The organism is Halioxenophilus sp. WMMB6, assembly GCF_033283405.1.
Taxonomy (GTDB): domain Bacteria; phylum Pseudomonadota; class Gammaproteobacteria; order Pseudomonadales; family Cellvibrionaceae; genus Halioxenophilus.
In genome coordinates, this window is the sequence record NZ_JAWMQR010000004.1 from 115,343 (window position 1) to 230,685 (window position 115,343).

At 56.5% G+C, this 115,343-nt stretch carries 109 protein-coding genes (2 of these 109 running past the window's edge); 53 read left to right on the forward strand and 56 right to left on the reverse strand.

From position 1 onward, the window contains the following. The 5 genes from SBL51_RS12290 to hspQ form a co-directional block, all read left to right on the forward strand. Positions 1-212, forward strand: the end of a protein-coding gene (locus tag SBL51_RS12290) for a peptide ABC transporter substrate-binding protein (protein ID WP_317931259.1). 1,432 nt of this gene lie to the left of the window's left edge; the window shows 212 of its 1,644 coding nt (coding positions 1,433-1,644); its start codon lies off the left edge, out of view; its stop codon occupies positions 210-212. Positions 213-215: 3 nt separating this feature from the next. Next, positions 216-1,151: an ABC transporter permease gene (locus SBL51_RS12295; protein WP_317931260.1), complete on the forward strand. Its 936-nt coding sequence runs from the start codon at positions 216-218 to the stop codon at positions 1,149-1,151. Beyond that, the gene (locus tag SBL51_RS12300) at positions 1,148-2,029 is read left to right on the forward strand and encodes an ABC transporter permease (protein ID WP_317931261.1); all 882 of its coding nucleotides are present in this window, start codon (positions 1,148-1,150) and stop codon (positions 2,027-2,029) included. Before SBL51_RS12295 ends, SBL51_RS12300 begins: the two co-directional genes overlap by 4 nt. Positions 2,030-2,040: 11 nt before the next feature. Beyond that, positions 2,041-3,621: a dipeptide ABC transporter ATP-binding protein gene (locus SBL51_RS12305; RefSeq protein ID WP_317931262.1), complete on the forward strand. Its 1,581-nt coding sequence runs from the start codon at positions 2,041-2,043 to the stop codon at positions 3,619-3,621. A gap of 112 nt (positions 3,622-3,733) precedes the next feature. Beyond that, positions 3,734-4,066 (forward strand): heat shock protein HspQ, encoded by a 333-nt coding sequence (gene hspQ, locus SBL51_RS12310; RefSeq protein WP_317931263.1) that lies wholly within the window; start codon positions 3,734-3,736, stop codon positions 4,064-4,066. 39 nt (positions 4,067-4,105) lie between these two features. On the opposite strand, the gene SBL51_RS12315 is transcribed toward hspQ, so the two are convergent. Next, complete coding sequence (locus tag SBL51_RS12315; protein WP_317931264.1) at positions 4,106-4,465, reverse strand: hypothetical protein; 360 nt, start codon at positions 4,463-4,465, stop codon at positions 4,106-4,108. Between the two features lie 429 nt (positions 4,466-4,894). On the opposite strand from SBL51_RS12315, the gene SBL51_RS12320 reads away from it, so the two are divergent. Together SBL51_RS12320 and rimI are read left to right on the forward strand one after the other, a co-directional pair. Further along, positions 4,895-5,368 carry a hypothetical protein gene (locus SBL51_RS12320; RefSeq protein WP_317931265.1) on the forward strand — a complete coding sequence of 158 codons (474 nt, stop codon included), beginning with the start codon at positions 4,895-4,897 and terminating at the stop codon, positions 5,366-5,368. Further along, the gene (rimI, locus tag SBL51_RS12325; protein WP_317931266.1) at positions 5,361-5,822 is read left to right on the forward strand and encodes a ribosomal protein S18-alanine N-acetyltransferase; all 462 of its coding nucleotides are present in this window, start codon (positions 5,361-5,363) and stop codon (positions 5,820-5,822) included. The genes SBL51_RS12320 and rimI overlap by 8 nt, the downstream gene beginning before the upstream one ends. Before the next feature lie 119 nt (positions 5,823-5,941). Here the strand turns inward: rimI and SBL51_RS12330 are convergent, their stop codons facing one another. Beyond that, positions 5,942-6,361, reverse strand: a complete 420-nt coding sequence (locus tag SBL51_RS12330; RefSeq protein ID WP_317931267.1) for a hypothetical protein — start codon at positions 6,359-6,361, stop codon at positions 5,942-5,944. Between the two features lie 255 nt (positions 6,362-6,616). On the opposite strand from SBL51_RS12330, the gene hpf reads away from it, so the two are divergent. Next, positions 6,617-6,955, forward strand: coding sequence for a ribosome hibernation-promoting factor, HPF/YfiA family (hpf, locus tag SBL51_RS12335; protein WP_317931268.1), 339 nt, complete (start codon positions 6,617-6,619; stop codon positions 6,953-6,955). 125 nt (positions 6,956-7,080) lie between these two features. Here the strand turns inward: hpf and SBL51_RS12340 are convergent, their stop codons facing one another. Then, on the reverse strand, positions 7,081-7,710 hold the full coding sequence (locus SBL51_RS12340; protein WP_317931269.1) for a phosphoadenosine phosphosulfate reductase family protein: 630 nt from the start codon (positions 7,708-7,710) through the stop codon (positions 7,081-7,083). Positions 7,711-7,869: 159 nt separating this feature from the next. Between SBL51_RS12340 and SBL51_RS12345 the strand changes: the two genes are divergently transcribed. Continuing rightward, a complete protein-coding gene (locus SBL51_RS12345; RefSeq protein ID WP_317931270.1) occupies positions 7,870-8,331 on the forward strand; it encodes a flavodoxin family protein in 462 nt (153 codons plus the stop codon). A 59-nt stretch (positions 8,332-8,390) separates the two neighbouring features. Beyond that, complete coding sequence (locus tag SBL51_RS12350) at positions 8,391-9,113, forward strand: glycerophosphodiester phosphodiesterase (RefSeq protein WP_317931271.1); 723 nt, start codon at positions 8,391-8,393, stop codon at positions 9,111-9,113. A gap of 20 nt (positions 9,114-9,133) precedes the next feature. Here SBL51_RS12350 and SBL51_RS12355 read toward each other — a convergent pair whose 3' ends face one another. The 15 genes from SBL51_RS12355 to SBL51_RS12425 form a co-directional block, all read right to left on the reverse strand. Then, positions 9,134-11,206: a thioredoxin domain-containing protein gene (locus tag SBL51_RS12355; RefSeq protein ID WP_317931272.1), complete on the reverse strand. Its 2,073-nt coding sequence runs from the start codon at positions 11,204-11,206 to the stop codon at positions 9,134-9,136. 286 nt (positions 11,207-11,492) lie between these two features. Then, complete coding sequence (locus tag SBL51_RS12360; RefSeq protein ID WP_317931273.1) at positions 11,493-12,563, reverse strand: DUF3080 family protein; 1,071 nt, start codon at positions 12,561-12,563, stop codon at positions 11,493-11,495. Between the two features lie 51 nt (positions 12,564-12,614). After that, positions 12,615-13,595: a lipoyl synthase gene (gene lipA / locus SBL51_RS12365; RefSeq protein WP_317931274.1), complete on the reverse strand. Its 981-nt coding sequence runs from the start codon at positions 13,593-13,595 to the stop codon at positions 12,615-12,617. A gap of 6 nt (positions 13,596-13,601) precedes the next feature. Further along, complete coding sequence (gene lipB, locus SBL51_RS12370) at positions 13,602-14,270, reverse strand: lipoyl(octanoyl) transferase LipB (protein ID WP_317931275.1); 669 nt, start codon at positions 14,268-14,270, stop codon at positions 13,602-13,604. Then, the gene (locus SBL51_RS12375; protein WP_317931276.1) at positions 14,271-14,549 is read right to left on the reverse strand and encodes a DUF493 domain-containing protein; all 279 of its coding nucleotides are present in this window, start codon (positions 14,547-14,549) and stop codon (positions 14,271-14,273) included. A 15-nt stretch (positions 14,550-14,564) separates the two neighbouring features. After that, entirely contained in the window at positions 14,565-15,758 is a 1,194-nt protein-coding gene (locus tag SBL51_RS12380; protein WP_317931277.1) for a D-alanyl-D-alanine carboxypeptidase family protein, read from the reverse strand. 133 nt (positions 15,759-15,891) lie between these two features. Continuing rightward, on the reverse strand, positions 15,892-16,791 hold the full coding sequence (locus tag SBL51_RS12385; RefSeq protein ID WP_317931278.1) for a septal ring lytic transglycosylase RlpA family protein: 900 nt from the start codon (positions 16,789-16,791) through the stop codon (positions 15,892-15,894). Between the two features lie 42 nt (positions 16,792-16,833). Next, entirely contained in the window at positions 16,834-17,835 is a 1,002-nt protein-coding gene (gene mltB / locus SBL51_RS12390; protein ID WP_317931279.1) for a lytic murein transglycosylase B, read from the reverse strand. A 38-nt stretch (positions 17,836-17,873) separates the two neighbouring features. Next, positions 17,874-19,022 (reverse strand): rod shape-determining protein RodA, encoded by a 1,149-nt coding sequence (rodA, locus tag SBL51_RS12395; protein ID WP_317931280.1) that lies wholly within the window; start codon positions 19,020-19,022, stop codon positions 17,874-17,876. Next, positions 19,009-20,895, reverse strand: coding sequence for a penicillin-binding protein 2 (mrdA, locus tag SBL51_RS12400; RefSeq protein WP_317931281.1), 1,887 nt, complete (start codon positions 20,893-20,895; stop codon positions 19,009-19,011). Before mrdA ends, rodA begins: the two co-directional genes overlap by 14 nt. 151 nt (positions 20,896-21,046) lie before the next feature. Beyond that, positions 21,047-21,514, reverse strand: a complete 468-nt coding sequence (rlmH, locus tag SBL51_RS12405) for a 23S rRNA (pseudouridine(1915)-N(3))-methyltransferase RlmH (RefSeq protein WP_317931282.1) — start codon at positions 21,512-21,514, stop codon at positions 21,047-21,049. Between the two features lie 11 nt (positions 21,515-21,525). After that, the gene (rsfS, locus tag SBL51_RS12410) at positions 21,526-21,876 is read right to left on the reverse strand and encodes a ribosome silencing factor (RefSeq protein WP_317931283.1); all 351 of its coding nucleotides are present in this window, start codon (positions 21,874-21,876) and stop codon (positions 21,526-21,528) included. A 64-nt stretch (positions 21,877-21,940) separates the two neighbouring features. Continuing rightward, positions 21,941-22,591, reverse strand: a complete 651-nt coding sequence (gene nadD / locus SBL51_RS12415) for a nicotinate-nucleotide adenylyltransferase (RefSeq protein WP_317931284.1) — start codon at positions 22,589-22,591, stop codon at positions 21,941-21,943. Between the two features lie 27 nt (positions 22,592-22,618). Then, complete coding sequence (locus SBL51_RS12420; protein ID WP_317931285.1) at positions 22,619-23,875, reverse strand: glutamate-5-semialdehyde dehydrogenase; 1,257 nt, start codon at positions 23,873-23,875, stop codon at positions 22,619-22,621. 142 nt (positions 23,876-24,017) lie between these two features. Beyond that, positions 24,018-24,602, reverse strand: a complete 585-nt coding sequence (locus tag SBL51_RS12425; protein WP_317931286.1) for an LON peptidase substrate-binding domain-containing protein — start codon at positions 24,600-24,602, stop codon at positions 24,018-24,020. A 200-nt stretch (positions 24,603-24,802) separates the two neighbouring features. On the opposite strand from SBL51_RS12425, the gene SBL51_RS12430 reads away from it, so the two are divergent. From SBL51_RS12430 to SBL51_RS12440, 3 genes are read left to right on the forward strand one after another with little or no spacing between them, the layout of a single operon-like run. Continuing rightward, positions 24,803-25,198, forward strand: a complete 396-nt coding sequence (locus SBL51_RS12430; RefSeq protein ID WP_317931287.1) for a hypothetical protein — start codon at positions 24,803-24,805, stop codon at positions 25,196-25,198. A gap of 38 nt (positions 25,199-25,236) precedes the next feature. After that, positions 25,237-25,914 carry a response regulator transcription factor gene (locus SBL51_RS12435; RefSeq protein ID WP_317931288.1) on the forward strand — a complete coding sequence of 226 codons (678 nt, stop codon included), beginning with the start codon at positions 25,237-25,239 and terminating at the stop codon, positions 25,912-25,914. Positions 25,915-25,922: 8 nt separating this feature from the next. Next, positions 25,923-27,275: an ATP-binding protein gene (locus SBL51_RS12440; RefSeq protein ID WP_317931289.1), complete on the forward strand. Its 1,353-nt coding sequence runs from the start codon at positions 25,923-25,925 to the stop codon at positions 27,273-27,275. On the opposite strand, the gene SBL51_RS12445 is transcribed toward SBL51_RS12440, so the two are convergent. The 4 genes from SBL51_RS12445 to SBL51_RS12460 form a co-directional block, all read right to left on the reverse strand. Then, complete coding sequence (locus SBL51_RS12445; protein ID WP_317931290.1) at positions 27,244-28,836, reverse strand: cation:proton antiporter family protein; 1,593 nt, start codon at positions 28,834-28,836, stop codon at positions 27,244-27,246. The two genes, SBL51_RS12440 and SBL51_RS12445, sit on opposite strands and share 32 nt — an antisense overlap. Positions 28,837-29,016: 180 nt before the next feature. Beyond that, complete coding sequence (locus SBL51_RS12450) at positions 29,017-31,593, reverse strand: efflux RND transporter permease subunit (RefSeq protein ID WP_317931291.1); 2,577 nt, start codon at positions 31,591-31,593, stop codon at positions 29,017-29,019. A 417-nt stretch (positions 31,594-32,010) separates the two neighbouring features. Further along, entirely contained in the window at positions 32,011-32,292 is a 282-nt protein-coding gene (locus SBL51_RS12455) for a SelT/SelW/SelH family protein (RefSeq protein ID WP_317931292.1), read from the reverse strand. 21 nt (positions 32,293-32,313) lie between these two features. Further along, on the reverse strand, positions 32,314-33,948 hold the full coding sequence (locus SBL51_RS12460) for a hypothetical protein (protein WP_317931293.1): 1,635 nt from the start codon (positions 33,946-33,948) through the stop codon (positions 32,314-32,316). 313 nt (positions 33,949-34,261) lie between these two features. On the opposite strand from SBL51_RS12460, the gene SBL51_RS12465 reads away from it, so the two are divergent. Continuing rightward, positions 34,262-34,774 (forward strand): FHA domain-containing protein, encoded by a 513-nt coding sequence (locus SBL51_RS12465; RefSeq protein ID WP_317931294.1) that lies wholly within the window; start codon positions 34,262-34,264, stop codon positions 34,772-34,774. A 15-nt stretch (positions 34,775-34,789) separates the two neighbouring features. On the opposite strand, the gene SBL51_RS12470 is transcribed toward SBL51_RS12465, so the two are convergent. After that, positions 34,790-35,413, reverse strand: coding sequence for a flavin prenyltransferase UbiX (locus tag SBL51_RS12470; RefSeq protein WP_317931295.1), 624 nt, complete (start codon positions 35,411-35,413; stop codon positions 34,790-34,792). Beyond that, positions 35,410-36,780, reverse strand: a complete 1,371-nt coding sequence (gene mpl, locus SBL51_RS12475) for a UDP-N-acetylmuramate:L-alanyl-gamma-D-glutamyl-meso-diaminopimelate ligase (protein WP_317931296.1) — start codon at positions 36,778-36,780, stop codon at positions 35,410-35,412. The genes SBL51_RS12470 and mpl overlap by 4 nt, the downstream gene beginning before the upstream one ends. Positions 36,781-37,054: 274 nt before the next feature. Between mpl and SBL51_RS12480 the strand changes: the two genes are divergently transcribed. Beyond that, on the forward strand, positions 37,055-38,056 hold the full coding sequence (locus SBL51_RS12480) for a class 1 fructose-bisphosphatase (RefSeq protein ID WP_317931297.1): 1,002 nt from the start codon (positions 37,055-37,057) through the stop codon (positions 38,054-38,056). A gap of 81 nt (positions 38,057-38,137) precedes the next feature. Here SBL51_RS12480 and SBL51_RS12485 read toward each other — a convergent pair whose 3' ends face one another. Continuing rightward, positions 38,138-38,506 (reverse strand): metalloregulator ArsR/SmtB family transcription factor, encoded by a 369-nt coding sequence (locus tag SBL51_RS12485; RefSeq protein WP_317931298.1) that lies wholly within the window; start codon positions 38,504-38,506, stop codon positions 38,138-38,140. A gap of 326 nt (positions 38,507-38,832) precedes the next feature. On the opposite strand from SBL51_RS12485, the gene ppa reads away from it, so the two are divergent. From ppa to SBL51_RS12500, 3 genes are all read left to right on the forward strand, one after another. Then, positions 38,833-39,366, forward strand: a complete 534-nt coding sequence (gene ppa / locus SBL51_RS12490; RefSeq protein ID WP_317931299.1) for an inorganic diphosphatase — start codon at positions 38,833-38,835, stop codon at positions 39,364-39,366. Between the two features lie 437 nt (positions 39,367-39,803). After that, positions 39,804-40,268, forward strand: a complete 465-nt coding sequence (locus tag SBL51_RS12495; RefSeq protein WP_317931300.1) for a hypothetical protein — start codon at positions 39,804-39,806, stop codon at positions 40,266-40,268. Positions 40,269-40,338: 70 nt separating this feature from the next. Next, on the forward strand, positions 40,339-40,800 hold the full coding sequence (locus SBL51_RS12500; protein WP_317931301.1) for an RDD family protein: 462 nt from the start codon (positions 40,339-40,341) through the stop codon (positions 40,798-40,800). Here SBL51_RS12500 and lptG read toward each other — a convergent pair whose 3' ends face one another. Together lptG and lptF are read right to left on the reverse strand one after the other, a co-directional pair. Next, the gene (gene lptG, locus SBL51_RS12505) at positions 40,801-41,862 is read right to left on the reverse strand and encodes an LPS export ABC transporter permease LptG (RefSeq protein ID WP_317931302.1); all 1,062 of its coding nucleotides are present in this window, start codon (positions 41,860-41,862) and stop codon (positions 40,801-40,803) included. Next, complete coding sequence (gene lptF / locus SBL51_RS12510; protein ID WP_317931303.1) at positions 41,855-43,018, reverse strand: LPS export ABC transporter permease LptF; 1,164 nt, start codon at positions 43,016-43,018, stop codon at positions 41,855-41,857. Before lptF ends, lptG begins: the two co-directional genes overlap by 8 nt. 279 nt (positions 43,019-43,297) lie before the next feature. Here lptF and SBL51_RS12515 point away from each other — a divergent pair, with 279 nt between their 5' ends. From SBL51_RS12515 to SBL51_RS12535, 5 genes are all read left to right on the forward strand, one after another. Continuing rightward, complete coding sequence (locus tag SBL51_RS12515) at positions 43,298-44,791, forward strand: leucyl aminopeptidase (RefSeq protein WP_317931304.1); 1,494 nt, start codon at positions 43,298-43,300, stop codon at positions 44,789-44,791. Between the two features lie 8 nt (positions 44,792-44,799). Beyond that, on the forward strand, positions 44,800-45,228 hold the full coding sequence (locus SBL51_RS12520; protein ID WP_317931305.1) for a DNA polymerase III subunit chi: 429 nt from the start codon (positions 44,800-44,802) through the stop codon (positions 45,226-45,228). Positions 45,229-45,347: 119 nt separating this feature from the next. After that, entirely contained in the window at positions 45,348-46,088 is a 741-nt protein-coding gene (locus SBL51_RS12525; protein ID WP_317931306.1) for a hypothetical protein, read from the forward strand. 156 nt (positions 46,089-46,244) lie between these two features. Beyond that, positions 46,245-49,031 carry a valine--tRNA ligase gene (locus SBL51_RS12530; RefSeq protein WP_317931450.1) on the forward strand — a complete coding sequence of 929 codons (2,787 nt, stop codon included), beginning with the start codon at positions 46,245-46,247 and terminating at the stop codon, positions 49,029-49,031. A 158-nt stretch (positions 49,032-49,189) separates the two neighbouring features. Continuing rightward, positions 49,190-49,450: a hypothetical protein gene (locus SBL51_RS12535; protein WP_317931457.1), complete on the forward strand. Its 261-nt coding sequence runs from the start codon at positions 49,190-49,192 to the stop codon at positions 49,448-49,450. A gap of 106 nt (positions 49,451-49,556) precedes the next feature. Here the strand turns inward: SBL51_RS12535 and SBL51_RS12540 are convergent, their stop codons facing one another. After that, positions 49,557-49,961: an energy transducer TonB gene (locus SBL51_RS12540; RefSeq protein WP_317931307.1), complete on the reverse strand. Its 405-nt coding sequence runs from the start codon at positions 49,959-49,961 to the stop codon at positions 49,557-49,559. Between the two features lie 413 nt (positions 49,962-50,374). On the opposite strand from SBL51_RS12540, the gene SBL51_RS12545 reads away from it, so the two are divergent. Beyond that, positions 50,375-51,481: a phosphoribosylaminoimidazolesuccinocarboxamide synthase gene (locus tag SBL51_RS12545; protein ID WP_317931308.1), complete on the forward strand. Its 1,107-nt coding sequence runs from the start codon at positions 50,375-50,377 to the stop codon at positions 51,479-51,481. A 130-nt stretch (positions 51,482-51,611) separates the two neighbouring features. Beyond that, entirely contained in the window at positions 51,612-52,103 is a 492-nt protein-coding gene (locus SBL51_RS12550; RefSeq protein WP_317931309.1) for a hypothetical protein, read from the forward strand. Here SBL51_RS12550 and SBL51_RS12555 read toward each other — a convergent pair. Both SBL51_RS12555 and SBL51_RS12560 read right to left on the reverse strand, forming a co-directional pair. Further along, positions 52,100-52,600 carry a dihydrofolate reductase gene (locus SBL51_RS12555; protein ID WP_317931310.1) on the reverse strand — a complete coding sequence of 167 codons (501 nt, stop codon included), beginning with the start codon at positions 52,598-52,600 and terminating at the stop codon, positions 52,100-52,102. The two genes, SBL51_RS12550 and SBL51_RS12555, sit on opposite strands and share 4 nt — an antisense overlap. Positions 52,601-52,732: 132 nt before the next feature. Then, positions 52,733-53,308: a PhnA domain-containing protein gene (locus SBL51_RS12560; protein WP_317931311.1), complete on the reverse strand. Its 576-nt coding sequence runs from the start codon at positions 53,306-53,308 to the stop codon at positions 52,733-52,735. Positions 53,309-53,484: 176 nt separating this feature from the next. Between SBL51_RS12560 and SBL51_RS12565 the strand changes: the two genes are divergently transcribed. Next, on the forward strand, positions 53,485-53,901 hold the full coding sequence (locus tag SBL51_RS12565; protein ID WP_317931312.1) for a hypothetical protein: 417 nt from the start codon (positions 53,485-53,487) through the stop codon (positions 53,899-53,901). Between the two features lie 22 nt (positions 53,902-53,923). On the opposite strand, the gene SBL51_RS12570 is transcribed toward SBL51_RS12565, so the two are convergent. After that, positions 53,924-54,478 (reverse strand): metal-dependent hydrolase, encoded by a 555-nt coding sequence (locus tag SBL51_RS12570; protein ID WP_317931313.1) that lies wholly within the window; start codon positions 54,476-54,478, stop codon positions 53,924-53,926. A gap of 376 nt (positions 54,479-54,854) precedes the next feature. Here SBL51_RS12570 and SBL51_RS12575 point away from each other — a divergent pair, with 376 nt between their 5' ends. Continuing rightward, positions 54,855-55,289 carry a globin gene (locus SBL51_RS12575; RefSeq protein WP_317931314.1) on the forward strand — a complete coding sequence of 145 codons (435 nt, stop codon included), beginning with the start codon at positions 54,855-54,857 and terminating at the stop codon, positions 55,287-55,289. Between the two features lie 30 nt (positions 55,290-55,319). On the opposite strand, the gene SBL51_RS12580 is transcribed toward SBL51_RS12575, so the two are convergent. The 3 genes from SBL51_RS12580 to SBL51_RS12590 all read right to left on the reverse strand — a co-directional run bounded on the left by SBL51_RS12580 (position 55,320) and on the right by SBL51_RS12590 (position 59,580). Continuing rightward, entirely contained in the window at positions 55,320-57,692 is a 2,373-nt protein-coding gene (locus tag SBL51_RS12580; protein WP_317931315.1) for a DNA polymerase II, read from the reverse strand. Between the two features lie 9 nt (positions 57,693-57,701). Next, a complete protein-coding gene (locus tag SBL51_RS12585; RefSeq protein WP_317931316.1) occupies positions 57,702-58,766 on the reverse strand; it encodes a DUF2333 family protein in 1,065 nt (354 codons plus the stop codon). 91 nt (positions 58,767-58,857) lie between these two features. Continuing rightward, complete coding sequence (locus SBL51_RS12590; RefSeq protein WP_317931317.1) at positions 58,858-59,580, reverse strand: hypothetical protein; 723 nt, start codon at positions 59,578-59,580, stop codon at positions 58,858-58,860. A 238-nt stretch (positions 59,581-59,818) separates the two neighbouring features. On the opposite strand from SBL51_RS12590, the gene SBL51_RS12595 reads away from it, so the two are divergent. The 10 genes from SBL51_RS12595 to purD all read left to right on the forward strand — a co-directional run bounded on the left by SBL51_RS12595 (position 59,819) and on the right by purD (position 71,704). Beyond that, on the forward strand, positions 59,819-61,624 hold the full coding sequence (locus SBL51_RS12595) for a protein-disulfide reductase DsbD (RefSeq protein WP_317931318.1): 1,806 nt from the start codon (positions 59,819-59,821) through the stop codon (positions 61,622-61,624). Between the two features lie 273 nt (positions 61,625-61,897). Beyond that, positions 61,898-62,338: a type II 3-dehydroquinate dehydratase gene (gene aroQ / locus SBL51_RS12600; protein WP_317931319.1), complete on the forward strand. Its 441-nt coding sequence runs from the start codon at positions 61,898-61,900 to the stop codon at positions 62,336-62,338. Positions 62,339-62,389: 51 nt separating this feature from the next. Further along, on the forward strand, positions 62,390-62,854 hold the full coding sequence (accB, locus tag SBL51_RS12605) for an acetyl-CoA carboxylase biotin carboxyl carrier protein (RefSeq protein ID WP_317931320.1): 465 nt from the start codon (positions 62,390-62,392) through the stop codon (positions 62,852-62,854). A gap of 48 nt (positions 62,855-62,902) precedes the next feature. Beyond that, positions 62,903-64,243 carry an acetyl-CoA carboxylase biotin carboxylase subunit gene (accC, locus tag SBL51_RS12610; protein WP_317931321.1) on the forward strand — a complete coding sequence of 447 codons (1,341 nt, stop codon included), beginning with the start codon at positions 62,903-62,905 and terminating at the stop codon, positions 64,241-64,243. Between the two features lie 74 nt (positions 64,244-64,317). After that, complete coding sequence (prmA, locus tag SBL51_RS12615) at positions 64,318-65,196, forward strand: 50S ribosomal protein L11 methyltransferase (protein WP_317931322.1); 879 nt, start codon at positions 64,318-64,320, stop codon at positions 65,194-65,196. A 229-nt stretch (positions 65,197-65,425) separates the two neighbouring features. Further along, entirely contained in the window at positions 65,426-66,937 is a 1,512-nt protein-coding gene (locus SBL51_RS12620) for a DUF3426 domain-containing protein (RefSeq protein WP_317931323.1), read from the forward strand. Positions 66,938-67,214: 277 nt separating this feature from the next. Beyond that, positions 67,215-68,213 (forward strand): tRNA dihydrouridine synthase DusB, encoded by a 999-nt coding sequence (gene dusB, locus SBL51_RS12625; RefSeq protein WP_411860477.1) that lies wholly within the window; start codon positions 67,215-67,217, stop codon positions 68,211-68,213. Next, positions 68,210-68,533, forward strand: a complete 324-nt coding sequence (fis, locus tag SBL51_RS12630; RefSeq protein ID WP_317931326.1) for a DNA-binding transcriptional regulator Fis — start codon at positions 68,210-68,212, stop codon at positions 68,531-68,533. The genes dusB and fis overlap by 4 nt, the downstream gene beginning before the upstream one ends. A gap of 273 nt (positions 68,534-68,806) precedes the next feature. Continuing rightward, a complete protein-coding gene (gene purH / locus SBL51_RS12635; RefSeq protein ID WP_317931327.1) occupies positions 68,807-70,384 on the forward strand; it encodes a bifunctional phosphoribosylaminoimidazolecarboxamide formyltransferase/IMP cyclohydrolase in 1,578 nt (525 codons plus the stop codon). 33 nt (positions 70,385-70,417) lie between these two features. After that, positions 70,418-71,704, forward strand: a complete 1,287-nt coding sequence (gene purD, locus SBL51_RS12640; RefSeq protein WP_317931328.1) for a phosphoribosylamine--glycine ligase — start codon at positions 70,418-70,420, stop codon at positions 71,702-71,704. 281 nt (positions 71,705-71,985) lie between these two features. Here the strand turns inward: purD and SBL51_RS12645 are convergent, their stop codons facing one another. Next, positions 71,986-73,452 carry an AAA family ATPase gene (locus tag SBL51_RS12645; RefSeq protein ID WP_317931329.1) on the reverse strand — a complete coding sequence of 489 codons (1,467 nt, stop codon included), beginning with the start codon at positions 73,450-73,452 and terminating at the stop codon, positions 71,986-71,988. Positions 73,453-73,552: 100 nt separating this feature from the next. Here SBL51_RS12645 and coq7 point away from each other — a divergent pair, with 100 nt between their 5' ends. Further along, complete coding sequence (coq7, locus tag SBL51_RS12650) at positions 73,553-74,197, forward strand: 2-polyprenyl-3-methyl-6-methoxy-1,4-benzoquinone monooxygenase (protein WP_317931330.1); 645 nt, start codon at positions 73,553-73,555, stop codon at positions 74,195-74,197. A 48-nt stretch (positions 74,198-74,245) separates the two neighbouring features. Here coq7 and SBL51_RS12655 read toward each other — a convergent pair whose 3' ends face one another. Beyond that, positions 74,246-74,671 (reverse strand): OsmC family protein, encoded by a 426-nt coding sequence (locus SBL51_RS12655; protein ID WP_317931331.1) that lies wholly within the window; start codon positions 74,669-74,671, stop codon positions 74,246-74,248. 318 nt (positions 74,672-74,989) lie between these two features. On the opposite strand from SBL51_RS12655, the gene crp reads away from it, so the two are divergent. After that, a complete protein-coding gene (gene crp, locus SBL51_RS12660) occupies positions 74,990-75,625 on the forward strand; it encodes a cAMP-activated global transcriptional regulator CRP (protein WP_411860478.1) in 636 nt (211 codons plus the stop codon). 213 nt (positions 75,626-75,838) lie between these two features. Here crp and SBL51_RS12665 read toward each other — a convergent pair whose 3' ends face one another. Beyond that, a complete protein-coding gene (locus SBL51_RS12665; protein WP_317931332.1) occupies positions 75,839-77,836 on the reverse strand; it encodes a beta-propeller domain-containing protein in 1,998 nt (665 codons plus the stop codon). Between the two features lie 248 nt (positions 77,837-78,084). Between SBL51_RS12665 and SBL51_RS12670 the strand changes: the two genes are divergently transcribed. The 4 genes from SBL51_RS12670 (at position 78,085) to SBL51_RS12685 (ending at position 81,428) form a co-directional block, all read left to right on the forward strand. Beyond that, the gene (locus tag SBL51_RS12670; protein ID WP_317931333.1) at positions 78,085-78,969 is read left to right on the forward strand and encodes a MipA/OmpV family protein; all 885 of its coding nucleotides are present in this window, start codon (positions 78,085-78,087) and stop codon (positions 78,967-78,969) included. A 118-nt stretch (positions 78,970-79,087) separates the two neighbouring features. Next, positions 79,088-79,402, forward strand: a complete 315-nt coding sequence (locus SBL51_RS12675) for a DUF3019 domain-containing protein (RefSeq protein WP_317931334.1) — start codon at positions 79,088-79,090, stop codon at positions 79,400-79,402. Further along, a complete protein-coding gene (locus SBL51_RS12680; RefSeq protein WP_317931335.1) occupies positions 79,399-80,112 on the forward strand; it encodes a response regulator in 714 nt (237 codons plus the stop codon). Before SBL51_RS12675 ends, SBL51_RS12680 begins: the two co-directional genes overlap by 4 nt. Continuing rightward, a complete protein-coding gene (locus SBL51_RS12685; RefSeq protein WP_317931336.1) occupies positions 80,106-81,428 on the forward strand; it encodes a sensor histidine kinase in 1,323 nt (440 codons plus the stop codon). Before SBL51_RS12680 ends, SBL51_RS12685 begins: the two co-directional genes overlap by 7 nt. On the opposite strand, the gene SBL51_RS12690 is transcribed toward SBL51_RS12685, so the two are convergent. The 7 genes from SBL51_RS12690 to SBL51_RS12720 form a co-directional block, all read right to left on the reverse strand. Then, positions 81,370-82,581 (reverse strand): methanobactin export MATE transporter MbnM, encoded by a 1,212-nt coding sequence (locus SBL51_RS12690; RefSeq protein WP_317931337.1) that lies wholly within the window; start codon positions 82,579-82,581, stop codon positions 81,370-81,372. The two genes, SBL51_RS12685 and SBL51_RS12690, sit on opposite strands and share 59 nt — an antisense overlap. Further along, positions 82,578-83,333 (reverse strand): MbnP family copper-binding protein, encoded by a 756-nt coding sequence (locus SBL51_RS12695; RefSeq protein ID WP_317931338.1) that lies wholly within the window; start codon positions 83,331-83,333, stop codon positions 82,578-82,580. The genes SBL51_RS12690 and SBL51_RS12695 overlap by 4 nt, the downstream gene beginning before the upstream one ends. A gap of 271 nt (positions 83,334-83,604) precedes the next feature. After that, complete coding sequence (locus SBL51_RS12700) at positions 83,605-85,167, reverse strand: S41 family peptidase (RefSeq protein WP_317931339.1); 1,563 nt, start codon at positions 85,165-85,167, stop codon at positions 83,605-83,607. A 45-nt stretch (positions 85,168-85,212) separates the two neighbouring features. Then, positions 85,213-86,421: an alanine--glyoxylate aminotransferase family protein gene (locus tag SBL51_RS12705; RefSeq protein ID WP_317931340.1), complete on the reverse strand. Its 1,209-nt coding sequence runs from the start codon at positions 86,419-86,421 to the stop codon at positions 85,213-85,215. Between the two features lie 116 nt (positions 86,422-86,537). Beyond that, positions 86,538-87,035, reverse strand: a complete 498-nt coding sequence (locus SBL51_RS12710; RefSeq protein WP_317931341.1) for a DinB family protein — start codon at positions 87,033-87,035, stop codon at positions 86,538-86,540. Beyond that, positions 87,019-88,833, reverse strand: a complete 1,815-nt coding sequence (locus SBL51_RS12715) for a lysophospholipid acyltransferase family protein (protein ID WP_317931342.1) — start codon at positions 88,831-88,833, stop codon at positions 87,019-87,021. The genes SBL51_RS12710 and SBL51_RS12715 overlap by 17 nt, the downstream gene beginning before the upstream one ends. Positions 88,834-88,849: 16 nt before the next feature. Continuing rightward, entirely contained in the window at positions 88,850-90,022 is a 1,173-nt protein-coding gene (locus SBL51_RS12720; protein ID WP_317931343.1) for a D-alanine--D-alanine ligase, read from the reverse strand. 418 nt (positions 90,023-90,440) lie between these two features. On the opposite strand from SBL51_RS12720, the gene SBL51_RS12725 reads away from it, so the two are divergent. Beyond that, positions 90,441-90,731, forward strand: a complete 291-nt coding sequence (locus SBL51_RS12725; RefSeq protein WP_317931344.1) for an antibiotic biosynthesis monooxygenase — start codon at positions 90,441-90,443, stop codon at positions 90,729-90,731. A gap of 57 nt (positions 90,732-90,788) precedes the next feature. Here the strand turns inward: SBL51_RS12725 and SBL51_RS12730 are convergent, their stop codons facing one another. The 10 genes from SBL51_RS12730 to SBL51_RS12775 form a co-directional block, all read right to left on the reverse strand. Beyond that, the gene (locus tag SBL51_RS12730; RefSeq protein WP_317931345.1) at positions 90,789-92,267 is read right to left on the reverse strand and encodes an O-antigen ligase family protein; all 1,479 of its coding nucleotides are present in this window, start codon (positions 92,265-92,267) and stop codon (positions 90,789-90,791) included. 147 nt (positions 92,268-92,414) lie between these two features. After that, positions 92,415-93,878, reverse strand: coding sequence for a GMC family oxidoreductase (locus SBL51_RS12735; RefSeq protein WP_317931346.1), 1,464 nt, complete (start codon positions 93,876-93,878; stop codon positions 92,415-92,417). Then, positions 93,868-94,080 (reverse strand): hypothetical protein, encoded by a 213-nt coding sequence (locus SBL51_RS12740; RefSeq protein ID WP_317931347.1) that lies wholly within the window; start codon positions 94,078-94,080, stop codon positions 93,868-93,870. The genes SBL51_RS12735 and SBL51_RS12740 overlap by 11 nt, the downstream gene beginning before the upstream one ends. A 99-nt stretch (positions 94,081-94,179) precedes the next feature. Further along, complete coding sequence (locus SBL51_RS12745) at positions 94,180-95,511, reverse strand: oligosaccharide flippase family protein (RefSeq protein ID WP_317931348.1); 1,332 nt, start codon at positions 95,509-95,511, stop codon at positions 94,180-94,182. Between the two features lie 22 nt (positions 95,512-95,533). Next, positions 95,534-96,463 carry a sulfotransferase gene (locus tag SBL51_RS12750; RefSeq protein WP_317931349.1) on the reverse strand — a complete coding sequence of 310 codons (930 nt, stop codon included), beginning with the start codon at positions 96,461-96,463 and terminating at the stop codon, positions 95,534-95,536. Further along, positions 96,464-97,255, reverse strand: a complete 792-nt coding sequence (locus SBL51_RS12755; protein WP_317931350.1) for a 2OG-Fe(II) oxygenase — start codon at positions 97,253-97,255, stop codon at positions 96,464-96,466. It abuts the gene before it with no gap. 88 nt (positions 97,256-97,343) lie between these two features. Beyond that, complete coding sequence (locus SBL51_RS12760) at positions 97,344-98,345, reverse strand: glycosyltransferase family 2 protein (RefSeq protein WP_317931351.1); 1,002 nt, start codon at positions 98,343-98,345, stop codon at positions 97,344-97,346. Positions 98,346-98,384: 39 nt separating this feature from the next. Next, positions 98,385-99,164, reverse strand: a complete 780-nt coding sequence (locus tag SBL51_RS12765) for a WecB/TagA/CpsF family glycosyltransferase (protein WP_317931352.1) — start codon at positions 99,162-99,164, stop codon at positions 98,385-98,387. A 163-nt stretch (positions 99,165-99,327) separates the two neighbouring features. Continuing rightward, positions 99,328-100,140 (reverse strand): hypothetical protein, encoded by an 813-nt coding sequence (locus SBL51_RS12770; RefSeq protein ID WP_317931353.1) that lies wholly within the window; start codon positions 100,138-100,140, stop codon positions 99,328-99,330. A 57-nt stretch (positions 100,141-100,197) separates the two neighbouring features. Further along, positions 100,198-101,214: a Gfo/Idh/MocA family oxidoreductase gene (locus SBL51_RS12775; RefSeq protein ID WP_317931354.1), complete on the reverse strand. Its 1,017-nt coding sequence runs from the start codon at positions 101,212-101,214 to the stop codon at positions 100,198-100,200. A gap of 1,104 nt (positions 101,215-102,318) precedes the next feature. Here SBL51_RS12775 and SBL51_RS12780 point away from each other — a divergent pair. The 9 genes from SBL51_RS12780 to SBL51_RS12820 all read left to right on the forward strand — a co-directional run bounded on the left by SBL51_RS12780 (position 102,319) and on the right by SBL51_RS12820 (position 113,820). Further along, on the forward strand, positions 102,319-103,008 hold the full coding sequence (locus tag SBL51_RS12780) for an XrtA/PEP-CTERM system exopolysaccharide export protein (RefSeq protein WP_317931355.1): 690 nt from the start codon (positions 102,319-102,321) through the stop codon (positions 103,006-103,008). A gap of 272 nt (positions 103,009-103,280) precedes the next feature. Continuing rightward, positions 103,281-104,588 carry a hypothetical protein gene (locus SBL51_RS12785; RefSeq protein ID WP_317931356.1) on the forward strand — a complete coding sequence of 436 codons (1,308 nt, stop codon included), beginning with the start codon at positions 103,281-103,283 and terminating at the stop codon, positions 104,586-104,588. A 10-nt stretch (positions 104,589-104,598) separates the two neighbouring features. Next, positions 104,599-105,387, forward strand: a complete 789-nt coding sequence (locus tag SBL51_RS12790; protein ID WP_317931357.1) for a hypothetical protein — start codon at positions 104,599-104,601, stop codon at positions 105,385-105,387. 71 nt (positions 105,388-105,458) lie between these two features. Continuing rightward, on the forward strand, positions 105,459-106,784 hold the full coding sequence (locus tag SBL51_RS12795; RefSeq protein WP_317931358.1) for a hypothetical protein: 1,326 nt from the start codon (positions 105,459-105,461) through the stop codon (positions 106,782-106,784). Between the two features lie 333 nt (positions 106,785-107,117). Then, positions 107,118-109,205, forward strand: a complete 2,088-nt coding sequence (fusA, locus tag SBL51_RS12800; protein ID WP_317931359.1) for an elongation factor G — start codon at positions 107,118-107,120, stop codon at positions 109,203-109,205. Positions 109,206-109,492: 287 nt separating this feature from the next. Beyond that, on the forward strand, positions 109,493-110,242 hold the full coding sequence (locus tag SBL51_RS12805; RefSeq protein ID WP_317931360.1) for a TIGR04219 family outer membrane beta-barrel protein: 750 nt from the start codon (positions 109,493-109,495) through the stop codon (positions 110,240-110,242). Positions 110,243-110,558: 316 nt separating this feature from the next. After that, the gene (gene cfa, locus SBL51_RS12810) at positions 110,559-111,737 is read left to right on the forward strand and encodes a cyclopropane fatty acyl phospholipid synthase (RefSeq protein ID WP_317931361.1); all 1,179 of its coding nucleotides are present in this window, start codon (positions 110,559-110,561) and stop codon (positions 111,735-111,737) included. Between the two features lie 117 nt (positions 111,738-111,854). Then, positions 111,855-112,289, forward strand: a complete 435-nt coding sequence (trxC, locus tag SBL51_RS12815; protein WP_317931362.1) for a thioredoxin TrxC — start codon at positions 111,855-111,857, stop codon at positions 112,287-112,289. A 604-nt stretch (positions 112,290-112,893) separates the two neighbouring features. Then, complete coding sequence (locus SBL51_RS12820) at positions 112,894-113,820, forward strand: porin (RefSeq protein WP_317931363.1); 927 nt, start codon at positions 112,894-112,896, stop codon at positions 113,818-113,820. A 16-nt stretch (positions 113,821-113,836) separates the two neighbouring features. Here the strand turns inward: SBL51_RS12820 and aguB are convergent, their stop codons facing one another. Together aguB and SBL51_RS12830 are read right to left on the reverse strand one after the other, a co-directional pair. Beyond that, on the reverse strand, positions 113,837-114,697 hold the full coding sequence (gene aguB / locus SBL51_RS12825) for an N-carbamoylputrescine amidase (RefSeq protein ID WP_317931452.1): 861 nt from the start codon (positions 114,695-114,697) through the stop codon (positions 113,837-113,839). 63 nt (positions 114,698-114,760) lie between these two features. Beyond that, a protein-coding gene (locus SBL51_RS12830; protein ID WP_317931364.1) for an ABC transporter permease subunit crosses the window boundary here: on the reverse strand, positions 114,761-115,343 show its 3' portion. It continues 251 nt past the right edge of the window; 583 of the gene's 834 nt are visible here — the last part of the coding sequence; its start codon lies beyond the right edge, outside the window; its stop codon occupies positions 114,761-114,763.

Genomic DNA, 115,343 nt, shown 5'->3' on the forward strand with positions numbered 1-115,343 from the left:
ACAAAATGATTCTGGAGACCATTCCGCAGAGCAAAACCTTGGACGAACGCAATCACAACTTTTTTATTGCCGAAACCAAGCTGATGAACGACATGCCGTTCATACCCATCTACACCTACAAAACCAAAAACCTTCAAGACCCGAGCGTAAAGAATCTCTACCCGAACTACCTCAATCTTTACTACTACAAATACGTCAGCCTTGGTGATTAATTCATGGCCCGCTTTTTTTTAATTCGGCTACTGCAAGCCATCCCTGTTCTATTGGTGGTAATTACGGTTACCTTCTTTCTGGTGCGCTTTGCCCCCGGCGGCCCATTCGATGGTGAGAAGCAGGTAGAGCCCTCGGTAAAACGCGCACTGGAAGCTCAATACCGCTTGGACCAACCCCTCGCTAACCAATATTTCGCCTACCTGGGTGATCTCTTTCAGGGCGACCTGGGCCCCTCCTTTAAATACCCCGGCCGCAGCGTTAATGAACTCATCGCCACAGGCTTTCCCGTTACCGCCGAACTTGGCTTCTACGCCATTCTGGTGGCGCTGGCCTTGGGCGGGACTGCCGGAGTAATCGCCGCGTTAAAGCCCAACACGGCCCAGGACTACATTCCCATGTCCACCGCCATGATTGGTATCTGTATGCCGGCCTTTCTGTTGGGGCCGTTGTTGATGCTGATTTTTGGCATCTGGCTGGAGTGGCTGCCGGTCTCCGGCTGGGGCGACCTGCCCGGCGATAAAATTCTGCCCAGCTTTACTCTGGGTGCCGCCTATGCCGCTTACGTGGCCCGCTTAAGCCGCGGCGGCATGTTAGAGGTGTTATCGCAAGACTACATTCGCACCGCCCGCGCCAAAGGCCTGCCGGAATATATCGTGGTATTGAAGCATGGCTTGCGCGGCGGCATGCTGCCAGTGGTGGCTTATCTAGGGCCCGCCTTTGCGGGTATTCTCTCCGGCTCCTTTGTGGTCGAAACCGTTTTTCAAATTCACGGCCTTGGTCGCTTCTATGTGCAGGCAGCTTTCAACCGCGACTACACCTTAATTCTTGGCACCACGGTTTTTCTCGCCGGTTTAATTATTCTGTTTAACCTGTTATCCGATGTGTTGGCCGCTTACCTCAACCCACGCCTGCGCGCTGAAGTACGAGGTAAAGCATGAGCGAAACAACCAATATCAACCAGTTTGAAGCGGGCACCTCGCTCTGGGCCGATGCCTGGGTGCGCCTAAAAAGAAATAAACTGGCCATCACCGGTTTAATTATTTTGCTGATCACCGCGGTGCTCTGCCTACTCACCCCCTGGATTGCCCCCTACGGTTATGAGGAACAAAACCTGGCCCTGGGCGCGGCGCCACCCTCCTGGCAGCATTGGTTGGGCACCGACACCCTGGGCCGCGATATGCTCACCCGCATTCTTTATGGCGGCCGCGTTTCGTTAATGGTCGGTTTAATTGCTACCGGCGTGGCTTTGGTGATTGGCGTTACCTGGGGTGCGATTGCCGGCTATAGCGGCGGGCGTGTGGACACCATCATGATGCGTCTGGTCGACATCATCTACGCCCTCCCCTTTATGATTTTTATTGTGCTGTTGATGGTGGTGTTTGGCCGCTCTCTGTTTTTGTTGTTTTTAGCCATTGGTGCCGTCGAGTGGTTAACCATGGCGCGCATCGTTCGCGGCCAGGTGCAGAATTTAAAACAGTTGGAATTTGTTGAGGCGGCGATCTCCATTGGCTTGTCGAAATGGACCATCATCTGGCGGCATATCATCCCCAACGCGCTTGGCCCAGTGATTGTTTACACCACCCTCACCATTCCCAGCGTGATGCTGCTGGAGGCCTTTTTAAGTTTCCTCGGCCTCGGCATCCAGCCGCCACAGTCGTCCTGGGGGGTGTTGATCTCTTACGGTGTAGAGAGCATGGAGGAGTACCCGTGGCTGCTGATTTTTCCCGGCCTAACGCTCTCTATTGTGCTCTTTTCGTTAAATTTCCTGGGTGATGGCTTACGCGATGCCCTGGACGTTCGCGCCTCCAAGGATTAATCGAGCAGACCATGTCACTTTTAACCGTTAATAATTTATCCATCAGTTTTCACACCCGTAACGGCGTAAGCCAGGCGGTTGATGATGTCAGCTTTTCGGTCGATACCGGTCAAACGCTTGCCATCGTTGGCGAGTCCGGCTCCGGAAAATCGGTGAGCTGCTACTCCATTCTGGGATTAATTCCCTCGCCCCCTGGCAAGATCGATGGCGGCCAAGCGTTGTTTGAGGGCGTCGACCTTCTGCAGTGTAGTGAACAGCAATTGCGGCTGATTCGCGGCAACGATATCGCCATGATCTTCCAAGACCCAATGACCTGCCTCAACCCATTCCTGACTGTGGGCGAGCAACTTATTGAGCCGCTCACCTATCACCACAACCTGTCACGCAAAGAGGCCAAGGCCCGAGCGATTGAACTGTTGCGTGAGGTGGGTATTCGCGAGCCGGAAAAAAGCTACTACGCCTGGCCTCACGAATTTTCCGGCGGCATGCGCCAGCGGGTAATGATTGCCATGGCTTTGATCGCCGAACCTAAATTACTGATCGCCGACGAGCCAACCACCGCGCTCGACGTCACCATTCAAAAGCAGATACTGGAACTGATTAAACAGCTGCAACAGAAGCGCAACATCGGCGTGATTTTTATCAGCCACGATTTAGCCGTGGTGAAAGATCTGGCCGACCAGGTCATTGTTATGCAACAGGGCAAGGTGGTCGAACACGGCGAAACCAAAGCCGTCTTCAACGCCCCACAACACCCCTATACACAAAAACTATTGGCCGCCATTCCGCACGGGGCCAAAGCTGCCGAAAGCCAGGCAGACAACAACACTCCGCTATTAACCGTTGACGGTGTGTCGGTCGATTTTGTCGTGAACGGGCAAAATTTCAGGGCGGTGAACCGGGCCTCGTTTCATCTAAATAAAGGTGAAATTATGGGGTTGGTGGGTGAATCCGGGTCGGGCAAGTCGACGCTCGGCCGTGCAATTATACGCCTGGTCGAGACCAGCGAAGGGACAATCACCTTCGCCGGTAACGATATTCAATCGATGAATGCCAAGCAATTCAAACCCTGGCGACGGCGCATGCAGATGATCTTCCAGGATCCCTACGCCTCGCTCAACCCACGCATGACCATCTACGACACACTGGCAGAGCCAATGAAATTACACGGCATCGCCAAAGGCGCCGCGCTCAGTGAAGCCGTTTTAAAATTGATGGACGATGTCGGCCTGGCCCGCGCCTATGTGCGCAAATATCCCCATGAATTTTCCGGTGGCCAGCGCCAGCGCATCGCCATCGGCCGCGCCATTGCCACCAAGCCCGAGTTTATTGTGGCCGATGAGCCTGTCTCCGCGCTGGATGTGACGATTCAAAAGCAGATTTTGGAGTTGCTGGAGTTTCTGGTCGAGAAACACAATCTGAGCATGCTGTTCATCTCCCACGATTTGAGTGTGGTTCGCAAACTCTGTGACCGGGTTATCGTGCTTAAACACGGCGAGCTGCTTGAGGAGGGGGATGTGGAGACGGTTTGGCATCAACCTCAGGCCCAGTACACAAAATTATTGTTATCTGCCGCACATATCAACGCTTAAAGCACCGAATTTTGTACCATTCCTCGGTAAAAGATAGCGATCACGCCCAGATCGACTAGGTTTTAATGTAAGGGGCTGATGCCTTTCGGCCTTTTACTAAGGAATGGAATATATGGAAATCGACCAAAGTGTGGAGAAGCACTTCGCTGTTGGTGAATTGGTCATGCATCGCTATGAAGGCTACCGGGCCGTGATCTACGATGTGGATCCGGATTTCTGCATGAGCGACAAATGGTACAGCCAACATGCCAACGGCCACCCACCGGCCAAGGAGCAAAGCTGGTATCACGTGCTGGTGCACGGCACTGGCGAAGCGGCTTATGTACCCGAAGAGTTTCTTTGTCGAGACAGCTCAACGGCACCAATTAGCCACCCGCTGGTGGGCCGATATTTTAACGCCTTCGACTGCGGCGTTTACCGCCCATCCCGCCTACCCAGTTACTGACCCAATCAGCAGAAACCGACCACACTGTGCGCCCGGTCATTAATCGCTAATAACGCGGCCGCGATAGATACGCACAGGTTTACGGCCAGCCTCTCCCCCAGCGGGCGCCGCCACTTTGGGCTCCTCATGACTCACCGTGCCTCGGTAGGCACCCACCACCATTCGCTTGGCATCCACACTGGCAGGATCTTCCAGGCGAACCGGCCACTCGCCCCCGGCCAACGCCATCAACTCTTTAATCAGTGCCCGACATACAGCATCGGGTTTATCTTCATGAAAACTTCTAACGAGCATTGACAACAACTCAGGATTCGCCAGCTTTACCTCGGCTTTTAGCTCGGCGCGTATCCGTCGACGAATTTCGTACACCAGATCGATCATTGGTTTGGTAAACTGCATGATTACCCTTTTTTATTAATTGATAGATGAGTCATCGCTGAAACCAGCGGCACCCAAGACTCGGCCAGAAAGGAACTGATTGGAATGCATGAAATAGACCGCTTAGCCTATTTACGCGCTCTAGGCATAGCCAATTACATGCCACGCTGGCAGCTACCGGGGGCACCGGAGCCCTATCTCAATCCCAACCTGGTCAGGCAGGAGGAGGTCAGCCCGGATACACCTCTTTTGGCGCCTATTTCTTCCCCTGAGGGGCTTGAGCCTCCCTCAACACCGCCGCAGGCCCGGCCTCAACCATTGGTTGGGACTGCGCCTCCCGCCCCAATCGCGGAACCACGAGTTGGGCCCGATCTGGTTTCACCAATAGCCAAAGCGAACAGCCCCGTAACCAGGCCCCAAAAGGCAGCTGAACAGCGCTCAAGCGCGGCATTGGAGCGCATAGCAGTACGCTTCTCACTCAGTTTTTGGCGAGTTTCAGAAGAGTTGATGATTGTCGATTCCCGTCACCCTGAACTGGCGTTACCCACCGAAAAGCTCCTGCTCAACATTCTCACAGCCCTCGGCTATCCGCGAGAACTTCCCAGTGCCGAAATTGTGCAGTGGCCAATGATCGATGCCCCCCATCAGGACCAGGGCGACACTGCAGCACGGGAAACTCTGCACGCCTTTCTTGATGCCCAATTTCTGTTGAACCCTGGCCGGCATCTGCTGCTCATGGGCAGCGATGCTGCCCACTACTTACTCAGCGGCGAGCAGCCTTACACCGACCTGCTGGGTTCTGAGCAAAAACTGGAGGAGTTCGACCTGACCGCTCGCATCACACCAAGCCTGACAGAGATGCTGCAAGAGCCAGCCAAGAAAGCCGTCACTTGGCAAGCTATACGAGGCTTGCGCCGTGGATGAAGGAGAACACCTGGCAATCGTGCCAATGACCCCAGACCACCTCGTCGCGGTTTTGAAGATAGAAAAGGCCAACCAGCTGAGCCCGTGGAGCCAACAGGAATTCGAACGCAGCCTGAATAACCCAAAACGCTTAGCTTGGGTGGCCACAAAAGGCGAACAGGTGATTGGCTTTGCCGTTTACGGCTTGGTGGCCAGAGAAGCGGAACTGCTCACCATCAGCATTCTCGCCTCCGAGCAGAGCCGAGGCTACGGTCGCGAGCTTCTGGCGACCACGATGGCAACACTCAACGCCGACGAGCTGTTTTTGGAAGTCAGAGAGAGTAACCAACCAGCACGTGCGCTGTATGAAAGCTTTGGCTTCAATGAGGTCGGACTGAGACCAAACTACTACCCAAGTAATAGCGACCGTGAAGATGCCATTATCTACGCGATCGATTTGGCGCTGCTAGGCTAGAGTGAGTTCGATAGGGTCTTATGTTAAGGATACGGAAGGCCAGAAAAGCAAAAGCCCGTAGGCGTTACACAGTCACCCACGGGCATTAATTAGTTCAATCAACTAATCAAGTCAAAGACTTACAGGCTTGCGCTCTTGTAAGTGGCCAACAGTTGGTTGTACTGGTCGGCAGCAATGTGCATTTCATCAACCAAGCTATTGTAGCTTTTGGTGTTGGTCTGACAGATCAGGCGCTTTTCAGCGTCTTCGATGTAGTTAAGCACGTTTTGACGAACGCTCATCAGCTCATCAGCAGTGTTAACCAATTGGGGAATTTCAGGTGCGTTAACAGGTACTTGGGCACAGAAATCAGTTTCGGCGAAAGCTGGCAAACAAAAGCCTACCAGGGAACAAGCTAAAAGAAGCTTTTTCATAACGGTTTCCTCAAAGTTAGGAATAAAAGCAGGCAATGGGCCTGAGAAAGTAAACGACAAATTAGCAGCGGGGCCACTGGCCTTGGTGATGCAAAACGCGCCAACCCAGCGAAAAGTAAGCTGCATGTTTAATATACAACACCTTTTCATGCTGCGCCACAACATTTTGTAACAAATTGTCAAAATATTTGCGATTGTAGAGATCTCTCTACAAATTCAGCTTCACCATGGTCAGCGAAAATACGCCACTGGCCGCAGGGGTTGGTTGGGACTAGATCAATATCAAGGTGGCCGCTAATTCCGACGATCAACGCTTGCTGCAACCTGCACGACAACATAATTTGAGAGGGCTATAGGAAAAAATAAGAAGAGGAAACTGCCATGCAATTGAATATAGCAGGCCAACATCTGGACATTACCCCGGCCATCGAAGCCGGTGTGACGCAAAAGCTGAACAAATTGGCCAACCACTACCCTGAACTGGAACAGGCTAACGTCTGGTTGAAGGTTGAACCCAAACAACAGATTGTCGACATTGTTACCCACTTCCGGCATTCACAAATTGCCGTCCACGCGGCCGACAAAAACCTGTACGTAGCCATCAAAGACGCCGTCAGGAAACTTGACTCTGCCCTGGGACACCGCGAAGGCACCCAGCAAGCCTACAGTCGAAGCAAACGTCCCGCTTTTGAAGAGAGCTTCACCGCAGCAGAGGAGTAACCCCGTTAACACGAAAAAGCAGGCCTTAGCCTGCTTTTTCGTTTAACCGCTTATCGCAACCCGGTAATACACAGCGGAGTTTCCCGCCTGTACCTGCCAACGGCCGTGCGGGAGCAAACCCCAAATTAGCCTACGTGCAGGCCACACTCCCGGTTCTTGAGTACTTTGGTTGGATCAAAGTAGTCCTCTTCGTTAGGCAGTCCCTTCTCGTAGAGATACTCTTCCATATCCAATTCGGTCCAGTAGAAGACCGGCGCAACCTTGATCACCCCGGTTTTGCCATCGACGGTAACGACATCGAGAGAATCGCGGAAGGCGGTCTGCTCTTTGCGAATGGCGGTTAACCAAACCTGCGGTTGGTGCTCTGCCATCGCCCGGGCAAAGGGCTCCAACTTAACCTCTTTGGTGAACAGGTCGTGCTCATTGGCATCGTCGATATCGGGAATACCACCCATGACGGCTTCGCGGCGCTTCGCGGTTACACGCGGGGTGTAATAATGCATGTTCAAGCCCAAACGCTGGGTTAAGTCGGCCGCGAAACGGTAGGTGGCGGTAGTGTTGTATCCGTGATCGACACAAATAACCGGCATGCCTGGCGCCTGCTCATAAACCATGTTCAGCAGCACCGCTTCGAATGGACCGAAGTTGGTGGTGACGATGGTTTTCTGATCCAGGGAAAGCGCCCAACGCAGAATCTCTTCAGGGCGAGCGTCGCGCAGACTGGCATTCACTTGGTTCAAGTCGATGTCGATCATAAAATAAACCTCCCAATTGGCTCGTTGCATGACGGCCGATGGACTAACTACTGTTAAGGCGGGCCAGTCTAGCATTTCATAAAAAGGCTTTATAGCAACGCCAGCACGGCTAATCGGGCATTTTTAGACTTTTTTTTCTGCATAAGCTCTCAAATGGTTATGAAAAAAATTTTGGTTGTGGCCCATGCGCCATCGCAAAATACCCAGGCAATGGTCGATGCCGTTATTGAGGGTATCTGCCATCCCGAGCTTAGCGGGGTCACCGTCAGCTGGTTGCCACCGCTTCAGGCCCAGAGTCAGCAGGTTATCGAGTGCGATGGCATTATCCTCGGCACTACCGAAAATCTCGGCTATATGTCCGGCGCGTTAAAGGATTTCTTTGATCGTATCTACTACCCGTGCCTGGAACTTTGTCAGGGCAAACCGATGGCAACATTCATTCGTGCCGGCCACGATGGCACTGGAACCAAGCGCGCCATCGACTCGATTTGCACTGGCCTGAAGTGGCGACCAGTGATGGAAACGTTAATTTGCCGGGGGCCTTGGCAGGAGGATTTTCTCCCCGCCTGCCAAGAGTTGGGCACCACCTTTGCAGCTGGCCTTGAAGCCGGTATTTTTTAACAGCTAACTGAACAACAACAGCTTAGCGCTACCACAATCAACGCGAGATCCACTCCACCATGCCAACCACTACAGTGTGTGTCGCCCATCGCGGTGGCCACGCCGGCGATAGCAAACGGGAAAACACGCTGGCCGCCATCAGTGCCAGCCTCAAGCTGGGCGTAACGGCGATCGAGATCGATGTTTGGCTGATTGAAGGTCAACTCATTGTCGCTCACGATCGGCGCCTGGGGCGCATTATTCCGGGCGATGAGCTGCTGAGTGAACTTAACCTATCCGAATTGCAGGCCCGCGCAGCCAGCGCAATTGGGCCACTGCCAACCCTGGTAGAGGTAATCGAACTGATCGCCGGTCGGGCGCGATTGAATATTGAACTGAAAGGTCCCGGCACGGCGCATCCTACCTGCGAGCTGCTGGCAGCCTATTTTGCACAGGGGCAGCTCACCCCTGCGCACTTCCTTTTATCGAGCTTCGATCAACACCAGATTCGGCTCTGCCAGGAACAGCTGCCACAGGTACCCCGCGGGGTATTGATCTGCGGCATCCCCCTGGACTACAGCGCACTCTGCCGGCCACTAGCGGCGACGGTACTGGGAATCAGTCTAGAATTTGTCAGCAAGGCGCTGATCGACGACTGCCATCAACACGGCATAGAGGTATGGGTTTACACAGTGAACCACCCGCAGGATATGCAGGCGTTAATGGAACTTGGCGCCGATGCTCTGTTTACCGATTACCCAGAGCGACTGTTAACTCTGGGCTCAGTGAAGGGCGGCACCTAAGCTTAAAGGCTCCTGCCAGCTTATTGCGCGAGATCACCGGTAGTCACCGGCTGTGCCACCAGCGCCACATCGATGGCTGAGAAGAGCACGCTGATATCGTCGTATTCAGACTGCTCCACGCCCACACACAGCAGAGCTCTCGTCTCGAGGAACTCCTCATCCTGGTCATCTGGTTCATCGAGAACCGCGTAGCAGTGCACCCGATTGACGAACCGATCGACCAATTTGGTACGCCACTGGGCAGCCTCCTGGCCAGTTACCATCACCTGTATCGGGTGGTGCAGCTCCTCAACGGCCTGTAGCAGGCTGTCGTGCAGCTCCGGTTGTGCCTCTACCGATGGCCAGAGCGCCTCCACGATTCGTCGCGCCGCTTGAGTGTATTTCTCCTCCGAGGCCAGGTGGCCAAGACGGGCCAGCGCTTTGGCAGCAACGCCATTACCGGAAGGTGTTACCCGATCATAGAGCGGCTTAGCACGGTGAATCAGCTGTTCGTGCTCACTGCTGGTGAAGAAGAGTCCACCCGCCTCCGGGTCGTCAAACAGTTCCAGTGTGGTGTCGGCAATCTCGACCAACAGTTTGAAATCCTGATCCCGCCACTGGGACTCCAAACACTCTAACAAGGCATCCATCATAAAGGCGTAGTCATCCAGGAAGCCAAGTACCTTCACTTGCCCATCCCGCCAGGTGGCGTAGAGGCGACCCTGGTGCCAGAGGTGGTAGGAGAGGAAGTCGATACAACGCAGCGCTGCGCTCACCATCAACGGGTCTTCCAGAATACGGCCGGCAATCGCCAATCCGCGCACAACCAGGGCATTGCTGGAGCTTAAAATTTTGTCGTCGCGGGCCGGACGCAGACGGTGGCGACGCTGGGTTGTGAGTTTAGCGATACCACTGCGGTAGGCCGCGTTGACCTCCTGGGCACTCAAGCCAAGCTCCTCCACCACATCCGAAACCCGGCCAACCACCTGAATGTGCCATAGCCCATAGAAGTTAGGCATACCCTGCCAGCGGCAGAGAATCGACATCACCTCATACTCGCGCTCGGTCAGCAGCGTGCGCAGCTCTTCTGTCTGCCAACAGTAGTAAGCACCCTCTCCAAAGGCGTTGTCGGAATCCAGCGAGCTGTAAAACGCGCCTTCGCCATTGCTCATCTCCGAGCAGACCCACTGGGCAATACCCCGCGCCGTTTTGGCAAACAGGGATGACTTTATCGCCTTGGAGGCCTCGGCGTAGATGGCGAGCAGACAGGCGTTGTCGTACAGCATCTTTTCGAAATGCGGTATCGACCATTGACTATCGGTGGAGTAGCGGAAAAAGCCGCCACCAACGAGGTCGCGAATGCCGCCACGGGACATCATCATTAAGGTCAGGTGGAGGTGTTGCTTGGCCCGAGTGGCCAACGCGGTGGACTCACGGCTGGCGATCAACAGCCTTTGCAACTGGAAAGGCAATGCAAATTTAGGCGCATGGCCAAAGCCGCCGTATTGACGGTCGGCGGTGTTGAGCAGGTTTTTCACCGACTGCTTCAGTGGCGCCAGATGCAAGGAGCGCATCTCGTCGGCAACGGCGAGTGGCGCATCCAACTGCTGAAAGCCAAGCCGTACCTGCTCAATCATGGTTTCGAATTGGGCGCGGTCTCCATGGTAGAAGTTCAGCACCCGGTCGATCAGATCGATAAAGCCCAACTGCACGCTGTTGGACTCCGGCGGATAGTAAGTGCCCTCCACAAACGGCAGATGGCTGTGCGGGCACAGAAATACCGACAGCGGCCAGGCACCGGCCTGGCCACACAGCAGCTGGTGACCGGTTTGGTAGATGTCGTCAAGATCGGGGCGCTCCTCCCGGTCGACCTTGATACAGACAAAGTGCTCGTTGAGGTCGGCCACCACCTGCGGATGGCAGAAGGTCTCCACGGCCATTACTTTGCACCAGTGGTTGGTGCTGTAGCCAATGGAGAGAAAAATGGGCTTATCAGCAATAGCCGCCGCCTCCAGCACCTGAGGACACCAGGTCTGCCAGTTAACGGGGTTATCTTTGTGCTGAAGCAGGTACGGGCTGGTCTCCTCAGCCAGTACATTAGAAAGGGGGATCATACTTAGCATTCCTGACCATGCGAGCTGGGTAAATTGCCATAATCGCAAGCCATTTACCTGAAATGTGGCCATCTGGCACCGCCACCTGATGATTTATCAAAGAATCAGCGGCATTTCAGCTCGGAATTTCCTTATTTGAGCACTAGGTCATAGTGATTGAAGTGACATTTTTTACAGCAAATTCTGAAAAGTGTCTATGTAATTTGTGGCAGGCGCTGTGAAAGCCAGACCGATCGGTCAGCCTTATTTCTTATTACCAACACCTTGGCCAATTTTCGCGAAAATCCTAGCCACGCGGCATAAGACCACACTGACTCAACTGCTCCTGCCAAAGCCGGGTGTGGCGATCCAGCAACCAGTTGTAGCGACCCCAGAGGCTGGTCTCCACTGAGTTATCCCAGGTAATCAGCCAATAACTGTCAAAGTCCGCCAGTTCGACCTCGGCTGGTGGTTGCACCAAGTCACGCAACTGATTGAGCTGCCGGACAGCAACCTCACCCTGCTGGTACACCCGCGCCAGATAGGGCTGAATAGCGCCAATATAGAAGGTCATGAACACATTCTGCATCGCCTCTGCCTCGCGGTTACTGCGCCCGCCAAAACAGAGCGGCCGGCCCGCGAGCCGCTCAGTCTGAATCGCCACCAGCGCCTCCAGCTCGTTATTCAGCAACACCAACGAGGCCATCAGCTGGCCATACCAGTTGTCGGCACCAATCACCTGATAGAGCTTTTCGATATCGTCACTCGGTGGAACATCCGCCGTCTGCCAGCGCTTAATCTGCCACTGCAACTGTGCCAGCGCCTCGAACAGAGCGCTGGGTGGCGGCTGATCCAGGGCCAGCGGCTGGCCAGAGAGGGAGAACAGCGATTGAAACTCCTGGCTGGCAAAGACCGCATTCCAGGCGACCCGCCCCCGTTCCGCCTGTTTCACCGCCAGCGCCTGCTGCAGAGTGTTCTGCAACTCCACGGCATCCGGGTTGCGCAACAGCTGGGCCAGACAGTGGCGGCCGGCAATGATGAATTTGCTCTCATAGAGCCACTGCTGGGAGGGTGGCATAACATGACCAAGGCTGGCATTGCGCTCACCGATCAGACGCTGCACCTGGCAAGGGCTCAACCGCAGGAACTCGAGCAGGTCGATCTTTATGGGTTGCTGGCTCAGGGTGAGCTCGCGTCGGCTCGGGTAGGCGCTGGCGGCCTCCTGGGCCAGGTCGGGGGTGGCAACATCCAACACGTGCGCCAGGCGCACCCGGTAGTCGCTCACCAGGGCCTGTTCCGGCGCTGGCGCCGGGCAGCCGGCCAGCAAACCGGCGATGGCGGGCAACAACAGGCGTGGCACCGCTGCCCAAAACCTCATGGCCGGGTCACCCTGGGACAGCGGCAGATCACTAACCCTACTCGGTTGGGCTTAGAAGGACTCGCCGTGCGCCTGTTTGTCGGCGTGGTAGGAGGAGCGCACCAACGGCCCACAGGCGGCATGCAAAAAGCCCAGCGCCTTGGCCCTGGCGGTGTACTCATCGAACTCCGCCGGGGTTACGTAGCGGCTCACCGGCAGGTGGTTTTTGGAGGGCTGTAGATACTGGCCAATGGTGATCATATCGATGTCGTGGGCACGCATATCGGCCATCACCTCGAAGATCTCCTCTTTGGTCTCGCCCAACCCCACCATCAAACCCGATTTGGTTTTAACGTCAGGGCGGCGCGCCTTGTACTCTTTCAGCAGCGCCAACGACCACTGATAGTTGGCACCTGGGCGAGCCTGGCGGTACAAACGGGGCACCGTCTCCAGATTGTGGTTGAACACATCCGGTGCCTCGGTGGCGAGGATATCCAGCGCAATCTCTTTGCGACCGCGGAAGTCCGGGGTGAGAATCTCAATCTGCAGGCTCGGCAGCAGGCTGCGCGATTCGCGAATACAGTCGGCAAAGTGGGCAGCTCCACCATCGCGCAGGTCGTCGCGGTCGACCGAGGTGATCACCACATATTTCAGGCGCATCTCGGCGATGGCCTCGGCCAGGTGGCGCGGCTCTTTGGCGTCCAAGGGGTTGGGCTTGCCGTGGCCAACATCGCAGAACGGGCAGCGACGGGTACAGATGTCACCCATGATCATAAAGGTGGCGGTGCCGCCACTGAAGCACTCACCCAGATTTGGACAGGTCGCCTCTTCACAAACACTGGAGAGGCCGTTCTTGCGCAGAATCTTTTTAATACGATCCACTTCCGGCGAGGCCGGCATACGCACCCGGATCCAGTCGGGTTTGCGCTGCAGCTGATCGGATTCGATCACCTTCACGGGAATGCGCTCGACCTTGTCAGCATTGCGCAGCTTCTCCCCCTGACGGTGGCGTTCAGTACGCTTGACGGGTTCGATTTCGGGTTTAGTGGTCATATTGCCTCACAGATGCTGCGTGGAGTCCTGAATAAACGGCGTATTGTACCCCAATTTGCCCAAAAGGCTGCGGCTGAGTTCAGTTTCCACCTCGGCCAGGCCAGGGCAGGCTTCCGGCGCCAGGCAGTCGCGAACCTGGGTTACTGCCAAGCCGGCGTAGCCGCACGGGTTAATCAGGCCAAACGGGGTTAAATCCATGGCCACATTCAAAGCCAGGCCATGGAAACTGCAGCCGCGCCGAACCCTCAGGCCGAGGGAGGCGATCTTGTGCTCCAGCCCCTGGCGCAGCACATAAACACCCGGCGCTTCGCGCTTGGCGTAGGCACTGATGGCCAGTGTCGCCAGGTAGTCGATGATGGCCTGTTCGATGGCCGTGACCAGCTCCCGCACCCCCAGGTGCAGCCGGCGCAGGTCGAGCAGTGGGTAGAGCACCACCTGCCCCGGGCCGTGGTAGGTCACCTGGCCACCGCGGTCAGTTTGAATAACGGGGATAGCACCAGGGTTCAACAGGTGCTCGGGCTTGCCCGCCTGGCCCTGGGTGAATACCGGTGGGTGCTGCACCACCCAGAGTTCGTCTGGTGTTTGGGGAGTCCGCTGATTGGTGAAGGCGGTCATCTCGGTCCAGCACTGCTGGTAATCCACCAGCCCGAGGTGACGGACAACTATCTCGGCCAACTACAGCACCATTTTCACCAGCTTGCTGGCTTTCAGATCGTCGAAGATTGCTTGCAGTTGCTCGACTCCGGTCGCCTCAATGGTGACCGTGAGTGATTGGAAGGTACCCTTGGCGCTGTCGCGGATGGTGATGGCGCTGGCATCAAAACCGGGCGCATGGCGATGGAACACCTCCACCACCAGTGTATGCAGCGAATCCCCAGCATCGCCTAACACCTTGATCGGGTAATTGGGGCAGGGAAATTCAATTTTTGCCGATTTTTCCTGGTCGTCAGCCATGCGTCACCCCTCAAATTAACTGGAGAAGAAGCCAAGGAAGAAGAGTTTGATGGCATCCCACAGACGGGCAAAGAAGCCTGCTTGAGCAACCGGCTCCAAGGCCAGCAACGGTTGTTCCGCCAGGACTTCACCATCCAGGCTGACCACTACCTTACCCAGCGGCTGATACTGCTCAATGGGTGCTTTGATAGTGCCATCCACCAGCGTCTGGATCTGCAACTCTTCAGTACTGCCGCGCGGTACGGTGAGCGCCACATCGCTTTTCACACCCAGGCCAACCTGGTCTTGCTTACCCGACCAAACCCGGGCCGAAACCAACTCGTCGCCGGCCTTAACCGCATTGGCGGTTTCGTAGTAACGAAACCCGTACGACAGCAGCTTTTGTGACTCTTCCGCGCGTGCATCATCTGATTTGGTGCCCATCACCACAGAAATCAAGCGCATGCCATCACGAACGGCCGATGCCACCAGGCAAAAACCAGCGGCTTCGGTGTGACCGGTTTTAATACCGTCGACCGACTTATCACGAAACAGCAGAGCATTGCGGTTTATTTGGGTAATAGGCTTTTCTCCGGGAGCACCGTAGGTGAACTCATGCTCGGAGTAGATGGCATAGTGTGCCGGATGGTCGTTGATCAGTGCCCGTGCCAATAACGACAAATCGTAGGCGGTGGTCTCGTGGCCGGCAGCCGGCCAGCCGGTGGCGTTTTTAAAGTGGGTGCTGTTCATACCCAGTAGCTGCGCCTGTTGGTTCATCACATCGACAAACGCCGACTCGCTACCGGCGACATATTCCGCCAGCGCCACCGAGGCATCGTTACCCGATTGCACAATAACACCGCGCAGCAGCTCCTCCACCGGCACTTCAGTGCCTTCGCGTACAAACATTTTGGAGCCACCCATACGCCAGGCCTTGACGCTGATGGGCACCATGTCGGTGGGCTGAATGTGATCGTTGTAAATCTCATCAGAAACGATGTAGCTGGTCATCATTTTGGTGAGACTGGCCGGTGGCAATTTTTGATGGGAGTTCTGCTCCACCAGAATTTTACCGGTGTTGGCATCTACCAGAATGTAACTTGATGCCGCCAGTTGCGGCGGTGCCGGAATAATTACCGGCGCCGAAAAAACCGACTGGGAGATCAGTAAAACACAAGCCAGGCTAAATAATTTCGAGCAAACGTATTTTGGAGTGTGCAAAAAAACCATAGGAACTTTTTTAGTTGGATGGGTTTAACGGGTGGTTTCCGTTTTGAAGGCAGATCTGTGGGAAAGTTCGGCCAACCGCTGTTGGCGCCGGAGTATAACAGCCGTAGGCCATAAAAATCAGGCCCGGTTGCGCTTATTCGTAAACCAAATGTGGTGCGGAGAAATTTTGTTGAATCAACAGTGCCCGAATACTGCTGGCCTGAAGATTATCGGCAATCGGACCAATGCGCACACGATAGAGGGGAGTTTCGCCACTGGGTGGATTCACCTGCACCGGGAAATTAATTATTTTGGCAATGCGGTTGCGCAGATCCTGAGCCGCTTGCGCCGAGCTGAATGCACCGGCTTGCAGAAACGTGTTGGCCGGCAGCGAGTAACCACCAGAATAGAGCGGTGCCGGTGCCGGCGCTTCACCACTGTTGCTGGGGGCTCGGGTCGTTACCTCCACCGACGCCAGCCGCCCGGCGTGCTCACGCTGCCAGGCCACCGGATCGATGGCGGTCACCTGTACGCGCGCGGTTCCGGTCTGGACGTAACCCAATTTCTTCGCCGCCGCGTAGGTTAAATCGATGAGGCGATCAGAATGGAATGGGCCGCGATCGTTGACCCGCACGATGACCGATTTTTGGTTATCGAGGTTAGTGACGCGAACATAAGAGGGAATGGGCAGGGTTTTATGGGCGGCAGTCATGCCGTACATATCATAAATTTCGCCGTTGGAGGTGGCGTGACCGTGAAATTTTTCACCGTACCAGCTGGCGATGCCGCGTTCGCTATAGCCCACTTCACTGGCGAGCACGCGGTAGGTCTGGCCATTGACATTATAGGGGCTGCGGTTGCCGGCCACGGTGCGCGGTTCGGGGATGGGCACAGCATCGGGGATGTGATCGACCGATTTGGGCTCGCTCGGGTAGCTGTCGTGCTTTTGGCTGTAGCGATCACTAAAATCGCCACTACTGCCGCCACCGACATTGACACAACCCACCAGGGTTACCACCGCCGCCACCAGCCCAATACGTATAGCGATCTGCATAGCCAAATAAGAGAATCCGTTAGGTTCAAGCGCGAAGCGCGTTTATAGAGCTCCCACAGCAGTTTGGTAATCGCGGGCCACGGCCTGCGCCAGTTGAAAAACCGCCAGAGCGTACATCGACGAGCGATTATAACGGGTAATCACATAAAAATTCTGCATGCCCAGCCAGAATTCTGCCCCGTGTTCGCCTTCGAGTTGAAAAACGCGCACCGGGTCGGGGTAGTGGGCATCCTCTAACGGAATAAAACCACCGGCTTTAACATCGCTGAAAGTGCGATCCGGTTCCAACTCGTCGTTTAACAGATTGGCGTTGTAGTTCCCGGCAACACGCACACGGGCCACCACCGGCTGACCGCCCTGCCAACCGTGACGGGTGAAATAGTTGGCCACGGAACCGATAGCATCTTCCGGGTTATCCCAGATATCGGTAAAGCCATTGCCGTCGTAATCGTAGGCGTAAGCGCGGTAACTCGATGGCATAAATTGGCCGTAGCCCATGGCCCCAGCGTAGGAGCCCATCAGGGTTAAGGGCTCCTTTTTCTGTTCCCGTGCCAGCAACAGAAACTCTTTTAACTCTTTGCGAAAAAATGCCGCCCGTGGCGGGTATTCAAATGCCAGTGTCGATAGCGAATCCATCACCCGGTAGCCACCACGATGGGCTCCGTAACGTGTTTCGACACCGAGAATCGCAACGATAATCTCTTTTGGCACACCAAAATCCTGCTCGGCACGGGCCAGCACCTGGGCATTGTTACGCCAAAACTCCACCCCCTGCTTAATGCGGGTCGGTGTAACAAAAATCTGCCGATACTCCTTCCAGGGCTTGACCTTTTCCGCTGGCCGGGCAATGGCATCGAGCACACTCTGCTTGCGCTCAACCTGATCAAACCAAGCCTGCAGTTGCGCCCGATCGAATTGCTGTTCGGCGACCATCTCGCCAATAAATTTTTGGGTTTCCGGATGATTGGAAAAGTCACCCGCCAACCCCAGCCCCGGCAAACCACTGACAACCAGAACAACGCCTAAGCGTACCCTGCTAAACAAACCACTAACCTTGTACAGCACTGTCACTCCCACGCCAATTAATTCAACCCTACCCGTTTGTGCTCGGTGGCTACCGCCATCAACAGACCGCAGCTGATCATTAACGTCAGCAGCGCGGTGCCGCCATGACTGAAAAAGGGTAAGGGCACGCCCACCACCGGCAAGAGTCCCGAGACCATACCGATGTTGACGAAGATATAAACGAACAGCGTAAAGCTGATACTGCCGGCCACCAGCCGGCTGAAGGTTTGCTGCGAAAGCACCGCAATGCTTAAGCCACGAGCCAGAATTAGACTATAGAGCAGCAACAGACAGAGAAAACCGCGCATACCAAACTCTTCCGCCAGCACCGCAATAATAAAGTCAGTGTGGCTTTCCGGCAGAAAATCCAACTGGGACTGGGTGCCGTTCAGCCAACCTTTGCCCAACCAGCCGCCGGAGCCAATAGCGGTTTTTGACTGGATAATATTCCAGCCGGCACCGAGCTTGTCGGCCTCAGGGTTTAGTAGAGTGAGGATGCGCGTGCGCTGATAGTCGTGCAGCACAAAGTGCCAGGCCGGCCAGGCGCTGGCGGCCACCAATATCAACGCCGTAATAATGTAGCGCCAGGGCAGGCCGGCAAAAAAGAGCACCACCAACCCGGACATAGCAATCAGCAAGGCCGTGCCCAAATCGGGCTGTTTCAAAATCAGAAAAGCCGGCGCCAGCGCCAGCAGCAGCGCCACCACAATGTATTTGAATTTGGGTGGCAGCAACCGCTTAGAGAGGTAGGCGGCAATCATCAGCGGCACCGCCAGCTTCATAATTTCCGACGGCTGAAAGCGAAAGCCACCGAGCGACAACCAACGCTGTGCCCCCTTGGCACCCACCCCAACAAACAACACCGCCGCCAACAATCCCAGGCCGACAAAATAGGCCGCCCAGCTCCACCGCTCCAGAAACGGCAGATTGACCTGCGCCACGGCAAACATCAGAGCAAAGCCCAGCAGAAAGAAGATGGTCTGCCGCTTCACATAGTGCCAATCGCCACCACTGGCGCTGTAGAGTACCACCAGACCAAACACCATGCTGACCAACAGCAGTAACAGAAGGGGCAGGTCGATGTGCAGGCGAACCCAGATATTCTGCTGACGGCGTAAATTCCAGCTGCTGGAGGGCATGCGCCGAAGAAAATCACCGCCGGACATCGTCACCTCCACTGCTGGCCACATCGGCGCTGGCCGCAGCCAACAACGACTGCTGGTGCAGGTAGGCCTCAATCACCTTGCGCACCACCGGCGCCCCTTCCGAAGAGCCCCCCTCACCGTTTTCAACAATCACAGCCACGGCAATCTGCGGGTCATCCGCCGGCGCGAAACCGACAAACAGGGCGTGATCCCGGTGCCGCTCGGCGAGCTTGTCGCTATCGTATTTTTCATCCTGCGCGATGCCTACCACCTGCGCCGTACCGGACTTGCCAGCCATGCGAAACTGCAAACCAACACCAGCCCGATGGGCTGTGCCGCGCGGATGGTGAACCACATCCTCCATGGCACCGATGATAAAGTCCCACTGGCCATCGGGTACATCCTGCAACGCTGAGGGCCGCGCTTCGACCGGCTGCTCCTGCACCAGACGGGGCGTGACCCAGCGGCCGCGGTTGGCGATGGTGGCGGTCATTGCCGCCAACTGCAGAGGAGTGGCCAGCACATCACCCTGGCCAATACCCACATTGAGGGTATCCCCTGGGAACCAGGGCAGGCCGCGGGCGCGGCGCTTCCACTCGCGGGAGGGCCAGTTGCCACTGCGCTCGCTGGGAATATCGATGCCGGTCGGCCGGCCTAAACCAAAGAAGCTGCCGAAGGTGTGCAGCCGATCAATACCCATGCGGAAGGCCAGTTCGTAGTAATAGGTATCGCAGGACTCCCGAATGGCAGTGCGCATATTGACCTGCCCATGCCCGCCTCTTTTCCAATCGCGATAGCGACGCTCTTCGCCCTCCAACTGGTAGTAGCCGCGGTCGTACATACTTAGACTGGGGTCGATCACCTGATAGTAGAGGCCACCGAGGGCGATCATCGGTTTGACGGTGGAACCGGGTGGGTACTCGCCCTGAATTGCCCGGTTAAAGAGCGGCAGATCCCGCGACTGGGTAAGCGCGTTGTAGTCGGTATGGCTGATGCCGGTAACAAACAGGTTGGGGTTGTAGCTCGGGGAGCTCACCATCGCCACCACGCCCCCGGTATCCACCTCTATGGCAACAATCGCCCCGCGCCGGCCCTCCATCGCCGCCAACCCCGCCTTTTGCACCTCGCTGTCGAGGTAGAGGTGCAGGTTTTCACCCGGTTTTGGGTCGATCTGATCCACCACCCGCAGCACTCGGCCGCGGGCGTTGGTCTCCACGTTTTGGTAACCCACCTCGCCCAGCAGCTGGGTTTCGTACTGGCGCTCAAGACCGATCTTGCCAATGGTGTAGGTACCCGCGTACTGCTGGTACTCCTCTTCCGTAAAGCTGGTCAGTTCGCGCTCATTGATGCGGCCAACATAACCCACCGAGTGTGAGTAGAGATCGGCCAAGGGGTAGTAGCGCACCAGCTGTGCCTCCACCTCCACCCCAGGCAGGCGATACTCATTGACGGCAATCCGGGCAATCTCCTCTTCGCTCAAGCGATAGCGCAGGGGCACGCTCTCGTAGGGTCGGCGACGCTGGCTCAGGCGGCGGTAAAACTTCTCCCGGTCGAGGTCACTGACCTCAATCAGTTCCGCCACCAGGTCGAGAGACTGCTCCAGGTCATCGACGCTCTCTTTAATGATATTGAGGGTATAACTGGGGCGGTTGTCGGCCAGCAACTGGCCGTTGCGATCGTAGATCAACCCGCGCGTGGGCGGCAGCGGCCGGACATGAATGCGATTGCGTTCCGATTGGGTGACGTAGTTGCTGTGGTGGAGGACTTGCAGATTGTAGAACTGGCCAAACAGTACCAGAAACATAAGCACCATAAATGCGGCGATGAAGAGCACCCGATGACGAAATATTCGCGCCTCGCGGAAGTGGTCTTTGAGTGTCTGGTGCTCGCTCATGATATGGCGCTAGCAGCCCCAACTGCGGCCGCTGTGGTATTCCGAATAAGTTTTGTGTGAAGCATAAGACAAGCACCTGCCAATGCAAGTTTTGATGTCATTATTCGCGCAAGATTCCCGAAAATAACAACAAAAACAGCTGCGATGTCACTCATTTGTGGTAGGGGTGGTTATTCAGGATGCTGACAGCGCGATAGAGTTGTTCAACCAGGACAACACGTACCAGGGGATGCGGCAGTGTCAGCGCCGACAGACTCCACTGCTGGTTGGCCCGCTGCAGGCAGTCGCGCGCCAGGCCATCGGGGCCGCCCACCAGCAGGCTCAGGTTCTTGCCCTGCATCTGCCAATCGGCCAGATTGGCAGCCAGCTTTTCCGTACTCCAGCTCTGGCCACCCACCTCCAAGGCCACCACCCAGTCGCCGTCGGGGATCGCCGCCAGCATGCGCTCGCCTTCGGCCGCCATCGCCTTTTCGACACTGGCGCTCTTGCTACGCTGGCCGAGCGGCAGCTCCACCAATTCCAGTTTGAATTCGCGCGGCAGGCGTTTGTGATACTCCATCCACCCCTGCTCCACCCAAGCGGGCATTTTGGTGCCGACAGCAATTAACTTAACCCGCATACCGCCGACTGCTAAGGCTCGTCGGTTTGATTGAGACGGGTTCTGGGCGCTTCCGACCAGAGTTTTTCCAAGTCGTAAAAGCTGCGCGTAGCCGGCGTCATCACGTGCACGACGATATCACCAAAGTCGACCAGCACCCACTCGCCCTGGGTCTCCCCCTCCATGCCCAACGGCATAAAGCCGGCGGCCTTGGCCTCGCTGGCGACATTCTGGGCAAGAGATTTGACGTGCCGGCTGGAGGTGCCGCTGGCGATCACCAGCTTGTCCATGATCTCGGTGAGATTGGCCACGTCAATTTCGACGATATCTTTGGCCTTTAGGTCTTCCAGTGCATTGATGACGATTTGTTCGAGTTCGGTCATTAATCCTCACAGTGATTGCCAAGCGTTGCTGCTATTTTAATCAGTATAGAAGCCGGCTCCGACCTTATTGGTCGGCACCGGCCTGTTGGTAAAGACGATGTTGCTGAATGTAGTGCCAAACGGGATCGGGCAGCAGAAACTGGGCCGAGTAGCCGCTGGCTATCTGCTCGCGTATCGCCGTGGCGGAGACCGCCAGCTGTGACAGCTCTGCCACCACTACCCCGCCGTGACTGACCTGGTGCAGCTGCCCCACCTCTACCTCGCTGTCAGCCAATAGTTCCGCCACCGGGCCGCTCTGCGGGCGCTGGTAACCCGGGCGCACCGCCACGATCAGGTGCGCGTATTGAAACAACTCCCGCCAGCGGTGCCAGGTGTGCAGATTGGCCAGTGAATCACCGCCCACCGCCAGGCTGATGGAGACCTGCGGCCCCAGCTCGGCACGCAACTGCGCTAGAGTCTCCACACTGTAGGAGGGGCAGTCGCGCAACAGTTCGCGGGTATCGAGGCTCAACTCCGGGCAGTGCTGAATGGCCAGCTGCAACATCGCCAGCCGCTGGCTGGGCGTGGCCGAGGGAACCCCCTTATGGGGTGGGATGTGGGCCGGCAGCAGCCGCATCTCATCCAACTGGCAGTAGGCCTTGAGTTCCAGAGCCAGGCGCAAATGGGCAATGTGGACAGGATCGAAGGTGCCGCCGAAGAAACCCAGGCGCTTCAAGCCGCGCCCCATACCGGCAGGCGGCCGTTAGCGACGGATATGGCCATCGCCAAAGACTATCCATTTTTGCGAGGTTAACCCCTCCAGACCGACCGGGCCTCGGGCGTGAATCTTATCGGTGGAGATACCGATCTCAGCCCCCAGACCATACTCAAATCCATCGGCAAAGCGAGTGGAGGCGTTGATCATCACCGAACTGGAGTCCACCTGGGCCAGGAATTGGCGGGCACGGGTGTAATCCTCGGTGACTATCGCCTCGGTGTGTTTTGAGCTGTAGCGGTCGATGTGGTCCATGGCCGCAGCCATGTCGTCGACGATCTTAATTGACAACACCGGCGCCAGGTATTCGGTCGACCAATCCTCCTCGGTGGCCGGCTGGCAGTCGATCAGGCCGCGCACTCGCTCACAGCCGCGCAGCTCGACCCCGCGCTCTATGTAAGCCTCCGCCAGACGCGGCAATACCGCCGGGGCGATCGCCGCATGCACCAGTAGAGTCTCCATGGCATTGCAGACGCCATAGCGGTGGGTTTTGGCATTGAGTGCGATATTAAAGGCTTTTTCGGTATCGGCCCGGTCATCGATATAAACGTGACAGATACCATCGAGGTGTTTGATCACCGCGACGCGGGCATCCTTGCTGATACGCTCGATCAGGCTTTTGCCGCCGCGCGGAACAATCACATCGACATACTCGGGCATGGTGATCATATGGCCGACAGCGGCGCGGTCGGTGGTGGCCACCACCTGTACCGCCGTGGCCGGCAGGCCCACCCGGTTGAGGCCGGCACTGATGCAGGCAGCAATGGCCTGGTTGGAGTGCAGCGCCTCTTTGCCACCGCGCAACAGGGTGGCATTGCCGGATTTCAGGCAGAGGCTGGCGGCGTCGATGGTCACGTTGGGGCGCGACTCGTAAATAATACCAACCACACCCAAGGGCACGCGCATCTTGCCCACCTGGATGCCACTCGGGCGGTAGCGCATGTCACTGATCTCGCCACAGGGGTCGGGTAGAGCCGCCACCTGCTGCAGTCCTTCGATCATGCTGTCGATACGCGATGGGGTCAGTTCCAGGCGGTCCAGCAGGGCCGCGTCCAGGCCGCTGTCACGACCGGCGGCCAGATCCTGCTCATTGGCGGCCATCAGCGCCGGGCGCTGTTGCTGTAGCTCTGCGGCGATGGCCAGCAACGCATTGTTTTTCTGTTCGGTGGTGGCACACGCCATTACGCGTGCAGCAGCCCGGGCATTCTGCCCCAGGGATATCATGTACTCTTGAATGTTGTTCATGCTGTGCTCACCGTCTACCAACTGCAACAACCCCTGCCCAGGCGGCAGCGGCTAGAAAAGGGCGCGTATTGTAGCGACTTCTTGCTCAATTCCCAACCATTGGCCGCGGACAGAAAAAAGAGGCTCAACCGCAACCGACGGCTTAACCCTCGCGGCTTAAACGGTCGACAAATTCGGCGATCTTCTCCAGCCGCACCAACGGCTCCTGCATCGCCAGCATCTCCACCTGTTCACTGCGACTTAACGGCAGCAACTGTGTCAAAAACCAGCCCAGTTGATTGGCGGTCAACGCGGGCGGCAAGCCCAGTGCCTGCACCTGCGGATGATCACCCAACTCTTTAAAGAGCTCTGCCAAACCACTGAACTCATCGGGAATATCATAGGTGGACTCTTCGGGCAGATACTCCACCTGGGCCTGCATCAACTGATCCTCTTCGACACTGGTTTGCAGCACCCGGAACTTGCGCCCTCCAACCACTTTTATGTGCAGCAGGCCGTTGGCTCCCTGACTCCAGTCACTGATGTGCGCCACCACCCCCACCTGGTAGATCATGGCTGCCACACCGACCTCCCGACCATCGCGAATCGGCACCACGCCAAAGGTGGTTTGATCGCGCAGGCACTGTTTGATCAGGCGCAGATAACGCTGCTCAAAGATCTGTAGTGGCAGAGTGGCCTCTGGTACCAACAGCGTATTCAGGGGAAACAGAGGTAAGGCATCAGACACGAGGGTTTCCAAGTCAGGTTAAAACGCCGATACTTCAGCGCAGGTTCATACAAAGCCGGTGATAATGGCTCAAATCACGAGTTAAACGAGCTTAAACCCTAATCATTATGGATAACAGGGGCAATCGACATCCGCACCGCACATCCAAACGGGTGGCGAGCTCTGGCACCACCCCGCACAAGCAGATTTAATCAGCCAACATGCAAATTTTGAAACACACAGCCAACAAAGTCTCCCTCCGCGCGCGTCTCTGGCTACTACTGGTCGTCGCCGCCCTGTGCAGCCCGCTTTCGGGCTGGGCCCAAGCTGGCGGCCAGGGTAAGCCTGGCGGCCCAGGCAAACCCGGCAGCGCCAATAAAGCCGATGTCGAGCGCAACCGCAGTTCGGACAACAACCAGGAGTTCAACCTGCACCAACGCTCGCCCAGCCGCGGCATCGACTCCAAGCAGGCCGCCGACGTGGCCAAGCGGGCCTCCGGCGGCAAGGTGCTGCGGGTACAACCAACGGCGTCCGGGCACCAAGTGAAGGTGTTACTCCCCTCCGGCAAAGTCACCTATATTTTGGTTGGTCCCAATGGTGAAATCTTGCGTAATTGAGGCGGTCAATAGAAAACCTCCGATAGATAGGAAACAGCGTGCGACTACTCATCATTGAAGACGAACCCGAGCTCAACAAAACCCTGTGCCACTATTTGCACAGTGGCGGTTATGTGGTCGACAGCGCCAGCGATGGCCGCGAAGGGCTCTACCTGGCCAGCGAACACCCCTACGACCTGGCGATTATCGACCTCGGTCTGCCGAAAATGGACGGCATTGAGGTGATTAAGGCGCTGCGTGAAAAGCGCATTGGCTACCCGATTCTGATCCTCACCGCCCGCGACAACTGGCAGGACAAGGTAGTTGGCCTGGAGGCCGGCGCCGACGACTACCTGGTAAAGCCCTTCCACAATGAAGAGCTGCGCGCGCGGGTCAATGCGCTTATCCGCAGAAGCACGGGCCACGCCAGCCCGGTGCTGAATTTCGGCCCGGTCACTCTCGATACCGCCGCCAAGGTGGTGCACGTTGATGGGCAGGCGCTGGAGCTGACCAGCTTCGAGTACAACACCCTGGAGTATCTGGTGCACCACGCCGGTAAGGTGATCTCCAAAACCGAACTGACCGAGCACCTCTACGACCAAGACTTCGACCGCGACAGCAACACCATCGAGGTGTTCATCGGCCGGCTGCGTAAAAAGCTGGATCCGGAAGGCAGCCTGAAGCCCATCACCACCCTGCGCGGCCAGGGCTACCGCTTCAACTTAACCCAGTCCTGAGCGCGCCCATGCAACTGCTGCGCTTCACCGACAGCCTCAGCGGGCGCCTGATTCTCGCCTCCATGCTGCTGCTGCCGGTGTTTGTGCTCTCTGGCGGCGTCGCCCTGGACCGCTCCTTTGCCCAAAGCCAGGCGGTGGCCGAGCAGGAGAGCCTGCGCACCCAGGTCTACCTGCTGTTGGGCGCCGCCGAGATCTTCGATGGCGCCCTCTGGCTGCCTGACGCCCTGCAGGAGCCGCGCTTCAACCAGCCCGATTCCGGCCTCTACGCCCGCATCCTCGACGGCAATCTCACCGTCTGGCAATCCCCTTCGGCCCTGGCCACCACCCTGCCCCCGGCCAATGACCTGCCCCTGGTTACCGGCCAGGAGTACTACGAATCGCTGGCGCTTAATGGCCAGGCGACCAAACTGTTCAGCTTCGATGTCGCCTGGGATACCGCCCAGGGGCGGGAGAAGAATTTCCGCTTTGAGGTGTTTCACGAGCAGACCGCACAGATCGCCGAGCGGCAGAGCTATCGCCGGCAACTCTGGCGCTGGCTGGGCTCGCTGACGCTGTTGTTGATTGTGGTGCAGTACACCATTCAGCGTTGGGGGCTGCGGCCACTGCAGTCGCTGGCCCAGGATCTGCAAAAACTGCACAGCGGCGAAAACCTCACCTTAAGCGAAAACTACCCCGCCGAAATCAAACCGGTGATCTCCAACCTCAACCAGGTGCTGGTCGCCGAACGCGAGCAGCGCGACCGCTATCGCCACACCCTGGCCGATCTGGCGCACAGCCTGAAGACCCCGCTGGCGGTGATCCGCAGCCATCTGGAGAGCGACTCTCTGCCGGTCGAGCTGCTGCACGACCAGGTGGGCCGCATGGATGACATCATCCGCCACCAGCTGCAGCGTTCAGTCAGCCAGACCTCAACCTTCGCCGGCCAGGCGGTGGGGGTGCAGGCCGTGGTCGAGCGTCTGCTCAAGGCATTGCAGAAGGTCTACGCCGACAAACAGATTCAGTTCGACTGCCAGCTACCGGCCGACAGCCGCTTTTGGGGGGACGAGGGAGACCTGATGGAGATACTCGGCAACCTGCTCGACAACGCCTGCAAATACTGCCACCAGCGGGTTGCCGTTAGCGCCGGCAGCGATGAGCTGTTGTGGTTGGAAATTGGTGACGACGGCCCCGGCATTCCGGAACAGCTGCGCCAGGTGGTGCTGACCCGCGGCGCCCGCGCCGACACCGCCCAGGTGGGTCAGGGCATCGGCCTGGCGGTGGTGGTGGATATTCTAAGCAGCTACCGCGGCTCCCTGCAGATCAGCCAATCCGCCTTGGGTGGCGCCCAGGTCAGGATTGAACTGCCACTTCGCCAACCGTAACCGGTGGCACCAGCAGATGGGCGCACTCCTCGGCAAAACCGGCGCCCACCTCGGCGTAGTAGTTGAACACCACGTCCGCCCCCAGGGCGAGCAGCTCTTTGCGCTCATCGTCGTAGCGGGCCACTGTCGCGATACGGCCGTGAAACTCCGTGTGACGCAGCTGTAGAATGATGTTTTTCATCTCCTGAATCGAGGGGATGGCGAGCATAATCAGGCGCACCTTGGAGACATCCAGCTGCTCCCAAAAGTCGATATCGTCGGCATCGCCGAGCACCACGTTATAACCCATCTGTTGTTGCTGAGCGGCTCGGATCTCATCCACCTCCACACACCACACCTTCTCGTGCATACGCTGCTCCAATGCATGGTAGGCACCAATCCCCACCCGGCCCATGCCACAGATCAGTACCTCGGCGCCATAGGGCTGCTGATAGCCGTGCTTGACCTGCGCCATGGGGTGCTCGAAACGACAGAGAATGTGTTTGTACTGGGCGTAGATGGAGTGGGCCCGCTTGTAGAAAAAAGAGCTGACCACAAAGGAGATGGCCACCACCAGGGCGATGATCACCATCTCGCTTTCGGGCAGCCAGCCCTGATCCACGCCCTGATGCGCGACAATCAGGCCGAACTCACTGAAGTTGGCCAGCGCCAAAGCACTCAGAAACGCGGTGCGGGCACGCAACTGGAAGAGCAGGAAGATGGCAAAAAAGAGCAGAAATTTAAGCGGCAACGTGGCCAGTAACAGCACCACCCAGCCGAACATATCCCAGGTGGGCAGCGCGCTGAAACCAATGTTGAGAAAGAAGCCCACCAGGAACAGATCCTTCAGGCTCATCAGTGATTTGTAAAGCTCGGTGGCTTTCGGCAGCCCGGCCACCATCATGCCAACAATGAGTGCCCCCAAGTCCCCCTTGACATCCACCGCGTGAAACAGCTCATAGCCACCCAGGGCAATCATAAAGCCGACCAGCACCAGCAACTCGCCATGGCCACAGCGGCTGAGCAGATGCTTGAGCAGAGGCCGCACAAACCACAACAACGGTAGCGCCAGCGCAAAGACACTTGGGGTTTTGCCGGTGGCCGCTACCAGAAACAGCACGGCGACAATATCCTGAATCACCAATACACCGATGGCCAGATCACCGTGGCGGGTTTTCAGCTCGGAGCTGTCCTCCAGGATTTTCATCACACAGACGGTACTGCTGAAGCTGAGGGCGAAGGCAACCGCGGCCAACTGCTGCCAATGGCCATCGAGACTCGGCATCAGCCAGATAAAGATCAGCCCACCGGCCACCAGCAGTAAGCACCAGACCAAGCCATGCAGGGTAGCGCCACCCCACACTTCCAGTTTGGTCAGTTCGCGTAGATTGAGTTTAAGGCCGATAGTGAAAAGCATCAGCGTGATGCCGAGGTCGGCCAGCTCGCCGATACCATTGAATGGTTGAATACCCGCGCCGTTCAGCCCAAAGCCGGCCAGCAGATAGCCCACCAGCGGCGGCAAACCCAGCTGCCGCGCGACAAAGCCACACGCAAAGGCCACGGCGATCCACAAAAAGTCCATATCCGATCAGCCCTTAACAGAAATTCCAATCCAACCACGGCTTGGCTATTGCGGAAACTGAGTCTGCGCCGGCTTGTCTGCCACCAGTCGAGCCATGACCCTAGGCCCCCGGCTCTACAGGCCCACTACCCAGCCAACATCCACAGGCCAATGGTGGTTGATAGGCGTTTTAGTCTACGGTCAGGCGGAGCGCACAGCAAAAGGTTTTGCCATTAATATCAGCTTCGGCAGCAGGGTTAATGCACCCAAAATAGCCGCCAGCATGGCCAGGCCGGTCAACAAGCCAAAGTAGATGGATGGAATAAACTTCGACAGCGCCAACACCGAGAATCCGACAATGATCGTCACCGAGGTGTAGTACATGGCACTGCCGATGGATCCATGGGAGCGGTGCATGGCGGCAATGTAGTCACCATCGATGCGAATCTCCTCCTGGAAGCGATGGATATAGTGGATGGTGTCATCCACCCCAATACCCACGGTAATGGCAGCGATGGTAATGGTCATCATATCCAGCGAAATCCCGGCCAGCCCCATACCGCCCAGCACCACCATGGCCGCCAGCACATTGGGAATAATGGCAATCAGAGCCACCTTCAATGAGCGGAACAGCACCATAAACATCAACATAATGGCGATAAACACCGCCCCCAGGGTGAGGATTTGTGAGCGGAACAGACTCTCCAGCATATTGTTGTAAAGCACCAGAGCGCCGGTGAAATGGATCTGCTCCGGTTTAAAACCGAGCTCATTTACCAGGTGATCACGAATTTTACCAACCAGCAGCAGGCGCTTGAGCTTGGGATCGGTCTCCTTCACCCGCATGGATACCCGCGCCTGATCGTGTTCGCTGTCGAGGTAGGGGCTAATCAAAATATCTTCGATCTTGAGCGGCAAACTGTTGCGCGCCACCGCCAATTCGAAATCGTTCAAGGTACCGTGATTGATGTCGCGGGCCACCTCGTAAAAGGTCGCCAGGGAGTCCACTCGGCCAATCTCGGTCAGACTGTTGAGGTACGCCTGAATACGCTGCAAGTCGCGCAACCCGGCCACCGTAAACCAGTAAGAGGTGGCGCTTTGGGTATCGCTGCTGTGCTCGGAGAAGGGATCAGCGTCGGCGAAGGGGTCGGCCTCGGTGAGTGGCTCCGGCGCCTCAAATGGGTCGGGCTGGTCGAAGGGGTCGGCTTCGGCGAAGGGGTCATCTTCGTCGGTATAGGTGGCATCCGCGGTCGGATTAGCCAGCTCCGGGTCGACATCAACAATGATATCCAGGCCGATGGTACCGCCCATATTCTGGTCGATCACCTTCATGCCCTGGTAGATTTCTGTGCTCTTGTGGAAGTAGTCGATAAAACGGTTATCCACCTGCAGGCGACTAAAGCCAATGCCACTGATCACCGCCAACAGCAGGCTGACGCCGATCACCCAGTTACCCCGTTTTTCGGTAAAACAGGAGAACTTCAGGGTGAAGGGTTTATCGGTGGTGGTATCGGTCCTGGCGGCACCAGAGGGCAGCAGCATTAAGCCCGCCGGCAGCACCACAAACACCAATACAAAGCTGAGCGTCAGCCCGATGGTCATCATCCAGCCAAAATCGATCACCGGCCGAATACCGCTCACCACCAGCGAGGCAAACGCGACAATGGTGGTCAGCACGGTGTAGAGGCAGGGCTTAAACATGATACGCGCGGTACTGGCAACCAGTTTTTTCTGGCTCCAGTCCGGGTTGTGGGAGTGGTATTCACGGTAGCGCACCACCAGGTGGATGGTGATCGCCAGCGTAACAATTAACAACAGCGCCACAAAGTTGCTGGAGATAACCGTCAGCCGCCAGTCGATCCAACTCAAAAAGCCGAGCATCAACAGAATCGACAGGCTGGAGGTAATTAACGGTAACACCACAAACCGTGGCCGGCGGAAGATAATCGCCAGCAGCAACACCAGAAAGGCAATAATGGCCGAGCCAAACACCACCAGGTCGCTGCGAATAAAGGAGATCATATCGGCGGTAACCATGGTCACCCCGCCGATAAAAATCTGCGCGTTGTCTTTGTACTTATTGGCAATGGCCCGAACTTCGGCCACACGGGCGTGAGATTTCTGCTCGGACAGGGTGCGGTAATCCCGGAAGGTTTTGGCCAGCTCTTCCAGCTGAGCCGCTTCCGCGCTGGTCAGCCCCTCCTGCCTGCGCTTTAAACGCAAAGCATCGCGCGCGCGCACCAGTTCAATGTACTGCTCATCCACCGCTAGCTGCAGGGCAATGGCCGTGGTTTCGCCATCGGGGCCGAGAATTAAATTTTTGTAGACCGGGCTGTTTAGGAACTCCTGCTTGGCATCGGCATAGGCGGCGTCGCTGTTTTCCAGAGTGCGCACACCTTGGCGAATATCGCTCACTGATTGCAGCGGGCTATAGAGCAGCGGCACATCCAGAATACTGAGCGCACCGGAGACACCATCAACCTCGAGCAGCTCATCACGCAGTTTTTGTATCCGCGACAAGGTCTCCGGGGTGAACAGTTCGCCATTGGGATTGTAGGTTACTACCAGCAGGTCACCGGTCTGGTAGCGTTGACTAATCTCCCGGTAAAAATCGAGGTCGCGATCGGCCTCCAGGGTTAGCGCATCAGCCGAGGCGTCCAATTTAAACTTGGGCAAACCCAAAGCCATCAGCAGAGCAACCAGCGCCACAATAACGAGTGTCAGGCGCGGTCGATCAATGACAATGGCTTCGTAAAACTTAAATAACGCGTTGTTCATACTGTTCTCAAAATTCTTGTAGCGCGCAGAACTCTCGGTTCCGCGGCGGGCGCTGCCAGCCCCCTCTCTGCGGGGACCCTGACCAGAGCCCCTGCACCAGCGGCCGAACGCGGTTCACTGGTTTCACATTATGGGCAGTGTGGTGGCCAAGGCGGGGCACATACTAACCGCTCTGCGGGCGTTCCCCAAACTCCCTTTAACCTGATTGGCTGTCAGGCCTCTTGAGTGACTATCAGGGGCCTCCAGTTAGGACCTTCGCCAGCTACGGGCCAACCGCGCGCAGCCACAACCATCCCTGCAAACAGATAATCCCCGCAGCAGCCAGCGTATGGGTTGCGAGTGCGGGTGATTTAACAATTGAAAATCAGAATGGACGTAGATAGCCCGCCGTTAGTTCCTTAATACGTGGTGAGCTTGCTAGGAGTGAGTATCTGAATGCCCCAGATCCCGGGCGGGATCAATAATATCGCGTACTCGTTGTTTGAGCACTTTAATGTCGGGAAAACCACCATCCCGTTTGCGCTCCCAAACGATCATACCATTGACGCTGATTTGAAAAACACCCCCGGTCGCCGGTGCCAGAGTAACACCGGCTAAATCCTGCTCAAAGGTGGTCAGCAGTTCCTGTGCCAACCAGGCTGAACGCAGCAGCCAACGGCACTGGGTGCAATAGGTAATGGTAATCTCGGCCCCCGCCATTGTTCCCCCCTCCGGCTGACCCTATTTAAAAATCACAATAATGCCGGCATTTACCATGGCTTGAAATAACAAAATGAGCAGTAAAAAGAGCAGAACCTTTTTGCGCTCATCGCGTTTGCTCTTGGCTTTACGTTTGCGCAGGAACATGGTTTTGCCTGGCTCTGCGCCGGCATCAAGCGGTGACTGGGCGACCTGCAACCACTGCTGAAGATTGGGCATTTGCCGGGGCTTCAGTTGCAGGCTTTGCTGAATAATGTTTTTCAGTACCGGCGGCAGAGACTTGAAACGGCCGCTGGTTTGCAATTCACCGTTTAGCCAGTAGGGCTTGAAACCGGTGGTGATCAGTACCGCAATTTCGGCCAGACTGCGCAGTAGCGATACCGATTCCGCCCCCCGCTTGGCGGCAACTGCCGGGCCGGCCGTTGGCACCGTCGGGGTAGAGACGGGTAGTTGTACCGGCAGAATTTTTGGCTGCCAATGGGCATCAACCAAAATCTGTTCCGCCTGCAGTTGTTCGAAAACAACCCCCTGGTTAATCAGCTCCTGCAGCAATCGGCAGAGCTCCCCCATAAACTGGCAGGCAGCCGCCAGCGACAGCGGCTCGGCCAGGCGCTCGGTGAGCGGCACCAGCAGCTCACCACACCAGCTGAAATAGGAGCAGCTGCCACCACGACCACCGCTTAAACTGAAATCGGTTAATGCGATCAGCCCAGGATGGGCCTCTGGCAGGGATTGAATGGTGGCCAGCAAGCGGCGGGTGGCATTGACATCCACCGGCATAACCTCCACCTGCTGCCAACTGCGTTGGCCCTCGTCCCACAGCTGGCAGTGCCAGCCATCAATCGCTGGGCAGTCCTGGCAATCGAGCAGGCGCCAGTCGGGCTGCTTCTGCAATTTTTGCTGCAAGCGGGCAAAGGCCGGCTGCCCCGCCACTGTACAGTGGCGCCCCGCCAGCAGTGTTAAAATCCGCCGCTCGGTGGTCTGCCAGAGCTCATCCGAGGGTTCGCCCTCCTGTTCGCTGCACCAGCGCAACAGATTCACCAAACCGGCGCTCATGCCCTTACGGCCAAGCACCTCTGCCACCGCCGGCGACCAACGCACCGGCTTGGCCAGTAGCCAGTAGAGCACCATAGCGGTGACGTCGGGCAGTGCCGTTGACTGCAATTTACCGGGGTTGCGGGAGAAGGCGCGGCCGGCAAATTCACCAAAACCGGTCAGGCGCAATTGTGGCTGGCAATCTTCAAACTCCAGCCCTTTGTCAGTGGTGACATAGATAAAAGCGGGTTTGAGCGAAAAGTGGCGGATACCATTACTCTTTGCCGCCTGCAGAACCCGGCACAGTTGCAACATAACCTGCAGTAACACCGGCTCCGAGGGTGCGCCCAACTTAGCTAGCTCGGCGAGGGTCTGGCCACTGACCTGCTCAACAACGTAAAAAGCCTGTTTCTGCTTATTAAGACCAAACTCTACCAGCGGGATATGGTTGGGGTGGCGAAAGCGGCTGAGCTTTTCCAGCTCGGTGGCATCAATGATGGCAGCGACTGACTGCTCGGTTTGATAAACCCAGCGCGCAGCACCGGAGGCGACATCCACTGCCCGATAGAGCCGAAAGTGGTCCGAGCTGTGGACCACTTTCACCCCTTTAAAATTTCGCATTACGCTCAAGTCGACCATGGAATTTACAAAACAAAGACCTGGTGATATTTTGACGCCGTTTGCGCACGGGTACTCTGCCCACGTGCCAACATTCGGCCATTTCGTTCAAGTTTTTCTAGCATAGCAAGCAGATCAGCTGTTCGACCCCGTTTCAGCCGACCAAACCCTACAAACGTGATCTATCGCTTCTTTTTTTATGCGTTTTCGCCTTAATTAACACCTATAGTTGCGCGAATTTTTCATGGGCCAGCGCCCCAATCCGCGCCTGACTATAGCCATCGACTTACACCACCAAGCTACAGGAGTCCCTGGTTTGCAAAACAGAGAGCAGTCCGTCGGTCCTTGGGAAATAATCGCCGACGGTAGCTGGATGCATGGCAAACGTTATTCCCTGCGGGAAGGATCAACCATCATTGGCCGCAGTACCGAAGCGGACATTACCCTACCCAGCAACCACCTTTCCCGCCAACACGCCGAACTCAAGTGCAAAGGCGGTGTAATGACGGTGACCGACCTCGGTTCCGCCAACGGCACCTTCCTCAATGAACACCGCATTCAAAAATCCGAACTGCAAGCCGGTGACCGCATCCGCTTCGATACTTTTAGCTTTATTGTGCAGGGCCCCACGGCCCGGAAAGGCCTCACCGCGCGCAAAACCACCGTCCACCCCGGCGGCGCCAAGCTGGCGGCCGGACGCAAATCGACCTCACCCGGCAACCGCATAGAGGCGCCGGAAAAACCGAGTGCTATTTGGTTAAAGGGAATCAGTACAGTGATTGTGCTGGTCTGCCTGGGCTACATCGGCTACCTGCTACTGCAGCTATAACCGCGGCCCTGTTGGTTAAGGTGGGCCCTCACCCCAGGGTGGCACCAGCGCCTGCTCTATTTGCAACTGATCCAGAATGCGGGCGACAACGAAGTCGATCAGATCAGCAATGGTTTGCGGCTGTTGATAAAAACCGGGGCTGGCCGGTAACAGCGTCACCCCCATCTGGCTCAGGCTGAGCATATTTTGCAGGTGAATGGTGGAGAGCGGGGTCTCCCGGGTGACCAGAATCAACCGGCGCCGCTCCTTCAACACCACATCCGCCGCCCGTTCAATCAGGTTATTGCTGGCACCACAAGCGATAGCCGAGAGGGTGCCGCCACTGGCCGGGCAGATGATCATATCCCGGGGCGCGCTGGAGCCAGAGGCCACCGGTGCAAACCAGTCATCGCGGCCATAGACCCGCAGCTGTTCGCTGTTAGTGGCAAAGTGGCAGTTGAAAAACTCCTGCTGCAGCTCTGGCCCGTTGTCGCCGGAAGGCAGCGCCAGGCTGGTCTCCTGGCGAATAACCACCTCCGCCGCGCGCGAGATCAGCAGCAGCACCTGGCAGTTGGCCGCCAACAGGCACTCAATTAAACGCAGAGCATAAGGCGCCCCCGAGGCACCGGTAATCGCCAGGGTGACCGATTTGCGCTTCACGCCGGCGCCTCCTGGGCCTGCTGCCGGTTGCCAACCAGGTCGACAATCTTCTGGTGGATGCCACCAAAACCACCGTTACTCATCACTACCACATGCGCCGGCCCGGTCAGCAGCGGCGGCAGAGCCGAGAGGATCGCCTCCGGGCCATCGCACAATTTGGCAGGCGTTGGGCTCTGGTGAATGGCTTCAGCCAGCTCCGGGTTGGCCGCCGCCTGGGACCAGAGCACCAGGTCCGCGTCGCTGGTGGCTTGGCATAGGGCATGATTGTGCACGCCCGCCTTCATGGTGTTGGAACGCAGCTCAATGATGGCGACAATGCGCTCCTCACCTACCTGAGCACGCAGGCCGGCCAGGGTGGTGGCGATTGCGGTGGGGTGGTGGGCAAAATCGTCGTATACGCGAATGCCGTCGATATCGGCCAACAGCTCCATGCGTCGCTTCACCCCCTGGAACCGCGACAGTGCCGCGCAGGCATCCGCCCCGGTCACACCAACACTGTGACAGGCGGCGATAGCGGCCAGGCCGTTGGCGACATTGTGTTGGCCGGTCTGCTCCCAGGCTACCTCGCCCACCAACTCCGAGCCGTGGAATACCCGAAAGCACTCACCACTGGCAGAGACCACCTCCGCTCGCCAATCGATACCCAGCGCCACCCGCTGGCTCCAACAGCCGCGCGCCAAGACCGCTTCCACAGCGGCCTCATCCTGCCAATAAAAGATAGAACCACCGGCCGGCACGGTACGGATCAGATGATGAAATTGGGTTTGGATGGCGGCCAGATCGGGGAAGATATCGGCGTGATCATACTCAAGGTTGTTGATGATCAGCGTGCGTGGGCGGTAGTGCAGGAATTTGGAGCGCTTATCAAAGAAGGCGGTGTCGTACTCATCGGCCTCCACCACAAAAAAGTCGCTCTTGCCCAGGCGGGCCGAGCAGCCAAAATCGCGCGGCACACCGCCAATTAAGAAGCCGGGCTCAAAGCCGGCATACTCTAAAATCCAAGCCAACATACTGGCGGTGGTGGTTTTGCCGTGGGTGCCCGAGGCGGCCAGCACCCACTTGCCGGGCAGCAGCTCCCGGCACAACCACTCCGGGCCGGAGACATAAGGCAGCCCCCGTTCCAACACATACTCCACCGCCGGGTTACCCCGGCTCATGGCATTGCCGATCACCACCAGATCGGGGGCGGTGGCAAATTGCTCCTCGCCAAAGCCCTCATAAATACCGATGCCCGCCGCCTCCAGCTGAGTGCTCATCGGTGGATAGACATTGGCATCGCTGCCGGTCACCGTATGACCCAGGGCCTTGGCCAGCTGTGCCAGGCTACCCATAAACGTGCCGCAAATCCCCAAAATGTGAATGTGCATAGATTGATTGATCCTGTCCTGAATGTCGGGGGTCGCTTTCGGGGCAAGCTTACCACAGGCGCGAAGCAGCGGGAGCCCAGCTCACTGCCACCCCATTTTCGCCCGCTGACCACCCCCACCCTGTACGGGGCCGGCAAAATAATTCAAACTGGCCAGCCTAAGAGTTACCCGGGTACCGGCTCAATGAGTGAACCTGCGCCCACCCTCCAGCTGTTTGATGTTTGCCCACCCGGCCAATACTCAAGGTTGAATTCATTGGAAAGAGGAAGCCAATATGCCGAATGTTACCGACCAACTTAAGCAACAAGCCGTAGACCCCGAGTTGGTGGTTTTGTTAGAAACCATCACCAACTGCTGTCAGGAGATCGCCGGTAAGCTGCGGTTGGGCGCATTAACCGGCATTTTGGGCGTGACCGAAGATACCAATGTTCAGGGTGAAACCCAGAAAGAGCTGGACGTGATCGCCAACGACATGCTGAAAGAGGCACTACTCGGCCTCAGCAGTGTGGCGGGTATCGCCTCCGAGGAAGAGGATCTACCCGTGGCCGGCAACGCCAATGGCCGCTTCCTGGTGCTGTTCGACCCGCTCGACGGCTCCTCCAATATCGATGTTAACGTCAGTGTCGGCACCATCTTCTCGGTACTGCCGCTGCCGGCCGGCAAAAGCGGTGGAGATGAATCAGCCTACCTGCAACCGGGGCGGGCGCAACTGGCTTCCGGCTACGCGCTGTACGGTCCGGCCACCACCCTCAGCATGACCACCGGCCAGGGCGTGCAACAGTTTGTGCTCGACAACAATGGCCAGTTCACCCTCGCCTACGAGCAGATGAGCATTCCCGCCGACACCAAAGAGTTCTCCATCAACATGTCCAACCAGCGCTTCTGGGCACCGGAGATGCAGGAGTACATTGCCGATCTTCTGGCCGGCGATCAGGGCGTGCGCGGTAAGAATTTCAACATGCGCTGGATCGCCTCCATGGTGGCCGATGTGCACCGGGTACTCACCCGCGGCGGCATCTTCACCTACCCCTGGGACGATCGCTCACCGGACAAACCCGGCAAACTGCGCCTGATGTACGAAGGCAACCCCATGAGTCTGCTGGTGGAGCAGGCCGGCGGCCTAGCCACCACCTGTTTTGGCAACATCCTTGACATTCAACCCAGTAAAATCCACCAGCGTGTGGCTGTGGCTCTGGGCTCCAAGCACGAAATCGAAGTGTTGCTGGACGCCCACAAAAGCGCCCTGGATTCACCGGCCGCGCTGCTCAACCGCTAGCGACAGAGCAACCCTAAAAACGAAAAAGGCCGCTTGCGCGGCCTTTTTCTTATTTGCAGCGAGTATGCTGCGCCCTTCAACCTAGGCGGAAAACTTGGTGAGCTCCTGGTTGACAGGCATCTCCGGCAGACGATCCACCGAGGGGTTCATTTCGCTGCCAAAGGTCTGTGTTAAACAGGCCAACACCGTGCGTGTGCGCGGATCAGCCAATCGGTAATAGATACGCTGAGCGTCGCGGCGGGTAGCTACAATCTTCTCTTCACGCAGCTTCGCCAAATGTTGGGACAACGCCGATTGAGAGAGTTTGGCAACTGCTTCCAGGTCGCCCGCCGAGCGTTCGCCTTCCATCAGATTACAGAGCACCATCAAACGCCCGCGATGGGCTAACAACTTCAGCAGCTTTTCAACATGCGTTGCTTTGGAGTCGAAAGTGTCGAGTTCTACCGCCATGACGAGACTTGCCTACCTTGTGAGTTTTAATCGTATAAAACTAAGCTTAGCGAACAAACCAACATCCGCCAGTTAGCCACGTGTAAAATTCACGCAGTGCGACGACTGGCACACTTTCACTGTTTAACGTGCCAATTGCCGCAACCGCGGACAAAGTTGTCGAGCCATCGTAGTGTGTTAGAATCCTGCCCCATTCGGGGCCCCAGGGTGACTATCAAGTTGCAGCCAATGGTCGGCAGCCCGCGTGCCGCTTGAGCCATAGGTCATCCAGGGCAATCGCCCGCGGTCCCAGCCCGTATTCACCTTCACTCACAATGGATCACTTTATGAGCTTTGAAAAAATCCCCGCTGGCAAAAACCTGCCCGACGATATCAATGTGGTTATTGAAATCCCCATGAACGCCGATCCCATCAAGTACGAGATCGACAAAGACGCCGATGCCATTTTTGTGGATCGTGTTTTGGGCACCGCCATGCACTACCCCTGCAACTACGGCTATGTTCCCCACACCCTGTGTGGCGATGGCGACCCCGCCGACGTGCTGGTCATTATGCCGCTGCCAGTATTGACGGGCTCGGTGCTGCGCTCACGCCCAATCGGCGTATTGAAAATGACCGACGAGTCTGGCGAAGACGCCAAAATCCTGGCCGTACCCCACGACAAGATCACCCCTCTATATAAAGACATTAAATCCATCAATGACCTGCCCAAACAGACTCTGGATCAGATCGCCCACTTCTTTGAGCACTACAAAGATCTGGAAGCTGGTAAATGGGTAAAAATCGACGGTTGGGGCGATGTCGACGAAGCCCGTAAAGAGTTGGAAGACGCCGTTGCCCGCTACCAGGCCAACAGCTAAGGCTGGCCAACGCCCCTTCTGAGCGTCTGCTCAATCACCTGCCGCAGCCACCTGCGGCAGGCTGTTATCCTTATTCACTTTCCCCATAATGTGACCCACACCACACTTTATCGGCACCGCACAGATATGGCGCACGGCGCCATGTAAGTACTAACTTACAATCCCCTGCCAGTTATCACTGTAAGGTCCGGCGATACCCCCACTTTTTTTAAGTGTGCACATTTTTTTTCACAAAATTGATAAGAAAACGGTCTAACCTCCAACCTTTAAATACGCGCCAGTTGGAGTAGAGTTATTCCATACTTGTACGTAGGACGATTAGTGTAAGTTGCATGAAAATGTGGTTTGCCCACAACCTAATCCATGTTGGCAGGTGATTTATGCAGTACAGCGGAGTGCTAAACTCGATAGGTCGGAGACCAGGGACGATCACCCTATTGCTCGCGCTCTGTAGCGCCGGCTGGTTCTCGCCCCTGCATGCCGATGAGCCGGCCACGCAATTCTTACCCGACTACATATACCGCAACGCCAACACCAGCGAGAGCGATATTTTGGGTAAAGGACTGGATCGCCACTTCAGCGCCTATGGCCTGGACAACGAAGATCTCGACCAAGCCGCCGCCAACTTTGCCGACAACCGGCTCAACACCACTCAACGGCTACTCAATCACCAGTGGATCTACAACGAATATCACGATGTGGAGCTGGAAAAAGGCAGCCGGATCTTTACCGAAGTACTCAAAGCCGGTGCCCGCGCCTACTGGAGCAGCTACCATAGCAAACGACTGAAAAGCTCCAGTGTGCTGCCCGATGGCAATGGCGTTGGCCAGTTGAATGAGGTGCGCTACAAAATGCGCCTCAAAAGTGACGCGGTAAACGTGGTGATATCCTACGAGTTCTAATCAAGCGGGTAGCAAGCTCGCCCCTCTTGCACTAATCTAGGCGCCGAATTTTAGTTAGCTTGGCGTCCTCATGACCGAACCATCCCCATACCCACACGCACCACTATGGCGTAAGCTCGCCGCCCTCCTCTATGATTCCCTACTGATTGCCGCCGTCAGCATGGCCTATGGCAGCATCGCACTGACACTGAAAATGAAGATTTTGGGTTATCAACTGCAGGCGGGGGAGAGAGCCACGTTGGGGCTGCCGGGGCTGCTCGGCTGGATCACGGTACTGGTGCTCTTTTTTGCCTTCTTCTGGCGGCGGGGCGGACAAACCCTGGGCATGCGCGCCTGGCGACTGCGCCTGGTGAATATGGATAATCAACGGCCCAGCTGGCTGGCTTGTATCGCCCGCGCCCTACTGGCCGGCCTCTCCTTTGCCGCACTGGGGGCTGGCTATTGGTGGCAGTGGCTGGACCGAGACCACCTCACCTTGCACGACCGGCTCAGCCAAACCAAAGTATTGCTGCTGCCCAAAAACCGCAAATAGTTAGCGATAGCGGGTAATCATCCAGAGGCCAGCGCCCAGGCACAACAGTATAGGCGCCAACACCGCAATTAAGGGTGAGAAACCAAACACCAGGCTGGCCGGGCCCAGAATCGCCTGGCTGGTTTTAAAGGCCACCCCCACCATCACACCAACAAACACCCGAAAGCCGGTGGTCACTTGACGCAGCGGCCCAAACACAAACGAGATTGCCACCAACACTAAGCTGATGGTAGCCAGTGGCTGCAGGGTTTTCTGCCAGAAGGCGAGCCACAGCTTATCCTCCTGCAGCCCCTGCTGGTGCCGATAATTGGCGTAGGTGTAGAGATCGCGCACTGCCATGGCATCACTGGACAGCACCAGAACCTTCAGCAGCTGGGGATTGAGATTGGATTGCCAGGGGCGCAGGGTGATCTGCTGGGTTTGCGTATATTCCGGGCGGATAACGGTTTCCACCACATCCTCTTCCAACCAGTGATCCCCTTGGTAGAGAGCCGAGCGGGCAAAGCTGCTGGAGCGCAGCTGGCCGTTGTCATCGTAGCGATAGCGGCTCAGGCCGTAGAGCTTGCCATTGGCCAACACCGCATTGACATGGATGAACTCGTCCCCTTCCCGGGTCCAGAAACCCTGTTCAAAACCCTGCGCGCGATCCCCCCCTTGCGCCAGTGCTCGGCCGCTCAGCGCCATCTGGTCGGAGATTGGCGTCACCACTTCGCCCAGCGCCATCGCCAACACCACAAACCAGAGCACCGGTTTCAGCACCAGCCAGCTGATACGCAAAATGGAGATCCCGGCAGCGCGCATCACCACCAGCTCACTGGTGCCGGCCAGCAGCCCCAATCCGATCAGGCAGCCGACCAGAGCCGCATAGGGCACATAGAGCACAAAGCGGCCGGGCAGGCTGAACAGAACATAGGTGAAGGCGGCGGGCACGTCGTAGTTGTTGCGCAGGTCGGTGAACTCTTCGATCAGGCTGAAGAGCGCGTCCAACCCCACAATGACCAGCAACACCACCAAAATAGTGCTGGTTACTGTGCGCCCGATGTAACTGGAGAGCCTACGCATGGCTGTTCTGCCTCCGGCGGCTGAGCAGCAGGCGGCCCAACAGATCGCTGTTGAAAATAAAGAGCCCCACCACAATGGCACCGGCGTGCACCCACCAGAGCCGATTGGCTGGCAGGTCGCCATCCTCAATGGAGCCACGGGTAGCATTGAGCACCACCAGATAACCCATGTACAAAAGCACCGCTGGAATCATCTTCGTGTAACGGCCACGGCGGGGGTCGGTCTGTGCCAGAGGCACACCCAGCAACACCAGTACCATAACCAATACCGGCATACTAAAGCGCCAATGCAGGGCCGCTTCCGCCTCAGCATCCTGCTCTTTCATTAAAGCCAGGGTGGGCATACGGTCGTGAGCCGACTTGTAGCGGATCTGAGCCTCCTCCAACAGCTGGGCATAGGACTCAAATTCGACAACACGGTAGTTCAGGCTGCCGGGTTCACCCTCAACACGAACACCATCGCTGATGCGCAGATACTTACGCTGATATTGGTCGTCGTAGATCTGCTCGCCGGCGCTGGCTTTCACCAACACCACCGGCCGTTGATTGCCCCCCTCATCGCCGAGATTGAGGTCGGCGGCAAAGACGTTTTGTAAAATCTTGCGATCGGCGCTCATGGCTTCGGTGTAGATCACCGAACCGGTTTCGCTCAACACCTGAAATTGTCCGGGACTCAGGGTTTCAAACTCATGCCGGGCACGCTCGCGCTCCAGGATGGAATTGGATTGATCGAGACTTAAAGGGCTCAACCAGAGGCTCAGCAGCGCCACCAGCGCCGCGATAAAAAAGGCCGAGCCACTGGCATGCCACAGCAGCTTTCGACGGCTGTAACCGCAACTGCTCAGGGCGGTGATCTCGCTGTCGATGTAGAGACGCCCCAGTGCAAACAGCAGCGCGATAAAAAAACTGAGTGGCAGCACCAGTTCTAAAATCACCGGTATGCGCAGGGCGATAACAGAAAAGAGAACGTCGGCGGAGATTCGCCCGGAAACAGCCTCATTGAGAAATCGGCCAAACCGGCTGCTGAGTATGACAAACAACAAGACGATGTTGATTGCAAAGGTGCCAGTCAGAATTTCACGTGTTAAATAACGGAAGATAATCAAAATGCGTCGATCTGCTTGTCTGCGCCCGTTATCGCCGAGCGCGATGGTCAATGTCTTTTCAGTTTGAGGTATTTGCCGCTGGTTTCGTTGCCATTGGACTCTTGTGCCCTAGCCGTTAAGCGGAACCGACACCGGCGAATCTCGATTCGCCCATATTCACGCGGATCGCGTATACTGCTGCTCCATCTGCCGGTGGCGAGAGCCAAGTATCGGCGGAAGCGGTCACTAGGACGAACCAACCCCAAAAAAGTTTAGGCATTATCGGCTAAAGAAGGGTTTTTGTCTCGATCAGCTCCCGAAAACCTCCAGAATAGACAAGCGGAATCTCGAATGAATTTTCAAGCGAAAGATACCTCCATTGAGCAATTGAAAGCGGATTGCCTGGTTGTCGCCGCCAGTGAAGGCGACCAACAAAACGCAGCGTTTACCAGTGTTGATAAACTGCTCAAGGGCCAGCTCAGCGAACTGATCCGCGCCGGCGATATTAAAACCGGCCTGGGTGCCACCACCCTGCTGCCCGGCCTGGCACTGGGCTCCGTTAAACGCCTGCTGGTGGTTGGCCTGGGTAAAACCAGCCCGCTCAGCCGCGATCAATTCCAAAAGGTTGCGCGCAACATTGCCGGCAAGCTGTACAGTAAATCGATTAAAACTGCGGCCATCGCCCTCGACACTATCGCCGTCAAGGGCGCCGACGACAGCTGGCAGGCAAGCCAGGTCGCCCGCGAAATCACCCTCTCCTCGTACCAATACGACACCACCAAATCCGAGAAGCGCAAACCCGTCGCCCTGAAAGCCGTAAACTACGTTGTGGCCGATAAAAAACTGCTGGCCGCCGCCAAAAAAGGGCTGAGCCACGGTGCCGCCGTTGGTGAAGGGATGAACCTCACCCGTGAACTGGGCAACCTGCCCGGCAACTACTGCACGCCCGCCTACCTCGCCAGCCAGGCGCGCAGCCTGGCCCGCAACCAGCCCAAATTGAGCGTAAAAATCTTAAAAGAGAAAGAGATGCGCGAGCTAGGTATGGGTTCGCTGCTGTCGGTAGCGGCCGGTAGCGACCAGGAGGCTCACCTGATTGTGATGGAGTACAAGGGCGCAGCCAAAACCGTGAAACCCCACGCCCTGGTCGGCAAGGGCATCACCTTCGACTCCGGCGGCATCAGCCTGAAGCCCGGCCTCGGCATGGATGAGATGAAATTCGATATGTGCGGTGCGGCCAGCGTTTTCGGTGCAATGAAAACTCTGCTGACCCTGGCACCGGCCATTAATGTAGTGGCTGTGGTCGCCGCCGCGGAAAACATGCCCAATGGCAAAGCCACCAAACCGGGTGATGTGATCACCTCCATGTCGGGCAAAACCATCGAAGTGCTCAACACCGACGCCGAGGGCCGCCTGATTCTGTGTGATGCCCTCACCTACGTCGAACGCTTCAAACCTCAATCCATCATCGACATCGCCACCCTTACCGGTGCCTGCATCGTCGCCCTTGGCAAACATATGTCCGGCCTCTACAGCAACGACGACGCCATGGCCGGGGAGCTGGCACAGTTGAGTCAGGCGGTGTGTGATAAAGCCTGGCACATGCCCATGGGCGATGAGTACCAAAAACAGCTCGACAGTAACTTCGCCGATATCGCCAACATCGGCGGCCCCCACGGCGGCAGCATCACCGCGGCCTGTTTCCTCTCCCGCTTTACGGAGGGCTTCACCTGGGCACACCTGGATATCGCCGGCGTCGCCTGGCACTCCGGCAACCTGAAAGGCGCCACGGGTCGCCCGGTACCGCTGCTGGTGGAATATATGCTCAGCAAAGTCGGCAAAAAATAGGCGCCGCGTTGACGCAGATTGATTTTTATATTCTGCCGCAAGCAGACCCACAGGCGCGTTTGGCTTTTGTCGCGCGCCTGGCGGAGAAGATCCTCGCCTCTCATCATCAACTGGTGATCGCCACGGCCGGCACCGACCAAAGCAACGCACTAAGCGAACAGCTCTGGGCCAGTCGGCCGGTCTCATTTATTGCCCACCAGGTGATCGAGCCCACCACCAAAGCCAACGACCCGGTGCTGATCTGCGCCGCAGAGCCACCCGCTTACTGCCACGATGTCATCATCAACTTAACCGATGGCATTATCGAAAAACATTTCTCGCGCTTTCACCGTTTGTTGGAAGTGGTGATTCAGGAGCCGACCTGCCTGGCGCAGAGTCGCAGCGCTTATCAGTTTTATAAATCCCGCGGCTACCCCATTCGCTCACACAATGTGTAAGCCCCATTGGTCGGGTTGCACAATTTTCTAATGCCCGCGGTTTAACGCTTGAGTGCGTGGGGGGAGTGCCGGCATACTGTAGCCCGTCACCGCGTCTGAATGGGCAGGAATGCACTGATATGTCAGATCCGTCGAAGTCACGCCAGGACTCCACAGAGAAAATAATTTTCTCTGAATTAAAGAGTGTTAGCGATCTGCTCGGCGGTGAACATTCGCAAGCGGCAACAGCCGGCAGCGAGCCGGGTGAACAGAAGCAGCGACAGTTGGAATTTTCTGAGTTCACCCAGCGGGCACTGGCCGAGCTGGAAGCACTGCACCGCTCGCTAGAGAAATCCCAACCTTCGGCACCGCCCTCGCTGTTTGATAAGCCCCAGGCAAAACCGCTGGCCACAGCCAGCCCCGGTAATAATCCACAACCTGCGGCAACGGGAGCACCACCACTTAATAACAAGGCCCAAAATAACCAAGCTCAAAATAGCAACGCCAGAATTAATAACCCAAGCAGTAGCCATCCAGGCAAAAGCCGGCCATTTAACCACCGTCCATTTAAAGAAAGTCCGTTGACCGATAGTTTGTTTAAAGAAAAACCCGTGACTCCAGCCAACCCTTCATCCCAAAAATCGACTGCCGCACGCGGCCAGTCACGTACGGGTAAAAGCGCCTTTCGACGCGGCGCCAAAGAGATTCAAACCTCCCTGTTTGATGAACACCCCAGCAGCAAATCGGGCCAGAGTTCCACCCCACCGCAGCCCTCCACAGAACAGCTCGAGAGCCTGGTCGACTCCCTGGTCGAGCGCTATCTTCCGGAAATTGAACAGCGCCTGCGAATGGAGCTAAAACGCCTGTTAGGCGAGCCCTAGCCAAGGTATAATTGCCGGCTTTTCGCCGCCGATGGCCTATAAACTGTGGCCGAGCGAACAACTAACCCGATTTTGCACACGCCCAATCAGACCACAACCACCAGCACTATCACCTCTATTATGTCCGAATCTCGAGAGCCTGAATCCAACGCGCCCATGGCGAAAACCTATCAGCCGGCAGATATTGAGCAGGCCCGCTACAGCGAGTGGGAGAGCAAAGGCTACTTCGCCCCCCGCGGCGATGGCGACCCTTACTGCATCATGATCCCACCACCCAACGTCACCGGTTATCTACACATGGGGCACGGGTTTCAGGAGTCCATCATGGATGCCCTGATTCGCTACCACCGCATGAAAGGCGATAAAACCCTGTGGCAGGTGGGCACCGACCACGCCGGTATCGCCACCCAGATGGTGGTGGAACGACTGCTGGCCAGCGAGGGCAAAACCCGCCACGATCTCGGCCGGGAGAAGTTCATCGAGCGCGTGTGGCAGTGGAAGGAGCTCTCCGGCGGACAGATCACCCAACAGCTGCGCCGCCTGGGCGCCTCGCCCGACTGGAGCACCGAGCGCTTCACCATGGACGAGGGCTTCTATAAAGCCGTGCAGGAGGTGTTTATCCGCCTGCACGAAGATGGCCTCATCTATCGCGGCAAGCGCCTGGTTAACTGGGACCCGGTATTGAAAACCGCCGTCTCCGACCTGGAGGTAATCAGCGAGGAGGAGAACGGCCACCTGTGGCACTTCCGCTACCCGCTGGCCAATGGTGACGGCGGCCCGGACCGCTACCTGGTGGTGGCCACCACCCGCCCGGAAACCATGCTCGGCGATACCGCCGTCGCCGTTAACCCCAACGACGAGCGCTACCAGGATCTGATCGGCAAACGTATTTTGCTGCCTTTGGTCGGCCGCGAAATTCCCATCATCGCCGACGACTATGTCGACCCGGAGTTCGGCACCGGCTGCGTGAAGATCACCCCAGCCCACGACTTCAACGACTACGAGATGGGCCAGCGCCACTCGCTGCCCATGATCAATATCTTCGACGATACTGCCCACCTCAACGACCAGGTGCCGGAAAAATATCGCGGCCAGGAGCGTTTCGCCGCCCGCAAACAGGTGGTGGCTGACCTCGAAGCTCTGGGTCTCCTGGAGAAGATCGACGACCACAAACTGAAAGTGCCGCGTGGTGACCGCACCGGCGTGGTTATCGAGCCCTACCTCACCGACCAGTGGTATGTGAAGACCGCCCCTCTGGCCGAACAGGCGATCAAAGCGGTTGAATCCGGCGACATTCAATTCGTACCCAAGCAGTACGAAAATATGTACTTCGCCTGGATGCGCGACATCCAGGACTGGTGCATCTCCCGCCAACTCTGGTGGGGCCACCGCATTCCCGCCTGGTACGACGACGCCGGTAATATCTACGTCGGCCGCGATGAAGCCGACGTACGACAGAAACATGGCCTCTCTGCCAAAATCAACCTGCGCCAGGATGAAGACGTGCTCGACACCTGGTTCTCCTCCGGCCTGTGGACCTTTGGCACCCTGGGCTGGCCGGAATCCACCGAGTGGCTGAAAACCTTCCACCCCACCTCGGTGCTGGTAACCGGCTTCGACATCATCTTCTTCTGGGTGGCGCGCATGATCATGATGACGCTGCACTTCCAGAAGCAGGTACCGTTTAAAACTGTTTACGTGCACGGCCTGGTGCGCGACAGCCACGGCCAGAAGATGTCGAAATCGAAAGGCAACGTGCTCGACCCCATCGACCTGATCGACGGCATCGAGCTGGAACCACTGCTGGCCAAACGCACCTCCGGCATGATGCAGCCGCAGTTGAAAGCCAAAATCGAAAAACAGACCCGGGCAGAATTCAAGGACGGCATTGCCGCCTATGGTACCGACGCTCTACGCTTTACCTACTACTCGCTGGCCTCCACCGGTCGCGATATCAATTTCGATGTCGGCCGTATCGAGGGCTTCCGCAACTTCTGTAACAAAATCTGGAACGCCGCCAATTTTGTATTAATGAACTGTGAGGGTCAGCCCTGCGGTGAAAGCGGCGAGAGCGATTACGAACTATCCCTGGTCGACCGCTGGATTATCGCCCGCCTGCAACAGGCGGAAGCAGCCATCATTGAAGGCCTGGAAACCTACCGTTTCGACCTCGCCTCGCAGGCACTGCACAGTTTCGTCTGGTCCGAGTACTGCAGTTGGTACCTGGAGCTCTGTAAACCCGTACTTAACAGCGATGACTACAGCGCCGCGCAAAAAATGGGTACCCGCCGCACCCTGGTACGGGTGTTGGAAACCACACTGCGCCTGGCCCACCCCTTTATGCCATTTATCACCGAAGAGATCTGGCAGAAGGTGAAAGCCCTGGCCGGCGCCAGCGGCGATACCATCATGTACGCAACTTACCCTGTGGCCGACGGTGGCAAAATTGATGAAGAGGCGATCGCCGATATCGAGTGGCTGAAAGAGGTGATCACCACCCTGCGCAATATTCGCAGCGCCATGAATATTCCACCGGCGAAGAAATTCCCGGTATTGGCCCGCAGCGCCGACGCCGGAGATCAGCCACGCCTGGCCACCAACGCAACCTTCCTGATCAGACTGGCCAACCTGGAGAGCATCACCTGGCTGCCAACCGACGCCGAACTGCCGCCCAGCGCCACCGGCCTGGCCGGCCAGATGGAGCTGTTTGTGCCCATGGCTGGGCTGATTGATGTAGAGGCCGAGTTGGCTCGTCTCAGCAAAGAGATTGACCGCCTGACCAAAGAGGCCAGCCGTATTGAGGGCAAACTGGGCAACGAAAAATTTGTCGCCAATGCGCCAGCGGATGTGGTCGAGAAGGAGCGCGCCAAGCTCGCCGACTACCAAACGTCACTGGCCAAACTGCAGGAACAGAAGGTCAAAATCAGTACACTGGACGATTAGACTTTAGTGGATTAACCAGCGACGCAGGCTATTCAAAACTTGCCTTTTTGGGCTGCGTCGCTAAAATCCCCGCGTATATACATTGCCTTTCAGCCACGCATACACGTGTTTTTCGGGCGACTATCCATTCAAACTGGCTGGCATAAAAAGGATCTTAGATGGGAAGTTCAAAGAAAAAGCACAAGGTCAAAAAGAAAGACAGCCAGCTGATTATTCGCATCAACAGTGATGAACGCGAACGCTTTATCAACCTTTGCGAACACCTGGACACCAGTGCTGCCCGGGAAATTCGTCTCTTTATACGGGAATTTATCGAGCAGAACGATCCCGATAGTGGCACTGAATCAGAGGATGACGACGCCGACACCATTGTGGTGGAGAGTTCCGAGGAGGACTCTGAGGCCGCAGCCAAGGACTAATCCTGACTATCCCATCTCTACCGACTACGGCTTAGCGGCAAGCAACAGACAAAAAAAACCCGGTTATTAAAACCGGGTTTTTTATTGGGCGCGTTACCAGCGATGTTTAGCGACGGGCGGTTCTGGCCATGAGCTCTTCCGGGAATTGGAAGTCGTAGCGACGGGCCAGGCCTTTCACAACGTAGGCAGTGCCAGCTTGATCCACTACCTCATAACGCGAGGCTTTGAGCGCGCGAATGGCTGCTTCGGCAAAGACACGACGGGGGTGCTCTTCCACCACTTTGATATCAATCGGCTTGCCGGAAGCGTCCAGGTTATAGGAGAGAATCACGTAACCTTCAACGCCGGTGCGCATTGCCAATTTCGGGTAGGCAGGTTCCACCTCGTGAATTGTGGCAATATCGGCTACATTAAAGAAATCCGCTTTTACGGCTTTGGCTTCATCAGCTTGAACTTGCTGGAGACCCAGGAAAGTGAAGGCCACCAACAGTGTTTGTACAACTTTCTTCATTATTTTAACTCCCGTTGAATGGGCACCATGCAGAGACGTCTGCCGGTCCCGATCACTTAACAAACACTTTGGGGGTAAGTCCTCGTGTTCCATAAAACCGGCCACTTGATCTACCTCAGTAGCCGCGCATAGATTTAGTATATACATTGAATATCCATAGTCAACACCGATGCATTACTTTTTATTGACAACCGGATCACAATACCTACTGAGCGGTGAGCAAATTTAACCGGATAAGCCCAACAGCTCCCTTTGGTGCACGATTAACGTGCCAATCACCGAGGCGCACCACAATTAACCGTTTAATCCACACACCCAGACAGGACTCTCATCGAGAGCCTTGAAACCACATAGCTTGCAGTAAACCGCTTCTGCTAAAATCGCCCCTCCAACCCACAGCCAAAGGAACTCCAATGAGCTCGGCGCAACAAGTGCTGGCAGTCAATGACGATTTGCCGATTCGAACCTCACTTCCCGTACACAGCGGTAAAGTGCGATCTGTCTATTGGCTGACCGAGGCTGACAGTGCCCGAATTATTGCCGAGCGTGGCTACGACCTGCCGGCCAACACGCCGCTGGCGATTATGGTCATTAGCGATCGGCTCTCGGCCTTTGATTGCGTCTGGCAGGCGGAAGGGGGGCTGAACGGAGTACCGGGCAAAGGGGCGGCGCTGAACACCATCGCCAACCACTGGTTTGAGCTGTTTCGCGAGCACAAGCTCGCCGCCAGCCATATTTTGGAAGTCCCCCACCCCCTGGTTTGGGTGGTGCAAAAAGCGCGGCCCGTCAAAATTGAGGCCATTGCCCGGCAGTACATCACCGGCTCCATGTGGCGGGCCTACAGTAAGGGCGAGCGCCGCTTCTGCGGCGAGCGCCTGCCCGAGGGGCTAACTCAGAACCAGCTGCTGCCCAACCTGCTGATCACCCCCTCCACCAAGGGGATTCTGCGCGGCATTCCCGGGGTACCGGAGGCCGACGACGTCAACATCAGCCGGGCTGACCTGGAGGCCAATTTCGCCGCCTTCGGCTTTAACTCCGTGGCCGATATCACCACCTACGAAACCCTGCTAACCCAGGGCTTTGCCGTGATCTCTGAAGCCCTGGCCAAAATCGGCCAGACCTTTGTCGATACCAAATTTGAGTTTGGCTATGTGAAAGACGCCAGCGGCGAAGAGAAGATGATCTACATGGACGAGGTGGGCACCCCGGACTCATCCCGTCTGTGGGATAGCGAGGCGCTGCACGCAGGCAAGATAGTGGAGAACTCCAAAGAGTTTTTCCGCCAGGCGCTGTTGAACACAGTGCCCGACGCCGACGTACTGCTCAACAAGGAGCGTATGCCCGAGCGGGAGGCCTTGGCCGCCAATACCCGCCTGCCGGCCGAGATCTTTGCCCAGGTATCAAAGACCTATACCGACATGGCCAGCGCCATTACCGGCAAACCGCTGCAACTGTCCGATAATCCCCGCCAGGAGATTATCGACATACTCGCCCGCGATTACGATTTGATTGACGACTGAGGTGCACGGGCAGAGCCCGCCCCCCCCGGCTCAAAGAAAAAATAGTCGTCACCGCGATAAATCGGTTTGCTATTTGCATTGCGATGCGTCACTGGAAATAACGAACTATAAAAGGGTGGCGGGTAGCGGCATGTTTGCACCGGTGATTATCGATATAGAAGCCTCCGGCTTCGGCCCGGACAGCTACCCCATTGAGGTGGGCGCCGTGCTGGCCAATGGCCGCCGCTTCTCACGCCTGATCAAACCCTTTCCCGAGTGGCAGTACTGGTCGAATGAAGCCGCCGCCATGCATGGCATCAGCCGCTCACTGCTGGAGCAGCGCGGCCATAACGGCCATGAAGTGGCCCACGAACTCAATCTGTTATTGGCCGGCCAGCAGACCTACTCCGATTGCTGGGTGGTCGATAAACCCTGGCTGGATAAACTCTTCTTTCAGGCCGGCCTGCCGATGCAATTCATCCTGAGTCCCATTGAGGCGCTGCTGCCCGACGAGCAGATTGCCTGCTGGGATCGCGTCAAGCTGGACGTAATCAACCAGCTGAACGTCAAGCGACACCGTGCCAGCACCGACGCCCTGATCATTCAACAGACCTTTATGGCGTCGCGCAAACTGATCGCCTAACCGGCCCGGCGGGTGTGCTCATAGGCAATAAAATGGAGCGCATTGCGTTCGTCAGGCTCGCTATCCAATAACACCTGCGTCTGCCACTGGCTGAAATCGAAAGGGGGTAGATAGGCATCGCCTGCAACCTCGACATCCACCACCGTTTCAAAGACCCGGTCGGCGATGGCATAACCACGGGTGAAGAACTCCACACCACCGATGATAAAAATCTCATCGCTCTCTTTTTTGGCCACCTCAATCGCCTCTTCCAGCGTTGCCACCAAAACAATACCCGGCAAGGCCTGATAGTCCGCCTGGCGGGTGATGACAATATTCAACCGCCCAGGTAACACCGAGTTGTGATCCTCATAGGTTTTGCGCCCCATGATGATTGGGTGGCCCAGGGTCGTGCGTTTGAAATGGGCATACTCTTTGGGCAGGTGCCAGGGCAGCGAGCCCTCTTTACCAATACAGTGATTTTTTGAACGGGCGAAAATGACGTTGATTCGGGCCATAGGTGTGTAATTGATTCAGTGGATTGCTAGGTGATTGCGGGTGGGCTGGAGAGGCGTTGCACATCTACCAGCTTGGAGCGGCAGATGTGCAGAGGAGTTGCTAATTCAAGTCGGGCAAACTGCCGCGCCAGCTTAACTCGATTTTTTAACGAATTTGGTCAGCAGTACAATCCGCTGGCCATTCACGCGCCCTTCGATATGCTCCGGGTTGTCCGACAAGCTGATATTGCGCACGGCGGTGCCGCGCTTGGCCACCATGTTGGCGCCTTTCACATCCAGATCTTTGATAATCGTTACCGTGTCACCGGCGGCCAACGGCGAACCATGGCAGTCGACCGTGGCACCGCCTTCGGCACTACCGGCAGAAGCCTGCCCCTGCTCGGCCCACTGGCGGACATCCTCCTCCATAAACATCGACTCCTGCAGATCCACCGCCCAGGTTTGATCCGCCAAGCGACCCAGGGTGCGGTGAGCCAACACCTGCACCGCCGCGTAGGGGCTCCAGGCACTGGCTTGTAGACAGAGCCAATATTTATCATCCAGTGGCTCGGCGTCGAGCTGCTCCAGACAGGTGGCGCAGAGCGCGACACTGGCCTCCTCGGCTGCAATACCCTCGGAGTTGGGCAGCGGATAATCGGATAATTCGGCCTCCACAGAGCAGAGTTCACAGTGACCATTGGCGCGGGCAAGAGCCGGTGTTTGTGTCATGGGCGTAGCAACCATCTTCAAATTTAAATATTTCCGCCCAGGGCGGCAGCGAGCGGCAAGCATACCAGAAATGAGGGGTTTTGGCCGCCGTGAATTGGCCGCCCAGTCACCACTTTCCCGTCACAGAGATGATGGTAGACTGTGCCACCACCCTCCCCAACCGTGAGGCACCCTCGATGATTTTCAACGCAATCAACGTCAGCCTGCCCTGGCACCCCGCCAACCTCGCCCGTCTCTATTGGGCGCCCTGGCAATGGGCTTGGAAAATGCACTACCAATTGGTCAATGGCGTCACTTTAGGGCTACTGGACGAAATCGCCGAAGAGGTGGAACACGCCCTGGTGGAGGGTAAGGATGTTGCCGCCACACTGATTGAGCGTATTCAGGTGCTGCAGCAGTCACCACTGGACGACAACCAAAAACAACGGATCGCCGAAACCTCCTTCGAGCAGGCGGATCAGGATCTGAAGGCGATCGTCAACGCGCTGCTCACCAATATTCTGCAACTGCCCATCGCCCGCCTCCAGGGCCGGCCGGCGCGCAAGCGCTTCCCGGTGACCCTGGAAGGCGAGGTAATCGAGCGGCAGTGGTAACAGCACCCCCAAAAAGAATCCGCTAACCGCCTTGGCGATAGACCCGGGCGCTGAGTTTCTCAACCAGCACCACCGCCACCACCGAGGCGGCTGGCAGCGCAAAGGCGAGCAGGTCGCCACTGACCACCTGCATATTGTATGGCGCCAGCCAGTTGCCGTGGTAAACGCCATAAAAGAGTGTTACTGGCGCTTGCAGGGCGCCCACCGGCAGCGGCCACCAGGGGTGAATCTCTACCGCTGAATGCCAACCCAGCTCCGCCCCAGTCAATGAGTCAATCAGCACGTGGCTGGCCACCAGGCCAAACACCCACCAACACTTGTCATATGGCAACCAGCTGCGGCACACAAGCGCGGTAACCAGCGCGAAGAGGTAGCTGTGGCTGATGCCAAAGTGCCAGGTGCGAATATCACCAGTGCAGAGCAGAGAGACCAGCAGATCAAAATCGGGCAGGCAGGCCAATAACGCCGCTGCCGCGAGGCTGGCGCCGTACTTGCTCAGGCTGAACTGCCGCTGCCAATAAAAGGGCGTGGAGACAGCTATCATCGCCAATCCGGCGTGTACTATTGGGGTCGCCACCCGACTCCTCCTCTAAATAAATGGCGTCAACATCCTGCCCAGCGGCGCAGCACCCCGCCAACCCGGCAGGGATTCATTGCCAATTACCGCGTGCCTCTTGATATCGATTAACCCGCCACTGCAGCCGGCACTGTAGAGTCGCCTGCGGCCTGGCCAGAGCGCCAGCCTGTCGCGCTGGGATCGAATATCCAGGTAAAGCTTTACGACTTTTTGCTAGTTGTCAGCTCAGGTCAGGTTCGGTAAAACCCCTCAATGCCGGACCACAAGCCGGTTTGCTAAAAACAGCCGCACGACGTCGTCGCACAACCGATGACGCCGCACAACAATAGTCACACTACGCTGACGCTCCGTTCACCCAAAAATAGTGAGAATGCCTATGTCAACGTCCCGCACTGATCTCAACTATGAGCAGCGCTTTAACGACAGCGTAGACAAATTAATGGGCCACGGATGTTACAACGTGGAGTTAATCGAAGATTTTTATCGGATTTTTTTGGCCAAGTCGGATGTGGTCGCCAACCTCTTTGCCCACACCAACATGAGCGCGCAAAAAACCATGCTGCACGACTCACTGGAGACCTTGATCGACTTCTCCCGTACCAAAGAGATCTCGCCGGCGCTGGAAAAACTCGCCCAGGCCCACGGCAAGCGGGGTAAAAATGTGCCGACTTATCTGTTTGATGTCTGGCTCGACAGCCTGATGGAAGCGCTCTACCTGCGCGATAACTCCTTCACCGATAAAGACGAGTTGGCCTGGCGCCTAACCTTGGCGCCCGGCATCACCTACGTGAAATTTATCTGCAAAAAATAGCGGCAGCCCCTTGCCTTCCAACACCCCTCCCTAAAAGAGTTTGAATTGGCGGTTGGTAATGGCCTGAAAACTGGTGCCGAGCGTGGCCAGCAAACCATCCACCACCGGCGCCATCTGTTTTTCCAAATAGTGTTCGTAATCGATCGCCGCCCCTTCGGCCAGGGCAGTGGCTTCGGGGCCGCGGGTAGTCCACACATACTCTATCCAGTCGCCCTTGCGAATTTTATGGCCGGCCGCCGCCAGCTTGCGGGCCGCCTGCACATGGGGCGGGCTGATGGCCTCATAGTCATCCAACGGCCGGCGCAGGCGCTTGCGATAGACCAACAACGCATCGAGCTCGCCAGCCAACAGCTGCTCCACTTCGGCACTGATAAACGCGCGATACTCACGGTTGTGGAAAACCCGCTCAAACAGCGATTGCTGAAAACGCCGCGCCAGCGGTGTCCAGTCGCTACGCACCGCCTCCAGGCCGCGAAACAGCAGCTTGGAACCATTGGCGGTGTGCACCAGGCCGGCGTAGCGTTTTTTGCTGCCGGTCTCCTGGCCGCGAATTTTGGGCATAAAAAAGCGGCTGAAATGACTCTCGAACTGAATCTCAAGATAGGAGCTGAGGCCGTATTCATCCCGCAGGAAGTCGCGCCAGTACTGATTTAACGCGGTCGCCAGGGCTCGACCAACCGGCTCGCCCCCGGCCTCCGGGCTCTCATCCCCCAGCCAGACAAACACCGAATCGGTGTCGCCGTAGATCACCCGATAGCCCTGTTGCTCGAACCAGGCCTGGGTCTGCTGCAGTATCTGGTGGCCACGCAAGGTGATGGAGCTAGCCACACGCGGATCGAAAAAGCGGCACAGGGGCGAGCCCAGCACGCCGTAGTAGGCGTTCATAATAATTTTTATCGCCTGCGAAAGGGGCTGATTGTGGTGCGCCTTGGCCTCATCCCGGCGCTGCCAAAGGTTGGCCACCAGCCCCGGCAGAATCGACTCCTCCCGGGCAAAGCGGGCGTCGTTAAAGCCCGCCACCACCTGCTCGGCCGGCAATTGGTGGTGCTCGGCGTACCAGAAGGCGTAGGGATCGATGTTGAAGCTGCGAATAATGCTGGGGTACAGGCTTTTAAAGTCGAACAGCAACACCTGGCGAAACAGCCCCGGCTGGGAGTCGAGCACATAGCCACCGGGGCTGACCAGGTCGATTTTATTCTCGCCGATATTGGGGGCGACATAACCCTTGCGGTGCAATCTGGGCAGGTAGGAGAACTCAAACGCCGCCGCCGAGCCGCCAATGCGGTCCAGAGGCAGACCCGTCATCTGGCTCTTGGCACGGGCGAACTCCAGCAGTTGGGTGTGGGCAAAGATCTCCCACACCAACTCACAATCCTTCAGGTTGTAGCGCGCCAATTGCGCTTTATGGCTGTGGAACCAATCGGTGATCTGCTCGCCGCGGTCGCCACCGGAGAGCAGTTTATCGGCCCCCAACAGCTGTCTCGCCACCGCCCCCAGGGCGAAGCTCTCAAACTGGTAAAAGGCGGTGCGCAACAGCTCAATGCCATCCAGGGCAATACGCCCGGGAATCGAAATATAGCGTTTCTCCGGGTCGTCCGGGTCGGCCCGCCAACTGGGCTCACGGCCCAGGCGGCCAATGGCGAAGTCCACCCCAAAATGACGGCAGAGGTTGCTCAACACCCACAGGTCAAAGCCGATAAAATTCCAGCCGATTAAGATGTCCGGGTCTGCCCGTTGCAGCCACTCAAAAAAAGCGAGCAGGCACGCCGTCTGGGTCGGGCAAAAGTGCAGCTCAAACGCTTCACCAGACGCCTCCTCACCGGCACCTTCACCCACCATAAACACCCGCCTTTCACTTTCGGTATAAACGGCAATGGAGTAGAGCTCGGCCGCCTGCATATCGGTTTCGATATCCACCGACGCCACCTTAAAAGCGGGCGCCACCGCGGCCGGGCGCCACTGAGGATTGGTGAGCAGAGGAAAACCCTGGTGGCTGGTCGGCTCGCCCAGCAGCGTGACATCCGAGTGGATAAAGCGCTCCATCAAAAAGCGCTCCGGTGGGCGGATATCGGCCTCCCACACCGGTATCTGCCGGCGCAACAGCTGCGCGGCATCGCGGGCACGTTTGTAACTTTTAAAGTAGAGCGCCGCCACCGGCTCGAAGGTGTGGCTAAAGAGGTCGAGATTTTGCACCCGCCAGCCGCGCTGCAGGCCAAGCACCGGCTGCACCTTGGCCAGGTCAGCCTGGCGAATAAAGAAGACCGCCTCCTGTTCGGCGACGGTCACCCGGTGGGGACCCTGGTCGGTGGACAGCCAGAACTCGAGCTCGACGCCCGGCTCCCGGTCGTGCCAGTGGCGGGTGAGGATGAAGCCGCTAATCTCACCCGGCTTGGAAGCGCTCACCGCTGAGGTTTAACCCTGTTCCAACAGGGTGCGCAGGTCGATCAACGCCGCGTTGGCGCGGCTGATGTAGGAGGCCATCACCAGCGAGTGGTTGGCGACAAAGCCAAAGCCATCGCCGTTAAGAATCATGGGGCTGTATATAAAGTCCTGGGTCGCTTCCAGCTCGCGGATAATCTGTTGCAGGCTGACCCGCGCATTTTTCTTGTCGAGCACCGCCCCAAAATCCTGCTCCACCGCGCGCAACAGATGCAGCAGCGCCCAGGCACTGCCGCGGGTTTCAAAGAAGACATCGTCGATTTCAGACCAGGGGGTTTTCACCAGAATCTCTTTCGGCGCCGCGGTTGACTGGGTGGCATCACTTTCACCGGCCAGGTCGGTGTTGATGCGCCGCTGACCGACACTGGCGGTCAACTTCTGGGAGAGGCTGCCCAGGCGGGTTTCCACCGTCGCCAACCAATAACGCAGATTATCGGCCCGGGCATAGAATTGAGCGTTGGTTTGGTCTTCATCCACCAAACGATCGAGGTAGGCCTCCAGAAATTCGATCCCCTCCTGGTACTGCGACTCGGTGGAGGGCAGCATCCAGTTGTTGTTATCGAAGTTAAAACGCGCCTCGGCCTTGGCCAGATCTTCATCTTCGGTGGATTGGGTTTGCGAGCGGCTGAAGGATTCGCGCAGCGCCTTGCTCATATCGCGCACCTGTACCAACACACCGTACTCCCAGTTGGGCTGGTTATCGAGCCAGAGCCCCGGTGGCGTGATGTCGTTGGTGAGGTAGCCGCCGCGCTTATTGAGCAGTGTCTCGACCAGCTGAATGGTGGTGGCGGTGGTGACCGAACCGGTCACCGGCCGGGCATCGCTGCTGGCACCGGTCCGCGCCTGAGTCTGCGCCACCACATCGAACTGATCCGGTGCCACACTCCAGAACATACCGACCACGGCGGACACCAGCAGGTAGATGAGCAGAAACCACAATAGCCACCACCAGAGGCGACTATCCTCACGCTCCTCGCGCCAGCGTCGAAACCAGCCTCGCAATCGGATCCACGGCCGTGTGACGGCGTTTAAAACCATAACCTTCCCCTAAACCGGGCTGACGCCCACCTGCTCTGTAATTCTCTTTAGTATCGGCCATTGGCCGCAAAACACCCACCCATGGCGCAAATTAGAGTGCCTGCAGGACTATTTTCGGCTCCCGCCCCAGTTGAATGTTACCGCGCAGGCGGTAGCCGGGAACGGCCTCTTTCATCTGTTGATAGATCCAGCGCCCCTCGGCATCAGTGCGCGACACAATCAAAACAAACAGATCGCTCTTCTGCACGCGCTGGGCCAATTGCGCCAGGGAGCTGGTTAATGTCTGGTCGCGATTGGCCAGCGCCTTGGTGGGCAGCTTGATCTCCGAGAGCGGCTCGCCTTTGGACTCCAGCGCCACCTCTTCCTCTTCTTCCGGCTGGGTGCGACGCAACTCCACCAGCGCTGCCCGGGTGCTGGCTATACTGTTGCTGTCGGCAACTATACCCTCGGCGGTAGCCAGGAAGCTCGCCGCCTTACCATAATCGCCCAGCTTGCCTACGGCCATGGCCATCTGGCAGTAACGCTGCACCACCTTCTCCAGCCCGGCTTGAGCGCGCGGCTCCTTGGGCGCCACCAACAGCACCGCTCGATAGCGGTCGACGGCGTTGTCGTACTCCGGCGTGGTCAGCTGATCCTGGGAGAGGGCATACTCCGCCTGGGCCAGCAGGCGGGTAACCAAGCGTTCGCGCGGGTCGACCTTGGCCGGCGCCGGTGGTGGCGGTGCCGCAACCACCGCGGGTTCGACCACCGCTGGCGCGTTGGTTTTGGCAGATAGGGAGGCACCACAGCCGGTAAGCAACACCAGCGAGGGCAACAAAATTCCTAGACTTATGAAATTTCTGGTTAGCTTTGACACTCTATTCAACCAATTTGAAAAAAACGTGAATAAACAGCCGCAATAATGCCACTCTTTGTGATCATAATTGCACTCGTTAGTGTCAAAATGTGCGCTGGAAATCATACCGGACAATAGAAACCACCACTACGGCCGGCGTGACCTAAACTTCACAGACAGAACTCACCCTAGCAACCGCGGAAAATTTTACTTGGCCATGAAGCGCAGCAGCCTGATCCACCCTCTTCTAATACTCTGCCTCCCCGCCCTGTTCCTCACCGCCCCCGTGCAGGCGGCAGACACCTTGGGCCTGGGCGGCTCCAGCCAAGCCAACAGCCTCGGGCTCGAGCCACAGGAGGAGAGCTTCCTGCCGGTAGAAGAGGCCTACCGGGTACAGATCACCCGGCCAGAGGCCGGCAAACTGGCACTCGACTGGCAGATTGCCCCCGGTTACTACCTCTACCAGGCCAAGTTTAAATTCAAGATTGATCAGACCAACCTGCCGGCCAGTTTCGAACCCGGCAAGCGCAAGTATGACGACTACTTCCAGGAAGAGGTGGAGATCTTCTACCACCAGACCCAGGTTCTGTTAAGTGACCTGCCCACCCCCCCTTATACCCTGGAGGTCACCTCCCAGGGCTGTGCCGATGCCGGCCTCTGTTATCCGCCCTACAAGCAGTACTTCACCGTCAGTGATGACAGCAGCCCAATCCTGGAGAACGCAGCCGCGGCCCCAGGTGGCGGCAGTGCCGGGCCTGCCGGTGGCAGTGACAACCAAAGCACCGGCACCAGCACCCCCTTTTCAGCCAGCATCTGGTTGACCAGCATGCTGTTTGCCATGCTCGGCGGCATCATTCTCAACCTGATGCCCTGTGTGTTCCCGGTGCTCTCCATTAAAGCACTGAGCCTGGCCAACTCTCACCAGAGCAACCACCGCCTGCATCTGCACGGTTGGGCCTACGCCGCCGGCTGTGTCACCACCTTTGTGGCCATTGCCACCGTTATGTTAATTTTGCGCGCCAGTGGCGAAGCCATCGGCTGGGGCTTTCAGCTGCAGTCCCCGGCGGTGATCACCCTGCTGCTCTACCTCTTCTTCCTGATGGGGCTGAGCTTTTCCGGCGTGCTTAACCTGGGCAACAGCCTGATGGGTATCGGCCAAAATGCCACCCAGGGCAACCAGCTGCACCACTCCTGGATGACCGGTGCCCTGGCCTCGGTGGTGGCCAGCCCCTGTACGGCACCAATGATGGGGGCGGCCCTGGGCTATGCCGTCACTCAGCCGACGGTCATCGCTCTGTCGATCTTCGCCGCCCTGGGTTTTGGCATGGCGCTGCCCTTCCTGCTATTAACTCACCTGCCGCAACTGGCTAAGGTTCTACCCAAACCCGGCCCCTGGATGGAGACCCTGAAACAGGCGCTGGCCTTCCCACTCTACCTCTCCTGCGTTTGGCTTTTGTGGGTGGTGGCAAACCAAACCGACAGCAACCACCTCTTCTGGGTAGCCGCCGGCTTGGTACTCATCGCTTTTGCCGCCTGGCTGCTGCGCCACCTGCCCAACCACGGCAAGGGCCTTTGGCTTGGCCGCGGTGTGGCGGCGGCCTGCCTGATAGTGGTTGGCATCGGCACCTTCAGCTACCACCCCCCCACCACCGACCCACTGTGGCAGAGCTACACACCGGAGAAACTGGCCAGCCTACGCCAGGAGCAGCGGCCGGTGTTTGTTAATCTGACCGCCTCCTGGTGCATAACCTGCCTGGCCAATGAGCGGGTAGCCCTGGGCACCGAGCGGGTGCGCGCTGCCATGCAAGCGCGAGGCATTCAGGGTTTAAAGGGCGACTGGACCAACGCCGACCCGATGATCACCGAACTACTGAAGAAATATGGCCGCTCCGGGGTACCGCTTTACCTCTATTTCCCACCCAGCGCCGATGCCCAGGCGGTGGTTTTGCCACAGCTACTCACACCAGAGATCGTAATCACCACCATAAACTCGAAAGATGGCGTCACATTGGCCGAAAATTAACGAAAATAACAGCACGTTAGTCGACTTTGTAAGATATTGACCCTATCCTCGGCTAACACGCGGACAAATGCGCCTAAATGGCACTAATGCGTTGCGATCAACCAGCTCCAGCAAGCAAATAGCCACAAAAAATTACGCTAACTTTCGCTATCTTGCAGGCATTTGCTGCAAACACCACGTTTTAAATATCCAGGCATAGACACTGCCGGCAGTTTCAGGCACACTCCCGCCATTACAAACAATCCACCCTACTGATCTGTCTAATTTTCACCTATGGCTTCATTCCTGGTACTGCATGGTCCCAATTTGAACCTTCTTGGCACCCGTGAACCCGAGGTTTACGGCAGCACCACCCTGGCCGATATCAATCAGTCCCTGGAACAGCTGGCCAGCAGCCAAGGCCATAGCTTGCAAAACTTCCAAAGCAACTCCGAAGGCGCCCTGGTCGACCGGGTCCATCAGGCCAGAACCGATGGCATCGACTTCATTGTGATCAATCCCGGCGCCTATACCCACACCAGTATCGCCCTGCGGGACGCACTGAGTGGCGTTGCCATACCTTTTATCGAAATACACATCTCCAACGTACACGCACGGGAAGCTTTTCGTCAGCACTCCTATCTGTCGGATATCGCAGTCGGCGTGATTTGTGGGCTAGGCGCCAAGGGCTACGAATTGGCCCTGTTAAGCGCAATCGATAACACAACCAACTAATCACAACGGCGGCATTGTCGCCATGGTCAAGAACAAAGAAAGAGAGCCATCATGGACATTCGTAAAATTAAAAAACTGATTGAAATCCTCGAGGAATCCGATATCGGAGAAATCGAGATCAAGGAAGGCGAAGAGTCCGTCCGCATCAGTCGCGGCAGCAGCTTCGCCACCGCCGCCATGGCCGCCATGCCCATGCCGGTAGCGGCACCCGCACCCGCCGCGGCACCCGCCCCGGCACCAGCACCCGCCGCCGAAGCACCGGCGCCGGCGCCCGCCATTAACGGCCACGTGGTCAAATCACCGATGGTCGGTACCTTCTATGCTGCCCCAAGCCCAGGTTCACCCTCCTTCGTGGCCGTTGGCCAGCACGTCAAAGTGGGCGATACCATCTGTATCGTCGAAGCGATGAAAATGATGAACCAGATCGAAGCCGACAAATCCGGTGTTATCGAAGCCATTTTGGTGGAAGATGGCGAACCGGTAGAGTTCGATCAACCGCTGGTCACTATTGTTTGAGCCAGTCACCTAAGCGACGCATTAAGCAACTTTCGGGAGCTGGCTTAAATGATTAACAAAATTCTTATTGCCAACCGCGGTGAGATTGCGCTGCGGGTGCTGCGTGCCTGCAAGGAGCTGGGCATTCAGACGGTGGCGGTACACTCAACTGTCGACCGGGATCTAAAACACGTGCGCCTGGCGGACGAATCGGTCTGCATCGGCCCCAACCCCTCCAACAAAAGCTATCTGAACATCCCGGCGATCATCTCCGCCATGGAGATCACCGACTCCGCCGGCGTCCACCCCGGCTACGGCTTCCTGGCCGAAAACGCCGACTTTGCCGAACAGGTGCAGAAGAGCGGGTTTGTCTTTATCGGCCCCAGCGCCGACGTCATCCGGCTGATGGGCGATAAGGTCTCAGCCATTAAAGCGATGAAACAGGCGGGCGTACCAACCGTGCCCGGTTCCAACGGACCGCTGCCGGAAGATAAAGAGGCGTGCCTGCGCATCGCCCGGGAGATCGGTTACCCAGTCATTATTAAAGCTGCTGCTGGTGGCGGTGGCCGCGGTATGCGCGTGGTGCACACCGAATCGGCGCTGCTCAACTCGATTCACGTCACCAAAGCCGAAGCCGGCGCCGCCTTTGGCGACGATACCGTCTATATGGAGAAATTCCTGCAGAATCCACGGCACGTGGAGGTTCAGGTGCTCGCCGACGGCCAGGGTAACGCCATCCACCTCTACGACCGCGACTGTTCTCTGCAGCGCCGCCATCAGAAGGTGTTGGAAGAGGCCCCGGCACCGGGCATCCCGGATGAAGTCCGCCAAGAGGTGTATGAATCCTGCACCAAAGCCTGTATTGAGATCGGCTACAAAGGTGCCGGCACCTTCGAGTTCCTCTATGAAGATGGCCGTTTTTACTTTATCGAGATGAACACCCGCATCCAGGTAGAGCACCCGGTCACCGAGATGGTCACCGGCATCGATCTGATCAAAGAGCAGATTCGCGTCTGTACCGGTGAGAAGCTCTCCATCAAGCAGAGTGATGTTAAGCTGCACGGCCACGCTTTTGAGTGCCGGATCAACGCCGAGGACCCGAAAACCTTCATCCCCTGCCCAGGTACCGTGAAAAACTTCCACACCCCAGGCGGGCTGGGCGTGCGTGTCGATTCGCACCTCTACAGCAACTACACCGTGCCCGCCAACTACGACTCGATGATTGCCAAAATCATCACCTACGCCGACAGCCGCATCGAAGCTCTCAACAAGATGCGAGTGGCGCTGGATGAACTGGTGATTGACGGCATTCGCACCAACATCCCCCTGCAACAGGACCTGGTACGCGATTCCGGCTTCCGTGAAGGTGGTGTTAACATCCACTACCTGGAGAAAAAACTGGGCTTATAAGCGCGACCCAGCGATCTCTGCCAGCCCAACTGGGCTGGCTCATCCACCCAACACCGCCCCCGGCGTGTAGATCTATGCCCTGGCTACAACTCAAAATCAACACCGAGCGCCCCCAGGTCGCCACTTGGGAATCCGCCCTGTTAAAAGCGGGTGCGCTCTCGGTCACCCTCATGGACAACGCCGATGAGCCCATTCTGGAACCGGGCCTGGGCGAGACACCGCTCTGGTCCAACACCCAGGTCATCGGTTTGTTCGAGGCCGACATCAACACCCAGGCCATCGATAAACAGCTGCAAGCCCTGCAACAGGCGGGCGAGCATTGGCGCTGGGAGCAGCTCGAAGACAAAGACTGGAGCCGGGCCTGGATGGAGAACTACCACCCCATCCAGTGCGGCGAACGCCTCTGGATTGTCCCCTCCTGGACGGCACCACCCGACCCGTCCGCCGTCAATCTGATGCTCGACCCGGGCCTGGCCTTCGGTACCGGCACCCACCCCACCACCTTCCTCTGTCTGCAGTGGCTCGATCAGCAGGCCTGCACCGGCAAGAGTGTGATCGACTACGGCTGCGGCTCGGGCATTCTCGGCATCGCCGCCCTGCTGCTGGGTGCGGCGTCGGCACAGGGCGTGGATATCGACCCCCAGGCGCTACTGGCAACCCGCGACAACGCCGTGCGCAATGGCCTGGCAGAAGACGCTTTTCCGGTCTATCTGCCTACCAAGGCACAACTGCAAGCCAGCGACCTGGTACTGGCCAATATTCTGGCCGGGCCACTGGTTGAACTGGCCCCCGCCATCGCCGGCCTGGTCAGAGCGGAGGGGCAAATCTGCTTGTCCGGGGTACTCACCAGCCAGGCAGAGACGGTTATGGATGCCTACCGCCCCTGGATCGATTTCGACCCACCCGCCAGTCAGGAGGAGTGGGTTCGCCTAACTGGCCGCAAAAGAATGTGAAAAATGTGGCTTAAGTAGCAGAGACTACCCCCTGGGGAATTGTCCCCGCTGGGTTTAAACACTAGAATCTCTTGTGATAACAAGACTTTGCCACAATTGTTTAAAGCATTTAGCGAAATTATCTACAGCTATTAGCGTAGGAATAGCCGCCAGGACTCGAAACATTCCCTGAGCGACACCCTCAAATCCATTACCCTGAACCCAACGGCTGTCCTGAGAGGCCAGTGCAATGAACCATGCCATTACTCGTTGCCCGAAGTGTCGAACCTCGTTTCGAGTAACGCCAGCGCAACTGGATAGCGCCAAGGGTGTGGTTCGCTGTGGCTCCTGCCTGCATATTTTTGACGCCCGTTCCAACCTCATTCAATCTGCTAAAACCACGTCTCAACCAACCACCGCCAAGCGTACTGCCAGCAAGGCGGCACCGGCTGCCAGCAAGCGTCCCGCCGAGAAGGCAGCCACAACCCAACAGCCCGCCAGCAACGCGGCCACCGCGGCAGCGCCCCAAGCAAAACCAAGCCCGGCACCGGTTAGGCCCGCCCCTGCCGAACGTGTCAGCAGCCCCCTAGCAAAGGCGCCCACCAGCGAGCCGAGTAACAGCAGTCGCTTTCTGTTTGACGAAGAGGCCGAAGAGTCGGCTAATCAACCGCAACCCATGTCGGCCGAGGAAGAGGACTTCCTGATCAGTGACGACATGGACAAGACCAAGTCCACCGCCTTCACGGCCGAGGAGGAGGACAACCCCTTCAGCCTGGATGACCTCTCGCCAGAGTACACTGCCGAGAGCTGGACCGATGACAGCCGCTCCCTGTTTGAGATCAACCGCAAGCAGCCCGAAGAAGAGGATGACGACGAATTCCACCCGCCGATGGATGAGTCCTGGGCCAAGGCGCTGCTCGAAGACGACTATGAAGAGGATCTGATCCCTCCCCCCATGGAGAGCGATGACGAGAAGTTAAGGCAGGAGATCGCCAATCGTTTTGATGGCCGCCAAACCGGCAGTTTTGATGCCCTGCCCGACGACTTTGATACCGATTTCGAGAACTTCGTCAGCGGTAGCGACCGGGTGGAACAACCGACGCCAATCGAGAACAAATTTGCCCTGGACAGCACCAGTGGCGAACCCACCTTTGACCTCGACAACCTCGATGATTCCGAACTCGACGAAACCCTGGTACCCGAGCGCGAGGAGAAGCACTCCCTGCTCGACGCCTTTGAACCGGAGCCCATCGAGCTCACTTTTGAGCAGCGCGACAAAAGGCGTTGGCTGATCCGCACCGGCTGGATTGTCGGCAATGCCCTGTTGGTGTTGCTGCTTATAGCCCAAATCGGCTACCTGAAATTTGACACCTGGAGCCGGGCACAACCCTACCGCCAGTGGTACGCCATCGCCTGCCCAGTGTTGGGCTGCACGCTACCCACCCTGCACGATACCAGCAAAATACGCATATCACTGGTGGTGCGTGGCCAACCCGATGCCGAAGGCATGCTGCTGGCCGACGCTATCCTGATCAACACCGCTGAGTTCGAGCAACCCTTCCCCACACTGGCCTTGCGCTTTAGTGATATGAACGACAAGCTGGTCACCGAGCGCATCTTCACCCCCAAGGAGTATCTGCGCGGCGAGCTCTCCGGCATTCAGCTGATGCCCTCCGGCCAACCGGTGCAGCTGAGCCTGGAGCTGGCCGATCCAGGGCAGGACGCGGTCAACTACCGGGCTTACATTCCCAACGACAACTAACCGCGCTCGCCGGCGCCAGCGTCATTCAGCCAGCGAAGGCGATCAACCCCAAACCACCAACCCCACCACAGCAGCCCACTTTGTCCACATCGGCATCGGCACAAAAATTCAGCAATTAGCTTAAATTCCACTTTCCCATTTTCTCTTCGAGCGGGTATGATAGGCGCCCTTTTTCGGGACCGCCCCAGCGCCAGTTCGCGCACCAACCACCGGGTTGTGCGGTAACTTTTTATGGCAGACGGCTAGGTCTGAAGAAGCGCAGCATTGCAGCATTAAGGTGCCCCCAGTGTTAACCATCGGCCCACACAAACTCGAACAGGTGACGGTACTCGCGCCCATGGCCGGCGTCAGTGATCGACCGTTCCGCGAGTTGTGCCGCCACTTTGGCGCCGGCTTGGCGGTATCCGAGATGGTCACCAGTGACACCCGCCTCTGGCAGTCGCAGAAGTCATCCACCCGCCTGAACCACCAGGGTGAAACGGGGTTGCGCGCCGTGCAAATCGCCGGCGCGGACCCAGAACAGATGGCCAACGCTGCGCGGGAGAATGAAAAGCTGGGCGCCCAGATTATCGACATCAATATGGGCTGCCCGGCGAAGAAGGTGTGCAAGCAGGCGGCCGGCTCCGCACTGCTGCGCGACGAGAACAAGGTGGCCCAGATTTTGGACGCCGTAGTCAGCGCAGTGAACCTGCCCGTGACCTTGAAAATTCGCACCGGTTGGGACAGACAAAATCGCAACGCGGTGCGCATCGCCCAAATGGCCGAACAGCTTGGCATCACCGCTTTGACTATTCACGGTCGCAGCCGCGAGTGCCGCTTTTTGGGTGAGGCGGAGTACGACACTATCGCCGAGGTGGTCAGCCAGGTCTCTATTCCGGTGATCGCCAACGGCGACATTACCAGTGCAGCCAAGGCCAAACAGGTGTTGGAGTACACCAATGCGGCAGGCGTCATGATCGGACGCGCCGCCCAGGGACGGCCCTGGTTATTTGCCCAGGTCAACCACTACCTGAGCACAGGCAAGAGCCTGCCGGAGCCATCGCCCGGAACGATCAAAACAATTTTGACCCAGCACCTGCAAGCGCTACACAGCTTTTATGGTGACTATTTAGGGGTCCGTATCGCCCGCAAACATGTGGGTTGGTACTTGCAGAACTTCACCAACGGCGAAGCTCTGCGTACACACTTTAATCAACTACACAGCGCACACGACCAAATCAGTTGCATTCAAACTCAGTTTGATCAGCTGATCAGTAACGGGGACATAGCGGCATGAGCCAAATCGAAACAGCCATCGCGGAATTCACCACCGACACCAATACTCAGGAAGCCCAAAGCCAACGCTTCACCACCACCTCTGAAGTGGCCAGCTCTTCTCTGCGCGACTGCGTGAAAGAGTCCATCGAGAACTATTTCAAACATCTCGATGGCCAGCAGGCTGCCAATGTCTACGAGTTGGTAATGGCCGAAGTGGAAGCCCCGCTGCTGGAAGTGGTTATGGCCTATACCCGCCACAACCAAACCAAAGCTGCCGAAGTGTTGGGCCTGAACCGCGGCACCCTGCGTAAGAAACTCAAGCAGTACGGTCAACTATAACTCCTCCATAGCCACGCATCGGGCAGGTGAGTGGCAAACCCCGGTTAGATACAGCCCTAACGCGTGTGACAAAACAGCTGTCGCCCGCCAGCCAAAGCCTGGGTATCTCGGCTAACCGGGGGTGTAGCCCGTTTGAGAAACCGCGTCTGGCCCACCTGCTGGTGGTGTCGGCGTTAGCCTTTTAACCTGAACAACGGCCAGCCTGGCAGAACTGAAACGGTTCTACTCTGTGTTCATGGCCATCGGTTCCACTGACAGACATCACCTTTTGCCATGACAGCTACCACAGACCTTATCCCCGTTAAACGCGCACTGATTAGTGTTTCCGACAAGACCGGCATCGTCGAGTTTGCCCAGGCCCTGGCCGCCCTGCAGGTGGAAATTCTCTCCACCGGCGGCACCTACCGCCTGCTTAAAGAGCACGGCCTGAACGTGATTGAGGTGGCCGACCACACGGGCTTCCCAGAGATGATGGATGGCCGCGTTAAGACCCTGCACCCGAAGATTCACGGCGGCATTCTCGCCCGTCGCGGCCAGGACGATCAGGTGATGGCCGAGCACGGCATTGCCGCCATCGACATGGTGGTGGTCAACCTCTACCCGTTTGAGGCCACCGTCGCCAAACCCGACTGCTCACTGGAAGACGCCATCGAGAATATCGATATCGGTGGCCCCACCATGGTCCGCGCCGCAGCCAAGAACCACGCCTTCGTTAACATCGTGGTGAACGCCAGCGACTACAGCCAGCTGATCGACGAACTGCAAACCAATAATGGCGCCACCAGCCGCGCCACCCGCTTCAACCTGGCGATCAAGGCCTACGAGCACACCGCCGCCTACGATGGCGCCATCGCCAACTACTTCGGCACCATGGTTGAAGGCGGCAACGACCCTTTCCCGCGCACCTTCAACCTGCAGTTCAACAAACAGCAGGATATGCGCTACGGCGAGAACCCTCACCAGGCGAGCGCCTTCTACGTGGAGCGCAATCTCTCCGAGGCCAGCATCAGCACCGCCAAACAGCTGCAGGGCAAGGAGCTCTCCTACAACAATATCGCCGATACCGACGCCGCCCTGGAGACGGTCAAACTGTTCACCGCCCCCACCTGCGTCATCGTTAAGCACGCCAACCCCTGTGGGGTGGCCAGCAGCGATAACCTGTTAACCGCCTACGAACAGGCATTCGCCACTGATCCGGAGTCGGCCTTCGGCGGCATTATTGCCTTTAACCGCACTCTCGACGCTGCCACCGCCAAAGCCATTGTCGACAAACAGTTTGTCGAGGTGATCATCGCCCCGACCGTGGCCGAGGGCGTCAGCGAGATTATCGCCGCCAAGAAGAATGTCCGCCTGCTGGTGTGTGGTGAGTTTGCCAACAGCCAGAAAGCCTTCGATTACAAGCGCGTTAACGGCGGCCTGCTGGTACAGGAGCGCGACCTGGGTATGGTGGCAGCCGCCGACCTGAAAGTGGTCACCAAGCGCCAGCCCACCGAGGCGGAAATTGCCGACCTTCTGTTCACCTGGAAGGTAGCCAAGATGGTTAAGTCCAACGCCATTGTCTACGGCAAAGAGCAGCGCACCATTGGCGTCGGCGCCGGCCAGATGAGCCGCGTCAACTCTGCCCGTATCGCCGTCATCAAGGCCGAGCACGCCGGCCTGCAAGTAGCCGGCAGCTGTATGGCCAGTGACGCCTTCTTCCCCTTCCGCGACGGCATCGACAACGCCGCTGCGGCCGGTGTCAGCTGCGTGATTCAGCCCGGCGGCTCCATCCGCGACGAAGAGGTGATTGCCGCCGCCGATGAAAGCGGCATGGCAATGGTATTTACCGGCATGCGCCACTTCCGCCACTAAGGCGGTTGCAACCCGGCGAGAGTGAGGAGACCCATGAATATTTTGATCATTGGCAGCGGTGGCCGCGAACATGCCCTGGCCTGGAAAGCGGCCCAGGGAGCCGCTGTCGACACGGTTTTTGTCGCCCCCGGCAATGCCGGCACCGCCTTGGAACCCAAGCTGCAAAACGTGGCCATTGATGTCGGCGACTTCAAAGCCCTGGCCGACTTTGCCAAGGTCAATGCTGTGGCGCTCACCATCATCGGCCCCGAAGCCCCCCTGGTGGACGGCGTGGTCGACTACTTCCAGGCGGAAGGTCTGCGCTGCTTTGGCCCCAGTAAAGGCGCTGCGCAACTGGAAGGCTCCAAGGCCTTCACCAAAGATTTTCTCGCCCGCCATCAGATTCCCACCGCCGCCTACCAGACCTTTACCGAAGTGGAACCCGCCCTCGCCTACCTGCGCGCTCAGGGTGCCCCCATCGTGGTTAAAGCCGACGGCCTGGCGGCCGGAAAAGGGGTTATCGTTGCCGAAACCCTGGCTCAGGCCGAGGCCGCCGTCACCGATATGCTGTCGGGCAACGCCTTTGGCGACGCCGGCTGCCGGGTGGTGATTGAGGAGTTTCTGGCCGGCGAAGAGGCCAGCTTTATTGTCATGGTCGATGGCCAAAACATACTGCCCATGGCCACCAGCCAGGATCACAAACGTGTCGGCGATGGCGACACCGGCCCCAACACCGGCGGTATGGGTGCCTACTCACCGGCACCGGTGGTAACCGACGCAGTCTTTCAGCGCATTATGGCCGAGGTGATTGAACCCACCGTGCAGGGCATGGCCGCCGAGGGCAACGCCTACACCGGCTTTCTCTACGCCGGCCTGATGATCACCGCCGATGGCACCCCCAAGGTGATCGAGTACAACTGCCGCTTTGGCGACCCGGAAACCCAGCCCATCATGCTGCGCCTGCAGTCGGACCTGGTAGCCCTGTGCAACGCCGCCCTGGATGGCCAGTTGGATAAAACCACCGCCGCTTGGGATCCGCGCGCGGCGGTGGGTGTGGTACTGGCCGCCGGCGGCTACCCCGACAACTACGCCAAGGGCGATGTCATCAGCGGCTTACCACAATTCGAGGAGGCAGGCGCCAAGGTCTTCCACGCCGGCACCAAGCTCAACGCCGAGGGTGAAGTCACCACCAATGGCGGCCGGGTACTCTGTGCCACCGCCCTGGGCGGTACGGTGAAAGAGGCCGCCGCCAACGCCTATCAGTTGGCCGGCCAGATCGACTGGCCGGGCTGTTTCTACCGCAAGGATATCGCCTACCGCGCCATCGCCCGCGAGGCGTAGTTGGCTGCTTTTTAGTCATTGGTTTGCCATCCTTGGCAAACCAATGAACGCCAGGCGAGCAGCTGGCGATGTTGTGTGAAACCTCTGGCTGCTCGCCTGACTCCCGGCCGCAAGCGTCCGGCGACGCTTCCTGCGTCTCTGTCTATTAAACCGTTTGCCCTCCCTGGCAAACGCTTTTGCGCCTCCTACGTCGCGCTCCGCCCCTTCAGACACCAATTAGCGAACCAGCCCCGCTTACGAAAGCGGGTTAATGCCAGCTCTGTAATCCCTCCGGCCCGCCATCACGCCAATACCGTGCGACCATCGGCCCAGGCGCGCAAAGCCGTAATCTGTTCGGCCATGACCACGGAGAGGGGGCGTGTTTGGTAGATCTGGCTGAGCAGCAGCTGGTCGCTTACCTGCAACTCCTGGGCGCGGGCAGCAAAGAAACTGGAGACCACCGCCTGCTCTATCTCGGCACCACTGAAGCCGGCGCTGGCCTCGACCAATAGATCCAAATCGAAATCGATGGTAGAAATCTGCCGGCGGTTGAGGTGAATATTGAAAATCGACCGGCGCGCCGTGGCATCGGGCAGGTCAACAAAAAAGATCTCATCGAAGCGCCCCTTGCGCAGCAGCTCCGGCGGCAGGCGGCTAATATCGTTGCTGGTCGCCACCATAAACACCCGCTGCTTGCGCTCCGCCATCCAGGTGAGCAGCGTGCCCAGCACCCGCTTGGAGGTGCCGTTGTCACTGTCGCCGGTGGCCAGCCCCTTTTCAATCTCATCCAACCATAAAATGCAGGGCGACATCACCTCCGCCTGAGCCAGAGATTGGCGCAGGTTGCGCTCGGTCTCACCAAAGAATTTGTTGTATAGAGCGCCGAAATCAAGCCGCAGCAGCGGCAATTGCCAACAGCCAGCCACCGCCTTGGCCGCCAGGCTCTTACCGGCTCCCTGCACGCCGACCAGCAACATCCCCTTGGGCTGGTCACTGTCGTCGGCCCCGTGTACAAAGGGCTGGTGGCGGTCGGCCAGCCACTGCTTCAGGTGCGTTAAACCACCCACCTGATCCATCTGTTCAACAGCAAATTCATAGCTGAGGATGCCATCCATGTTCATCAGCTCAAATTTGGCCTTGTTCACCGCCGGCAGGTCGCTGTGGTCGATAACACCGTCGTCAAAAATGGCAGTGCGCACCAGCCGGCGCACATCCTGATGGCCGAGCCCACGCACCGCCCGTACCAGTTGCCGCAACGCCTCGCGGTCGCTGCCGGCCCGGCCCCCGCGCTGCTCGGACCAACGCTTGGCCTCCTCGCGTACTATCTCAGAGATCTCGCGCTCACTCGGCAGCTGCAGCCGCACCCGTATACTGTAGGTAAGCAGCTCTGGCGGCAGCTGTAACTGGTGGCTGACCAGCACCAGCACATGGCCGATGGTGTCATGGTTGAGGGCGATATCTTTCACCAGGCGGGTAATCAGAGGGCCATCCTGCAGGTAGGGGTGAAAGTCACACAGCACATAGATCCCCGGCTTGTGCTCCCCTTTGATATGCCGCAGCAACGCCTCCGGCTCGACATGCTGGCCCGGTTCAATAATCTGCAAGCCCCGCGTCAGTCCCTTCAGGCCATCGCTGGCGGTCCACTTAAAGCAGGGCTTGGCCAACCCCTGAGCACAATCAAGCAGTTGTTCACAGGCGTGTTTTTCGTCGTTGGTTTCAATCACCACCACGGCAACGTTGGCCGTTAGGGCGATGAGCAGATCATCCATTGTTCCATTCCTTTTGGTCATCACACGGGCCGGCCGCGGCGGTTAACAAGCGCATGCTTTTACCGTAGCATAGGCCGCTGTTTTGCCACGAGTGTACACCATGAGTTTTCGCCACCTCTCCCTTGTCGATCAGATTATTGGCCAAGCCGACCGGGCCCTGCGCACCCTAACCCCGGGCAACAAGCCGGTGTTTCACGCCTCGCCGGCCGAGCCGTTGCTGGAGACAGAGCTGAGTGAGAAGGAGCGACGTCAGTCGGTGGGGTTGATGCGCGTGAATCACTGCGGGGAAGTCTGCGCCCAGGGCCTCTATCAGGGTCAGGCGGCCACCGCCAAATTGACCGAGGTGCGTGACGAGATGGACCGCGCCGCACTGGAGGAGCTCGACCACCTGGCCTGGTGCGAAGAGCGCCTGCGGGAGTTGGATAGCCGGCCCAGCCTGTTAAACCCGCTCTGGTACGGGCTCTCGTTTGCGGTGGGCGCCGGCGCTGGTTTGGTCAGTGATAAACTCTCCCTCGGCTTTGTCGCCGCCACCGAGGAGCAGGTGGGCAAGCACCTGCAGAGCCATCTCGATAAATTGCCAGCGGACGATGACAAGAGCCGGGCGATTGTCGAACAGATGCTCGACGATGAACAACAGCACGGCGACCGTGCCCTGCAGGCCGGCGGTCAGCCATTCCCCCGCCCGGTAAAATCCCTGATGAGCCTGGTGAGCAAGGCGATGACCACCAGCAGCTACTATTTATAGTTTTTAGTCCTACCCGGCTAGAGAACTTCTATCCGGCCCAGGCTGCGGCTATTGGGCCAAATCAATCACTTCATAGTCGTGGCTAACCGCCACACCAGCCGCTGCCATCATCATAGAGGCGGAGCAGTATTTGGTAGCTGAGAGCTCCACCGCGCGGGAGACCTGTGCCTCTTTTAATTTCGTGCCGGTGACCACAAAGTGCAGGTGAATTTTGGTGAATACCGCCGGTACCGCATCGGCACGCTCGGCCGTTAACTCACAGCGGCAATCGCTCACCTGCTGGCGCGCCTTATTCAGAATGCTCATCACATCAAACGAGGCGCAACCGCCAATACCCATCAACAGCATCTCCATAGGACGAACGCCGGTATTGCGGCCACCATGGTCTTCCGGTCCGTCCATCACCACACTGTGGCCAGTGCCAGACTCAGCCAGAAACTGCACGCCATCTACCCACTTCACCGTCGCTTGCATTTTTTTCTCCTAGTAATTGAACCTTTGGCCCCTGTTGGCGGTCGCACAGCTTATCACAAACCTCGCGCGTGAAACGCTCGCGAATTATCAGCAAAAAGCTCCTTTTTCCCTCAAGTTGTCGATAAACAGGTCACATTTTTGATGGCTGATCTGCGAAAGGCTGGTGCCATATGCGTAAGATGGCGATAATCGACGGCTTAAATAACACTTATTGAAAATAGCGGCTAGACTGAATGTATACGTCCACACAACAGGATGCTAACCAGTCTTGGGCCTGCCGGTATAGGGAACAAGGGGCCACTATCCAGGGGGATTAATTTGGTAGCCGTATCGTTATCACCACATATCAATAATGTGGATCAATTTCTAAGCCACTGTCATCGCCGTCGTTATCCAGCGAAAAGTACGCTGATCTACGCGGGCGACAAGAGTGACTCACTCTATTACATCATTTCCGGTTCCGTCACTGTGGTCATCGAAGACGACGAGGGCCACGAGATGATCGTTGCCTATCTCAATGACGGTGACTTCTTCGGTGAAATGGGTCTGTTCGATCAACACGACTCGCGCAGCGCCTGGGTGCGTGCAAAAACCGAGTGTGAAGTGGCCGAGATCAGTTACGCCAAGTTCCAGGAGCTGACCGTTACCCATCCGGAGTTTCTCTTCTCCCTGGGTAAGCAGATGGCCAAACGCCTGCGCAACACCACCCGCAAGGTGGGTGACCTGGCCTTTTTGGATGTTACCGGCCGGGTAGCGCGCACACTGCTCGATCTGTGCAACGAGCCCGATGCGATGACCCACCCCGATGGTATGCAGATTAAAATCACACGCCAGGAGATCGGTCGCATTGTCGGTTGTTCACGGGAGATGGTTGGCCGGGTTTTAAAAACACTGGAAGATCAGGGCCTGGTATCGGTTAAGGGCAAGACCATGGTGGTGTTTGGCACACGCTAAACACCAACGCGGGCAGCAGCCGTACGTAGCCCCAATTGAAGCTTTCCGAAATAACCCGAAATAAAACAGCCAAAAATAAAAAAGCCGCCTGAATTGGCGGCTTTTTTATTGCTCTCACAATTTTACTTTATCTCCCTTTTATTTATTCCTGCCTGGGTTTAGCCATTAGAGCGCCTACCGGCTAACCGTACACGCCTGAACTCTGCCTGCCCATTACGGGAGAGGCACCACAGTGGCGGTGTCTGTCCATTCTGTGGTGTACACCTGGACGCCATCAAAGAGGTAAACCTTGTCCCCCAACAGGGTCGAGCGAGCGTTGTTGAGCAAACGCGGAGCGACATCAACGCCATTGGTGTGCACAACGGCCGGCGGCAATGCGTAGAGCGAGGGTTCGCCGCCGGTGGGCAGGTCAACCTCAAACGCCTGAAAGCTGTTGTACTGCCAGGGGTAGTAGGCGGACTCCGGGTCACCGCTAAAACCACCGGGCTCACCATCGTGCACTGCCACGGGAATGACAAAGCGAAATTGATCGCCCAGGTCCAGCGTACTGAAGGCCTTGGGGTTGTACTCCACGGGGCTATTGGAGCCACGCCTACCCAAAATGTAAGAGCTGATCTGCAGTGGCTGGGCAACATTGGCTACATCGTACAGATCCACCTTGATACCCTGATACCAGGTGCTACCCGACTCACCCTGAGCCGCATCCCGGCCGACACCAAGCAACAGAGAATCGCCCAGGGGGTGCAGATAATTACTGTAACCAGGCACCTCCAGCTCACCCAGAATTTGTGGCGCACCGCTGTCGGCCAGGCCAATCACGTAGAGCGGATCGACCTTGGCAAAGGTGATCAGATAGAGCCGGTCGCCTAAAAATCTCGCCGCGTAGAGGCGCTCCCCGGGCTTACCAATCGCCGCCGGTTGAGTCTCATTGGGCAGCTCGGCGATGGGCGACAGATCGTTGCCGGAGAAGAGTGTCAGCCGGTGGCGATAGTTGCCATCGGCATCGGAGGTCACCACCCCCAGGGCGCCATCCGCCAACTGGCCAAAGCAGTAGTTGCTTTCGTTGCACGAGGGTAAACCCGGTGCCAAAGCAGAACCGACATAAGTTAAATCACTGTTTAATTGCAGTTTATGGATGTGGGTAGCGGAGCCAACCAAGGTGGTGTCAGATTCCGTCAGCTCGGCAAAATGCGCGTAGGTAAAACTGTAAAGATAGGCGTTATCGCTACTCATATAGAGCCCGCTAACCGGCCCGGCGACGCAGGCGTTAACAAATTCCCCCGTATCCAGGTTCAAGCGCGTAAGCGAGGTTAAGGTCGGATAACCGCTGTTATCCTCCACCACCAGGTAACAGCCAGAGGCCTTGGCCAAGGGCTGCTGCACACCGTTAATGGTGATGGTTGGTAGCAGCTCATCTACATGAACCGCTTTCAACAGCGACTCATTGGCAACCACTGCGGCATCGTCCTCTGGATAGAAGTTCCAGCCATCAATCATTGGCGTATAGCGGGTTAACAGGAAGAGTTGATTGCCAATTTTACGGGAGGTCACCAGTGTGCCATCGATAGTCAACTGGAGGGTTTGGCTGGCGACCGACAGATCGTCCACCACACCGCTGATGTCAAAATTCACCAACTGCACTGCATTGCCCTGGTTGTCGTAAAACGAGTACCAGTTGCGATAGGGGTATTGCTGAAGCACCGTCAGATGAGTGTCATCCAGAAAGAGCCCGGAGGCAGCCAGATCAACCTCAATCTGGCCCAGCGGCGAGGGCGGCTCGCCAGGAGATAGCACGCTGATCAGACTGCGGCCACTGGTAACATCTTCGCCGGCAATGTAATAAAAGTGTTTGCCATTAAATTTCCAGATCTCCTCTTCATCAACCCCGGCCACCTGCACATTGGTATCACTGTAACTGGCACCGCCGTCGCTGCTGGCGGGCCCGTCAGAGGCGATGACTTCAAGCCCGGCCGCGCCACCTAAATAGTAGGGGTAGTCGCGCGAGGTGGTATTGAGTTCGGCGAAACCCGCCTTGATGTAGTTTTCCAGCTCGGCCGCGGAGGCCACCGGTTTAAGCGCGACCTGAGCGTCGTCGGACCCGTTCGACGAGCCGCCCCCACAACCTGCCAATGCCACTGAAATCAGCACGGCCGTCGCAATAGGTTTTAAACCGGCCACAACAGCCATGCCCGATCTCTGTTTAGCATTCACACCCATAACTCCACCCTCATTAAAATTTATACGGTTTCAGCGTTCAGCCGTCGCCTGGCGAACAGAGACCACCGTAGCGGGGAGCCGGAATCAGATCTGTGGGAAAACTGCTTAAAATTGTTAACAGCTGTAAATGATTACGACCGCACTGACTCTTTTCACAATTGTTAACAAAATAGCGCTGGCCGGCGCTGGGGCTGACGTTAGGCTTATGAGAAAATCTCCGCCAGTTTGTCAGGTAACTCTTTATGCCGATCACTCAAACTTCACTTACCACCCTATTTGCATTTTGGCTCTGCTTAACCGCTTCCGTCGTCAGCGCCGGCAGTGCCAGTGACGACATCAGAAGCGCCAACAGCAACTGGCAGTTGGGGCTCGCCCTTGGCTATGGTGAACGCAGCAACCCACTGTTGGGCGGCGACAATCTGCCCCTGGTCGCCGTGGTCGACATCGCCTGGTATGGCGACGCCTTTTTTTTCGATAACGGCGACTTTGGCTACACCCTGCGCGACGATGCGAACATCACTTTTAACCTGGTTACCCGGGTCAACAGTGAGCGGCTCTTTTTTGAGAACAGTAACAGCCTGCTGGTCAGCTTCAGCAACAGCGGCGTGGTCGGCAATGGCACCAGCAGCCAGGTCGATGACCCCAACACACCTCAGGATGAAAGCAGCAATTATGAGGAGGTGAAAATTCCCGACCGGGATTACGCCCTGGATGGCGGCCTGGAGCTGCTTACCGATGGTCAATGGGGATTTCTGCAACTGAGCGCCCTGCACGACGTCACTAAAAAGCACAACGGCTACGAGCTGGCGTTATCACTGGGCCGCTCCGGTTACTGGCGGCGCTTCACCTGGACCACCAGCGCCGGCGTTAACTATCGCAGCCCGAGTCTCAATAATTATTACTACGGCGTGCTAAGCTCCGAGGCCAGCCAACTGCTGCCGGCGTATCGTGCCGATGGCGGATTCAACTGGCAGGTGAGCACGCTGGTTCGCTACTATTTGAGCCGGTCGCTGAGCCTGGGGCTGGTGATCGAATACCAGGCGCTAAGCAGCGCCATTGCCGATAGCCCGTTTGTCACAGACGATTACGTCACCACCGGCTATGCAGGGTTGAAATTCTCTTTTTAACTGAATTATTTGCATGCGTTCACGCTCGTTTCCTACCCACTTATGGCGGCATCGCTTGCTGGCAATGCTGTGCATACTGGTGTGCGCAGAAAGCCCCAGCCAGGCCATGGATCTTAGCGTGAACCCCCAGCTCTGCATCACCGACTCCGCCGATAAAAGCTGCGCCATGGTGTTGAAGTTTGAGTGGCAGAGCGCCACCACCGGCGACTACTGTCTGGTGGAAAAAGAGAGCCAGATTGCCCTGCAGTGCTGGCGGGAGAATCGGGCCGGGCAGTGGCAGGAGCAGACCACCGTGCACGATCAGCAAATTTTCTGGATGACCGAATCCGGCGACAAGGTGCCCCTGGCCCAGGCGGCGATTGAAGTGTTATCCACCTATACCGAAGATCGCCGGCGCAACCGTCGGCGCAAGCATGTTTGGAGCCTTTTGTGAGCAGTGCACCGGTGAATATTTTATTGGTCGAGGATGACCGCCGCCTGGCCGAATTAACCCAACGTTACCTGCAGCAGCACCACTACCATGTAACGGTAGAGCACCACGGCGATCGCGCCCTGCACGCCTTCAGCCGCTGCCGGCCCGACCTGATTCTGCTCGACATCATGCTGCCGGGCATGGATGGCCTGGCTCTGTGCAGCCGTTTAAAGCAGCAATATACAACGCCAATCATTCTGTTAACTGCCCGCGACACCCATATGGATGAGGTGGTCGGCCTCGAGACCGGTGCCGACGACTACCTGAGCAAACCGGTCGAACCTATGGTGCTGCTGGCCAGAATTCGCAACCTGCTCAAACGCCAGCAACCCGCGCAACGGGAACCCATCATGCCTGCCGGCCGTGAAATCGAACTGGGCGAACTGCGTATTAATCGCTTCGCCCGCGCCGTTTGGTATCGGGGCCGGCCGGTAACCCTCAGCACCCAGGAGTATGACCTGCTGCTGTTTCTGGTTATCAACGCTGACTGCATTATGAATCGCGACGATTTAATGAAGCAGATTCGCGGCATCGAGTACGATGGCCTGGATCGCACCGTCGACGTCTATATCTCCCGGCTGCGCAAAGCCTTTGATGACGACCCCAGCTCACCCAGCAAAATAAAAACGGTTTGGGGTAAAGGCTACCTGCTTGCCCGTGACGCATGGTAAAGCCCGCAGCCAAACAGCCCGGCAAAATTACGCGCAATAACCGCCTGCTGCTGCGTTATTACGCTGGCATTATTCTGGGTATTGTGTTGCTCGCCTTCAGCCTCGATTTGGCCTTTTTTTATTTCGGTAAAAAGCATTCAGAAGCGGCTGAATTCAGCGCCCTGTTCCAGCTGGCACAAGCACTGGCCGAGCTTACAGAAACTGCACCATCACCTTCAACCCGGGGTGCCAACAGCGCTACCGCCCACTCGCCAGTAGCGCCCTATCAACTGCAACTGCTGCCGCTGGCCGCCATTCAATTGCGTTCAGATTCTCTCGCGCAAAATGGCTATACCCTGGTCAGCGAAGGCGACGGCCAATATTTTTTATACGGCTTTAGTCGCGATCAAAAAAACATTGTCCGGTTTGGCCCGGTAAGCCCGCACGCGGAGCAGATGGATTGGTCGGGCTGGGTTTTTTATGGCGCGCTGGTGATTTTAATGGGCCTCTGGTTGCGGCCATTACTGAAAGATCTCGATCGCATATCGCAGGCGGTGAGCGATTTTCGTGAGAACTATCGCGCGCCCCTGCCGCAATTGAAGCAGAGCTCCAATTTAAAACCCCTGGCCAACAATATTGCCCGCATGGCCGAGCGCATCCGTCAGCTGATCGACACTCAGCGCGATTTAAGTAATGTGCTCTCCCACGAGATGCGCACACCACTGGCGCGCATAAAATTCAGCCTGGCGCTGTTGCGCAGTCAGCCAACCCTGCCCCCGGAACAGTTGTGCGAACTGCAAGGCATTGATAACGATGTTGTCGAGCTCGAGCAGCTCACCCAAGCCATGCTCAATTTTGCCAAGTTGGAGCACCCCGACATGGCCATTGATCGGCAGTGGCTGCCGGCTGGCACCTGGCTGGAAAGCTGTACTGAAAAGCAGCAGCGGCAGCGGCCGGAGATAACATTGCAACTGCGTGTCTCCGAACCCGGCGCCCTTATATTTATCGATCGCTATTGGTTCGAATTGGCGCTCTCCAACTTGATCAACAATGCCCTGCGCTACGCTCGAGAACAGCTGGAACTACAGCTCACCATTGGCGAGCACGGCTGCAGTGTGCAGATAGCCGACGATGGCCCGGGTATTCCCGAAGCGGAGCTCACTATGGTAACCAAGCCCTTCTACCAGGCCGGTAGTTCGGACCGGCAATCGCAAAACAAGGGTTTTGGTTTGGGCTTGGCCCTGGTGCGCCGCATCGCGCAACTGCACGGCGGCGAGCTTAGGGTGGGTTCATCGCGTCTGGGCGGGGCGCTGCTGGAGGTGACGGCCGAGTGGTGACAAACGGGTTGGCGAAGGCCGGGTTGGTGAGAAACTGCTCGTCGGTCAGCGCCGCCAAAAAGGCCAGCAAATCGGCCCGCTCGGCCGGCGTCAGCGCTAACGGCTGAATGAACTGGCTTTTGTAACGATTCTGACGACCATCGCCCGCCCACTCGCCGGTGGCGAGGTCGCGGCCACCGGCGGCATAGATGGCGATCACCTCATCCAGGCTGGCGACGCTGCCATCGTGCATATAGGGGCCAGAGACCGCCACATTGCGCAGCGTCGGCGCTCGAAATGCACCCATATCCTGTTTGCGACCGGTAATTTCGTAGACGCCGGTATCGGTACTCGGGTAGAGGTCGCGATTGCCCACGTTATACAAACCAATATTTTGAAAAAGCGTCACAGGGCCACCGCCATCGTGGGCGGCGGTTGACTGGGTAAAATTAAAGCCGCCATGGCAGTGGTGACACTGCAGCCGCTCGGAGAAAAAGAGGTTCATACCGCGGATCTCCGTCTCGGTTAGTGCCTGGTCATCACCCTCGAAGGCGTAACGGTCAAAGCGGCTGGCGAAGGAGATCAAGCTGCGTACAAAGGCCGCCAACGCCTGGCTGATGCGGTTGAAATCCGGCTCTGGCGAACCAAAGGCCTCGGCAAAACGCTCGGGGTAGACACCCTCCCGGAAACGGGCCAGCACCTCATCCTCGTGGCCGCTAATCCCCAGCTCGACGGGGGTTTCCGCGAACATGGGAATCAACACCTGGCGTTCCAGCTCGCGCAGATAGGGGTGGGCCCAGGTTAGGGTCTGGTTGTAGCCGACATTCACCAGGGCCGAGGCGTTGCGGCGCAACCGCTCACCGGAGCCCCCCACCGAGGTCGGCCTCGCTTCGGCAAAGGCGTGCGCCTGCTGATGACAACTGGCGCAGCTCTGCTGCTGGTTATAGGAGAGCCCCGGGTCATAAAAGAGGTAGCGGCCCAGAGTCACCTTGGCTGTGCTCATGGGGTTATTTTTGGGCACATTGGGGGTTGGAAACTGGCCAGGAATCGCCCATTGATAGGCCTCCGCCGGCTGCCGCTGGCAGCCGACCACCGCACTCATCAGCGTTAGCAACAATAGCCAGTGGCGGCCTACCCGCACCGGACGGGCCACCACTGACCCGCAGCCACTCACTCTAACACCTGGCTGAAGAGCGCATCAGCGGCCAGCGCCTGAAACAGCGGCCGACAGGCACGGGACTCCGGATCGCCCATGCAGTTCTCGCCGCCGGCCAGCACATTGGCATCAAATAGGCGATCGAGATGCAGGTAGATTGGCTTTTGCGGATCGAAATAGTCCAGTTGGATCTCAGTGCGGTTGGGGTAGCGACAAGGGCTGGCGGGGGCGCGCACTGCCGAGGAGGATTGGCAGCCCAGGGAGCCCAGATGCAACGCCCAGTGCTGTTTGGCGGCCAGGTTACTCACATCCAGGCGCAGAAATTTGTAGCCCAGCTGCCAGGTCCAGAACATGTCACTGTCGGCCAGTGGCGCCAGAGCCTGCAGCGGGTTTTGGTGGTTGAGCTGGAACGGCACCCCCAGCGTAAAGTGCAAACTGCCGCCCGCCTCTGGCTTCTGTCCGGTGTCGGCCTGCCAACGCACCGGCAGCGTCCAGTGGTCACTCCCCTGGCAGCGACTACCCACCAGTGCCACCGGCTGTGGCGGCTGGTCGCGGCTGATAAATAACCCCTGGTAGCCCTGGTAACTCACTCCCGACAGGTAAAACAGCAGTGCCGACAACTGCCACGACTGCTCATCCACCACTATGTTCGATTGGCAGGTCAGCGGCTGGTTGTGAAACACCGGCTGAATAACCAACTGCTCGACATCGGGGGCCTTGGCACATCCGGCCAGCAACAACACCACCCACAGCAGGCTTCGCCGAACCATCGTCAGATACTCTCCTCATTCGCTCTGCTATCACTGCTAGCCGCGGCCGCGCAACCTGGGTTGGCTTGACTCATCGGTTAGACCACTGCCTCCCTTGGTGCGGCGAAGGAGCAGGAAAACGCAGCTGGCCGTGCGATATTTTGAACTGGCAGACGAATACGGCGCGTAACTATTGATGGCAGGAACAGGAGGCAAAATTTGGCGCAAACGCCGGTGAGTAGCAGTAGGGGCCACCAGCTACCTGGCAGCCCGCACTGTGCCGTAAGCGGGGCTAGAGCTCGCCCCGAGGTGTGAGAATACGGTTGCTCTCCCAGGTCGAGCGGATCAACCTTGGCGACGTTTGCCGGGGCGCGGACACCTTGGCGGTAACCGGGCTGGTGGGGCACTGACCGCTGGCGCGGTAGCTGAGTGCGGTGGCCAACATGGCTTCGGTGGTGTCACCAATAGCGTGCTGGTAGTCATCATCCAGGTAACAGCCTGGCAGCTCGACCGCCCCTACCGGCGCCTGCCCGGCCGGGCTGAAGCCATCGGCATAGTCGCCAAAGCCGGCGTCGTTAACAGACTGGAACTGCACACTGAAATAGGTGGTGCCGCAGTTATCCTCCGGGTAGAAGCCGTAGGGTTTGCCGCAGGTGGCCGAGCCGATCAGGATCACCTCCACGCCTACGCCACGCAGGCTGTTGATAATCGACTCACTGGCCGAGCAGGTATCGCCCGTGGCGATCACATAGAGCCGCATCAGCCCCAAATTGGGTAACGCCTGCCCGGAGCTGAGAGAGAAGCCCAGACTGGTATCGAAAAAGGGGACTGGGTCGTTGCTCTCGCCGGTCACCGGATTGCGGTTGGGGTACTTGCTGTTGAACTGCAGCTGCTCGAAAACGGCGCTGTTGGTGAGCGATTTATTGGCCACCATGTAGGCCACCTGGCTGGCAATAGCCAAAAAACCACCACCGTTGTAGCGCAGGTCGAGCACCACATCAGTCACCGAGGCCGATGCAAACTGCTCGAAGGCAGCCACCAGTAGCGCCTCAGAGGGGTAGTTGTGGCGGGTAAACAGCAGGTAGCCCACCGGGCCGCTATCGGTATCGATAATCTGCACACTCTGGACGGGTGTCTCCGCCTGGCTGTTGGCCTGCAGGGTGATGGTGTTAACGCTGTTATCCACGGCGCGCAAGACAAAGGTGTGCTCCTCGCCGATATCGCTGGGGTTGAGGCCGGCATTGAGGGTATCGACACCGGCTGTGGTGGTGTCGTTAATGTCGGTGCCGTCGATGGAGACGATGCGATCCCCCCGGGCGACACCGGCCAGCTCCGCCACCGAACCCGGGTTGGTTAATGCCACCACCACCGCGCGCGGTACCGAAGGCGAGAGCACCGCGAAGTCGACGCCATAATTGACCGAGATACCCGCCTGCGACTGCGCCTCCCAATCGGTGGTGGGGATGGAAAAATGGAATTGATCCTTCGCTTTACCCGAGGCCGTAATGGCCGGGGTTTTCAGCTCGGCGAAGTAGTCGTCGGTGGTGTAGCCGGCGGGGTTGAGGTCGGGCACCTCGTCAAACCAGAGGTAGCTGTCGTTGATCCAGGAGCGCAGCCAGAGGTTTTCCGCCTGGGTGGAGCCGGGCTGGTCATCATAAGCCTGCCCGGTGATGGCGCTGACGCCAGCCCTGGGTGCCTGGCAGAGTGACTTGTAGGAGTCTGGCGCCTGATAAACCCCAGCCTGCCACTGCGGTTCATCGCCCCCGGCGCCAGAGCCGCCGCCACAGGCGGCTAATAGGCTGGCACCGGCACTGATCAACAGTTTGTTAAGTCCCTTTAACGTTGCGCCTGGCATTACGCCGCACTCCTTGTCTGAGCTTCAGGTTATTGGACGGGAGCCTTAGAGCTCACTGCCCCGTTTTTGCCGCTGCAAAGCGTTTTCCAGCTCCGCCATGGCCGCCGGCACTTCCACCGCCACCCCCAAATCTTTAAAGGTGGAGCCCAGGGCGTGCAGGGTACGGAACAGGTTGTGTACCCGGCACTGTTCGCCCATCTGGCCAATGCGAACAATTGGCGGGCCAAAGGAGCCGGCGATCTCCACCCGATAGTGTTTGGAGATATGGCCACAGACTGTCGCCGCCGGCATATTCTCCGGCAGGCGAATGCCCACCACCGAGTTAAGCCGGGCCGCCTTGGGCACGTAGAGCTCCAGCCCCAGCCGCTCGATACCGGCCTGCAACGCCTGAGAGCAGACCCGATGGCGTTCGTAGCGCCGGGCGAGGGTTTCGTCGCACACCAGGCGCATAGCCTCGTGCAGCGCCAACAAGCCGGAGACCGGCGCCGTGTAGTGGTAGGAGGCTTTGTGCCAGAAGTTGGCAGCCAGTTTGGCATCAAGCGTCCAGTGGGCAACTGGCTGTGAACGGTTCTCAATGTGGGCCCAGGCCTTCTCGGAGAAGGCCACCAGCGACACGCCGGGTATACAGCTCAACCCCTTCTGGCCACCGGTGATGACCGCATCCACCTGCCACTCATCCATCTTCAGTGGCATGGTACTGAGTGTACAGACGGCATCGACCACCACCAGGCAGTCGTGCTCGGAGGCCACCTTGGCGATCTCTGGCAGGCGGTGGTTAAAGGTGGTGTTGGAGGTCTCGCCCTGCACCATGGTTAGCACCTGCGGGCGAAAGCGTTTGATCACCTCGACAATTTGCTCCGGGTCGGCACTCTGGCCATCGGGTACGGTCCAGCGCTCAACATTGCCTCCTACACGCGAGGCCATCTCAGAGAGGCGATGGGAGAAAAAGCCGTTACAGATGCTGAGCACCCGACAGCCGGGCGTCACCAGATTGATCACCGCCATCTCCATAGCGGCGGATCCGGGGCCGGCCACCCCCATAATCCAAGGTGTTTCGGTCTGGAAGATGTAGCGCCCCATGCGCTTCACCTGGTCCAATACCCGCGCCATGGTCTCACCCAGGTGGTTGATCACAATACCGTTGGCCGCCGCCACCGGCTCCGGAATAGGCACGGGGCCGGCACCCATCATCAGGAGCGGCTCTTCGGGTAGGATATCGTGGAGGGAGTCAATGGCTGGGGGGTTTAAAGGCATGATGGGAACTCGCAGGGGGGCTGGAAAAGCCTGCCATTGTAATGAAATTTCCAGCGAACCAAAGCCCCCTTCATCACAGCCTTACCATAACCTGATCAATAGCCACGCTCTGTGGTTTATTGCCTTAGAAAAGTAGCCGTGGCCGGCGCCAGCCCAAGCCGGGTATCGAGCTCATAGCCCAGCTGGGCCGCTACCAAGCGACTGTAGGCCAGGTGGTGAACGGTGTGGTTGATCAGGTAACAGAGTTCACGGCTTAAGCTGGAGGCCAGGCGCAAATTGACGCTGGCCGCCACTGAAATTTCGGTTTCAATCTCTAGCGGCTCCTCCTGCCAAACACCCTCAGCCAGCCAGGCCTGTAGCTGGGTTAACTGGCTTAATGCCGCGGCCGGCTCCTGCTCGATCACGCTACCGCGGCTGCGGCAATTGTAATCGACGCAACCGCTGGCCAGGCCCGCCCGCAGGGCGCGATAGTGGTCGAGGATATGGCGCACATGGGTGCCAACGCCAGACGAAGCGCCGGCACAAGGGCGAGCGTAGTCGTCCGCAGCCACAGCGACAATCAACGCCCGCAGCTGCTGCAGATTGGCCTGGGTGGCCTCAAGCAGCGCTTTCATGTTGCCATTGGGAGAGAAAATATCGGCACCCCTCTTTGCCCAGGTAGCGCTTTAAATATTTATCGGGGGTTTTGCGCAGGTCGACAATGATCAGCCCATCCAGGGCGTCGTTAAAACCGGTGTTGACCGAGAAGCAGACAAACCGGCCATTGAGAGCCAGGTAGTGGCGTAACAGGGTAGGCACCGAGCGGCCGGCATCGCAGCGCCCCAGCAGTTTATTGATGACCGCAATCGAGGAGAGCGAGGCGAGCATCTCCCGGCTCCAGAATTTACCTTTCACCCGCAGGGGCACCACCGGCCGGATATCCATCAAGTACTCCTGCTCGGCCCGAAAGCTGGTGAGCAGCGAATCTGACAAAAAAGCCCGGGCCAGCTCGGTGTGTTCGCTGGAGATGCTCACACAACCAAACAGGGTGTGGTACTGGGGGTTATTCACCACATAGCAGCCAATCCCTTTCCAGAGCATATCGAGGGCCCGCGGGTGGCGCTGGTAGTCGGGGCTGATAAAGGAGCGTCCCATCTCCAGTGCCGCGCCGATTTTGCCAAGATAGGCCTCGTCAAAACGGTAGTGCTTGCGACTGTAGAGCCCCTTCAAGCCATGCTCGGCCACTATCTCATCGGTACGACCGATACGGTAACCACCAACAATTGCACCGCGCTCTTCGTCCCAGCAGAAGAGGTGCTGATAGTGGGGGTCGAACTCATCGATATCGAGCGCCTTGCCGGTGCCCTCCCCCGCCGCGCGAAAGGTCTGTTCGCGGGCATAGGCGATGGCCGCCATCACCTTGCCCAGGCTGGTAAAGGGTACGCAGTAGACGGCGAAACCCCGGTGCTGCAACAGCCGGTAGCGCTGCAGCTTGGCAATGGCGGCGCGCAATTCCACCGCCGCCACCGGAGCCCCTTCAAAAGATTGCGCCAACACCGGGTGGGGTGTGGAGCAGTCGCTTTGGGCCGACTGACCCAGCAGATCGCAGGCCATGCGCAGATAGTGGGTTGCCGCCTGGTCATCGGCCAACGCTACCAGCTCCTCGGCTTCAATTGGCTGGCCAATCAATAGTTGGAAACGCTTGCCGCGCTTGTTGGTAAGCTCGCGCGGTAGCAGCAAGGTGCGCAGCAAAGGGTGCACCAGACCTGCCAGGTAGAAGAGCCGACTGTTGCGCCCCTCCACATAAAAAGGAACACAACAGGCTCTGTATTTCTGCGCCAGTCGGCCGACCAGTTTGTCCCAGGGACGATCTTCAATCCGCCAGCTTTTCGTATTGATGGCCGAGACCATACCGGCCGGGTAGATGAGTAGCGCCCCACCCTGCCCCAGATGTTTGCACGCCGCCCGTATTCCCTTGGCATTCGCCGCCGTCGCATTGTTGGAGAGCACATCCACGCCGATAAAAATCTCGCTCAACTCGGGAATTTTGGTCAGCAGCTCATTGGTCAATACCAGCGTATCGGGCCGTACGGCGAGCAGCTGCTCGGTCATGGCGACCCCTTCCAGGCCACCCAGGGGATGGTTGGCCACAAAAATCAGCGGCCCGCTGCTCGGAATGGCAGTTAGCGCGCCGGGGTTTTTTGGCGCCATGCTCATACCCAGTACCGACATGGTGTAGCGCAAAAAGGGGAGAAAGTTTTCCGGACCTTTTACCTCTTCCGGCCGATTGGCGTAGCGCCTCGCCAGTGGCGACAAGCCGAGCAGAGCCTCCACGGCTCTGGCCAGCAGCCGGCTTTTTAAAGGCAGCAGAAACGGATTGTAGTCGTCGTTGGTAACCATGGTGCAGGGCTCTTGGGTTAGCGGCCTATTCATTTTTGCCACCGCTGGGTTAATCGGTTTCCGGGTAAAACTGCTGCAATCGCCGCTCTGCCCGCCAGTGTTGCAGGAGCAGTTTCAGACCTGGAGGAGAGAATCCGCGGCGCCGATTTTTGGCACCCAAACGGAATAGCGTGCGGTATTGGAACAGCAGCGCGCGCATGGCTTCGGAGAGTGGTGTATCACTGTCCCAGATATGCAGCGACTCAGAGCTGGCGGTATTGATCTCGATAATTTCAATACCCTCACCCGCCTGCAGGCTTTCAATGTCGGGGAATTTTATATCCAGCCGGCCGTAGTGAAATTCCGGCAGATCCAGCAGGATGGCATTCAATGCGTGCGTTAATGCCGGCGTAATGTAGTGGTTGGCATCTTTGAAGATCGCCCCCTTGCTGTGGGTGGCGGCAAACACCAAACGGAATGGCTCGCCTTCGGCAATCACCTCGTGCCAGCGCTGCTGGTGGCGCGCCTGATAGAGGTGCTGTAACTGCCCGGCTCGAGCATCATTAGCAATCAACTCAGCCAAGGTACTGCGCCCATCGCCGACAACATACGGCATGTATTTCAACGCCAGCGAAATGATAACCCCCTGTGGGGCCTCTGGTTCACGCACATAAAAGACGCCGGCTTCGGGTTCGCAGCTGGCCAGCTGCTGAATGATAATGCTGGCCCCGGCCGGATAAGCGGCCAGATAACACTGCAACTGCCGGGTATTGCCAATGAGCTTAACGCCGGCGCCACGGCAGCCCACATCCGGCTTACAAACCACCGGGTAGCTTAATGCCCGGCAGGCCATTTGCGCCTCCACAGACTGCACTTGTACCAACCAGCTCTGCTCATTAATTTGATGGGTAAACCAGGTGAGTATCGACTCGGCACAGCGGCCTTGAGCCTGGGCATAGAGTTCGCTTTTGGGCACGCCCACCATGCCCGACAAACGCAGCTTGGGATTAGCTATTAGCGGTAGCGTTAACGATCGATAACAGACTGCAAAAAATAACCACTGCACCGCCACCGGAATGTACATCAGCCAGGTGGGCCAAAATTCAAACAGGGAAAGGCGACGCTTGCTGTATCGTAGTGGCGGCATACCAGGAGAGACATGGCCGCCACCCTCGATGGACTCTTTGGCGGGCGAGTCGGTCTCTTTTAATGGCAAAACGGAATGGGCTATGGATTCAGGCATGGGGCATCACAATTATTATTCTCTGTACCAGACAGACATTTGGCCCTCGTCTTACAACCCATGGAGGACTGACAGCCGCGCTGCCGAATATTTAGCCACAGGCCGGCCGGGAAAATATAGGGCCCATAGATTTAAACAAATCACATTTTTGTCATTTATCCTTCAGCCTGCTCCCCGCAGATAAGCCAGTTTCGGCAACCGCTGCTAGCCTAGGCGCGATTCTTTACGGAAATATGACAAACACTCGGATACAGACGCCAACCATCGGTTACCAACAAGAATGGTTTAACCGCAACCACCAACCCCTTTACAATGGCCCACCAACACGACTTCAAGCCTGAATGGTGCCGATGCTTGGCAAGGACCGATATGGCGGGTCAATTTTTATAGAAAAGGGGTGAACAAAATGTATGTGGCTATGAATCGCTTCAAAATTGCCTTGGGCAAGGAACAGGAATTTATCGATATCTGGAAGAACCGCGATACCTATCTGGCTGAGGTACCCGGCTTTAAACAGTTCCATCTGTTGCAGGGTGCGACTAACGAGGAGTACACGCTGTTTGCCTCGCACTCCATTTGGGAATCGGCAGAAGCGTTCAGCAACTGGACCAAATCTGAAGCCTTCCGCCAGGCCCACGCCAACGCCGGCGGCAGCAAGGGTATCTATTTAGGCCCACCGCAATTTGAGGGATTTGAGCAGGTGGTATAGCACGAGGCAGTTGGGTGAGTTCAGCACCAGAGCCTGCTCACCCAGCAGCGGTGCCTGCTAGCCCGCTGTTTTCATGTGAGGTTGTGCGCCACTGGGCGCCCCAGCGGCCGATGTCACGTCGGCCGTATTTTTAAGATAGGCCGACGCTAAGGCCATGAGGATGAAGATGTACTCCTGCAGGTATCCCATCAGGCTGGTGGTATAGATAACCACGGCTATACCCACAAGCAGGGAAACCAGCAAAGCACCCGCTTGATATCGGTCATCACCGAGCGACTGCAAAAGAGAGGCGCGCTTGGCGACACTCGCAATTGTAACAATCCAGATAGTCACATAGAGCCCCAAGCCAATCAGCCCATACTGCAACAGCACCTTCAAGTAGTGATTCACTATGTCGACAATACCCTGCCCCTGAGTCATATTGGCGATTAGTACGGGGTTTTCACGAAAATGCACATCACCAAATATTGGTGCGCTGTGGAATGCATCCATGGAATAGGTGATCAAATCGGCCCGGTATTGGAACGTGCCGGAAGTGTCTATTTTGTAGAAGGTATCCAAGTTGGTCAGAACGACAATAACACCCAACACCGTTAATACCTTAAACGTGGTCTTCCAACCTTTATTTGCTTTTAAAAAGTAGAGGCTGGCGTACATAGAAACGATAAACACCAACAGAGCACCACGCGAATCGGTGAAGAGCGTGGCAGCTAACGCCGCCCCGGCAAAGCCAAATCGAGTCCAATGTTTTCTAAAGCCTATCTGGTGCATATAGACGGCAATCACTGCAATAGAGGACATGAACATGCCAAATGGTATCGGCCCCAACCAGGAGCTGGAAATCCTTAGTCCCAGACCACGGAAATAGTAGGCCATCTGGTTTCGAGGTATAGTTACCGCATCAATATGCTGAATAATAGTAACGTAGGTTTTCCAGACCACGCCCCACTCAACAATCGCCTCAAAAGCCAACGCTGTACCGACCAGAAAGAAGCCCTGTAGAAATTTCTTCAAATCACCTCGGTTATTGGCAATGGGCCAGTACAGCAACCATTGCGTCAGAAAATAGATCACAACCCCACGCATCGTCTGGGTAATAGAGGTGTCGTTACGAAAATCCATCACCATGCAGTAAAAAACAAAGACAAAAACAAGCTTATCGAGCAGCGATTTGGTTACGCCTTCCCGCCAAAGTTGAATGTAGATTGGCAGTAACAACACCAGTGATGTTGCAACCTGGAACTCCATCGTAACTATGTAATTAATTCCCGGAAACGGTATTTGAAAGGGGAGTTTTGGAAGCGTGCAGAGCAGTGCAATAAAGTAGAATATTCTTGAATCCCGATCTTTGGGAATCAAGTTCATGCCGACAAAAATAATAGCCAGGTAAATAAGCCACATACTGCCGGTAAGTGTGGCAACAGCAACAATTATCAGCCAGCATTTAAGCCATACACTCACCTCCTCCATCTTGTAAAACAGATGTAGAAGATACGCCACCATGATCACCGGCACGGTGGCGTAAACTAAAGTCATGATGACAATCATAAGGGATAGGGCGACCGAGGTGGATGTCAGGAAATCTTAAAGACAATTGCACTCATTGGCAAAACACAAATTGATCACGGTTGTCGAATGCGCCCAACGTCGAAGGCTCGACGCATTCACTATTGCCTGAACAATTTATACGGTCGCCAGGTGATCACCCAAACGCAAAGCCAACTGAATAGCAGGCATTGTGGGATTATTGGCTCCACCACGAGGAAAAACGCTGCATCCTGCCACATAAAGGTTATTAGTACCAAACACCTGGCAATCCGTATTAACCACACCATTGCTCGGGTCGGCGGCCATGCGAGTGGTGCCTAAATGGTGAGCGTGACCACCAAACCGGATATCGACATTCTCATCCAAAATATAGTCTGGCAGATTGAAACGACCGAGGCCCGCTTCAGTGGCCTGCACAGCGAATTTCTGGGCAATGGTGCGAATAGTGCGTTTGTCTGTTTCGTACAGATCCCAAGCCATCTCCACTCTGCGCAGGCCCAGCTGATCACGCTCTTCGGATAGCGTCAGACCGTTACGCTTATCGGGGAACTGCTCGGTCAACGTGGTAATCACACCCTCTGTTGGGCAGGTAAAATCAAAGAAGTTCGCCAGCGTATCCTGTTTGCCCCAGGCGCAGGCCTTATCGACCAGATAGCGCTTGAATGCCCGTGCGCGGCCAGAGACTCTACTAGTACCGCTATAGGTAAGTGCTAAATTAGAGCTACCAATTTTATTACTGCGACAGAAATCAAAATCGGTGTAGTAGGCCATTCGGTCGACGTCTTCCCAAGCGGAAGTGTTGGGAATAAAGGTGGCCATATTGACATTAATATGTTCCATAAAACAGCGCCCCAGATAACCACCAGCACTGCCTATGCCACCTTCCACCTGGCTGTCAAAATTGAGTAGCAGGCGCGCATTTTCGATGGCTCCAAGTGCAACCACGAAGTTCTTTGCTTCGAAATTGAAACTCTGCTGATCATAGTTTTTGACAACGTAATGGCTGACCTCGGCCAGACCATCATTTAACTGGGCGTCGACCAGGTTGGCATTAATGAACAAATCGATATTTTCTGATGCGGCCAGTTGCTCTGAATAGCGACTATTAAAACGCGTCGGAGGACTGTGCAGAAATTTATCAGGAAAGAACTCCCCAGCCACAGCAACCGTACCCGGACGAGGCGCAAACGGTTGATCTCGCCCCAGCTCTACCATCTCACGCGCATCTGGCAGATAACGCATAAACTCCTCATAGGAGATTGGCCAGCCGGTTTCTGTATAAAACTCTGATTTTTGCTCAAAGTCGTAGGGGTCATTGGGCCGGCAACGGCCGGCCCAATGGTTGGAGGTGCCACCCAAATAGCGCAGACGGGCAAAACAGAGTGTCCCGGCACGTTCATCTGGATTAGCGGGAGTATAGATGTCTTGGGATTCTGAGGAGAACTCTTTGGCACCACCTTCCAGCAACGCAACCCGCTTGCCGTACTTCGCGAGGCGCATCGCCAGGCTGATACCAACCGGACCAGCGCCAGCAATCACAGCATCATAGGCCGTTATATCCAATTGCTCGGGCAGGCCCTGGTTCAGATCAATTAACATCGGGCAACTCCTCCAAGGCACGCAGCTCGGCTTTGGATACAACCCAACCCTCCACTGCCAGATATTCGTCTGTGGTGGTAAGAGCCTGTACTCGATAACGACCTCCCGCACCAGAACCACTCGCAGCAAGGGTTGCTGCAGGCACGGATACAACAGGCAATAATCCAAACAGTTTGAGCAGACGGCGCTTAGTCCTTTGCATAACTACCCCTCTTTGCTTGTTAATAGTTTTATTCCTTAAAACACACCGGCTTAGTCCGCCGCCCCAAGCTATGTTCCAGAGCCAGGGCCGCACTACAGACTAAGCACTGAATTTCGACATCAGCTCCAACGGATTAACCCCCATGAAACTCCAGCCAAGATAGGCAATGGCCAACACAAACAATATAAATGGCACATCATCGAAGTGCCATTTGAAACCATATTTTTTCATCATAATATGGAGCACCACCAAATTGAGTAATGGCGCCAGAACAATCGCCAAAATCAGCCCTTCTATTCCCAGGTAGTCCACCAGTAAAATCATCGAGCCCATATAGATCACAGCTTTGATTATCTGATAGACCATGGAGTCGAAGGAGTTGGCATTCGCCAAAAAAAGTGGCCGAAGCGTTGTATCCAGCAACCTGAAAATTGCCGATAAGGTAAGAATTTGCAGCATCCAGCCCGCGTCATGGTAGTTATCTTTGTAGAGAAACTCCACCAACCACTGACCACCCAGCATTAATGGCAGGCACCCTAGAGTACCGAGCAACATACCCTTGTTGCGAAAACCTCGAATCCGGTGAATAGCCTCTGGCCCGCGCTCAACAATTTTACGGTAGTGGGGAAACAGATACTTACTGGCCACCTTCTCTCCGGTGTCGTTGATCAGCATCGAAAAATTAATGGCGATACTGTAAATACCCAATAGCTCAAGGCTAAAGTACTTACCCATGACCAACCGATCCCCTTGCAGGATCAGAAACATACTCCCAGAGGAGAGTAGAATCCAACGCCCATAGCGGAAGATCTCGTGGAAATATTGTTTATTCCAGTGCAGTCGATTACAAGCTCCCGGGATGAGTGTTGAGTTCATCAACAGGGCAATCATCACGGTGATCAGACTACCAAAGACCAGGGCCCAGACGCTGCGAAAATACCACGACAGCCCAATCAGGAAAAACATACCCAATACTTGCGAGCCGATTTCAATCATCGACAAGCGTCTAAGATTCAGCTCCTTCATCTGCCAGAACATTTTGGTCGGCATTAAGCCGTGCAACAGTGCCACCGACCCCGCCACGGCCAACAGCGCGGGCAACTGCTCAATGTCGTAAAATTTGCTCAGCGGAAACGCAAATATCAACACAATGAAATAAAGGAGTCCGCCCCGAATTATCTGTAACGTCCAGGCAGTGTTGTAGAACTCCGCCTTATGGGAATTGGAATTGTTGATAATTGAGCCACGGATCCCCACATCCGAGAACATCGCCAAGCCCATAATAAATGAGTTCACCAATGCCATCAGACCAAACATCTCTGGCACCAACAAGCGGGTAAGCACCAAATTTCCCAGCAAACGAATAAACTGCCCGCCACCAATACTCAGTAGCAGCCAGACTAAATTCGACTTCAACAAACGAGACAACATATTGGATTTTCTTAGAGTGATCTTACTTACCCACAGCGACCGAAAGGTCGCTTGGCGCCGTCCAACTGGCAGTGGAACATCCGGTCAATGCTGTGAACTCAGAGTTTGCTGCTGCGTAGTAGTTACTTAGAAATTCAATCTCTGCTGCAGTTGGAGGTTTAATCTCCTCCAGGAAATCCTTTGCAATTCTCTTCCCAAAGGGAGAAGCCTGGGCAGTTTTGGATGCAAAGTTCGAGAGCCCTTTACGCATGTCCGGGGACATCAAGTCGAACACCTGTTTTACCACAGGCAATCTTCTAAAGGACTTAATCGAATTATTGATGCGTCGTCGAACGAGAACCTCTCCGGCTTGGTTACTGGTCTTACTTTCTATTGCCCCTGAACCCTCCAAGGGGACGCCCAGGAAATTAAACACCTCAGTCAGCACCGCCTGTGGATTGGCCACCATCTGCTGAAAGTCAAAAATGTAAAAGCGATCAAGAGGAAAGAACTCAAGGAAACGCTGAAGCTGATCAGCATATCTACCAGCCATCATCATCTCTTCGTCGCGCTCAATGGCCTGACTAAATGTCATAAACTCACCGCCATGCATGGCAACTTCCTCCATGCGATGGCGGTAGTGCGAATAGGCTCGTTTAACGGGATCACGCACAACATAGATAAACTTAGCATTCGGGTTACGCGCATGTATTCTGGCCGGCACATCAGGGTAGGTGGGCCACCGCGAATAGCAAGTCGACCCATCACCCCAACACTGCTCTTGACCTGCATTCGCGAAGAGCGATAGATACCACTCATCACCGCGGGCATAGACATCCGGCTGGCTAAAATACCCCGGCTCCTTTGGACGCACCATGAAAACATGGGAATTCGAGGCCAAATGATCATGCAAGGTGGTTGTCCCTGCCTTCATGGCACCCACTACAAAGAAATCAGGCCAACGTTTTTCCATTTAAAAAACTTTTCCTATTTTGTTTTTCACCTTATCAGCAAAGGTTCGTTTACCCAATTCATCACGCCGGCCATCCTCATCCAGGAAGACAGTACTGTGTTTTTTCAGTGACTGTTCACCGGGATCCTTCGAAGTGTAGTAATAGAGGGCCAAAGAACGGCGGCTGCGATCCTCAGGGCAATTAAGTGGCTCAGGATGACCGTGAAAACTGGTATTTGTAGTACTGAAAATAGCCATACGATTAAAGATGGGCAGCACCTTTTTCTCGCAACCACTCTTAGCTTCGCGCCACAACTGAAAGTGGCCACCGTACTCTTCTTTCCAGTTTTTATTTAAGTAAATAATGACATTGATTCGGCGGTAAGCATCCAGTTCACGATGGAGATTGAAATCTACGTGAACACCCAATTTCCCCCCGCGGGGAATTTTATGAATGCCCCCCCCCTTCATATATGGGTCCGGAATTAATCCTTTTATCCCAGTTAGTTCAGAGAGAAACCGCAGAAATGGTTCTGAATTCAAATTATGAAAAAAAGCACGAGTAATTGGCGGCAGATCCTGATCGCGGTTAAATTGAAACTTCTTTTCATATTCCGTTTCAAAACTAGTCCAATTATTTTCTACTGACTCTATCTCTTCAAGAATGGCATCCAGTATTTTCTCATCAAATATGCCATCGTAAACACCATGTCGGCATGGTTGCGCATTCTGATAGTTCTCTGCTTCATCTCGAGCTAATGCTGTCAGAGTATCGTACGGCAGCATGTTATTGTAACGATCCATAGTTAACATAATTTCACCTCTACGGTTGGAGTGCCGTATGCGATTCCTTTTACGGCTACCCGAGTCCAAATTTTGCGTCAATTTCCTAATCGAATACTTATTTATACTCAATAATACTAGGGGCTTTATTGTTACGCGCACGCAGCTGATAGGTTATGATTCCGATCAATTCTGGCGCCTTTGCCAACACAATAAAAAAACTAAATATCATAGCAGTGGAAAGAGGCAGGGCTTTACTATTAAATGCATATTTAAGCACCTTCAAATATAAGACCGCGGGAATAAAAACCAACATCAAAATAGCCGCAGGCGCACCAGCAATCCACACTAGAAAAGCCATCAACAAAATTAGCGGCACCATAAGGCCCCATACTATCGCACTACGCACTTCACGCTTGTAGTACTGTTCCGGGCTATCGCCATGCATCGCGTGACCTTGGCCATAAGCGTGACCACAGCGTTTAGCTCGCAACCACCACTGCTTAAAGCGCGTCATTTGTGCATCATGCATGGTCATCATCTGGTCTATTCGCCATATCTCCCAGCCTCGCTCACGCAAACGGAAGCACATCTCCGGCTCCTCACCGGCAATGACCGACGGGTCAAAACCACCCACCTCCGCAAAAGCTTCTACACGTGCAAGAAAGTCGCCACCACAAGCCATCGCCTTGCCGATTGGCGTATCCCATTCAATGTCGCACAACTTATTATAGATGCTGACTTCCGGAAATTTTTCTTTGCGGCGGCCACACACGATTGCGCACCGGGGGGTTTCACTCAAAAACTTGGCAGCCGCGGCCAGCCAACCACCATCGACCTGACAATCGCCATCAATAAATTGCACAAACCCCACATCCGGAGCTGCTTTGACAAGGGCTTTGAACCCCTCATTACGGGCACGGCCGGCACTGAATGGCCGGGAAAGGTCCAATTCGACAACATGCACCCCCCGGCTTTCGGCATGGGTGACGCTGCCGTCTTGGGATCCGGAGTCGACATAGACAACGATATCAACAGAAGACAAGATCGACTCAAGGCAAGCCTTTAGACGCTCACCCTCATTACGACCGATGACCACTGCACCAATTTTGGATTCCATGTCTGTTTTCTGATCCTTCGAAATAACTGCCAACTTAGACTATTCAGCAAATGGATCTTTGTAGATACCCAGCCACTGTTTCAATAGATTGATAAGCACCGGCGGCTCTTGTACCACATAACGGTTCCAACGCTGCTTAGGCTCTTTGAACAACCGGTAAGCCCATTCCAAACCGATGTTCGTTACCCACGGAGCTGGCCGGGGAAAGGTTCCTGACTCGTAATCCACCGTGCCGCCCAGGGGCAGAAACAGTTTGATACTTTCGAGCCTGTCGCGGTACTTGAAAAAGAACTTCTCCTGCCGACCGCTACCCAGAGCAATCATAAGCACCGTCGCTTTCGATTGGTTAATCTCGTTCAACACCGCATCCACTGCTGCGTCATCTTTATCGAAGCCGATAGGCGGACAGACGGTAGCTACAACGATCTCCCGCCCCGCCTTCTCGTTGATACGCTCCTGGGCCAGCTTGGCCACGTCCGGCGCACCACCACAGATACAGATGGTGATATCGGGATTATCCTTGTGGTGCATGTAGAATCTGGGGAAGAAGTCCGACCCCGACACGCGCTCTTTGAACGGTTTGCCAAGTATCTTGGAGATAAAATACATCACCTGACTATCGCAGGTAATAAAGTCAAACTCCGGCAACAAATCGTAAAAGTCTTTGTCTTTCTGTAACTTGGCCAGCATTTCAACATTGAGCGTTAGCAGCGTTCCTTCATTTAACTGATCGACCAGTTCATCCATGGTGATGTTGTCCACAACAGCGTTCAGCATCGGAACCTGCTCATAGCCTGATGATTTCTTACGAGGCTTCATCAATTACTTCCCTTTCTATCGTTTTTACAAGTGCCGGCAGTGGCGACTGCGCAATGCCCTCTGCCTGGTTGCGGCCGCGCCTCCCCGCTTGTGAGAGCCCGGCCAGCGTTGTAAACACTTCGCACACAGCTTAAACCGAGCCTCTGTTAGGGGATAAGGACGTCTATAAGCCCCAAAACTCGTCTATCAATTGCTTGGTCTGCACAATATTGCCTTTGGAAGAGGCACCAAAAACGATCGAATCCAACCCTTCCAGCCCACAAACCCACTCCAGGGCCTCTCGCGGAGGAATTGCACCCGATGCCAACACAGACATGGCCACCACGCGGGCGTTGTTCTTGGCGATCACCTCTTTATAGGCCTCTACGCCACCGCACATACGAAAACCGATCTTATTGATGTTGGCACAAACAATAGGATTCTCAATGCCATTCTCGGTGAGGACTTTGATCAACAGTGGCAGGTTCATGGTAATAAACCCAGCCTCGGCGTTGTATTTTTCCTGTACGTAGCGGTGAAACTCCACCAGAAACTGATAGCCCTTAAGACCAAGAATGAAATCGGTGATCACGTTTTGGAGAAAGATAACCGGAGTTTTCACCCCTTCGAAACGTTTCATCTCGGCATCCACCAACAGGCGCAACATCTTGTTCACGTCCTGGGTGACCACCGACATAGCACCGGTCAGCATCGTACCCAGCACACCACTGGGCGAGAAACGCTTGAGCGTCTCCAGAATACCGACCTCGCCGACAGAGTTGGCATACTTATGGGCATAAGGCATACAGGGATAGAACTCAAAATCCGGGTAGCGGTCCGGATTAGACTTTACGATATCCGCTATATCACCAACCCGGTCATAGGTGGTACACATAAACACTTTAATGCCAGCATCGTAGGCGTTGTCCAGTACCTTCATGATCGATTCGGTATCGCGAAATCGCATGGACTGGGCGCGGGCCTTATCCTCGGACATATGGTTAACACCAAAAAACTGGTTGTCCCCAAATAAAATTCTCTGCAGGCCCATAGCTTATCCTTTCCCTAGTAGAGCAATACTTTCGATGATGTGGTCGGTGGCAGTGGCGGTGGCGAAATTGGTCTCAACAGCAACCGATCGCCCTGATATGCCATCAATAAACTGATCCAATTGCGCTGAGTACTCCTCTCCGCGCATGTAGAAGTTAACTGGTTTTTGCAGCTCCGTGATGTACTTGGACGTCCAGCCATCCTGCAATTCCTCAAAGGTGTTGCCAGGCGAGAGATAGACCCGCAACTCCTGACGATCGGTGACGATCTTGCCTTTTTTGCCATAGACCGTGATGGTGGTGCTCATCTTGCGGTAAGACTGGTCGCTCCAATTGGCCTCCAGATAGCCAGTCACACCGGCATCGTAGTCAAAGGAAGCAAATACCGCATCTTCAATATCGGCAGAGAAAATCGACTGCAACTGCGCGGAACGAACCTTACTGGGCGTCTTATAGATATAGTTCATCAAGTCGACCACGTGACAAGCATAGTCGTGCAGGCATCCGCCCCCCTCAGACTTCTTGGAACGCCAGGTCTTGCCAGTTTTCGGTCGAATGACCACCTGGCCATAGGCTTTTCCTTCAATGTGGTAGACCTCACCCACACAACCGGCCTCGACCAGACGACGAGTCTCCTGAAAAGTACCAATAAAGCGGTTGTGGTAGCCGACCTGATTAACAAGATTATTGCGTGCGGCAATTTCGGACAGAATTTTACCCTGTTGCGGGTCCAGACAGAGCGGCTTCTCCAGGAACACGTGCACCCCAGCTTCCAAAGCCTCTTTGGCCAATTCGAAGTGGGTAGAGTTTGGCGTGGAGATTATGACCGCGTCGGGCTTACTCTCCTTATACATCTTCTTAGCGTCTTTGAAGGTTTTCACACCCAACTGATTGGTGATTGCCGAGGTCAAAAAGGCTGCTGAATCGCAGACTCCCACCACCTCCACCTCAGGATGCGCAGAAATGATGGCAAAATGAGACAAGCCCATCTTACCCGCGCCGATTAGAGCTACCTTTACCATTAACAATATCCTTAATCCTAAAACAACAAATTTAAATGAGTCCCTATGAATGGCTAGCTCAGGGGTTTGGCTCCACTACTGACCGTTCGCATCTTTCTTCACACCGCCTTGGGGAAAAATAAAATCGGCTGTTTCAACCCAACAGCAAACACTTACCAACCACCTCGAGCAAACGGGGTAACTGAGCGCCTGATGGCAGCGCCGTTACAAGTCAAGGTGTCGTCCTGACCAGATAGCCATAGTAGCGTCCTTGCTACTTGGCACTAACACCGTGTCACTCTGTCTGCACCCACGCACCTGAGAACTACAAGCAGTGCCCGCTGGCCAACCAGAATACGCTGACGGACCAAAGCCGGCCATCAGCTGACAACAGTCATCAACGAATTCTCCCATTGCGCATGCAAACCGATATGACAGGCACTCGAGGTAGTGGAGATAAGAAATGTTCAGGATGCGACGACCAAGTGAAGCAAGCCACTTTCGCCAAAGAGCTGAGCTGCCAGTTACAGACAACCAACTGAGAGGATCAAACCGAGCCTGCAGAGCACTGTTCTGGACCAGCGCCCTGCCTCGATTTCTCTGTTCTGCTTGGAACGGCATCTGTCACCCCTACACTGTGTACCCGCCACCTGGACAGTAGCAGCCCACATCTTGGGTAGTAGAAGCGCGAACACCACCGCTCAAACGCAATGCCATCAAGCTAAAGACACTTGAGACGCCAACCGAACAACCCATCTCATTCCCCTGTCGTTACTTATCAGCTGCACTCTTTGCAACTCGGATGACGAAGCCATTATAAGCACATTTAGTCGATTGTTAATCCTCGATTGAACTAATCGGGATTAGCTGCCACCTAAATGCACTGTAACCAAAAAAGCTGTCCACTTCTCACAATAGTAGAGTTTTGCCAGCCATGACGCCCTGCCCACCAAAACCAACAAGTTTTGTTGCAACTACGTACATGCCGCTGGCCCTTGACCGCCAAGAGAATTACACTACCTTGGCATAAGATACATCTTGGCCCTCGCTCAATGACATTTCACCAAGTCAAGAGGATAATGACTGGCCACGAGCGTTGTCACCAACAGAAAAGGGAGCGTTTTCATGAGTCTGGAGTTTCTCACCCCGACCGCCAAATTCAAACAGTTGAACCAACTTAAGCCGACAAAAGGGCTGTTTCAACGCTTGACCTCCGTCACATTAAGCACCTTTCTGGCACTTATCTTCACCGCCTGCTCCAGCCAACAGGTTCCCACTCCCATTGGCAACGCCACTCCGCCAGCAACCGTAGAGTACTTAGTGGGCATTGGCGATCAACTGTCCATAAGTGTCTGGCGTAATCCGGACTTATCCGTCTCCGTACCTGTACGGCCGGACGGCAAAATCTCCGTTCCCCTGGCCGGTGATGTATCGGCTGCGGGCAAAACACCGGAAGCTCTGGCTGCAGACATTACCACCAAGCTCGGTACATTCCTTAAGGGACCACAGGTGACCGTCATTGTCACCAGCCCAGCCAGTGCTGACTTTCAACGTCGAGTGCGCGTTACTGGGGCGGTCAACTCCCCCGTTTCCCTCCCCTACCGGGAGGGCATGACTATATTGGATCTGGTTCTGCTGGCCGACGGGCTCAATGATTTTGCTGCGGGCCAGAATGCCAAGCTCTACCGCAAATCAGCTGGCAAAGTGACCGCTTATCCCGTCAATCTTGACGACTTACTAAACAAGGGCAAACTAGATGCCAACTATCCGTTGCAACCATCTGATGTTCTGTCTGTCCCAGAAAGACTCTTCTAGCAGGCTGCCAACACAGAGCAACGCTTCAGTCAGAATCTGCTGAACCCACTACCGACGATCAAATGGATATCAAACAACTGCTTTCGCTTATTCGGCATACACTAAAGGAACTGGTGAATCACAAAGTTGCAGCAACTTTGGCTGCTATCTCAGCCTGCTATGTGATTTTTTTAGTCGGTGTAAACATTCCGCAGAGCTATATCAGCTCATCGCTGATACAAGCGGACCACAAAACGATCATTGAGCCTCTCCTGCAAGGGCGAGCTTCAGCCGTGAAAGTCCCCAGCCCAACGAGTGTGGTAATCGAAACGCTCTACTCTCCAGCAATACTGGAACGGGCTGCCCGGGAACTGGGCATGATCGACGACAAGTCCACCGGAGAAGATATCGACTATGCCCGTAAACGGCTGTCGCGTTTTCTCACACACCAGGTGGTAGATGACAAACTTTTGCGCCTCTACTTTACCTCCAGTAACGCCGAGTACTCACAAAAAGCCCTCGCCACACTCATCAATGTTTTTATGACCAATGCCTCAGCCGAGAAACAGGCCGAGAGTGCCCAGGCTTATGAGTTCATCAGCAAGCAGGTTGAAGAGTATAAAAAGCAGTTGGCCGAGGCCGAAAAACGCCTATCGGACTTTAAAATCCAGAATATGGACGGCACCGAAGGGCAAGCCTTTGATCGAATTAACGAGCTGCGCTCAGACCTAGAAGAGCTTGAAATCTCTATTGATGAGAGCCTGGCAAAGTCGTCAGCACTGAAGCAACAAATTGAGAAGGAGGGCGTTCTCCAGCAGGCGCGCAGCCAACAGAGTCTGCTGCTCACCCAACTGCGTGACGCCCGAGTCAAACTGCAGGGGTTACAACTCTCATTTCAGGAAGATTATCCGGATATTGTCACCACCAAAAACCAGATCGCCCAAATTCAGGCTGACCTCGCAGAGTTACGCACCGAATACCCCAACTTGCCGGTCGATCCAACCAGCGATGACGCCAGCCTGTTTGAGCAATTGCGCTCAAACCTCTCCTCCATTGAACTGGATACCGAATCCCTGCTGCGCCGCAAGCAGTCACTGGAGAAGCTTCTGCAGAAGGAGAGCGATCGCGCAGACAAGGCCGCTGTCGACCAGGCGACCGTGGCAGAGCTCACTCGCGACTACGACAAAACCAAGCAGATTTACGAGGAGATGTTGCAGCGCCGGGAAAACGCCAAGCTCTCCATGACCATTGACGAGCAGGGCCAGGGCATGACCTATCGGATTCAGGAACAACCAGTGGTGCCTTTGGCTTCCCAGGGCCCCTCGCCTATTTTATTCATAGCCGCAGCACCATTTATTGCAGCACTGCTACCTCTAGGTCTATGCTTTGCATACGTATTTTTAGACCCCAGAATTCGCTATGGCCTGGCCGGCAGCACAAAACTTCCAGAAGGTGTAGACATCATCGTTCATATCCCAGCCTACGAAACCCAGACAACCAGCGTCGTACACAACCGTGTAAATTGGGTGCTGGCGGCACTGGTCGTTGGAGCCCTGGTGCTGTACGGCTATCTAGCCTCTTTCTGGCTACTCGCCGACTAGAGGACCGTTTGTGGACAAACTTAAACAGATCATCACTGAAAAGCGGGCAGCGAATCGTGCCACTGGTTCGGAGCAGAACCCCAACAGCCACGACCTTGTCAACCGTTTCATTGCTGGTGAGATGGTGCTTACCAAAGAGGAGCGTAAGCGTCTTTGGAAGCCAGACACCATGGTTGCCAAGCAGGTTATTTATCAAGGCATGGAGAATCTGGACGTCTTGAACGCCTATCGAGAACTGCGCACCAAACTGCTGCGAAAGTCGGGTGGTTCCAGCGCCATCACCCTTATCACCAGCGCCGGCGGTAAAACACACCACAACTCGGATGTTGCTTTCAATCTGGCGACCAGCTTCGCCATGGATACGAGCAAATCCTCTATCTACGTCGACTGCGACCCATACACCGCCGACCGTCAGGATCTGGCGATTCGGGATTTCCAGTTTGGCTTGACAGACCATCTGCGCGACTCCAACATCTCCCTGGCCGATGCCACCTACCCCTCCGGCGTGGAACACTTAAAGATAATTCCAACCGGCGGCCATACCGATACCGCTGCGGAGTTTTTTAATCACCCTCGCCTTGGTGGCATTTTTAATGAAATTAAATACTCACTGCCGCACGTATTCATTTTCATCCACACACCACCAGTTCTGCACTATTCCGAAGCGTCCATCCTGGCTGATATAGCCGATATGGTGGTGCTGGTAGTACCCTCAAAGCAGACCACTCAAACACAGATTAACGAATCGATTGAGCTGCTTGGCAAAGATAAAATGGCAGGCGTTGTTTTTACCGAATAACTCTCTGACCCCTAGCCTCTTACAGCAGGCAGCCCTACAGGGATCTTTTCAGCTGCACTGAAGCAACCACAATGAATGTGAAAGCGAAATTAGGCATACCGATAGCCACCGCCATCTGGCTGACCATGGCCACTTCGGCCAGCCAGGCAGAATACTCCACAGGCATTGGCCATAGTAGCGAATTCAGCGACAACGCTGACCTGTCCGAAACCGACAAATATGATCAACGCGAGGACAGAACCTGGCTTGATCTGGGCCTGGAGTTCAATCGCAGCCAATGGCAGCTCGACAGCCAGTATCGATTTACCAATGTTCACTTCGACAGCGACAGCCCCACCCCGCAACCCAACAATGATGAAATCATCGGTGCAACAACCTTTTCCGCCATAGGCTTCAAGCAGCGGGCACAACTCGATATTACCCATAATCGTGAAAACTTGCTGGGCACACCTGGCGATTTGGAACTGCAGAGGAATCTGCGTGCACGGGATACACTCACCGTCTCCCCCCGCTACTTTCTGCAGCAGAGCAGTCGCCAGCAGGTATACGTTTCCGGCCTCTACAATCAGGTCAGGAACGATGAGCAACTTAATGTCAACAACTCCATCGACAGCGACACCACCGGTTGGAGCCTAGGCGTCAATCGCCGTCTGACCGATGTCGACACCGTTGGTCTGCAGCTGAAAAGCCTCACCACAGACTATGACACCCCCTTCGCCAGGAAGAATGACTACACCAGCCTACTGACCTACTACGCCGTTGAGTTGCGACAGGTAAACTATTCGTTGGCACTGGGCTATAACATCTCCAAGGTAAGTGACCAGGAAGACATCAAATCACCCATGGCCGCCATCACGCTTGGTTTTGACAGCGGCGTCACACAGATCGATTTTGCCACTCAGTATCTGATTACCGACACATCGCGAGGGGATCGAGCAACCGGTGACGCCAGCATCACCCAGGAGAGTGCCGGTCTTGGTAATGGCAACTCCAACATCGTCAGCCGCTATGACCTGCTAATCAGCAACCTGGATATCAGCCAGCAGTTGACAACCACCTTCAGCACCACGCTGCGCTTGCAGTATGCCACGCAGGATCACACCCCCGACGACAGCCAGGACCAGCAAACCTGGTCGGCGGTGCTCAGCTTGAGACAGCGCGTCAACCCGCGCTGGAGCTGGGATATTTCCGCCCGTCAAAGTGAACTGGCGTTCGACCAGGACAACGGCAACGACAACACCACGAATGTCTATAATTGGAACCTAAACTACCAAGCCTCCCCCAAGCTGGCCTTTGGCCTCAACCTTGGGCAAACCAATCGCGACTCCGGCCCCAATGGCCGCACCTATGACGAACAACGGGTCAGCCTGGAGGTTACCTACCAACTGCGCCCCTGATTGCCACCCATACGGCCAAAATCCTCGAATTCAGCCGGGGTTATCACAAAAATATAGTTCAACAGGCGCAGGAGAATCCTGTATACTTGCGCGCGTTTTTTATCCAAGCCACCGAATTTGGCGACGCTCCCCTTTACAACACGGCAGCCCAAATACTCTGGTAGTACTGGCGCAACCCTGTTTGTGGCGATCAAACCCAGGCCGGCAGCCAATTCGGTTCAAACAAAAGAGGCCGCACCCGCACCTCACGGCACAGATTGACAAAACGCAACGTTATTCCCGGGCGCGGGCATTGGCCTGCGCCTCAGTATTTTTTAACGAACGAGTAAACCAATGACTGATTTAGCTCAATATCGCAATATCGGTATTTTTGCCCACGTAGACGCCGGCAAAACCACAACTACCGAACGTATTCTTAAGTTGACCGGTAAAATCCACAAAACCGGTGAGGTGCACGATGGCGCGGCCACCACTGACTTCATGGAACAGGAAGCGGAGCGTGGTATTACCATTCAGTCGGCCGCAACCACCTGTTTCTGGAAAGACCACCGTCTTAACATCATCGATACCCCGGGGCACGTTGACTTCACCGTTGAGGTATACCGCTCACTGAAAGTACTGGACGGCGGCATCGGCGTATTCTGTGGTTCCGGTGGTGTAGAGCCGCAATCCGAAACCAACTGGCGCTACGCCAACGACTCCGAAGTATCCCGAGTCATCTTCGTTAACAAACTCGACCGTATGGGTGCCGACTTCTACCGCGTGGTAGGCCAGGTGAAGAAGGTTCTGGCCGCCAACCCGCTGGTTATGACCCTGCCGATCGGTATTGAGGATGACTTCAAAGGCGTGGTTGACCTGCTCAGCCAGAAAGCCTACATCTGGGACGACAGCGGCCTGCCAGAAAACTACGAAGTGGTCGACATCCCGGAAGATATGGTCGAGAAGGCTGCCGAGTACCGTGAGCAGCTGATTGAGACCGCGGTTGAAGTCGACGACGACATCATGATGGCCTACATGGATGGCGAAGAGCCGACCATTGAACAGCTGAAAGCCTGTATCCGTAAGGGTACCCGCGACCTGACCTTCTTCCCCACCTACTGTGGTTCTGCCTTCAAGAACAAAGGCATCCAGCTGGTGCTCGACGCCGTTGTCGACTACCTGCCATCACCCACTGAAGTTGAAGCTCAGGATCTGACCGACCCTGAAACCGGTGAGCCCACTGGCGAGAAAGCCATCGTTTCTCCCGAAGAGCCACTGCGCGCGCTGGCGTTTAAAATTATGGATGACCGCTTCGGCGCCCTGACCTTTATCCGCATCTACTCAGGCAAGTTGAATAAGGGTGACACCATCCTCAACTCCGCCACCGGCAAAACCGAGCGCATTGGCCGAATGGTTGAAATGCACGCCAACGACCGTACCGAGATCTCCTCCGCCCAAGCGGGTGACATCATCGCCGTGGTTGGCATGAAGAACGTACAAACTGGTCACACCCTGTGCGATCCGGACAACGAGTGCACCCTGGAACCGATGATCTTCCCAGAGCCGGTAATCTCCATCGCCGTGAAGCCAAAAGACAAGGCGGCTACCGAGAAGATGGGTATTGCCATTGGTAAGCTGGTTGCTGAAGACCCTTCATTCCAGGTAGAAACCGACGAAGACTCCGGCGAAACCATCCTTAAAGGTATGGGTGAGCTGCACCTCGACATTAAAGTCGACATCCTGAAGCGTACCTACGGCGTTGAGCTGGAAGTGGGTGCCCCGCAGGTAGCCTACCGCGAAACCATCACCAAAGCCGTGGAAGATGGCTACACCCACAAGAAACAGTCCGGTGGTTCTGGTCAGTTCGGTAAGATCGACTACCGCATTCGTCCAAACGAGCCCGGTACCGGCTTTACCTTCGAGTCTACTGTGGTGGGTGGTAACGTGCCGAAAGAGTACTTCCCAGCCATTGAGAAGGGCTTCAGAGGCATGATGGCCGAAGGCCCTCTGGCTGGCTTCCCCATGCTGGATGTACACGTTGAGCTGTTCGACGGTGGCTACCACGCCGTTGACTCCTCGGCCATCGCGTTTGAGATCGCCGCCAAAGGCGCTTACCGTCAAACCATGCCTAAGGCCGGCCCACAGCTGATTGAGCCCATCATGAAAGTGGACGTCTTCTCACCGGAAGATAACGTGGGTGATGTTATCGGCGACCTGAACCGTCGTCGCGGTATGATCAAAGATCAGGAGCCGGGTGCAACCGGCGTACGCATTAAAGCAGATGTACCACTGGCAGAAATGTTCGGTTACATCGGCCACCTGCGTACCATCACCTCCGGTCGCGGCCAGTTCTCCATGGAGTTCTCGCACTACCTGCCTTGCCCCGCGCAGGTTGCCGAGCAGGTAATTGCGGCAGAAAAAGAGAAGAAAGCTAAGAAGTAATTAGAACTACTTCAAAAAACCGCCCATTGGGCGGTTTTTTTTCGCCTGAAAATTGCCCCCTCCCAAAAACTTCATCGACCATCGTCTATCCTTACCGGGGGAGAGTGTCAGTGCTGCCAACCGACGGTTGCGGCCGCATGACAACGCCTCAAACAGCAGCGCTTTATGAGAGTTAAACCAAGAGTTCACATGACTCCGACCAACCTTGCCACTGCGTAAGCACTATGGACAGACCAAGTATCTGCCCATAACACACAAGATAACGACGAACCGATAGGGAATTGCAGATGCTTAAAAAAATCCTTGCCACCACACTCCTCTGTTCTGCCGGCAGCGCCATGGCCGCGCCCGTGATTGATCTGAAACTCGCCGCCGGGATTTGGGACACCTCCGCCAGCGGAGATCTCGGCGAATCGGTCACCGATGTGGACATCCTTAACCTGGATGACGACCAAGCGACCTTCTACAGCGTCGCACTGGAACACCCCATTCCAGTCATCCCCAATATTCGCATCAAACAGACCAAGCTGGAGTATGAAGGTGATGCCTTTCTGACCGAAAACTTCACCCTCGATCAGCAGACCTTCACCGTCGGCGCCGATCTGCTCACCGATATCGACCTCAGCCACACCGACTACACCCTCTACTGGGGCCTGCCGGAATTCTACCTCGATGTCGACTTTGGCCTGACCGTGCGCGCTTTCAGCGGTGACGCCACTGCCGTCTCCAACACCCTGGGCATGACCGAAACTGTCGACCTGGACGTCGCTGTACCCATGCTCTTTGCCGATGTCCGCCTAGACCTGCCCTTCACTGGACTTTACCTGGGCGCCGAGGTTAACGGCCTCTCCGTTGGCGACAGCTCCATGGTCGACTACAACGCCCGCATCGGCTACTCCACCGATATTATCCCCTTCCTGGCTGATCTCGACTTCGAAGTGGGCTACCGCAGCTTCAGCATCGAACTGGACGAAAGCGATATCCAGTCTGACATCACCATGGACGGGCCCTACGCTCAGATCATGATCGCCTTCTAAGGGCAACTGGCGGGGCGTGCCACACACGCCCTCAGCCTGAGCACCCCCAACCCTCCCGGCTCAAAACCCGAACACTACTCCCCTTCCAGCCCGACACCGCTACGAACGCCAAAAAGAGAATTTAAATCACGTCTCCGAACTAAGCACCCAGCACCCCCGCCCCCATCCGGGCAGTTAGAGCAGCAATTTTTTTTGCAAAATGGAGCCGCGCGCCATAAATTAGGGTTTTCTATTCATCACATTTCCAATCGTAAGCATAGAGGCAGTTAACAGAAGGCAAACAGGTTAGAAGATCAACCAAGATGAGGGAGGTCGTATGGGCTTATTACATGAGCAATTCAACACCCTTAGCGATGCCAGCAGCGCTATCACATCGAGCAGGTTCTTCGATCGAATTCAGGCAGTATTGGCGCAAGCAGATATCCGCATTAATGGCAATCGCCCCTGGGATTTACAGGTACACAACGCCAAACTATTTACCCGACTACTGCGCCATGGGGCGCTCGGCTTCGCCGAGGCTTATATGGAAGGCTGGTGGGATTGCCCGCAGGTAGACCAGCTACTCACTCGCATGCTAAAGGCGGAATTAAGCACCAAACTGGGCGGCATCAACCGGCTGCGCCTGGCACTTTCCGCCATCAAATACACCCTTCTCAACCACCAAACCGAGCAACGGGCCCACATCGTCGGTGAGGTCCACTACGATATTGGCAACGACCTCTACAACCGCATGCTCGACCCCACCATGAGTTACAGCTGCGGCTACTGGCAACAGGCCACCGACCTCAATAGCGCGCAAATCGACAAGCTGGATCTGATCTGCCGCAAGTTGGAGCTCAAACCCGGTATGCGGCTGCTCGATATCGGCTGCGGCTGGGGTGGGCTGGCTGAATTTGCCGCCAGAAATTACGGTGTTTCGGTGGTGGGCGTTACCATCTCCAAAGAACAGAAACGGCTGGCCGACGAGCGCGTTGCCGGGTTGCCGGTAACCATAAAGTTACAGGACTATCGCTCGCTGAACGGCACCTTTGACCGCATCGCCTCGGTGGGCATGTTTGAACACGTCGGCGCCAAGAACTACCCCACCTTCTTTCACACGGCGAAACGGCTGCTAAAAACAGACGGCCTGTTCCTGTTGCACACCATTGGCGAGGAGCAAACCAGCCACCGGCCGGAGCCCTTCATCGATAAATATATCTTCCCCAACGGCAATGTCGCCTCGCGCAAACACCTGCAGGACGCCACCCTCGGCCACTTCCGCCTGGAGGATTGGCACAACTTCGGCCAGGACTATGATTTAACCCTGATGGCTTGGGCCGAGAACTTCCAAAGGGCGTGGCCAGAGCTCGACGCCAACTACTCCCAGCGCTTTTACCGTATGTGGCTCTACTACCTGTACGGCTGTGCGGCCTTCTTCCGCAGCCGCCGCGGGCAACTCTGGCAACTGGTACTGGCCCACCCGCAACGCACCGCCAGCTATCGCTGCCCGCGTTAATCGGGTTGTCGCTTAGGCGCTCGGCCGGGGCTCTAAGCCACCGCCCGGCGCGGCGCGTTTCTTGTATTTACCAGCTCCGGACCCAATATTGGCAGAAACAGCCCAGATGAGCCCGTCATGACCACAACCAATATTACCTGTCCCCACTGTAGCGCCACCAACCGCCTACCAACCGAGCGACTGGCCGACAACCCAAAGTGCGGCCGCTGTAAACAGCCCCTCTTCTACGGTGCCCCCATGGAGCTGACCCCGTCCAATTTTGAGCCGCTCATGCGCAACAACCAAACCCCGATTCTGGTGGACTGCTGGGCCCCCTGGTGCGGCCCCTGCCGAACCTTTGCGCCGGTGTTTGAACAGGCCGCCGGCGAGTTCGAACCCAGGTTACGTCTGGCGAAACTCAACACCGAGCAGTATCAAACCATCGCTGGCCAGTGGCAGATTCGTTCTATCCCGACTTTGATTCTGCTGCACGAAGGTCGCGAACTCGACCGCCTATCCGGAGCCCTGCCCCTACCCCAATTGCGCCAATGGCTGCAACAGAAAGGAATCTGACATAGCGCCCTGCAGCCTGACAACACCCCGCACAAGCAATAGCGTCAACGCAGATGCGGCCATGTTCACCACTAGGGCTATGAGCCTTGAGCAACATTGAATCTTTAACAGCCACGAGGAGCCCTGGAGATTCCCGTTAGCCCTTGCCGGCACCGTGTCTGTTCAGGGATACACTCAGCAAACTCAGATTTTGGTGCTCAGCACACAGATTCCCCCTACGACAGGATGGGAATAGTTGGAGGCACGGTGCGAAGCTACTGATCAAATCAGGTAACGGGGTAATTTGCTCGAAACCACCGAAGAGAAAGCGGCCATCATTTTCAAAACAGCTACCGCCGATAAACCCTACGCGATTCAAAATCACCCGTATGACATGCACAAACAGGTTGGGGCGAATATTCACTGAGAGCGGCCCGATGACAGGCTGTAACCGCACCACCCCGGCACAGCTCGCCAACAGTAGATTGGCTTACCCCCCTACTTCGCCGCCAACTAACCATCACCACTCGGCTGTCGCCGACTCCTCAATACTTGCGAAACGGAACAAAGCAACTAGGGTTAAGAGTGTTAATTATGCAAGCTATATACTCCTTATTATATGTTTATGAAAAAAAGTTCTATTCTACTTCCCCTAGCCCTCTTACCCGCCCTGTGCGCCGCCGAAGAGACTCCTGCTCAAGGCGAGCTCTACGCCAAACTCAACGTTGACGGCCAGTACTCCGATGAAGGTGACGGCGGCTTTACCGAAATTCGCAGCAATAACTCCTGGATTGGCGTAAAGGGTACTCTGCCAGTGGAAGAGGGCATTACCGCGGTCTATCGACTTGAGTGGAAGGTGGATATCACCGCTGAGGATGGCGACGAGTCCCTCACCGAGCGTCCCCAGTATGTGGGGATTCGCACCGGTTACGGCGAGGTGACCCTCGGCCGTAACTTTACGGCGGTATGGATGGCCCAGGGCAAAATCGACCTCTACAACCACTATGAGGGCGACATAAAAACCATCTGGAAAGGGGAAAACCGACTCTCCGACGTGGCCACCATCACCACCCCTAGCTACCGCGATGCACGCCTCATAATCACCTACCAGGCAGAAAAAGAAGCGGACGGTGATTCAGCGGTCTCTGCCGGCCTCTTCTATGGCGACCAATCACTGAAAAAAAGCAGACTCTTCGCAGCCGTGGCCCACGACTTTGACGTAGAGGGCTTTGACGTAACTCGGGCCAGCGTTCAGTTCAAGCTGGCCGGCGGCAAACTGGGCTTTATGGCGCAAACCCAGGAGCCCGCCGACGGCCAGGGCGACTCCCGCTCCGGCAGCTTGGTGAGCTATGCCTACCCAATCGGCAAGTGGGAATTGCGCGGCCAGCTGCAAACCATGGAGAAGGACACCACCAGCAACCTGGGTGTCGACTACCACTTTGGCAAACGCACCAAGGTATTCGCCTGGTATGCCAATATCGATCGAGAGGATGCCGACCAACGCAGCTACTTTGCAGTCGGCTTTGAACACAAGCTATCGAAATTTTTCTAGTCGACCAAGCTCGAACTCAGTAATCCAATAGGCGTCCGTACAGTTCCGGGCGCCGATCGCGGAACAGCCCCCAGGCCGTGCGCTCGTGCTGCAGACGATCCAGATCGAAGGAGTGGACCAGCACACCGGTCTCGGTGCGTGACAGCTCGCCCAACTTGGCACCGGTGTTGTCGGTGATAAACGACGAGCCGTAGAAGGTGATCTCGCAGCTACCGCCCACCTCACTACCAACCCTGTTGGAGGCGATCACCGGCACCATATTGGCAGCACTGTGCCCCTGCATTACCCGCTGCCAGTGATCCCGGGAGTCATAGTCCGCAGCCTGGGGCTCTGAGCCAATGGCGGTTGGATAGAAAAGCAGTTCCGCCCCTTCCAGCACCATCGCCCGGGCCGCCTCTGGAAACCACTGATCCCAACAGATCGCCACGCCAATCCTGCCAAACCGGGTCTGCCAGGTTTTAAAGCCGGTATCACCCGGTGAAAAGTACTGTTTCTCCTGATACCCGGGACCATTGGGAATATGGCTTTTACGGTAGTTATCCAGCACCGTGCCGTCGGCGTCGATCACCACCAGGGAGTTAAAGTAGGCATTGTTGTCCCGCTCAAAATAGCTGATGGGCAATACCACACCCAACTCGCGGGCGAGCTCGACAAAGTGCGCAACCAGCGGGTTGCCCGCCAAGGGAGCGGCCAGACTAAAAAGATCGGGATTTTGGTCCTTGCAAAAGTAAGGGGTTTCAAACAGTTCTGAGATAAGAATAATATTGGCGCCCTGGGCAGCGGCCGAACGCACCAGCGCAGAGGCGCTAGCAATGTTTTGCTCTCGATCCCAGGTACAGGCCATCTGGGTGGCGGCGACCGTCACCACCCTGGGTATTGCGTGATTCATGAATTACGGTTCCTCAAACTTTCGCCCACCGTGCCTATGGCACAGGCTTGCTTAGTGCTGATTGGCGCTGGCCTGCCGCCGCTTCTCGTCGCGTTGCATCATCCAGTAGGTCAGCATCGCGCCAATAAAGACCACCGTAATCATGATTGTCGCCAGGGCGTTAATCTTGGGGCTCAACCCCAAACGCACCGAGGAGAAGACAATCATCGGTAAAGTCGTCGACGAAGGGCCAGAGACAAAGCTGGCAATCACCAGGTCATCCAGCGACAGCGTAAAAGCCAACAACCAACCAGAGACCAACGACGGCGCAATGATTGGCAAGGTAATAAAGATAAATGTTTTGAAGCGGTTCGCACCCAGATCCATGGCCGCCTCCTCCAGGGAGCGATCCATCTCCGCCAGCCGCGAGGAGACCACCACCGTCACAAACGCCATACAGAAGGTGACATGGGCAATCCAGATGGTAAGAAAACCGCGTTCGGCCGGCCAACCGATGGCGTTGGCCAAGCCCACAAACAGCAGCAACAGCGACAAACCAGTAATCACATCGGGCATTACCAGCGGCGCGGTGACCATGCCACCAAACAACATCTTGCCGCGAAAACGGCCGGTACGTGCCAACACCAGTGACGCC

Coding starts and splice junctions, on each gene's coding strand:
- SBL51_RS12295 (WP_317931260.1), top strand. CDS start 216: ATGGCCCGCTTTTTTTTAATTCGGCTACTGCAAGCCATCCCTGTTCTA.
- SBL51_RS12300 (WP_317931261.1), top strand. CDS start 1,148: ATGAGCGAAACAACCAATATCAACCAGTTTGAAGCGGGCACCTCGCTC.
- SBL51_RS12305 (WP_317931262.1), top strand. CDS start 2,041: ATGTCACTTTTAACCGTTAATAATTTATCCATCAGTTTTCACACCCGT.
- hspQ (WP_317931263.1), top strand. CDS start 3,734: ATGGAAATCGACCAAAGTGTGGAGAAGCACTTCGCTGTTGGTGAATTG.
- SBL51_RS12315 (WP_317931264.1), bottom strand. CDS start 4,465: ATGCAGTTTACCAAACCAATGATCGATCTGGTGTACGAAATTCGTCGA.
- SBL51_RS12330 (WP_317931267.1), bottom strand. CDS start 6,361: ATGCAGCTTACTTTTCGCTGGGTTGGCGCGTTTTGCATCACCAAGGCC.
- hpf (WP_317931268.1), top strand. CDS start 6,617: ATGCAATTGAATATAGCAGGCCAACATCTGGACATTACCCCGGCCATC.
- SBL51_RS12340 (WP_317931269.1), bottom strand. CDS start 7,710: ATGATCGACATCGACTTGAACCAAGTGAATGCCAGTCTGCGCGACGCT.
- SBL51_RS12345 (WP_317931270.1), top strand. CDS start 7,870: ATGAAAAAAATTTTGGTTGTGGCCCATGCGCCATCGCAAAATACCCAG.
- SBL51_RS12350 (WP_317931271.1), top strand. CDS start 8,391: ATGCCAACCACTACAGTGTGTGTCGCCCATCGCGGTGGCCACGCCGGC.
- SBL51_RS12355 (WP_317931272.1), bottom strand. CDS start 11,206: ATGATCCCCCTTTCTAATGTACTGGCTGAGGAGACCAGCCCGTACCTG.
- SBL51_RS12360 (WP_317931273.1), bottom strand. CDS start 12,563: ATGAGGTTTTGGGCAGCGGTGCCACGCCTGTTGTTGCCCGCCATCGCC.
- lipA (WP_317931274.1), bottom strand. CDS start 13,595: ATGACCACTAAACCCGAAATCGAACCCGTCAAGCGTACTGAACGCCAC.
- SBL51_RS12375 (WP_317931276.1), bottom strand. CDS start 14,549: ATGGCTGACGACCAGGAAAAATCGGCAAAAATTGAATTTCCCTGCCCC.
- SBL51_RS12380 (WP_317931277.1), bottom strand. CDS start 15,758: ATGGTTTTTTTGCACACTCCAAAATACGTTTGCTCGAAATTATTTAGC.
- SBL51_RS12385 (WP_317931278.1), bottom strand. CDS start 16,791: ATGCAGATCGCTATACGTATTGGGCTGGTGGCGGCGGTGGTAACCCTG.
- rodA (WP_317931280.1), bottom strand. CDS start 19,022: ATGTCCGGCGGTGATTTTCTTCGGCGCATGCCCTCCAGCAGCTGGAAT.
- mrdA (WP_317931281.1), bottom strand. CDS start 20,895: ATGAGCGAGCACCAGACACTCAAAGACCACTTCCGCGAGGCGCGAATA.
- rlmH (WP_317931282.1), bottom strand. CDS start 21,514: ATGCGGGTTAAGTTAATTGCTGTCGGCACCAAAATGCCCGCTTGGGTG.
- rsfS (WP_317931283.1), bottom strand. CDS start 21,876: ATGACCGAACTCGAACAAATCGTCATCAATGCACTGGAAGACCTAAAG.
- SBL51_RS12420 (WP_317931285.1), bottom strand. CDS start 23,875: ATGAACAACATTCAAGAGTACATGATATCCCTGGGGCAGAATGCCCGG.
- SBL51_RS12430 (WP_317931287.1), top strand. CDS start 24,803: ATGCAAATTTTGAAACACACAGCCAACAAAGTCTCCCTCCGCGCGCGT.
- SBL51_RS12440 (WP_317931289.1), top strand. CDS start 25,923: ATGCAACTGCTGCGCTTCACCGACAGCCTCAGCGGGCGCCTGATTCTC.
- SBL51_RS12445 (WP_317931290.1), bottom strand. CDS start 28,836: ATGGACTTTTTGTGGATCGCCGTGGCCTTTGCGTGTGGCTTTGTCGCG.
- SBL51_RS12450 (WP_317931291.1), bottom strand. CDS start 31,593: ATGAACAACGCGTTATTTAAGTTTTACGAAGCCATTGTCATTGATCGA.
- SBL51_RS12455 (WP_317931292.1), bottom strand. CDS start 32,292: ATGGCGGGGGCCGAGATTACCATTACCTATTGCACCCAGTGCCGTTGG.
- SBL51_RS12460 (WP_317931293.1), bottom strand. CDS start 33,948: ATGCGAAATTTTAAAGGGGTGAAAGTGGTCCACAGCTCGGACCACTTT.
- mpl (WP_317931296.1), bottom strand. CDS start 36,780: ATGCACATTCACATTTTGGGGATTTGCGGCACGTTTATGGGTAGCCTG.
- SBL51_RS12480 (WP_317931297.1), top strand. CDS start 37,055: ATGCCGAATGTTACCGACCAACTTAAGCAACAAGCCGTAGACCCCGAG.
- SBL51_RS12485 (WP_317931298.1), bottom strand. CDS start 38,506: ATGGCGGTAGAACTCGACACTTTCGACTCCAAAGCAACGCATGTTGAA.
- ppa (WP_317931299.1), top strand. CDS start 38,833: ATGAGCTTTGAAAAAATCCCCGCTGGCAAAAACCTGCCCGACGATATC.
- SBL51_RS12500 (WP_317931301.1), top strand. CDS start 40,339: ATGACCGAACCATCCCCATACCCACACGCACCACTATGGCGTAAGCTC.
- lptG (WP_317931302.1), bottom strand. CDS start 41,862: ATGCGTAGGCTCTCCAGTTACATCGGGCGCACAGTAACCAGCACTATT.
- SBL51_RS12515 (WP_317931304.1), top strand. CDS start 43,298: ATGAATTTTCAAGCGAAAGATACCTCCATTGAGCAATTGAAAGCGGAT.
- SBL51_RS12525 (WP_317931306.1), top strand. CDS start 45,348: ATGTCAGATCCGTCGAAGTCACGCCAGGACTCCACAGAGAAAATAATT.
- SBL51_RS12530 (WP_317931450.1), top strand. CDS start 46,245: ATGGCGAAAACCTATCAGCCGGCAGATATTGAGCAGGCCCGCTACAGC.
- SBL51_RS12535 (WP_317931457.1), top strand. CDS start 49,190: ATGGGAAGTTCAAAGAAAAAGCACAAGGTCAAAAAGAAAGACAGCCAG.
- SBL51_RS12540 (WP_317931307.1), bottom strand. CDS start 49,961: ATGAAGAAAGTTGTACAAACACTGTTGGTGGCCTTCACTTTCCTGGGT.
- SBL51_RS12545 (WP_317931308.1), top strand. CDS start 50,375: ATGAGCTCGGCGCAACAAGTGCTGGCAGTCAATGACGATTTGCCGATT.
- SBL51_RS12550 (WP_317931309.1), top strand. CDS start 51,612: ATGTTTGCACCGGTGATTATCGATATAGAAGCCTCCGGCTTCGGCCCG.
- SBL51_RS12555 (WP_317931310.1), bottom strand. CDS start 52,600: ATGGCCCGAATCAACGTCATTTTCGCCCGTTCAAAAAATCACTGTATT.
- SBL51_RS12560 (WP_317931311.1), bottom strand. CDS start 53,308: ATGACACAAACACCGGCTCTTGCCCGCGCCAATGGTCACTGTGAACTC.
- SBL51_RS12565 (WP_317931312.1), top strand. CDS start 53,485: ATGATTTTCAACGCAATCAACGTCAGCCTGCCCTGGCACCCCGCCAAC.
- SBL51_RS12575 (WP_317931314.1), top strand. CDS start 54,855: ATGTCAACGTCCCGCACTGATCTCAACTATGAGCAGCGCTTTAACGAC.
- SBL51_RS12585 (WP_317931316.1), bottom strand. CDS start 58,766: ATGGTTTTAAACGCCGTCACACGGCCGTGGATCCGATTGCGAGGCTGG.
- SBL51_RS12595 (WP_317931318.1), top strand. CDS start 59,819: ATGAAGCGCAGCAGCCTGATCCACCCTCTTCTAATACTCTGCCTCCCC.
- aroQ (WP_317931319.1), top strand. CDS start 61,898: ATGGCTTCATTCCTGGTACTGCATGGTCCCAATTTGAACCTTCTTGGC.
- accB (WP_317931320.1), top strand. CDS start 62,390: ATGGACATTCGTAAAATTAAAAAACTGATTGAAATCCTCGAGGAATCC.
- accC (WP_317931321.1), top strand. CDS start 62,903: ATGATTAACAAAATTCTTATTGCCAACCGCGGTGAGATTGCGCTGCGG.
- prmA (WP_317931322.1), top strand. CDS start 64,318: ATGCCCTGGCTACAACTCAAAATCAACACCGAGCGCCCCCAGGTCGCC.
- SBL51_RS12620 (WP_317931323.1), top strand. CDS start 65,426: ATGAACCATGCCATTACTCGTTGCCCGAAGTGTCGAACCTCGTTTCGA.
- fis (WP_317931326.1), top strand. CDS start 68,210: ATGAGCCAAATCGAAACAGCCATCGCGGAATTCACCACCGACACCAAT.
- purH (WP_317931327.1), top strand. CDS start 68,807: ATGACAGCTACCACAGACCTTATCCCCGTTAAACGCGCACTGATTAGT.
- purD (WP_317931328.1), top strand. CDS start 70,418: ATGAATATTTTGATCATTGGCAGCGGTGGCCGCGAACATGCCCTGGCC.
- SBL51_RS12645 (WP_317931329.1), bottom strand. CDS start 73,452: ATGGATGATCTGCTCATCGCCCTAACGGCCAACGTTGCCGTGGTGGTG.
- coq7 (WP_317931330.1), top strand. CDS start 73,553: ATGAGTTTTCGCCACCTCTCCCTTGTCGATCAGATTATTGGCCAAGCC.
- SBL51_RS12655 (WP_317931331.1), bottom strand. CDS start 74,671: ATGCAAGCGACGGTGAAGTGGGTAGATGGCGTGCAGTTTCTGGCTGAG.
- SBL51_RS12670 (WP_317931333.1), top strand. CDS start 78,085: ATGCCGATCACTCAAACTTCACTTACCACCCTATTTGCATTTTGGCTC.
- SBL51_RS12685 (WP_317931336.1), top strand. CDS start 80,106: ATGGTAAAGCCCGCAGCCAAACAGCCCGGCAAAATTACGCGCAATAAC.
- SBL51_RS12695 (WP_317931338.1), bottom strand. CDS start 83,333: ATGGTTCGGCGAAGCCTGCTGTGGGTGGTGTTGTTGCTGGCCGGATGT.
- SBL51_RS12700 (WP_317931339.1), bottom strand. CDS start 85,167: ATGCCAGGCGCAACGTTAAAGGGACTTAACAAACTGTTGATCAGTGCC.
- SBL51_RS12705 (WP_317931340.1), bottom strand. CDS start 86,421: ATGCCTTTAAACCCCCCAGCCATTGACTCCCTCCACGATATCCTACCC.
- SBL51_RS12710 (WP_317931341.1), bottom strand. CDS start 87,035: ATGAAAGCGCTGCTTGAGGCCACCCAGGCCAATCTGCAGCAGCTGCGG.
- SBL51_RS12715 (WP_317931342.1), bottom strand. CDS start 88,833: ATGAATAGGCCGCTAACCCAAGAGCCCTGCACCATGGTTACCAACGAC.
- SBL51_RS12720 (WP_317931343.1), bottom strand. CDS start 90,022: ATGCCTGAATCCATAGCCCATTCCGTTTTGCCATTAAAAGAGACCGAC.
- SBL51_RS12725 (WP_317931344.1), top strand. CDS start 90,441: ATGAATCGCTTCAAAATTGCCTTGGGCAAGGAACAGGAATTTATCGAT.
- SBL51_RS12730 (WP_317931345.1), bottom strand. CDS start 92,267: ATGACTTTAGTTTACGCCACCGTGCCGGTGATCATGGTGGCGTATCTT.
- SBL51_RS12735 (WP_317931346.1), bottom strand. CDS start 93,878: ATGTTAATTGATCTGAACCAGGGCCTGCCCGAGCAATTGGATATAACG.
- SBL51_RS12740 (WP_317931347.1), bottom strand. CDS start 94,080: ATGCAAAGGACTAAGCGCCGTCTGCTCAAACTGTTTGGATTATTGCCT.
- SBL51_RS12745 (WP_317931348.1), bottom strand. CDS start 95,511: ATGTTGTCTCGTTTGTTGAAGTCGAATTTAGTCTGGCTGCTACTGAGT.
- SBL51_RS12750 (WP_317931349.1), bottom strand. CDS start 96,463: ATGGAAAAACGTTGGCCTGATTTCTTTGTAGTGGGTGCCATGAAGGCA.
- SBL51_RS12755 (WP_317931350.1), bottom strand. CDS start 97,255: ATGTTAACTATGGATCGTTACAATAACATGCTGCCGTACGATACTCTG.
- SBL51_RS12760 (WP_317931351.1), bottom strand. CDS start 98,345: ATGGAATCCAAAATTGGTGCAGTGGTCATCGGTCGTAATGAGGGTGAG.
- SBL51_RS12765 (WP_317931352.1), bottom strand. CDS start 99,164: ATGAAGCCTCGTAAGAAATCATCAGGCTATGAGCAGGTTCCGATGCTG.
- SBL51_RS12770 (WP_317931353.1), bottom strand. CDS start 100,140: ATGTCCGAGGATAAGGCCCGCGCCCAGTCCATGCGATTTCGCGATACC.
- SBL51_RS12775 (WP_317931354.1), bottom strand. CDS start 101,214: ATGGTAAAGGTAGCTCTAATCGGCGCGGGTAAGATGGGCTTGTCTCAT.
- SBL51_RS12780 (WP_317931355.1), top strand. CDS start 102,319: ATGAGTCTGGAGTTTCTCACCCCGACCGCCAAATTCAAACAGTTGAAC.
- SBL51_RS12795 (WP_317931358.1), top strand. CDS start 105,459: ATGAATGTGAAAGCGAAATTAGGCATACCGATAGCCACCGCCATCTGG.
- fusA (WP_317931359.1), top strand. CDS start 107,118: ATGACTGATTTAGCTCAATATCGCAATATCGGTATTTTTGCCCACGTA.
- SBL51_RS12805 (WP_317931360.1), top strand. CDS start 109,493: ATGCTTAAAAAAATCCTTGCCACCACACTCCTCTGTTCTGCCGGCAGC.
- cfa (WP_317931361.1), top strand. CDS start 110,559: ATGGGCTTATTACATGAGCAATTCAACACCCTTAGCGATGCCAGCAGC.
- trxC (WP_317931362.1), top strand. CDS start 111,855: ATGACCACAACCAATATTACCTGTCCCCACTGTAGCGCCACCAACCGC.
- SBL51_RS12820 (WP_317931363.1), top strand. CDS start 112,894: ATGAAAAAAAGTTCTATTCTACTTCCCCTAGCCCTCTTACCCGCCCTG.